Genomic DNA, 88502 nt, shown 5'->3' on the forward strand with positions numbered 1-88502 from the left:
GAGCGGAAAGGTAAAACCGCGATAGTTCATCGCCGCATCTTCGGCATCAACCTGTAACCACTGGCGCGCATCGCCAAAGTGCTCACCAACAATATAGGCCTCTGGCTGCGTCTCTTTTGCCGCCTGCGTAATACCAGTGACGTGCTGAAGATTATTACGCGCGCCGCCGCCTTCACCCAGCATATGCACCACATCCAGACGCCAGCCGTCCATATTCCACGGCGCTTTAAGCCAGTGTCGAACAATGCTGTCCTCGCCCCGGTAAATTTCATTCACCAGCGTTTCGGACTGGAAATCCAGTTTTGGCAAACTCGGATACCCCAGCCAGCCCTGCGCCACGCCATCTTCAGAGAAGTGATACCAGTCGCGCCACGGCGACTCCGGATTATGGCAGGCACCGCCGGTACCCCGATTATGCCTGTCAAACCAGGCATGCGAGTCACCGCTGTGGTTAAACACGCCATCCAGTACCAGCCGCATGCCGTGGCGCTGCGTATTATGCCGCAGGCGCAGCAACGCCTGATCGCCGCCAAACTGCGGATCAACATGACGATAATCTTCGGTATCGTATTTATGTACGCTCGGTGCGGTAAAGACAGGATTCAGGTACAGCGCCGTCACGCCCAGCTTTTTCAGGTACGGCAGCTTTTCACTAATGCCGTCCAGATCGCCGCCATAGAACGTGGATCCCCCCGCCTGCGCGGTGATCGGCGCGTCCCAGTCACGCAGCACGATATCCTGCCCGGCAGCATGATGATAATAGACATTGTCCTGATCCGCGCTGCGCGGCTGACTGCGGGCGAAGCGATCGGGGAATATCTGATAAAAAATCTGATCGGCGACCCACTGAGGGCCGTTATCGGGAGCGTCTATCGCGAACTGTTCCAGCCGTGCGGGCGGGAAGCGGCTAAAGCCTTGCGGGGTAAACCAGCACTGGCGATCGTGCCAGAGCAGTTTGAAACTGTAGCGTCGACGGGGTTGTCCGCCAGAGAGATCAATCGCCGCGCGCCAGGCCGTGACGCCGGGCTGTGGCTGTGTGCGAAGCGGGTGCATGACCAGCGAAATTTCTTCGTTATCATTCTCTGCGCGTAGCGTCACACGTTGAGGAGGATTTTCCCCGCGCAACCATAACGTAATGGCCAGCTTATCTTTGTTTTGCTTAACAAATGGGGCAACCGGAAGGTGCCAGGCGTTCAACATCACGTATCCCCTTTGATGAAAATGAGGTCACCTTGCCATAGCGCAATGCAGGATAACTCATCATCTTACTGTTTATTGGGGGAGGAGCCAGGGGGAGGAGATTTCGCCGGACGGCGCTACGCGTATCCGGCCTACCTGCTCACAAGTAGACCGGATACGGCAAAGCCGCCACCGGGCAAAAATTACTGCGCTTGTGCCAACTGACGGTCGTAACGACGTTTAAACATCCAGCCAACCAGCAGCAGCGCAATCCACGCGAAACCGACGTACAGCGAGATACGCGTCTCCGGATGATAGCCGATAAGCGCGATGATAAAGACCAGGAAGATCAGTCCCACAACGGTCGTTGCCACGCCGCCAGGCACTTTAAACTTCAGCGCTTTGATCTCTTCCGGCGACAGACGACGACGGAAAGCAATCTGCGACAGCAGGATCATAATCCACACCCACACCGTGGCAAAGGTCGCCAGCGACGCAATCACCAGGAAGACGTTCTCCGGCATGATGTAGTTCAGCCAGGCCGCAAACAGCAACGCAATCGTCATCACCAGGACGGTGACCCAGGGAATACCGCGACGCGAGGTTTTCGCGAACACTTTCGGCGCACTCCCCTGCTCCGCCATACCGTGCAGCATACGCCCCACGCCAAACACGTCAGAGTTGATGGCGGAAAGCGACGCCGTCAACACCACGAAATTGAGGATACTGGCCGCAAAAGCGATGCCCAGATGCTGGAACGTCAGCACAAACGGACTACCGTTGGTACCCACCTGATTCCACGGATAAATAGACATAATGACGAACAGCGTACCGACATAGAACACCAGAATACGCATCGGCACAGAGTTGATAGCACGCGGAATCGACTTCTCCGGGTCTTTCGCTTCCCCGGCGGTGATACCAATAATCTCAATCCCGCCGTAGGCAAACATCACCATTTGCAGTGACATCACCATGCCCAGCCAACCGTTGCTAAAGAAGCCGCCATTACTCCACAGGTTATGGATCCCGGTCGGTTGCCCCCCGTTGCCAATACCCCAGATAATGATGCCGAAACCGGCAGCAATCATGACAATGATGGTGGCAACTTTAAAGAACGAGAACCAGAACTCCAGTTCGCCGAACACCTTCACGCTCATCAGGTTGACGGCGCAGATAATCAGCACCACGCTGAGAACCCAAATCCAGTGCGGGACGGCAGGGAACCAGACGCCCATATAGATGCCAAATGCCGTCACATCCGCGATGGCCACAATCAGAATTTCAAAACAGTAGGTCCAGCCGGTAATGTAGCCGGCGAGAGGACCAAGGTTCTCTTGCGCATAGCGTGAAAACGAGCTGGCGGAAGGGTTATGCACGGACATCTCGCCCAGCGCGCGCATAATAATATATGCGGCGACCCCGCCAATAATGTAGGCCAGCAGCACACTGGGACCGGCCATCTTGATGGCATCTGCCGAGCCATAAAATAATCCGGTGCCAATTGCTGAACCCAATGCCATAAAGCGAATATGCCGGGTGCTTAGCCCACGCTTTAGCTTGTTATTACTTTCCATTGATTCCTAACCCATCAACACAATAAAAAAACCACGGGGCCATCAAAAATAGCCCCGTGGTTAAAACATACTGTCAGTGAATTTAGTGAGCGCTTGAAGTCACTTGTCGACCCGAAACGCGATCCCAGATAATCGCCAGGACCACCATCACGACTGTTGGCATCAACCACGCCAGCCCTTGTTCCGCCATTGGTAAACGCTGGGTCCAGGCCGGTAATACGTCGCCAATTGCCGATGCTTTAATGCCGTCAAGGATACCAAAAATCAGGCTGATAAACATCGCAGGTGCAATGACGCGGGAAGAATTATGCCACCATGAGCGGGTAAAACTTAATACAACCAGTGCGATACATGGCGGATAAATCGCCGTCAGCACCGGAATAGAGACCTGAATCAAGTGGCTGAGGCCCAGATTCGATACCACCATCGAGAAGCCGCCGAGGATGAACACCAGCGTACGATAAGACAGTGGAACGTATTGTGCGAAGAACTCAGCGCACGCACAGGTCAGGCCAACCGCCGTCACCAGACAGGCGAGGAAAATCAGCCCCGCCAGCATCAGGCTACCCGCACCACCGAAGGTGTGCTGCACGTAAGCATGCAGGATTGCCGCGCCATTTGCAGACTGGTCAACCAGAATCGCACTGTCTGACCCCAGGCGGAACAACGCGAGATACAGCAGGGTTAACCCTACGCCCGCCATCAGACCCGCCCACACGGTGTAACGCGTCAGTAAACGCGCTTCCGTCACGCCACGAGAACGCGCTGCGTTGACAATGACGATACCAAAGACTATCGCGCCCATCGTATCCATGGTCAGGTAGCCGTTCACAAAACCATTCGAGAACGCGGATTTTTGGTAGGCCTCCATCGCATCGCTGATCGGACCCGCTGGCCAGACAATCGCGGCAACAGAAAGCACCGTCAGTGCAATGATCTTCAACGGCGCCAGGAAGTTACCTACGGTATCCAGCAATTTACCCGGATAGAGCGACACCAGAATCACAATGGCAAAGTAGACCACGCTGTAGATAAACAGCGGCAGAGGGGAGTTACCGGTCAGCGGCGCAATCCCTACTTCAAAGGAGACGGTTGCCGTACGTGGTGTAGCGAACAGCGGACCTACGGCCAGATAACAGACTGTGGCCAGCAGGAGTCCTGCCACTTTACCAATTGGCGCACTCAGGCTGTCTACGCCACCACCGACTTTTGCCAGCGCCACAACCGTAAGAACCGGCAGGCCAACGGCGGTGATAAGAAAGCCGAGTGCTGCAGTCCAGACGTGTTCGCCTGCCTGCAGACCTACCATAGGAGGAAAAATAATGTTGCCTGCGCCAACGAACAGCGCAAATGTCATAAAGCCCAAGGCGATAATATCGCGCGATTTTAACTGATGGGTCATAAAATTTTACTGCCTGTGGATGTGGTGTTGAAAACGTTAAATTTTCTGCCTTTCCCTGGGGGACAATACAGCGGAATTTTTAATCAATTCCAGCGGGATATGCTCCCGACCTGGCGCGGCGAAGAATAGTTTTTCGATTTACCGCATTAATGCAGTCTGTATGACAGCATCTGAGGCGCAATTTAAACGCTTATAACGTTTTAAAGCAAGATGGGATCCCAAAACCAGAACAATATATCAAGATGAATATACGGCTTAGAACAAAACACCATCCATAAGAAAAAGTCATGGCTAATCATGCGAACAAAAAAGCATCAGACGTTGAAAAATTCAGCAGGTGAATCTTTACCGCAAAGAAAAAAAGCCAGCATTCGCTGGCTTATGGAAAGATAATCTTACATTGCAACATTAAGCATTATTTTTGGCAATTAAACGTTCCGGCAGAACAAAACTAAACCGCGTGCCTTTCCCCACAGTGCTGTCGATAATCAATCGACTGTCGTGATGATTTAATGCGTGCTTAACAATCGCCAGCCCCAAACCGCTGCCGCCAGTTTGCCTGGATCGCGCCTTATCCACCCGGTAAAAACGTTCGGTCAGGCGCGGAATATGCTCAGGCGCAATGCCTGGACCATCATCCTCCACGCTGAACTCCACGCCCTGCGCGGCGAGCTGCCAGCGCACGGTGATATGTGTCCCCGCAGGGGTGTGATTCACCGCGTTATAGACCAGATTCGAGATCGCGCTACGCAACTGATCATCATTGCCCAGCACGCAAAGCTGACTGTCAACTTCAAACGTGAAGCTGTGCTGCTGCTGACTTAACGTTTGCGCCTCGCGTTCAACAACACGCAGCATCATCGGTACGTCAACGCGTTCATTAAGCAAGAGCACAGGCGCAGCCTCAATTTTCGACAGCGTCAGTAACTGTTTCACCAGCCCTTCCATGCGGTGCGTTTGCTCGCGCATCGTATGCAGCGCTTTTTCCCGCGTGGCCCCCTCCAGAGATTGCTCCTGCATCATCTCCAGATAGCCCTGCAACACGGTGAGCGGTGTACGCAGCTCATGACTGACGTTGGCGAAAAAGTTTCGCCGCGCCCCTTCGAGCTGGTGCATTTGCGTCACATCACGCGCCACCATCAACAACTGCTTGTCGGTGTAGGGCATCACGCGAATCTCCAGATGCCGTCCGGTGTTTAACACCAAATTGATCGGTCGGGTGAAGTCGCGTGTTTTCAGATACTGCGTAAATTCCGGATAACGCAGCAGGTTGAGAATGTTTTGCCCATTGTCATCAGGCCAGCGTAATCCCAGTACCTGTTGCGCCAGACCGTTACACCAAAAGATGCCCCCGTCTTCTGTGGTCAACACCACCGCATCAGGGAGCGATTCCGCCCCGCTGCGAAAACGTTTAATGAGATTCCCCAGTTCACGGCGGCGTTTCTTGTTACGTAACTGCATTTGATGCAGGCCGTAAAGCAGCGGTTCCCAGCTTCCGCTTCCTGGCGGCGGGGTCATACTTCTGTCGACCCACAACCACCAGGAGAGACGTAATAAATTCCAGAAATGCCAGATGAGCAGTCCCGTTACCGACGCCAGTAAAAACCAGGGCAGATAACCAAAAAATACACTAAGGATGAAGGCCGGGAGGCAGCAAAGTATCAGCTCCAGCACCAGCCTTTTCCATGACAGCCGTTCCAGCACGCGTCACACTCCATTCACGATTTGAAAGCCTTGCCAGCCTGATAGGCGGCAAGGCGTCAGAAGCGGGTCGAAAAGCGATACCCTGTCCCACGTACGGTTTGTACCATGCGGTCATGACCGCTCTGTTCCAGCGCTTTACGCAGGCGGCGAATATGGACGTCGACCGTACGGTCCTCCACATACACGTTGGTGCCCCAGACGTGGTTTAGCAGTTGCTCTCGACTGTAGACGCGCTCAGGATGCGTCATAAAGAAGTGCAGCAATTTGAATTCGGTAGGTCCCATATCAAGCGGGCTTTCCCCGGTCATCACCCGGTGCGATGTCGGGTCGAGGCTCAGTCCTTGCATCTCAATCACCTCTTCGACCGCCATCGGTGAAATGCGGCGCATGACCGCTTTGATCCGCGCGACCAGCTCCTTGGGCGAGAACGGTTTTGTGACATAGTCGTCCGCCCCCGTTTCCAGTCCACGCACGCGGTCTTCCTCTTCCCCTCTGGCCGTTAGCATAACGACGGGGATTTCGCGGGTCATCGCCTCACGTTTGAGATGTTTAATGAACTGAAGGCCGGAGCCGCCCGGCAACATCCAGTCCAGCAGGATCAGATCCGGCCAGGGTTCATTCAGTTGGTTCACTGCACTGTCATAATCTTCGGCCTCGACTGGCTGAAAGCCATTTTGCTCGAGCACGAAGCAGACCATTTCGCGAATTGGAGCTTCATCTTCTACGACCAGAATACGTCTCGCCATGATTTGCCCTGTTATAGAGTTGCTAGTCATCATTATCAATGCGGCGCCATTATGCGTCAGATTTATGACAGTTTTATGAAAAAAAGCGTCAATCCCCACGCCAGATTGTTGATTTATGACACCCCATAAACAAGATATTAACCTCTCTGAAAGGTTATAATCCCGTTCACGCTTTTTCGCCATGGAACTGTTATGCGCATCCTACACACCTCTGACTGGCATCTCGGCCAAAACTTCTACAGTAAAAGCCGCGCCGACGAGCACCAGGCCTTTCTTGACTGGCTGCTGGAAACGGCGCAATCCCGGCAGGTGGATGCGATCATTGTTGCAGGTGATATTTTTGATACGGGCTCGCCGCCAAGCTATGCCCGCGAGCTGTACAACCGTTTTGTCGTCAATTTGCAGCAAACAGGCTGTCATCTGGTGGTATTGGCCGGAAACCATGATTCTGTCGCCACGCTCAACGAGTCACGCGAGATTCTGGCGTTTCTGAACACCACAGTGGTCGCCAGCGCCGGGCACGCGCCGCACTATCTTCCCCGTCGCGACGGTACGCCAGGCGCGGTGCTGTGTCCGATTCCGTTTTTACGTCCGCGTGACATCATCACCAGTCAGGCCGGTCTCAGCGGTCGCGAAAAACAGCAGCATCTGCTCACCGCCATCACCGACTATTATCAGCAGCACTATCAGCAGGCCTGCGAACTGCGCGGCGAACAACCGCTGCCGATTATCGCCACCGGACATTTGACGACCGTCGGCGCCAGTAAAAGTGACGCGGTTCGTGACATCTACATTGGCACCCTGGATGCGTTTCCGGCGCAAAATTTCCCCCCCGCCGATTACATCGCGCTGGGGCACATTCACCGGGCGCAGGTGATTGGCGGGACGGAGCATATTCGCTACTGCGGTTCTCCCATTGCGCTGAGCTTTGATGAGTGCGGAAAAAGCAAATGCGTTCATCTGGTGAGCTTCGAAGACGGAAAACTGCATTCTATAGAGAGCCTCACCGTTCCGGTCACCCAGCCGCTGGCGGTGCTGAAAGGCGATTTAGCGGCCATTACCGAACAACTGGCGTCGTTTAAGAACGCGGCGCAGCACCCGCCCACGTGGCTGGATATCGAAATCACCACCGACGAATACCTGCACGATATGCAGCGAAAAATTCAGGCGTTAACTGACGACCTCCCAGTAGAGGTTTTGCTGGTGCGGCGCAGTCGGGAACAACGTGAGCGAAGCATGGCGAATGAGCGGCGCGAAACCCTGAGCGAACTGAGCGTGGAAGAGGTTTTTGAGCGTCGTCTGGCGCTGGAAGAGCTGGAGGTTCCCCAGCGTGAACGCCTTAACCAACTGTTCAGCACCACCTTACACTCTCTCGCCGGGGAACATGACGCATGAAAATCATCAGCCTGCGCCTGAAAAACCTGAACTCCCTGAAAGGGGAATGGAAAATCGATTTTACGGCGGAGCCGTTCGCCAGCAACGGACTGTTCGCCATTACCGGCCCGACCGGTGCCGGGAAAACCACGCTGCTGGATGCCATTTGCCTCGCGCTGTATCACGAAACGCCGCGCCTGAGCACCCTCTCGCAGTCACAAAACGATCTGATGACCCGCGACACCGCAGAATGTCTGGCGGAAGTCGAATTTGAGGTCAAAGGCGAAGCCTACCGCGCGTTCTGGAGCCAAAACCGCGCCCGCAATCAGCCAGACGGTAATTTGCAGACGCCTCGCGTGGAGCTGGCGCGCTGCGCAGACGGAAAAATTCTCGCCGATAAGGTCAAAGACAAGCTGGAGATGACCGCCGCGCTGACCGGGCTGGATTACGGTCGCTTTACCCGCTCTATGCTGTTGTCGCAGGGGCAGTTTGCCGCGTTTCTCAACGCCAAACCCAAAGAGCGCGCTGAACTGCTGGAAGAGCTGACCGGCACCGAAATTTATGGCCAGATTTCGGCAATGGTCTTTGAGAAACACAAAACGGCCCGCACCGAGCTGGAAAAACTGCAGGCGCAGGCCAGCGGCGTCGCCCTGCTCGCCCCGGAGCAACTGCAGGCGCTCACGGAATGTTTGCAGGTACTTACTGACGAAGAAAAACAGTCCCTCACGCGCCAACAAACGCAGCAACACCACCTGCAATGGCTGACACGCCAGAGTGAGTTGCAGACGGAAGTCACTCGTCGCCAGCAGGCGCTACGCTCGGCGCAAGAGGCGCAGGCAAACGCGCAGCCGCAGTTAGCCGCGCTGAACCTGGCGCAACCGGCGCGACAACTACGCCCCTTGTGGGAGCGTATTGAAGAACAAGCCGCTACCGTTACCCGCACACGTAAGCAGATTCAAGAAGTGAACACTCGCTTACAGAGTTCATTATCCTTGCGCAATCGCCTTCGCTCCCATGCCCAGCGCCAGTCTTCTGAACTGCACGCCACACAGCAGACGCTAACGGCATGGCTCACCGAACACGATCGTTTTCGTTTATGGGGCAGTGAACTGGCCGGGTGGCGCGCGCTGTTTGCACAGCAGTCCGGCGACAGAACGCAGTTGCTCAAATGGCAACAGCAGCAGGAAAGCGACACCCGTAAGCTTGACGCGCTCCCGGCGCAAACGCTGGATTTGTCCGCCGATGACGTGACGCAAGCACTCGCACAGCATGCTGAGCTTCGCCCGTTGCGCCAGCGCCTCGCCTCGCTCCACGGACAGATCGCGCCAAAACAGAAACGGCTGGCACAGCTACAGGCCGCGATTCAACACAGCCAGCAGGAACAGGCTCAGCGTACTACCACGCTTGAGGAAAAGCGGCAGCGTTATAAAGAGAAAAATCAGCAATTCCTTGATGTAAAAACGATTTGCGAGCAGGAAGCGCGAATTAAAGACCTCGAGAGCCAGCGCGCGTTATTGCAATCCGGTCAGCCGTGCCCGCTGTGTGGCTCCACCGAACACCCTGCCGTAGAGGTCTATCAGGCTCTCGAACCCGGGGTGAATCAGGCACGGCGCGACTCGCTGGAAAAAGAGGTCAAAACGCTGGCAGAAGAAGGCGCCACGCTGCGCGGGCAACTCGACACCCTCACGCAGCAATTACAGCGTGACGAAAGCGAAGCGCAGGCACTGTTAAAGGAAGAGCAAGCACTTACTCAGGAATGGCAAACGCTGTGCGCCGGGCTGCAAATTTCGTTGCAGCCGCAGGACGATATTTCGCCCTGGCTGACCGCGCAGGATGACTACGAGCACCAGTTGCATCAACTGAGTCAACGTCACGTTCTGATGGCGCAAATCGCGGCAGACACGCAGCAGGTGATGCAGTTTGAACAGCAGATCTCGCAACGCCACGCGTCGCTGTTAGCCGAAGTGACACGCTACGCGCTGTCACTGCCTGGCGAAGGTGAGGAAGAGTCCTGGCTCAGCGCAAGAACGCAGGAAGCGCAAACGTGGCAACGCCATCAGACGGAACTGACCGAGCTGCAAACGCGAATTGCCCAATTAACTCCGCTGCTGGATACGCTGCCGGCGACCGATATCGCCGTTGACGATAACGCCCCTCTGCCTCTGGAAAACTGGCGACAGGTCCATGACGAGTGCGTTTCGTTACAGAGTCAATGGCAAACGCTGCAGCAGCAGGAAGCGCAGGAAACACAGCGAGCCGCAGACGCTCAGGCCCATTTCAACACCGCGTTGCAGGCCAGTGTCTTCGATGACCAGGCCGCGTTCCTCGCCGCCTTGTTGGATGATGAAACCGTTAACCGTCTTGAGCAACTCCGGCAGTCACTGGAAAACCAGTTACAGCAGGCGCAGACATTAGCTGCACAGGCCGCCCAGACGTTCGCGGATCACCAGCAGCAACCTCCCGACGCGCTGGATCTCACCCTCACAGTGGAACAGATCCAACAGGCACTGGCGCAGGTCAACGCCCAGTTGCGGGAAAACGCCACCCGCCAGGGCGAAATCCGCCAGCAGCTTAAGCAGGATGCCGACAATCGTCAGCAGCAGCAGTCACTGATGCTGGAGATAGAAAAAGCCGCGCAGCAGGTGGAAGACTGGGGCTATCTCAATTCGCTCATCGGCTCTAAAGAGGGCGATAAATTCCGTAAATTTGCCCAGGGACTCACGCTGGATAATCTGGTCTGGCTGGCGAACAATCAGCTGACGCGCCTGCACGGGCGCTATTTACTGCAACGTAAAGCCAGTGAAGCGCTGGAGCTGGAAGTGGTCGATACCTGGCAAGCCGATGCCGTGCGCGACACCCGCACGCTTTCCGGCGGCGAGAGTTTCCTCGTGAGCCTGGCGCTGGCGTTGGCGTTGTCGGATCTGGTCAGCCACAAAACGCGAATCGACTCCCTGTTCCTGGATGAAGGATTTGGCACCCTGGACAGCGAAACGCTGGACACTGCGCTGGATGCGCTGGATGCGCTGAACGCAACAGGTAAAACCATCGGGGTGATAAGCCATGTCGAAGCAATGAAAGAACGGATCCCCGTGCAGATCAAAGTGAAGAAGATCAATGGACTGGGCTATAGCAAGCTGGACAGGATGTTTGCGGTGGAATAACCCGTATGTTGCCGGAGGCGTATCAGCGCCATCCGGCAACGCGTTAAACTATCACGTTTGCGGCCACAGCCAGGCCGCCCCGCGCACGCCGCTGGAATCACCATGTAGCGCTTTACGGATTGGCGTCTCGCACTCGCCGCCAAAAACAAACGGTTTGATTAACGACGGCACCGTTTGGTACAGCCGGTCGACATTACTCATCCCGCCGCCCAGAACAATGACGTCCGGGTCAAGAATGTTCACCACATGCGCCAACGATTTCGCCAGCCGCAGCTCATAGCGACTCAGCGCCAGTTCCGCGGTTGCGTTCTGTTCTTCCGCCAGGCGAATAATTTCGCTGCCTTTCAGCGGGTTGCCGCTCAAACGATGGTAATCCGTGGCAAAACCGGTTCCGGAGATAAACGTTTCAATGCAGCCTTGTTTACCGCAATAACAGGGGACTTCAGCGCGATAGCGAAGCTCGTCTTCATCCATCCACGGTAGCGGATTATGCCCCCACTCGCCCGCCGTGCCATTTCCGCCAATGTGCGCACGGCCGTTCAGCGCCACGCCAGAACCACATCCGGTGCCGATAATCACGGCAAAAACCGCGTGTGCGCCAGCTGCCGCGCCGTCCACGGCTTCAGACACCGCCAGGCAGTTGGCGTCATTCGCCAGCCGGACTTCACGGTTAAGGCGCGTACTCAGATCTTTATCGAACGGTTGACCGTTAAGCCAGGTAGAGTTGGCGTTTTTCACCACCCCAGTGTAGGGAGATATGGACCCCGGAATCCCCATTCCCACCGTTCCCGTTTGGCCGGTCGCCTGTTCAGCCATTTCCACTAAGCTGGCAATGGTCTCAATGGTTTGTCGATAATCGTCGCGCGGCGTGGGCAGACGATGGCGAAACAACTGTTCCCCCGCGTCGCCGAGCGCAATCACCTCTGTTTTGGTCCCACCCAAATCAATACCTATACGCACACGACGTTCCTCATTTTATGAAATATCAACAGAGTAGAAGCGAGCTTCCTGATTGGCAATGCAAGCCCGTCGACAATTCGTTATTATACCCGGCATCCTTCAAGTTGCAGATGCGTCGGCTTTCCTCGCTCCCCCCAGTCACTTACTTCAGTAAGCTCCCGGGGCTCTCTGCGTTGCCGCCTTCCTGCAACTCGAACTATTTGGGTATAAATACCCGCTGCATTTAACGACAAGGCCGTGGAAATTATCATGCTGTGGTTCAAAAATTTAATGGTTTACCGTCTTAGCCGCGACGTTTCTTTGCGTGCTGAGGAGATGGAAAAACAGCTATCCTCGATGACGTTTACCCCTTGCGGTAGCCAGGATATGGCAAAAATGGGCTGGGTACCGCCGATGGGATCGCACAGCGATGCATTAACGCATACCGCCAATGGCCAAATTATTATTTGCGCGCGCAAAGAAGAGAAGATCCTGCCTGCGCCGGTGATCAAACAGGCGCTGGAAGCGAAAATCGCCAAACTGGAAGCCGAACAGGGTCGCAAGCTGAAGAAGACCGAAAAAGATTCGCTGAAAGATGAAGTGCTGCACTCCCTTCTGCCGCGCGCCTTTAGCCGTTTTAACCAGACAATGATGTGGATAGACACGGTGAATGACCTGATCATGGTCGACTGCGCAAGCGCCAAAAAAGCGGAAGATACGCTGGCGTTGCTGCGTAAGTGCCTGGGCTCCTTGCCGGTGGTCCCGCTGACGCTGGAAAACCCTATCGAATTAACACTCACCGAGTGGGTGCGTTCCGGTACGGTTGCTCAGGGATTCCAGTTGCTGGATGAAGCCGAACTGAAAGCCATGCTCGAAGATGGCGGCGTGATCCGCGCGAAGAAGCAGGATCTGGTCAGCACCGAAATCGCCAATCATATTGAAGCGGGTAAAGTGGTCACCAAACTGGCGCTTGACTGGCAGCAACGGATCCAGTTTTTGATGTGCGACGACGGCTCGATCAAACGCCTGAAATTCTGCGATGAGCTGCGCGATCAAAACGAAGATATCGACAGGGAAGATTTTGCCCAACGTTTTGATGCTGACTTTATCCTGATGACCGGCGAACTGGCCGCTCTGATTAAGAGTCTGGTAGAAGGGCTGGGTGGTGAAGCGCAACGCTAGTTGCGCGGTATTCCCTCTCCCGATGGAGAGGGAATCGCATTACAGATAGCGGCAAAGATAAGAGGTCGGCTCTGCCACTTGCAGATGGAATTCGCTATTGCCGGGAACGTTAAACACCTCGCCTGCAGCAAACACATTCCACTGGGTCTCACCCGGTAGCAAAACATTCAACGCCCCGCTGACCACGGTCATTTCTTCCGGTGCTGCGGTACTGAAGGTATATTCACCTTCCGCCATGACGCCAACACTGGCGCGGCCAGTACTGCTGCTGGTAAAACCGATTGATTTCACTTTACCGGAAAAGTACTCATTGCTTTGTAGCATAAACGGGCCCTGTTTCATGATTAAGTTAATTCTCAATATAGGGCAAAATTAAACAAGTAATTCCGACGCCAATCGCGCAATCAAGACATTAGAAAGTAAAACCGGAACATCCAGCGCCTTTTGCAGTAAATCACGATGACGCTGGTTAAACCCCAGGCAATCGAGCATGACAACATCAGCGCCCTGTTCCAGCAACGCCTTCCCCGCATCAATCAATTGCTGTTCAGAACCGTGGATAGGGTTCGCCAGCGAAAAGACCGGTGGCGTCTGTAATACCTGCCATTTTTGGGTCTGGGCGTCCAGTAACGCCTCAACCGGAACAATCACCCCTACCTGATGCCCTTCGACGATCGAGGCCACCAGCGGCGGGATAATACGCGAGGGTTCCAGCAAAATTGTATTACGGGTCGACATGTTGTTGATCGACGAGGTGCTCATTAACAGGATCACGTCGTAGCCCTGGTTATCCAGCACTTCAACCACACTTTGTAGATCCCGTTCCACTTTCTGGCGGGATACATGAGCAAGTTGATTATCACTGAGTAGCGTCAGCAGGGGGTCATCACCGGGTGCTACGGCATAATCCGCCATCACCTCCTCACGCGACATTTTTCCCAGCAGACTATGATGAGCGATATGCTGCTCATCGATATACTCGGTTAGGAGAGGTAAGACTTCACTCATTGGCACGACGCCAATAGTGAGAATAGCCAACGACGCACTCATTTTTATGCTCCGCCTTCTTATACTTCGTCGTTAATTCCCGGTAAATATACGAACACTTACCTGCGCTACAAATGCCCAAAAGCGTAGCAGCAGTTACGCGACGTATTGTGTAAAGATTCCAATTAATTCCAGTACTGTATTGTTATCGTTTAATTTTCAGTTTTAGCTGAACGCTACAGAGTGTGATAAATGTGATCCAGGCACACTCAGAGTCCTTTCTGAGTCGTGATGGCATCAGGTTTTATCAGGGTCTTCATAGCGTTTTTTGGCATCCAGTGCGTCTTCTTCGCTGGCGTGTTCGCTTATCAAAGAGTCTGGTTTGGGATAATCGGCCCGAAGCTGGTAGCGGAGCGCCGTCTGGCCTGGCATCCCTTTTTCAAGGGTGACAATCCAAGCTTTTCGCGGATAGAGGGGACTGTTCGGCATGGTTCCTCCTTTTTAACAACGGGATGAACTTTAAGTATAGACGCCACCCTGTCGACGGAGTTGCGCTTGCGACAGTGCCGCGAGAATTTCGCCCACCACCTGGTCCGGATTTTTCGTCGCATCAACAATGTAATGCGCCGCTTCACGGTATAGCGCGTCGCGTTGTTCAAGCACTTCCCGCACCTCTTCGCCCAACGGTTTACCCGTTAAGGTGGGGCGCAGCCCCTCTTCCGGCGCCGCTTCCAGGCGATCAACCAATACCGACACCGGAGCGCATAAATAGAAAACAATGCCGTTATTACGCATGTAATGACGGTTGTATTCGGTAAGAATAATCCCGCCACCGGTCGCCACAACCGTTGACGGTGCGGTAACCGCCTCAAGCGCCGTCGTTTCCCTGGCACGAAAACCGTCCCACCCTTCTCTCTCGACCATCTCCGCTACGGTCATTTGCACATGCGACTGCAACCACTGGTCGGTATCAACAAACTGGTAATCGGTCGCCTGAGCAAGCGTCATACCGGTAGTTGTCTTACCACAGCCTCGTGGGCCAACAAGAAAAAGAGGTTGCGTCATAGCGGGCGTTCCCAGGAGAGCCGCAAACATGCGGGATCGGATATCGTTAAAGTAATAATCATACCACCAAACTAGTACATCGTTAAGTGTAAATAAATCATTCCAAAAAGAATGTGGTATACCGTACGTCCTTACTATAACAAGAAATCGCAGGTAGTTAAGTGTAAAGATAAAATTGCAGTTAACGCGCCCTGCGCTGAACTTCCAGCCACCACTTATCCAGTTCAGCAGCGAAATGTTGGCGATCGCGTGGAGAAAGACTATCCGGACCGCCGGTCTGGATCCCACTGGCACGTAACGTGTCCATAAAATCACGCATCGTCAGACGTTCACGGATGGTTGATTCACTATACCGCTCTCCGCGCGGGTTTAACGCCGCAGCCCCTTTTTCCAGGACTTCGGAAGCCAACGGAATGTCTGCTGTGATAACCAGATCGCCGGGTTCACACTGGCGTACGATCTCATTATCCGCCACATCAAAACCGGCAGGTACGCGCATCGTGCGGACAAATCGTGATGGCGGAACACGCAAATTCTGGTTGGCGACCAGGATCAACGGCATCTGCATCCGCTCAGAGGCTCGGTATAAAATTTCTTTGATTACATTCGGACACGCATCGGCATCCACCCATATTGTCATAACCGCTCCTTACTGATGTGCATTTCCACATTGTCTCGTGCTTTTGCCTTCCGTCAAAGTGCTGTTTCTCCTTCTGCACATTCTCATTCCGCGTTAAGCTACGCTTTACTCATCAAAACAATGAATATCACCCAGGGGGAGTGACACGATGGAGAAGAAAATCGGTTTTATCGGTTGTGGCAACATGGGAAAAGCGATTCTTGGCGGCCTGATTGCGAGCGGTCAGGTTCTCCCGGGGCAAATCTGGGTCTATACCCCCTCCCCCGACAAGGTTGCCGCCCTGCATGAGCAGTACGGCATTAACGCGGCGCAGACCGCACAAGAAGTGGCGCAGGTTGCTGATATCGTCTTTGGCGCCGTAAAGCCCGCCATTATGATTAAAGTGCTGAGTGAAATCACCTCCAGCCTGAGCAAAGACTCGCTGGTCGTCTCGATTGCCGCGGGGGTCACCCTTGACCAGCTCGCACGGGCGCTGGGACACGATCGTAAAATTATTCGCGCGATGCCAAACACGCCATCGCTGGTCAATGCCGGTATGACCTCCGTGACGCCGAATGCCCTGGTCACCCCGGAAGACACCGCCGATGTGCTGAATATTTTCCGTTGCTTCGGCGAAGCAGAGATCATCGCAGAACCGATGATCCATCCGGTTGTTGGCGTCAGCGGCTCTTCGCCAGCCTATGTTTTTATGTTTATTGAAGCGATGGCGGATGCCGCTGTACTGGGAGGGATGCCGCGCACTCAGGCATATAAATTCGCGGCGCAGGCCGTTATGGGATCGGCGAAAATGGTTCTGGAAACCGGTAAACATCCTGGAGAGTTAAAAGACATGGTGTGTTCACCGGGAGGCACCACCATCGAAGCGGTTCGGATCCTTGAAGAACGAGGCTTTCGCGCGGCCGTAATCGAAGCTATGGCGAAGTGTATGGAAAAGTCGGAGAGTCTCAGTAAATCCTGAGGATATCGCTGGACGTCAGGCCGCCACTTCGGTGCGGTTACGTCCGGCGTTCTTTGCTTTGTAAAGCGCGATATCTGCGGATTTCAACCATTCACGATAGTGTCCGAGTTGTGAGGTCAATGGCGCAATCCCCACGCTAATACGTAACGTTACCTGCGGTGCGCAAGGTAAACGCAATGCGCTTAGCCTTTCGTGTACCCGCGTCATCGCGGCAATGGCGTTTTCCGCAGGGGTTCCGCACATGATGACCGCAAACTCATCGCCACCAAAGCGACCAATAACATCGCTGCCGCGCAGGGTCATCTGCAGTTGTCGCGTCAGAGCAACAATCGCTTCATCGCCGACATCGTGACCCCAGGTGTCATTGATGCTCTTAAAGTGGTCGATATCGATGATCAGCAGCGTGGCATCACGGTTATAGCGGCGACAATTATCGAATTCGTTGCGTAATAAAATTTCCCAATGACGCCGATTATAGACGCCCGTCATGCCATCCCGTGTACTCATCACCTGCAACCGGCGCTTATGCTCCGCCAGTTTCGTCGCCGTCTGGTAACTGACCCAGGCAAACAATAACGGGTACATCACAATCACAGGCAGGCAGAGCCACCATTCCAGCTGCGCGCTGGCAAAAGCCACAGTGATACCGGTTAGCTGCAATGTCACCAGGCTAGAAACAATCATTAGTACGATCCCGGCGACAAACAGCCGCACACCGCCAGCCCCCATCAGATTCATACACATCATCATCAGTAATGCCGTCGAGGGGAGGATATTGACGCCCATCACGCCGACCCAAACCCCCGCAAGAATCGCGTCAGCTTTTAAGTTGTATATTTCACGGCTTAAAGGATCGATGGCTTTGCTTGCCAGTTGCCATGCCAGATGCGGCCAGACAAAAGCCCAACCCACCAAAAATAGCCACCACCCGCCCGCGACAGACTGATCAACCAGTGCGGCAGATATGGGGAAGAACATCCATCCCAGTCCTACTGCTCGCGGCAGCCGGACTCGCCGGGCGAAGCGTAACCCGGAACGCTGGTGGTCATTGGGAGGCGGTATGGCGGGCTCTCCACCCGGTGCTACCGTTTTTTTGTAAAAGCTTTCATCATTCATAATTTTTGGGAACATTCTGAAACAATTTTCCCAAATTATAGAGACGAAGCTAGCGGAGAAAGTATGATATTTCGGGTGAGCGATTTTCTCCTCTCACCCGTTAGCACTACAGCTTAGCGTAGGGCACTAGGCCGCTTTTTTCAGGCAGGCACTCATAAACTTGTTGCGATCGTCCCCTTTCAGAGATTGTTCTGTCGCCTGGACATTACACTCACGCATTTTCTGCTGCTGGGGAGTCAGACTTTTCTCACCTGGCGCAGACGTGCTGTTCTTCAGGCAATCACTCATATAGGTTTTACGGGCATCCCCTTTCAGTGCTTCTGCTGTCGCCTGCTGGTTGCAGGTCGTCATACGCTGTTGTTGCGGCGTTAAGGTTTTCTCGGCAGCGCCGACGGTCGTTAAAAACACCAAACCAAAAAGCAGGGCAACCAGTAATGTTATTTTCATAGCACCATCCTTTTGTGGGTATTCACACACCTAATCCTTCAGGAAACTCGAATTATTTAACCTCTATAATCTGAAGGATTTCGTGCCATTAAGTCTGGCTGCTTACGACGAAATTACCACCCGACGGTAAAAGAATTACCGTCGGGTGCCGTTTACTTCAGGCCCAGGGCTGCTTTCATGGTGTAAAACAGATCGGTTTGGTCCGTCAGCCCCACCACATTGGCGGCATGTGGTCCGTAGGCGGCAATACGCAACTGGCTGCCGGTATGTTCCTGAGATTCTTCTTCTGAGTTTCCGTAACTTATCACCATCACCGCGCCGTCTTTGGTGTTCAGCGCCTGCGTCAGGCCTGGCGCTTTCGTATCCGGTGCAACAATCTGGCTGGCGTGAGCATGGTCGGCGGTCACCACCACCAGCGTGTTGCCATCCTTCTTCGCAAATTCCAGCGCACGCTGCACGGCTTCATCGAGATCGACCGTCTCGCCAATCTGTCCACACGGGTTAGCCGCATGATCCTGTTTGTCGATAGAGGCCCCTTCAACTTGCAGGAAGAACCCCTTCTCATTTTTGCTCAGCAGTTCGATCGCTTTGTCGGTCATCTGCGCCAGCGTTGGCACGCTGCCGTTACGCTTCACATTTGGCGTACAGGTCACTGCCGGTTTATCAATATTGCCATGGTATGACGCTTTCGGACCTTCCCAGCGCACGGGCATGTTGCCATCGGAGAATAAGCCCAGTAGCGGTTTATCCTGATTGGCTTCGCGAACATCGGCCAGCGTCGCGGCATCACTGACGAGCTGGTAACCGCGTGCCTGCGCCTGTTCACGCAGCGTTTTTCCCTGCCATTCGCCTGCCTTCGCCGTTTCAGTAAAGGTTTTTGCGCCGCCGCCAAGCGTGACATCCGCGCGTGCATTCAGTAATTGTTCAGTGATGGAGCCTTTGCCGCCCTTTTCCAGGGCATTTGTCGGGCATTTTTCGCTGGTGATGTCAGGGCCGTAGCATTTTCGGGAGGTCACATGTGCCACCAGCGCCGCCGGTGTCGCATCCTGTAATTCCGCCGTTGAGACATTCCCGGTTGCCAGTCCCGCCGCTTTTGCCATTTCCAGAAGGGTCGTGTGATCTTTTTCGTGGATATCGACGCCCAGCGCGCCGTTATAGGTTTTTACGCCCGTCGTCCAGGCCGTAGCGGAGGCCGCAGAGTCCGTCACATAATCGGGTTTGCCGGTTTTTTTATCCAGCGCATAGTGGGTGTACTGCCCTGTCAGAGGTAACGCATCAATGCCTTTAAAAAAACCACCCGCCCCTTCGGCATAATTTCGCGCGGCGGTTATTTCCGAGTCCCCCATACCATCGCCAATCAGCAATATGATATTTTTAGCGGGTTTATTACTGAGTGAATCCCGCAGAGCAGCGGTTTGATCGGCCGCTAAACGGCGCGCACCGCCTGGGGTCGTAATATCCCCCTGGGCCGCACGATTCTCCAGCACGGCCACGGATGAAGACCCGGCATACGTGACGGGGATAAAAAACAGAGAGACCAGGGCAATAGCAATAGCGCTTTGTTTCACTTTATTTTCTCCATGTATAAATACATAAAATATGCTCTTAATAATTCAAATTGCAGTAGATGAAATTTGATGTATGACAAGCATAAAAACAAAGCGACTATAGGTATCTGATATGACAGCAATATGACAGTTATTGACCCTGAATACAATCAGCTACGAGGATGCCTCAATAACTTCTTTACGTACTGGCGCAGCAATTCCGTATCGTTATCCGGAACGCTGGCATCCGGCTTTACGCCGTCAAGTGCGCCCTCTATCTGGTGAATCAGCCTTTGCTGCTCAACCTGCGCCATATTACGTAGCATTGCGGTGACAATAATCTCTAACGCCTCTACCTGAGCCACCAGTTCTTTCGACTCTTCTTCTTTTTGGGCGAGTTTAAGCAACAACTCTGAAATGAGGTTTTTCATAAACGTATTTCCTTATCCGAAGTAGGCAGACGGTATCATTATGATTCATCACTGCCTAGAGGATGAAAGTAGTATTTTTATGATTAAGGAAAGACTTTGTGTTAATAATCACATTGAATTAATCATCGAAACGTTTCTCAGGCCAGAATAATTTCATAATAAGAAAGCCTGAAACTCAATAGTCACGCAGCACCATAATATAAAGTTATGATAAACCCGCCTGATTTCACTTAAGTTGAAGAACAATAATAAGTGTTGATGTTGACAGGCATTATTGTCGAGGCTGTTAAGGCACGAACAGCGCGGAACAATCTGTGCGTCTAAAGATGAACTGTGACGTCCTCTTTGGGTCGACCTGAAGAGAGCAAAAGTGGAATCCAGCGCGCTGATGCCTACCACTGACATTTTATCTCCCCGTTCATCAGATTTGTGAAGCACATCACGCAAAGCCATGTAATTAGCAGGGAATTGTGCTTTGACCCGTGTTTGGCAGCGTTTGTGTCTCTGGCCTGTTCGAAACAATATGGCAGAAGCACGCGAAACCCTCGTTTTGTCGTGGTAATGTATACGCTTTGCGTTTCATGGAATGGGTTTTTAAGATGGCGAAATTGCGGGTAGGGATCGTATTTGGTGGTAAATCAGCGGAACATGAAGTGTCTTTGCAATCGGCAAAAAATATTGTCGATGCCATCGACAAGACCCGCTTTGATGTTGTGCTGTTAGGTATTGATAAACAAGGACAATGGCACGTTAGCGATGCCAGTGACTATCTGCTGAACGTAGACGACCCCGCTCATATTGCGCTGCGTCCTTCAGCCACAAGCGTGGCGCAGGTGCCCGGCAAACAGGAGCACCAGCTCATCGACGCGCAGAACGGCCAACCGCTGCAAACGGTTGATGTGATTTTCCCTATCGTTCATGGAACGCTGGGAGAAGACGGCTCGCTACAGGGCATGCTTCGTGTGGCAAATTTACCGTTCGTCGGTTCTGATGTGCTCGGCTCTGCGGCCTGTATGGACAAAGATGTCACTAAGCGCCTGCTGCGCGATGCCGGGTTGAATATTGCCCCCTTTATGACGCTCACTCGCACCAACCGCAATACGGTTAGTTTTGCAGAGGTAGAAGCGCGTCTCGGCCTGCCGCTATTTGTTAAACCGGCGAACCAGGGCTCCTCGGTTGGCGTCAGCAAAGTCACCAACGAAGCGCAGTATCACCAGGCCGTGGCACTGGCGTTTGAATTTGATCATAAAGTGGTGGTTGAGCAAGGCATCAATGGTCGCGAGATCGAATGTGCCGTTCTCGGTAACGATCATCCGCAAGCCAGTACCTGCGGCGAGATTGTCCTGAACAGCGATTTTTACGCCTACGACACCAAGTACATTGACGATAACGGCGCTAAAGTGGTGATCCCTGCGGCGATCACCTCAGAAGTGAACGAAAAGATCCGTGAGATCGCCGTTCAGGCGTATCAAACACTGGGCTGTGCAGGTATGGCGCGCGTCGATGTTTTCTTAACACCAGACAATGAAGTGGTGATCAACGAGATCAACACGCTGCCTGGGTTTACCAATATCAGCATGTATCCGAAACTGTGGCAGGCAAGCGGTTTGGGTTATACCGATTTGATCAGCCGTTTGATCGAGCTGGCGCTGGAACGCCACGCGGCTAACAATGCGCTGAAAACCAGTATGTAAACGAAGAGTCGTCATGCGTCGAACAGCATCTCTGCCACCCGACGTTTTGACGCAAATAAAGCCCGATAACTGCACGTTATCGGGTATCTTCCGCTTCATCTTCCACGCGGCGGCGAATAATCAGCCCAGCGAGCCAAAAACTAATCACCCATGTGACCAGCCCTACCGCATAGGTTTGCCACCCTTTGGCTTCAAAACCCAATAACCCCACCACCCCATTCAGAATGAAGATAAGCCCAATGGCAAAAGCATAGTAGTGCCAGTCACGGCGAATTTTTACAGGCAAGTTCATGACAGCTCCGGGGACAGGGCGTAAAAGAACATCCTCGCACATTTACGCCTGACGGTCTGTGGCAGACGCGGAATTTCTGAAATGTTACACAACTTAACGCAAAGATCGTATTTTGTGACAACGAACAGAAATCTGCAATCCAGGAGTAATCCCTGGGCGAAATTACCATCATTCTGATATTGACAAATCTGATGACCTGCCAGAATTACTGCGAGCCACTGGTATGACGCCAGAGTAGCAGAATTCCCCCGGAGGTCTTTATGGCTGATTTCACTCTCTCAAAATCCTTGTTTGGCGGGAAGAAGCGGGATACTACCTCCACTTCCGGTAACATCGCTTACGCCGTATTTGTGCTGTTTTGCTTTTGGGCAGGGGCGCAAATTTTAAATCTGCTGGTTCACGCGCCGGGCGTCTATGAACATTTGATGCAGGTACAGGAAACCGGACGACCTCGTGTCGAGATCGGCTTAGGCGTCGGCACCCTTTTTGGTCTGGTGCCGTTCCTCGCGGGATGCTTGATTTTCGGTGTGATTGCCGCGTTCCTACGCTGGCGCCAGCGTCATCAATAACCCCGGAACCAACAGACTCCGGGACTTATCCTGCCGGAGAATTCATACAGCGAGCCCGACGTTCATCTACCCGTTTTGCAAACCATGCGGTGGTCAGATTACGCGTGATCTTCGGGCTTTCCAGTTGAATCCCTGGCAACATTTCTCTCGGTAGCGCTTTGCCTGTTTTGGTTTCTGCCAGTTTATACACCTTCTCGTACAGCACCGTCTTTTCGAATGCCAGACTGTCACCTTTCTCCAGTTGGCGACGAATCTCGCTCTCACTCATTCCCAGTGTGTTTGCCAGTTTACGTATCGCCAGTTCTGTTTTGCCCGGCTCTTTGCTGTCATAACGGATCAGATCGCCATCAAGGGCCAGTTTCACACCACTGGCTTTGGCCACCGCATTCTGGAAAGCCGCATTACGACTGGCGTACCAACCGGCATTAAAATCGGCGAAACGGAAAATGGGCGCAGTGTAATTCGCGGGATAATTCAGCAGATGGTACGTACCGAACCACAATCCGCCCCGGCGGGAGAAGACCTCCTGGCGCACCGTGCCTTCCATTTTCCACGGATAGCCTTTGGTATGCTGCTCGGCAAACGCGATGCTGACCTGCATTGGGCCGCCCGTGTGAACCGGATTAAGCGAACCAAACAGCGTCTGCCCCATAGGCACCATATTAATAAAATCATCAAAAATGGCGCTGAGCTGTTTCTCCGTTTTCACCGAGTCCAGACGTTCGCTGTAGCTCTTCCCTGTCGGGGAGTTGATTTTCAACGCCGTATGGACCAGGAAAACGGGGATGTGCATACGCTCGGCACGTTTGTCGATCTCCTGCCAGGCAATCTTACTCAGGCCTGGCACGGCGGGGTCAGCCTGATAATTTGACTCTTGCTGCGCCACCGCCAGCACCGAACAGACATTTTCGACCGTCGGCGCCAGCCCCTGACTCTCAAAAGTCTTTGCCAGATCCTTCGCCCAGGCATCCCGGTCTTTCACACTTGCCGGCATTTTCTGGCGCACCACGCTTGCCACATCCACGGGCTTTTCACCCTTTTTTAAGGGCTGCGGGGGTTGGGTACTACAACCTGCCAACACCAGCACAGCCAGTAATGATAAGGGGTAAAGACGGGATACCGCCGGCATAACGTTTCCTTTTGTTAGCTAAATGTGTTGGTCACTTCCTGAATTTCTTGTCCATCCAGTTCACGTTCAAAGCTGCGTAAACGTTTATAGATAGACATCAGCTCAACCAGCGTGGTCCAGGAATTGATCAGATACTGGAAGGAGCCGCGCACCTGACCAAAAACGTTGGTGATTTGCGTCATCAGACCCAACGTAATGGTACCCGCAACAATCGACGGAAACAGCAGGAACAGACCGAAAACATTATCCACTTGCAAATAGAGAATGCGGGCAATGTTGAAGTACATATAGTGGAAATAGAGACGGAAATAGTTCTGGCGCACCGCACTGAACAATTCCCGTATGGTAGGCGGCGTAGCGCGACTGCCGTCATCTTCGCCGTAAACCAGTTCTTTACGGTAAGCTGCTTCAACGCGCTGGTTTTTAAATTCCAGCCCCGGCAGTTTGATCCCCACCACGGCCAGTAATCCTGTACCCATCAGCGACCAGACGATCGCGGCAATCACCAGACCGTAAGGAATGTGCCCGACCACCGGCAGTTCCGGCACATGCGCGGAAAGCGTGACCAGCACCGGCAAAAAGGCGATCAACGTCATGATCGCATTAATGAAACTCACGCCCATATCTTCGAGGGTTGACGCAAAACGCATGGTGTCTTCCTGCACACGCTGTGCGGCGCCTTCAATGTGACGCAGGTGCTGCCAGTGCGCCATGTAATGTTCGTTCATGGCAGTACGCCAGCGGAACACATAGTGGCTCACAAAGAAATTATTCATCACGCCAATGACCACAGCGATCAGCGCAATACCAAGAAATACGCCCACTTCATGATAGAACTGCCCGATGGTCACTTTATGCGGCGAACTTAATGCCGTCTGGATCAAGTCATAGAATGGGGCATACCAGGCGTTGACGGCGACCCCCACTTCAACCAGAAACCAGGTGACGAAGATAATCAACGACGTGCCAAGAATTGACCAGTACTGCCAGCGGTGCGGGCTATAGATAAACCAGAACAGTGCAAACAGCCCCACGCAAATAATGTAGTAAGCGTAAAAAACCAGGTAGTCCAGCGACCAGAATCGTGCGGCGCTGATGGGAATATTACCGGACGCGCCTGTGATATGCGCAACCCAGGCTCCCCCACCCGCTTGCCAGAAGATGACAGCAACCAACGCCCAAATAAATGCCGAGATAAAAAACGGCCCTGGCTTGGGGAAAAAAGACTTAAACATGATGCTCTCCTGCTAACTTCTTATCGTTATGACGACTGCTGTTTATTTTTGCGCCACACACGGCGGTAATGCAGATCTTCGCCCACGAAAAACGAGACGGAACCGACCATTGTGACCAGGATCATGGCGCTTAGTTCGCTTTCCAGACTTCAGGAATTGTTTCGACGGGTTTCACAAAAACGAAATTCTTCGGCGTCCCGAGGTTACCACAAGCGTGGGATCACAAAAGCGAACTTTCACTCTCAAGAAAAAAAGCCCCATTTACTCGCCGTTACGTTTTTCCCACTATCATTGCTCTATTTAGCGCTTTGCAGGCGCCGCTGAGTAGTATATACAACAAATCGTTCAGGTCGCGTCGAGGCGGTCTGAAAGAAGAAGTGTGTAAACTCGCATTGTTCTCTTCAATTAACTTATGGACACCACCGTTGAAACGTAGTCTGCTTTTTTCTGCCGCGCTGTGTGCGGCGTCATTGACACCTGTCCACGCGGCCCAACCTGGCCTCGATCCGGTTTTTGCTTCCGATATCGTCGATCGTTACGCCGAACATATTTATTACGGCAGCGGCGCCACGGGAATGGCGCTGGTTGTGATAGATGGAAATCAACGTGTGTTCCGTAGTTTTGGTGAAACACGACCAGGAAATAACGTCCATCCGCAGTTAGATTCGGTCATTCGTATTGCGTCACTCACCAAATTGATGACCAGTGAAATGCTGGTGAAATTGCTCGATCAGGGTACGGTGAATCTGCACGATCCGTTGAGTAAGTATGCGCCCCCTGGCGCACGCGTTCCGACATATCAGGGAGCGCCGATTACGCTGGTGAATCTGGCGACCCATACCAGTGCATTGCCGCGTGAACAACCCGGCGGTGCGGCGCATCGTCCGGTGTTTGTCTGGCCAACCCGTGAACAGCGCTGGAGCTATCTCTCTACCGCAACATTAAAAGCAGCGCCGGGTTCACAGGCCTCATATTCTAATCTGGCGTTCGACCTGCTGGCCGACGCGCTGGCAACGGCCTCAGGCAAGCCTTATACCCAGATTTTTGAAGAGCAGATCACCCGTCCGCTCGGGATGAAAGATACGACGTTTACCCCCTCGCCCGATCAGTGCAAACGCCTGATGGTCGCAGAGAAAGGCGCCAGCCCCTGTAATAACACGTTAGCGGCCGTTGGCAGCGGCGGCGTGTACTCAACGCCAGGGGATATGATGCGCTGGATGCAGCAGTATCTCTCCTCTGATTTTTATCACCGCAGCAACCAGGCTGACCGCATGCAGACACTCATCTATCAGCGTGCGCAGTTGAGGAAAGTGATTGGCATGGACGTCCCTGGCAGAGCTGATGCTCTGGGGCTGGGTTGGGTTTACATGGCACCGAAGAATGGGCGTCCGGGGATCATTCAGAAAACAGGCGGCGGTGGCGGTTTTATTACCTATATGGCCATGATCCCACAACAGAACGTTGGTGCGTTTGTCGTGGTGACACGTTCTCCGCTGACCCGGTTTACCAGTATGAGCGACGGTCTCAACGATCTGGTCACGGAATTGAGCGGCAATAAACCCCGGGTGGTTCCTGCATCCTGAGTTAGTACTCTGAAGGCAAACGGGTGATACCAACCAGTTTGCCTTTATTCATTACGATGTAACCGCCCTTACGCAAAGCAGCAAGCACTTCGGCAACAACAGAGCGTGAAATTCGCGTTCTCTGGTGAATATAATTCATAACACCAATACGAAAACGCAGCTCATCATCCCACTCATTCATTGAGATCAATGTGGCCCGGATTTGTTCGTAGGAGTTATGACCAATCAACTGTAAATCACGCAATTCCATAATGCGGTTTTTCCATGCCAGCCAGCAAAATGCCTCACGCCACAGATTATTTTTTTCAATTATTTTTATCGTTTGAGACGAAGGAAGATGATACCCAGCGCAGCTACCTTCCGTTATTAATTTATACTGCATATCATTTTTCATAACACCATCAGATAACCCAATGATAAAGGGGGCCTGAGCAATACCTACAAGTATATGTTCTCCTCTCCATAAAGAAATGGCGCCACTTAAGATAACAAACGTATTGTCCTTATGATTATCATTAGAAAAAACAGTCTGTTTTTCGTTACACAACTCGAAGCGAGTGCCATATTTAGACAAACATTGATCGAGTTTACCAAATTCATTAACTGGTTTACTCAACGATAGCATTTTTCGTCCTATGCAATAATGCCCGTCAAATCCTTGACGGGCATTTCTTAGATTAAATAATTTTTAGTAACTTTCTCAGAGAGAAATAATTACCAGGTATATTTAACACCCACGTTTGCCGCCCAATCTTGATCTACGTCGCCGCCACCGAGATAGTTAGCATCGGTATAGGCGCTGAAGTTCTTGGTAAAGCTAAATTGTGTACCCAGGCCAACACGTACCGCTGAACCTTCGGTGCCGTTGTCGATAGAGTCACCGTTTACGTCAGCATCGTTGTTGGCGTCGTCGTAAACGTAAGCCAGTTTGAAGTACGGAGTCAGAGCCTGATCCTGGCTGTAAGTGAAGGTATAACCGGTATCAATACCCAGTTCATAGCGCATGCTGTCGTATGACTGACCGTCAACTTTCATGTCGTTGCTCAGCTGGTAGTCATCACCAGACTGGAACAAGCCGGATACGCTGCCGTACGGAGTGACATAACCTGCATCACCCACTTTCCAGTCGTAACCCAGTTTCAGACCGAAGCCCCAGGCATCAGAGTTGGTGCTGCCGTCAACGTAAGTACCGTCGCTCATGGATGCAGAAAGATCGTTGTTGAAGTGAGAATAACTCAGGTTGCCATCAACAAAAATGTCGTTCGCGAAGTGGGCAGAAGAGTAGATGTAGGCAGTCTGGCTGTCTTGATCCACCTGACCTGTACGGTCACTCATGTCACCTTTCGCAAAGCCTGCTGCAGCACCCACAATCCACTTAGCGTTGTTACCGTCAACTTTGGTATCAACACCCACCATGATGCCGTTGACATCCTGATCGTAGCTAATGGTGTCGTTGTCGCCGTTGAAGTTACCACCGAAGTAACTTACCCAAGCACCACCATTATCTGTCAGTCCATGACGAGAGTTGCTCAGACGCGTACCTACGGTATCCTGCTCCAGATTCCAGATATTGCTGTTAGCAGACGGAATGCTCAGCGCCATGTTCGCGTAGTCGGTCAACTCCATCTGCTGCATCACAACAGTATTGCCTTTCTGCTCAGCCTGGTAAGTGTAAGCACCCAGATCGGCTTTGTTTGCCGCAGAGAAGGTCGCAGTGCTGTTCTTGTCATTCACATAGATCAGCTCTTTGCCGTTGTAGTCAGCAATGGAGCCAGCACCTGTTGCGTTGTCGATACGGACTTTGTAGTTACCGGTTGCAGCTGCAACGTGGTCGCCTGCGTTATCCACTTCGGACTGATCAGCAGAACTGTCGGCATCGCCGTTGCCATTAATGGTCAGATGACCATCAGAGTTCATCGCAACAACACCGTAACCGTAGTTAGACTTCGTGGTGTCATTGGTGCGGTCGTTGGTCAGGTCGGCATCCAGCACATAATCGCTGCTGTGAATGTCGAACACCCCTGCATGGATATTACCGCCAGTATCAGTCGTGCTGGTCAGATTCAATACATCTGTACGGAACGGACTGGCATCATACTGATCAACATTGACATCCAGCAGACCGCCGTTGGTTACGGTGATGGTGTTGGCATACAGCGCCGCATCAGCTTCATTCCAGCCAGCAGAGACATCGTCAGCCAAAGATACGGTACTGTTGTCGATAGTCAGAGAGTCAGTAGCGACATGACCATCTTCACCGATATTCAGAGCAGAACCACCGGTCAGGGAGATGGAGTCAGAAACCAGTCGGGAATCCGCTACATTGACCTGAGAGCCGCTGTTGATGCTCAGCGTATCAATCAGAGAGGCTTTGGTAGTATCCCACTCAGAACCGCCGTTCAGCGTTACGTTGAACAGACCGCTTTGATAAACTTCGTTGCCAACAACGTGACCGTCTTCATCATAAGCGGTACCGTCAGTGTTAATGCCATAGGTGGAAGATGGCCACAGGCTATTGGCTGCAATGTCGATCAGTGTTGCCGTCGCATCAGTACCCGCAGCTACGCTGTCATATACACCATCACCATCGGTATCAACCTGATGTACAGACATTGCTGCACCGACCCATTTGCTACCATTATTCAGGGTAACATCCATGCGGTCAGTACCATCCCAGCCATTGGTGTCGAGATCGGCATCGGTATCACGATAGGAATCAGCACCGTTCGGGAAGAAGTTTTCGTCGAAGTTGCTGGAGAACACAACATCGCCCATCAGAGTAGAATTGCTGAGATTGACCGTCGTCTGCATCGCGTTGTCTGCATACGGATTCGCAATTGCGGCAATCGCAACGTCATCAGCAGTCAGAGTATTGCTATAGTCGCTTGCGTTATTGGTATTGCCGAACCAGCCTGAAGTTCCTTCATCTGACCAGGAACCTGACGTCACGGTAGAATCAGTCACAGTGATAGTATTGTTGAACACTTCGCCGCTGTTTACGCCAGTACTAACGGTGTTGTCGTCAATATCTTCCCACTCATAGCCCTGAGCCAGCGTGATGCCCGCGACATGTGAGTTATTGGTAATCGCCAGATCGACTTCCTGATCCAGGGTGATGGCGGTCCCCATGTTATAAACGTCTACAACGTGAGTATCGGCAGTGCCATCAGTGTTTGTGCCATTATAAGTATAATGTTCGTAATTATCGTCGATCGTTGAATTATCAACGGTCAACGCCAGACGATCATAAACATAACCCGTATCACGACCACCTGCACAATCGCTCGTCATGCACTCTGAAGTAATCATTCCGTGCACGGTGCTGTTTTTGATTGTCAGACTATTACTATTGGTATTCGTCGAAAGACCATCATCCAGATAGTAGGTGGAGATTACGCCGTTAACGGTCGCGTTATTGACTACCGGGTAGATATCTCCGTTGTAAAGGCTATCGGTCGCGTAGTTGTTCCAGCCGACGTAACCATCATAATAAACGCCGTCAGCATAAGTTGCGTCGTTATAGTGCGTAAACGTTGTGTAAGTAGTACCAGAAATATCAGTGGAAGCATTTGCCTGAGAGGCGATTGCCAAAGTGCAAGCCAATGCTAATTGTGAGACTACAAGTTTCTTTTTCCAGGAGTGCATTTGTCATCCCTCCTCAGGGACGTAATATCGTTGGTCCGTCAATTATCAATGCGTAAAAAAACAGTGTATTTCGCAAGGACGATTATGCGGTACCCGCACTAAAAGGTTCAATTATTCTTTCCCGGCAGTCCGAAATCGGACAATAAACAGAACACTGCAACCATCTAATAAGAACCTCAAAAACATCATTAAAAATTAGTGCGTTATATAGAATTTAAAAGAAAGATCCATACAAATCATCAATAATAAAAACAAGTAAAAACAAAACAGCGAATAAATAATTAGCCATCATTCAAATAATAACAAAATAAAATAAATTGATATTTTAAATATGCAAAAAACAACGATTTCACCCGCCAATATAAATATTTAGCCAGCCATAACAAAATATTGTTCAACTATTTATTTAATAAATCGTGAAAGCAAAAGCATAAGGCCAACTTTCGTAAAACACTCGCACGCAGCTTCAGGTATACTACGGCCTTCGATTCCACAAACATCAGGCATACCATGACAGACTTAATCCAACGCCCTCGCCGCCTGCGCAAATCCGCTGCGCTTCGCGCTATGTTTGAAGAGACAACACTCAGCTTAAATGACCTGGTGTTGCCGATCTTTGTTGAAGAAGAACTCGACGACTATGAAGCAATTGAAGCGATGCCCGGCGTCATGCGCATTCCAGAGAAGCATCTCGCGCGCGAAATTGAGCGCATTGCCAACGCGGGCATTCGTTCCGTCATGACCTTTGGCATTTCGCACCATACCGATGACACCGGCAGCGATGCCTGGAAGGAAGATGGTCTGGTGGCACGTATGTCACGTATCTGCAAACAAACGGTGCCGGAAATGATTGTCATGTCTGACACCTGTTTCTGCGAATACACATCACACGGTCATTGTGGCGTACTGTGCGAACACGGTGTGGATAATGACACAACGCTGACCAATCTGGGTAAGCAAGCGGTCGTGGCAGCAGCAGCAGGCGCTGACTTTATCGCCCCTTCCGCAGCAATGGACGGTCAGGTGCAGGCAATCCGCCAGGCGCTCGATGCCGCAGGCTTTACCGACACCGCCATCATGTCCTATTCCACCAAATTCGCCTCCTCTTTCTATGGCCCATTCCGCGAAGCGGCAGGCACGGCGCTGAAAGGCGATCGTAAAACCTACCAGATGAACCCGATGAACCGTCGTGAGGCGATCCGCGAATCACTGCTCGACGAAGCGCAGGGTGCTGACTGCCTGATGGTGAAACCGGCTGGCGCATATCTGGATATTTTGCGTGATATCCGTGAACGCACCGAACTGCCGATCGGCGCTTATCAAGTGAGTGGCGAATACGCGATGATCAAATTCGCCGCCATGGCTGGCGCGATTGATGAAGAGAAAGTGGTGCTGGAAAGCTTAGGGTCGATCAAACGCGCGGGCGCGGATCTGATCTTCAGCTACTTTGCGCTGGATCTGGCTGAGAAAAAAATCCTGCGTTAAGTTAACACCGTGAGTTTAATACCGGGATATCCGGGGCGACCACCGGGTTTGGCGTCCCTCCGGGAACCCAATCCCGGTGTTTCCCCTCATTCATTGGCTTAAGTGAACGGTGTTATGCGTTAAGTTGTTTTACCTGATGGCGGCTTCGCTATCTCCGGCCTACAAAAATGGAGATCCGGTAAGCGAAGCGCCATTAGCCAATATTCAACCTGCACGGAAGTAAGGTTTATCGCCCAGAATGGTCGCCCGGTGCATAATGCGCCGCTGCGGCAGGTAATCGGCGTTGGCGTAATGTTGCGTCACCCGATTATCCCAAATCGCCACGTCATCAGGTTGCCAGCGCCAGCGCACCTGGAACTCAGGTTTTGTGATGTGCGCAAACAGGAATCCGAGTAGCGCTTCACTCTCTTTTTCCGTCACATCGACAATCCGCGTGGTAAAACCTTCATTCACAAACAGCACCTGCTTACCGCTCACCGGATGGGTGCGTACGACCGGATGCAGCAATGGCGGGTGCTTTGCCACCGCCTCCAGCCAACGCTGATGATCGTCTTCGCTTTTGCGATATTTATATTCCTGAAACGATTTACGAAAATCATGCTCCGCGTGAAGGCCACTCAACAGCTGACGGAAAGGCGCTGAAAGCGCCTCAAACGCCGCAATCCCGCTAGTCCATAACGTATCGCCACCGGTTGAGGGCAGTTCTTTGGCTGCCAGAATCGCCCCGGCGGGCGGTGTTTCAATAAACGTCACATCGGTGTGCCAGTTGTCGTTGTCCGGCGGATTATCGTTATGGGTATCCAGCACGATAATCTCATCGACCCCTTCGGCATGCGGGTAGACCGGATGAATATGCAGTTCGCCGAAACGCTGCGCCAGCGCGCGCTGTTGCAGCGGCGTGATGGCCTGCTCGCGCAGGAACACCACCTGATGGCGCAGCACCGCGTGGTAGAGCTGTTCAAACTGGTTATCGCTCAGCGGGCGGGTTAAATCCGCACCGGAAACCTGCGCGCCAATATACGGTCCCAGCGGGGTAATGCTCAGACGTTCACTCATTGTACTTCTCCATGCCAGGGTGTCAGGCGTCGCTGGAGCGCACGCAGACCCAGTTCTAAAAGAAAGGCAATCACCGCAATGACTGCGATACCCGCCAGCACCACGTCGGTCGCCAGAAACTCCCCCGCCGACTGCACCATAAAACCTAAACCTCGCGTTGCCGCAATCAGCTCCGCCGCCACCAGCGTCGACCAGCCAACGCCCAGTCCGATACGTAATCCGGTGAGGATTTCCGGTAACGCACCGGGCAGAATCACAAACCACAGCACCTGCATACGGCTGGCGCCCAGCGATCTTGCCGCGCGAAGGCGAACCTGCTGCGCGCTTTTTACTCCCGCCATCGCCGACATCGCGACAGGCGCGAAAATAGCCAGATAAATCAGCAGGATCTTGGAGGTCTCGCCAATGCCAAACCAGATAACCATCAGCGGCAGATAGGCGAGCGGCGGCACCGGGCGATAAAGTTCGATAATGGGATCAAGAATGCCGCGCACCGTCGGGCTTAACCCCATCGCGATCCCGATTGGAATACCGATAATCACCGCCGCCAGCAGCGCCAGCACAATGCGGGTCAGACTGGCCGCCAAATGTTGCCACAGAGTGGCATCCATAAAGCCCTGCGGCCCGGCAATCGCGATCAGTTTCTGCAATACCTGCTCCGGCGGTGGCAGAAACAATGGGCTTACCAACTGCAACGCCGCCACCATCCACCACACGGCGAGGATAACCGCCAGCGTGGCGAGACTTAACGTTATCTGTCGCGAGAATGGCCAGCGCCATTTCAACGTCCGCTGACGCGGCTTATCACCGATCACCACACTCATCAAAAGGCCTCCCGTTGCTCAAAGACGCGGCTTAACACATATTCACGGGTCTCGATAAACTGCGGATCGGACTTAATACTGCGACTCGGTTCACCCGCGACAAACCGGCGGGCAAAGTTCAGCGGCAGACGTTCCAGCACCCGGCCAGGCCCTGGAGACAACAGCACCAGTTCGGTGGCCATAAATACCGCCTCTTCAATATCATGCGTAATCAGCAGTACCTTTTTGCCCGTCTCATGCCAGAGCGTCAGCAACAGGGTTTGCATCTGCTCGCGGGTAAAAGCATCCAGCGCGCCAAAAGGCTCGTCCAGCAGCAAAAGCTGCGGATTCGCCGCCAGCGCGCGAGCAATCCCCACCCGCTGGCGCTGCCCGCCGGAAAGCTGCCAGGTAAAACGTTTTCCCGCCCCTTCCAGCCCGACCTTTTTCAGCATCTCCTGCGCTATCTGCTGACGTTGCGCTTTCTCTACGCCCGCCAGTTGCAGGCCAAATCCAACGTTATCCTGCACGTTACGCCAGGGGAGCAGACCTTCGTGCTGAAAGACCACGCCGCGCTCTGCGCCTGGGCCGTCCACCGGCTTACCCTCCAGCAGGATGCTGCCGCGCTGATACGGCACGAATCCGGCAATCAGGTTCAGCAGTGTGGTTTTTCCACAGCCCGACGGCCCCAGCACCACCAGCAGTTCACCGCTGTCGAGCGTCAGGCTGATATCATCCAGCGCCGGTTTACCGCCGTAATCCGCAAAGAGATGAGAAATTTGCAGCATCAGCGCCTCCTTTATTGCACGAAGCGGTCGGTGACGTACTGGCTGTAATCTGTCGCCACGGCGGGTACTTTGCCCTGCTCTTTGAGGAACTGTGCGGTGTCGATAATCGCTTTGTTTACCGGTCCGGTGAGTTCAGCCGTCTGCTGTTGCGGCGTCAGATAGGTGTTGCCTTTCACCAGTCCCGGCACGTCGGCTTCGGGTACACCGCTTAGGCGCGACAGTTTGCTGATGTTTTCCGGCTGTTTCAGCCATTCATCAGGATTCTCGAGATAGGGTTGCTGGGCATCGATGGCGCTTTTGGCGAACGCTTTCACCACCTCCGGATGCTTCTCGGCAAAGTCTTTACGCACTACCCAAACATCCAGCGTCGGCGCGCCCCATTCACCCACTTTTTCGGAGTCGGTCAGCACCTTGCCGTCTTTTTCCAGCGCGTTCACCGCAGGCGCCCAGACGTAGGCGCCGTCGATATCCCCGCGCTGCCAGGCGGCAATAATTGCAGGCGGTTGCAGGTTCACAATCTCCACCTGGCCGGGCTTAATCCCCCAGTGCTTTAAGGCCGCCAGCAAACTGTAATGGGTGGTCGAAATAAAGGGAACGGCGATCCGTTTGCCAATCAGATCTTCGGGCTTGCTGATGTTTTTCTTCACCACCAGTGCTTCAGAATTACCGAGTTTTGACGCGAGCAAAAAGACTTCAATTGGCACCTGCTGACTGGCGGCGACCGCCAATGGGCTGGAACCCAGATTGCCGATCTGCACATCGCCGGAGGCCAGCGCCCGCACAATGCTCGCGCCGCTGTCGAACTTGCGCCAGTCAACGGTGGCCCCGCTCTCTTTGGCGAACGTGTTGTCTGCCTGCGCCACTTTCGCCGGTTCCGCAGACGTCTGATACGCGACGGTGACGTTAACCGCCTGCGCCTGAAAAGCGATGAATACCAGTACGGCAATGACGGTGCTACGCGATGTTAAAGCCATATTGTCTGCTCCCCTATTTTGTTATGGAGGCAGTATTTCGTGGCGGCTGAGTTTGATAAAGGAATTAAAAATTCTGGCTAAGAACAAAGCGTTTTTAGAAATAAAACGGCAAAGGTTAGCAATTTTGCGCAGTAACAAGAGGCATGTCTGGCACCAATGCCGGATGGCGGCGCAAGTGCCTTACCCGGCCTACAGGCTACAGGCGCGCCAGACAAAACATTGCGATTTTGTTACATTCATTACATAACTACGTCCCGATGATTGCCAGCACAGTGCTGACAGGCATCATAGGGTCATAATTTGGCAAGAGAAGATTATTATGATTCGTGTTGTGCTGGTGGATGACCACGTGGTGGTTCGTTCCGGCTTTGCGCAATTATTAGGCCTCGAAGACGATCTCGAGGTCACCGGTCAATACAGCAGCGCTGCCGAGGCATGGCCTTCTCTGATAAGGCATGACGTAAACGTCGCCGTACTGGATATCGCCATGCCGGATGAAAACGGCCTGAGTCTGTTGAAGCGACTGCGTGCGCAAAAACCCGACTTCCGCGCCATTGTCCTCAGCATCTATGATACGCCAGCCTTTGTGCAGAGCGCGCTGGATGCCGGAGCCAGCGGCTATCTGACCAAACGCTGTGGACCCGAAGAGCTGGTGCAGGCAGTACGTTCCGTCGGCATGGGCGGTCATTATCTGTGCGCCGACGCGTTGCGGGCGTTACGCGGTGGTAACCAACAGCCGCAGGTGCTGGATGTCCTCACCCCACGAGAACGCGAAGTGTTTGATCTCCTTGTGAAAGGTGACAGCGTAAAGGAGATCGCCTTCCGACTCGATCTGAGCCATAAAACGGTTCACGTGCATCGCGCGAATGTGCTGGGCAAACTACAGTGCCACAGCACTATCGAGCTGGTGCATTTCGCGCTCGACCATCAGTTGCTGACGGGGCATTAAATGTCACGCAGCGTTCGTCACTGGGTGATCTCACTGTTCATTGTGTTGGCCTGGGGAACGGGCTGGTTGATGCTCTGGACGCTTGGATTTTATCTGACCCATAACGGTCAGCAGGCGGCGCTGTTTTTGCCGCACGGCGTCTATCTTGCGCTGCTGATCCTGCTGTCGCGCCGCTACTGGCCCGCTTTGGTACTGCCGCCCATTCTGATACTGCTCTGGCTACACAACGAGCAGTTACTGAATGGGTATATTCTGCTGGCCGCACCGCTCATTAGTCTGATCCCCGCCAGCATTACTCAGACTTTCTGGCACCGGTTTCCCCTTTACTGGCAACGGCTAACGCTGCTGCTGGCGGCGGTTACCGCGACCTCATTACTTAACACCGCCCTGCTTTCACCGTTTATGAAAATCCCGGCGATGCTGCCCGGCCTCGCCTCGTTTACCGGGGGCGTGCTGCTGACGCCGTTCGTTTATCTGATCTTCGAATTTTTGCGCCAGCAGCACCGCTATCATCTGCTGGGGCTGGATACGAGTAACCCTCCGCTGCGCACGTCGCTCATCATCTGGTGCAGCCTGTTCTTTATTATCGGTATCGGCACTCAAATGGTGCTATCGCCAGAAATTGAACGCCTGCTGCTGATTGTTGTGTTTTTGCCCAATGTGGTCATGGCGTGGAAGTTTGGCTGGCAGGGCGGCGTGCTCTCCGGCCTGTTAGGAAGCATGATGATCACCATTGCCCGTCAGGTCGGCGTGGGGTTCAGTAATCTCATTGAGCTGGAGATCTTCCTGGCGACTCAGGCGCTGCTCGGCATTGGTCTGGGAATTGCCATCAGCCGCCAACAGCATCTGGCGCAAAACCTGCACCACTATCGTCAACGGCTTGAGGCCGAATTAGCAGCCCGACGGGCATTGACTGAAAAACTGATCCATACCGAGGAAGACACGCGAAAAAACCTGGCGCGCGAACTGCACGACGAAATCGGCCAAAACATCACCGCCATTCAGATCCAGTCACAGCTGGTAAAACGGGCGCGCGATCCGGAGCAAACGCTGGCTGCCGCCGCTCAAATAAACGATCTTGCCCGACGTATTCATCACTCGACACGCCAGTTGTTACGCCAGTTACGTCCGCCCGCCCTCGATGAGCTGTCGTTTAAAGAGGCGTTGCATCATCTGGTCAACGAATTTGCCTTTGCTGAGCGCGGCATTACCTGCCGCTTTGATTACCAGATAGCGCAACCGCCAGAGAGTGAAACGGTGCAATTCACCCTCTACCGCCTGTTACAAGAGCTACTGAATAACGTCTGTAAACATGCCGGTGCCAGCGAGATATCCATCGTGTTGCGCGAGCACAACGCACTCTTGCATCTGGAAGTGAAAGATAACGGCGTGGGTATCATCTCAACAAAAATCCCCGGATTCGGTATTCAGGGAATGCGCGAGCGCGTGAATGCGCTTGGTGGAGAATTGACGCTGGAATCGCAGCACGGCACGCGAGTAATTGTTAACTTGCCCACAGTTTTGCAACAAACCCCGTATTAACCAGGAAAAAGTCTTAGTCACTGCGGACTTTCTCTCATCCCCTTTGGTTTTCACTTTCCTATAGTCAGCGCAAACGGAGACACCATGCACGCACGCCCAGCAACTGAAACAGACCAACAATACCGGACTCTACGTCCCCGGTTGCTGATGTGCATGGTCATCGGGTATGCCGCGTTTTATCTGACGCGTAAAAGCGTGAACTACATACTCCCGGCGCTGCAAACGGATCTTGGACTGGATAAAGGCGATATCGGCCTGTTGGGGTCGCTGTTTTACCTGACCTACGGCCTGTCGAAATTCACCGCCGGGCTATGGCACGACAGCCACGGGCAGCGCTGGTTTATGGGGGTAGGACTGTTCGCCACCGGACTGTTGAACGTGGTATTCGCCTTTGGCGAGTCACTGACGTTGCTGCTGGCGGTCTGGACGCTAAACGGATTTTTTCAGGGCTGGGGATGGCCGCCCTGCGCCCGCTTGCTCACCCACTGGTATTCGCGCAACGAACGCGGTTTCTGGTGGGGCTGCTGGAATATGTCGATCAACATTGGCGGGGCCATTATCCCGCTCATTAGCGCCTTCGCCGCCCATTCATGGGGCTGGCAGGCGGCGATGCTGACACCGGGGATCATCAGCATGGCATTAGGCATTTGGTTGACGCTGCAACTGAAAGGTACGCCCCTGGAAGAGGGATTACCAACGGTAGGTGAATGGCGACATGACCCGCTGGAACTCCGCCAGCAGCAGCAAAGCCCACCGATGGGGTTAGGGCAAATGTTACGCACCACAATGCTGAAGAACCCGATGATCTGGCTGCTCGGCGTCTCTTACGTGCTGGTCTATCTGATTCGTATTGCGCTCAATGACTGGGGCAACATCTGGCTGACGGAAAGCCACGGCGTCAATCTGCTCAGCGCCAACGCGACGGTGATGCTGTTTGAAGTCGGCGGGTTGCTTGGCGCACTGTTCGCCGGATGGGGCTCAGATTTGCTGTTCAGCGGCCAGCGGGCACCGATGATTTTGCTGTTCACGCTGGGGCTGATGGTCTCCGTCGCCGCGCTCTGGCTGGCTCCAGTGCATCACTACGCACTGCTGGCGGTCTGCTTCTTTACGGTGGGCTTCTTTGTCTTTGGCCCGCAAATGTTGATTGGCCTCGCGGCTGTCGAATGCGGACACAAAGCCGCAGCAGGCTCCATCACCGGTTTTCTCGGCCTGTTCGCCTATCTGGGTGCCGCGTTGGCTGGCTGGCCTCTGTCGCAGGTGATTGAACACTATGGCTGGTCCGGGATGTTCAGTTTGCTCTCGGTCGCCGCCGTATTTATGGGTTTATTGCTGATGCCGCTATTGATGGCGGGTATTACAACCTCTCCCGGTCAAAGGATAAAACAATGAAAAAAACGCTGGTCACTACCCTGATTGCTTCCGGCATTGCGCTGGCAACCTTAAGCGGTGCAGCACAGGCCAAGGGTCGCCTGGTGGTTTACTGCAGCGCCACCAACGAAATGTGTGAAGCGGAAACCAAAGCCTTCGGCGATAAATATGACGTGAAAACGTCGTTCATCCGCAACGGTTCTGGCAGCACGCTGGCGAAGGTCGATGCCGAGAAGAAAAACCCGCAGGCCGATGTCTGGTACGGCGGCACGCTTGATCCGCAGTCTCAGGCCGGTGAAATGGATCTTCTACAGCCTTACAAATCGCCAAATCTGGAGCAGGTAATGGAGAAATTCCGCGACCCGGCGAAAGTGAAAGGCAACTACTCTTCTGCGGTCTACGTCGGTATTCTCGGCTTTGGTGTGAACACCCAGCGTCTGAAAGAGAAAAATCTGCCGGTGCCGAAGTGCTGGAAAGATCTGACCAAACCTGAATACAAAGGTGAAATTCAGATTGCCGACCCGCAAAGCTCCGGCACCGCTTACACCGCGCTGGCGACCTTCGCCCAACTGTGGGGCGAAGACCAGGCCTTTGATTACCTGAAACAACTGAACGCCAACGTCTCTCAGTACACCAAATCCGGGATTGCCCCGGCGCGTAACGCTGCTCGCGGCGAAACCGCCATCGGCATCGGCTTCCTGCACGACTATTCGCTGGAAAAAGAACAGGGCGCGCCGCTGGAACTGATCTCACCGTGCGAAGGTACTGGCTATGAAATTGGCGGCGTCAGCATCCTGAAGGGCGCACGTAACCTCGACAACGCCAAACTGTTCGTCGACTGGGTGCTGTCGAAAGACGCACAGGAACTGGCGTGGAAGAAAGGCAAGTCCTATCAGATCCTGACCAACACCACCGCTGAAACCTCACCGAACTCGCTGAAGCTCGATGACCTGAAACTGATCAACTACGACATGGATAAATACGGCTCTACAGATGTACGTAAGGCATTGATCAATAAATGGGTCAGCGAAGTGAAGATGGGTAAATAAGCATCACGATGACTTTCTCCAGGTAAGGTTACGTAGGCCGGATTAGGCAACGCCGCCATCCGGCAATTATCGTCACCCTGAATGCCGGATGGCGCTTACGCTTATCCGGCCTACGTCAGGATTGAGCACCGGAAAACGTATGTCACACACACTTGCACTCCATCCCGTGAAAAAACGGGATGCGATATTCCTTTGGGTTTTGCTGGGCTGGCTGGCGTTTGCCCTGCTGCCAAGCTGGAGCCTCGATTACGGCCTGCTGGAATCCACGGGCGATGAAATTCTTGAGTCCTACGGCTGGTCGCAGTTCAATATCAGCTGGTTATGGTATCTGCTGCCGAGTCTGCTGCTGGTACGCCCGTTCCAGGAGGCGAAACGCGAACAGCGTAGCCGCCATTACCTTGACGCGGGCTGGGCGCTACTGTGCATGGCGTTTATCGTCATCAGCGCCACCATTGAAGGGCGCGGTTTAGGATATGCGACTATCGTGCTGTTTGTCGCGCTGGGCGCGATCATGACGCTGGCGCTGACCCGCCTCGAATGGCTGGGCGGCGACCGTTTTGTGATCGGTTCACTGGTCGCCATCGTGGCATTAATCGGCGTCTTTATCGTCTGGCCGAGCATCGCCATTTTTATCCCGATGTTCACCAACGACGCAGGCGAATTCGCCCCGCTGGCGTTTATGACCGTGCTGTCGCAGGCGCATATTATTCAGGTGATCCTCAACTCCATCGCCCTGTCGATTGCGGTGGGCGTAGGGTGTACCTTCTTCGGGCTGGTGCTGGCGATCTACACCACCCGCATCGCCAAACGCAGCGCCATTATCGGGCGCATCTTCTCCATTTTGCCGATCGTCACCCCACCGTTTGTGGTCGGGTTGGGCGTCACGCTGATGATGGGCCGCTCCGGCTACATCACCGAATTGATGGTGGCGTGGTTCGGCTTAACCAATACCAACTGGCTGTACGGTTTTACCGGTATCTGGCTGGCACAGGTGCTGGCATTCACCCCGATGGCGTTTATGATCCTCGACGGAGCAATCAAAACCATTCACCCATCACTGGAAGAGGCCTCCTATACCCTGCGCGCCAGCCGCTGGCAGACCTTTAACGGCGTGTTTGTTCCACTGCTTAAACCGGCGCTGGCGAACGCCTTCTTAATTGTTATCGTGCAGTCGCTGGCTGACTTCAGTAACCCGCTGGTGCTCGGCGGTAACTTCGATGTACTGGCGACGCAAATCTATTTCTATATCACCGGTTCACAGCTGGATTATCAGGCTGCCAGCACCCTCGGCGCGTTCCTGCTGCTGTTCTCACTGCTGGTGTTCTGCATCCAGTACATGTGGATCGGCAAACGTTCTTACGTCACCGTTTCCGGTAAGTCCTACCGTGGCGACGTGCAGCCGCTGCCGGTCACCCTGGTCTGGAGCGTAATCGCCATTCTGGCGGTGTGGATAGCCTTTAACGCCCTGCTCTATGGCAGCATTTTCTACGGCAGTTTCACCGTCAACTGGGGCGTGGACTACACCCTGACGCTGGATAACTTCATCAAGCTGTTCGGCCAGGGGATGAGCGACGGGGCATGGCCTTCACTGCTTGATACCCTGCTCTACGCCGGCATCGCCGCGCCGATCACCGCCGCCTTCGGTTTGCTGATCGCCTGGGTGGTGGTACGCCAGCAGTTCAAAGGTAAAAAGACCATCGAATTCACCACCATGCTGTGCTTTGCCGTACCGGGTACCGTGGCGGGCGTCTCGTATATTCTCGCCTTTAACAGCGCCCCGGTTTACCTCACCGGAACGGCAGCGATAGTGATTATCTCAATGGTGATGCGTAACGTGCCGGTCGGCATCCGTGCCGGGATCGCTGGCCTCGGTCAAATCGATAAATCGCTCGATGAAGCCTCCCTCAGCCTGCGCGCCGGGAGCTTACGCACCATTACGCACATCCTGCTGCCGCTGCTACGCCCGGCGATCCTTTCGGCGCTGATCTACAGCTTCGTACGCGCCATTACCACCGTCAGCGCCATTGTCTTTCTCGTCACGCCAGATACCCGCGTGGCAACGGCCTACATTCTGAACCGCGTGGAAGATGGCGAATACGGGGTGGCGATCGCCTACGGCTCGATTCTGATCGTGGTGATGCTGGCGATTATTTTCCTCTTTGACTGGCTGATCGGGGAAGCACGAATCTCCCGTTCAAAAGCCAAAAACCAGGCGTAATGGAGCGCACTATGAGTCAGAAAAATTTTGTTGAACTGCGCAACGTCACCAAACGTTTCGGTAACAACACGGTTATCGACAATATCAATCTCACTATTCCGCAGGGGCAAATGGTGACGCTGCTCGGTCCCTCCGGCTGCGGCAAAACCACCATTCTGCGTCTGGTCGCCGGGCTGGAGAAACCGAGCGAAGGGCAGATTTTTATTGATGGCGAAGACGTCACGCATCGCTCTATTCAGCAGCGCGATATCTGCATGGTGTTTCAGTCTTATGCCCTGTTTCCGCATATGTCGCTGGGCGAAAACGTCGGCTATGGTCTGAAGATGCTCGGCGTATCACGCAGCGAAGTAAAAGCGCGCGTCAAAGAGGCGCTGGCGATGGTGGATCTGGAAGGATTCGAAGACCGCTATGTTGATCAGATCTCCGGCGGTCAGCAGCAGCGCGTAGCGCTGGCGCGCGCGTTGATCCTCAAACCCAAAGTGCTGCTGTTTGATGAACCCCTGAGTAACCTCGACGCCAACCTGCGCCGCAGCATGCGCGATAAAATCCGCGAGCTGCAAAAGCAGTTTGATATCACCTCGCTGTATGTGACCCACGATCAGAGCGAGGCCTTCGCGGTGTCCGATACCGTGCTGGTCATGAACAAAGGGCATATCATGCAGATCGGCTCGCCACAGGATCTCTATCGCCAACCTGCGTCGCGCTTTATGGCGAGCTTTATGGGCGACGCCAACCTGTTCCCGGCCACCTTCAGTCAGGAGTTTGTTGATATCTACGGTTATCGCCTGCCGAGGGCGCTGCATTTTGCCAGCCAGGGAGAAGGCACAGTCGGCGTACGTCCGGAAGCGATTACCTTAAGCGATCGCGGCGAAGAGTGTCAGCGCTGTGTGATTCAGCATGTAGCCTATATGGGACCGCAGTATGAGGTGACAGTAGAGTGGCACGGGCAGGAGATCTTATTGCAGGTTAACGCGACTCGCCTGCAACCGGACGTCGGCGAGCACTACTACCTCGAAATCCACCCGTACGGGATGTTTGTACTGGCAGATGCGGCGTGATGTTTTCGCAGGCCTGATAAATTTGTAGGCCTGATAAGCGAAGCGCCATCAGGCAATCAATGCCAGATGGCGGCTAACGCCTTACCGGGCCTAACGTCAGCTTCGCGCTTTTATAGCGGCAATATCCTCTGGCGTGGTGCGACAACACCCGCCAATCAACCGCGCCCCCGCCGCCAACCACTGCGGCAGATAATCCGCCAGCCGCGCGTTGCATTCGCCGTGCTGATGCCAGCTTTTACTCACCGGATCGTAATGCTCGCCCGAGTTCGGATAGACCACCAGCGGCAGCGACGTCAGTCCCTGCAAATGCTGCAAGGCGGCGGTGGTATTTTCCAGCGCAATGCAGTTGACGCCAATCGCCACCACCTGTGGGAAATGGCTGAGGAACGCGACCACCTCGCGCAGCGGTGTGCCGTCGCTTAAATGCTCGCTGTCGCGCAGGGTGAAAGAGAACCACGCACGGGCGCGCGGCCAGGCGTTCAACAGTTCTGCCAGTGCTTTGATCTCGACAAAATTCGGCATCGTTTCGCAGGCCAGCAGATCGGCGCCCGCATCCAGCAACGCTTCCACACGTGGACGGTGGAACGCCTGAAATTCTTCGCGGCTACGCAGGTAGTCGCCACGGTATTCAGAACCGTCAGCAAGAAACGCACCGTAGGGTCCCACGGAGCCCGCCACCAGCAGCGTGCCCGCCTGCGGGTTTTCAGCCAGATACGCTTCCCGCGCTTTACGCGCCAGTTCAACGCTCTTTCCGATAAGTGCTTTTGATTGCGTCTCATCGAAACCGCGCGCCGCTAAACCTGCGGATGTGGCCTGATAGCTGGCGGTAATGGCGCACTGCGCGCCCGCGCGGTAATAGTCCAGGTGAACCTCGCGGATCACTTCCGGGTTTTCCACTAACACTTTGGCGGACCAGAGCCTGTCCGCTAACGTACAGCCACGCGCTTCCAGTTCCGTTGCCAGCGCCCCATCCAGCAACAAGAAATCTTGCTTTTCGAGGATGGCGTTCAACGGATTATGCTGCGACATGTTGTGGCTCCTGTAGGAATTTTCGACGTTAATAAACAGAAAATCACCCTATCACAACGACGCAAACGGTAACCTGTACCATCGCCCATTTTTAACGCTCGCTCAAACCGGTCGTTGATGCCACACCTTAAGGGCTGGCGCTTGTCAGAGGGTAAGACGTAATGATTAGAAACAAAAAGGTGCGCAGCAGACTGCTCTGTCATCGTTATCGTCGGGTGCCCCTCGCAGTGGTAGAGGAAAGTGAAGCTACGGCAACGGCAGTTGGCAAGCGGCACGGAAAACCGGTGGTATTGAAGATTGATGCACGCTTAATGCACGAGAAAGGGATCAAATTTTATCAGGCCGATAATGGCGTCTGGTTGACCAAAACGGTGCCGGTAAGTTTTATTTTCCGGGAGGGATAAGCGGTGCCGAAATTCTGCTTATCTGAGCCACAGAATTTCGGCACGGGTCAGTCCGAATGATTTCAGATCTTGAGCATTTTTACCGTGGCCTCGATGTCTATCTCATCTTCCGAGAAGATTAACGTCGTGCCCTGGAAGGTGGTGATTGCCAGTTTTTTCACCGAGCGCATCTCGCCAGGCTTCGCGTCTGTTTTAGGTCTGATATTGCTCATCAGGATCCCCACCGACAGCACCGCGTTTTCTTTATCAATGCCGGTATCGACAGGGACTTCTTCGCTGTACACCAGGAAAGACTTGATCGAGGTGAGCTTAAGGCGCTCGCCCGCAATGTAGATGTATTTGCTTTCCGGGACGACTTTCACCGCATAGGCTGACAAGCCCTTGTTGTTGGTGGTCGGTTCGAAGGTCACCGCCGCATCTTTCTTAATAAGCTCCGGATTGGCGACCTTAATCACATGAAAATAACGGTTATCACCGTTTTCATCTTTGATAAATCCAAAGCCTTTATCTTTAAACCACGTTGTGATCGTTCCGTTCATCGCCATTACCGCCTGATTAATCGTTTATCTACTCAGTTTTGCTGCGCGCAGTGTAAAGCACAACGCCTGCACAGACTATGCCTTTGGCTTAAGTCTGGACTACCTTTATTTACCACATCAAATCATCGGGTACTTTAAAGTCAGCATACGGATCTTCTTCATCCTGCTCTTCTGCACTCAGCGCACTGTGTAACACAATACTGCTCGCATCCCGCTGGGCGATCTTATCGGCTACGCTCGCGGGGATAATCGCGTATTCGCTCTCGCTACTGTTATCAACAGCCAAACGCGCAATCGCGAGACGACCGTTGATCAGCTGAGCCTGAGTCAGCTTATCCACCATGATTTTTTTGATTAAATTGTTGTCGGTGAAGTTAAAACCAATATCGCCTCTTGAAATGGTGATTCGGTTCATTTCAATAAGTTGCTTCACCTGCGCTTTATACTCTTTCGATAAAACAGCCTGTTTTTGTTGTTCGCTCAGCTGTTTATCACGCTCAAGTTGCGCTTTTTTATTCTCTTCCACGGCCTCTCTTGCCTCACGCGCCTGAACGCGTGATTTTTTAGCCGTTCTCTGGACTTTGGCCATTTTTTTGCTGGTCACTAATCCAGCTTTAAGCATCTGCTCTTGTAAGGTGAGTTTCGTCATCTTCGTATCTAAACCGGTTGAATATTTATGGGGATTATACCTGTATTTTTTGAGGCTGTACCTGTTTGCCGCATCCAGGCACAGCGTGGAGTGAGCAGCCGTGTTTGTGGATTTCAGGAATGCGCCGGGCGATTGCGCTGAAACCGACGGGTCGATTGGCCCAATCTCATCGTGACTTGCCCATTTGCCCACATTCATCTTCTGGACAACACTCTACGATGGCATCACTGACTCACCACGTGGAGTAAACATCATGAATATCACCCAAATCCGTAATGCCACGCAGCTCATCACCTTTGGCCACAAAACGTTTCTGGTAGACCCGATGCTGGCCCCGCAACGCGCATACCCAGGATTTGCCGGAACGGCGCGCGCGGAGATCCGTAATCCCACGGTGGAACTCCCGTGCAGTATTGACACACTGTTGAAAGCCGATGCCCTGATCGTCACCCACCTGCATGAAGATCACTGGGATGAGGCTGCGGCCCGCACGATACCAAAGGACAAACCTGTCTACGTGCAAAATGCCCAGGATGCGCAAACGCTGCGGGATCAGGGTTTCACCCGGCTTACCGTTTTGTCGGATAACACCGTGTTGGGCGATATCACCCTGCGTAAAACCGGCGGTCAGCACGGTTCGGATCGCGCTTACGCCATTCCACAAATGGCGGAACGTTTAGGGGAGGCTTGCGGGGTGATTTTCCAGCATCCGGAGGAGAAAACGCTGTATCTGGTCGGCGATACAATCTGGCGCGACGAGGTGGAAACCGCGATGTCGACCTTCCAGCCTGATGTGGTGGTCGTGAATGCAGGGTTTGCGCACGTTCTCGGTTTCGGCCCGATCATTATGGGCGCGGAAGACGTACTAAAAACCCACTTCGCACTGCCGCAGGCACAGATTATGGCCACCCATATGGAAGCCATAAACCACTGCCTACTCACCCGTGACGCGCTCAGGCAGTATGCCCGGGATAACAAAATTGCAGAATTCGTGAACGTGCCGGAAGATGGTGAAACGCTCACATTTTAATGGCGCAAAACCTTCCAGGGTGTGGCGTGAGCGAACGCTTAACCTCGTTTTTTCGCCAGCCAGATGGTGTGCCCCGTGCAGTGGGGATCTTCCATCATCATATCCACAACCTCAAAACCGTTTGCTGACAGGAGTGCGCGGTACTCTTGTGGGGCAAGACTGGCATGGAACAACGGTTCGCCCTCAAACTGCCCCATGGCTACCCCGTTTTCGGGGCCGCTGGTAAACATTAACGCACTGCCAGGATGACTGAGCTGCGCAAAAATCGGGAACATCTTTTGCTGGTCCTGCTGGGTTAAATGGAAAAAGCTGTCCCACGCAATCAGACCGTCAAAAGTGTCATTGAGCGTTAATTCGCGCATATCCTGCTCCAGCCAGCGCTGGTCGGGAAAAGACGCCCTGGCGCGCGCCAGCATCGCCGCAGAGCCATCAACACCGGTAAGCTGAAAACCTTGCTGGATAAGATAGTCAGCAATCGGCTGACCATTTCCACAACCGATATCGAGAATGCTTCCCTTCCCGCCAATGACGGCGATGAATTTATCCAGCCAGCGTTTTTCGAAAAGTGTCCGCGATCGCTGGCTGGCATAGGCATCGGCGTGACGCCGGTAGATAGACAGAATGTTCTTTGCCGCAGAGTCACTCACATTTCCCTCACTATTTTATCTTTCACTTTTCTATCAACATATTAAAGATAACAACTATCGCTCAACCCCGGTCAGGTTTCTCCGCTCAAATCCGGCTCACCGTCATTACTGTGAGTCAGTTCACCCACTCTACGTCCCCGGCTTTACAGGTTCTCGCAGCGCACTTTATGTTGATTAAAATTGTGAACGAATAACACATAAAGACAGGATCCTGCCATGCCCCTGAACACAGATTCACTCGCCGCCGTACTGGCCAGACGCGACTGGGAAAACCCCGGTGTCACGCAGCATCATCGCCTTGAAGCGCATCCGCCGTTTTATAGCTGGCGCACTGCTGATGATGCGAAAAACAATCTACAGTCAGAGCAACGACGAAGCCTTAACGGTGCATGGAAATTTGCCTGGTTTGCCTCACCTGAAGCGATCCCGGAAAGCTGGCTTTCGGGGGATTTGCCGCATACTGATACCATTACCGTACCCTCAAACTGGCAAATGGAAGGCTACGACGTCCCCATCTACTCGAACATCACCTATCCGTTCCCGGTGAATCCCCCGTATGTTCCGGCTGAGAACCCCACGGGATGTTACTCGCTCACATTTGATATTAATGAAAGCTGGCGGCAGTCAGGGCAGACCCGCATTATTTTTGATGGCGTGAATTCGGCTTTTCATCTGTGGTGCAATGGTCGCTGGGTGGGCTACGGTCAGGACAGTCGTCTGCCGTCCGAATTTGATCTCAGCGACTTCCTGCTCAAGGGTGAAAACCGACTGGCGGTGATGGTGCTGCGCTGGAGCGACGGCAGCTATCTGGAAGATCAGGACATGTGGCGCATGAGCGGTATCTTCCGCGATGTCTCTTTGCTGCATAAACCAGACACGCAAATCCGCGACCTGCGCGTCAACACCCGTTTTAACGATGATTTCAGCCGCGCCGTGCTGGAGACGGACGTCAGACTGGCGGGCGTCCCGCGTAACGATCTCCGCGTCACCGTAGACCTGTGGCAGGGGGAGACGCTCGCTGGGACAAGTACCTCACCGTTTGGCAGCGATATCATTGATGAGCGCGGTGCCTATGCAGACCGCACGACGCTGCGCATTAACGTCGAGCGCCCGGCACTGTGGAGCGCAGAAACGCCAAATCTGTACCGTGCCGTCGTTCAGTTGCACACAGCAGACGGCTCGCTGATTGAAGCTGAAGCCTGCGATGTCGGCTTCCGCCAGGTCTGTATTGAAAATGGACTGTTGCTGCTGAACGGCAAACCCCTGCTGATCCGTGGCGCCAACCGCCATGAACATCACCCAAAAAACGGTCAGGTGATGGACGAAGAGACTATGGTGCAGGACATCCTGCTGATGAAGCAGAACAACTTTAACGCCGTGCGCTGCGCCCATTACCCGAATCATCCGCTATGGTATACCCTGTGCGACCGCTACGGCCTGTATGTGGTGGATGAAGCCAATATCGAAACCCACGGTATGGTGCCGATGAATCGCCTGAGTGACGATCCGACCTGGCTGCCTGCCATGAGCCAGCGCATCACGCGTATGGTACAGCGCGATCGTAACCACCCCAGCATTATCATCTGGTCGCTGGGCAACGAATCCGGTCACGGCGCTAACCATGACGCGCTGTACCGTTGGCTGAAATCAGAGGATCCCTCTCGCCCGGTGCAGTACGAAGGTGGTGGCGCGGATACCGCCGCCACCGACATCATCTGCCCGATGTATGCCCGCGTCGATCAGGATCAACCCTTCCCCGCCGTCCCGAAATGGTCGATCAAAAAATGGCTGTCGATGCCCGGCGAACAGCGTCCGCTGATCCTCTGCGAATACGCCCACGCGATGGGCAACAGCCTCGGCGGCTTCGCCAAATACTGGCAGGCGTTTCGTCAGTATCCGCGCCTGCAGGGTGGTTTTGTCTGGGACTGGGTCGATCAGTCATTGATCAAATACGACGCCGACGGTCAGCCCTGGTCCGCCTACGGTGGCGACTTCGGCGACACGCCCAACGATCGCCAGTTCTGTATGAATGGGCTGGTATTTGCCGATCGCACGCCGCACCCCGCGCTGTATGAAGCGAAACACGCACAGCAGTTTTTTCAGTTTTCGCGACTGCCGGGCGCAGAATGCACGATTGAAGTGACCAGCGAATACCTGTTCCGCCATAGCGATAACGAGATTCTGCACTGGACCTTGACGCAGGACGGCAACCCACTTGCGACCGGAGAAGTGGTTCTGGATATCGCCCCCCAGGGCCGCCAGGTCATCGTGCTGCCAGAGATTCCTGCGGCCAAAACGGCAGGTCAACAGTGGTTAACGGTGCGTGTCGAGCAGCCGCAGGCAACCGCCTGGTCGCAGGCCGGACATATCAGCGCCTGGCAGCAGTGGAAGCTGAATCAGACCCTTGATACGCAACTGCCTCCACGCGCCGACACAGCCCCGCAGCTTACCGCCAGCGAAACCGCCTTCAACATTACGGCGAACGACAAACGCTGGGAATTCTGTCGCCAGCAGGGTGTGCTGACACAGTACTGGATCAACGATGAAGCACAGTTGCTGACCCCGCTTATTGACCAGTTCACGCGGGCGCCGCTGGACAACGACATCGGGGTGAGTGAAGTCGCCCGTATCGACCCGAACGCCTGGGTTGAACGCTGGAAGGCCGCCGGTCACTACCAGTTGCACGCAGTGCTGCTGCAATGCGACGCCGACGCACTTTCCCGCGCCGTGCTGCTGACCACCACCCACGCCTGGCAATATCAGGGCGAAACGCTGTTTATCAGTCGTAAAACGTACCGTATCGACGGTCATGGTGAGATGCAGATTAGCGTGGATGTTGAGGTCGCCAGCGGTACGCCGCATCCGGCGCGTATCGGTCTGAGTTGCCAACTCGCCCAGGTCGCAGAACGGGTGAACTGGTTGGGGCTGGGGCCACACGAAAACTATCCGGATCGCCTTGCCTCCGCCTGTTTCGACCGTTGGGATCTCCCTCTAGATGAGATGTATACCCCCTACGTCTTCCCGAGTGAAAATGGTCTGCGCTGCGGGACGCGCGAGCTGAAATATGGCGCACACCGCTGGCGCGGCGACTTCCACTTCAACATCAGTCGCTACAGCCAGCAGCAATTGATGGTAACCAGCCACCGCCATTTGCTACAGCCTGAAGCCGGGACCTGGATTAATATTGATGGTTTTCATATGGGTGTCGGCGGCGATGATTCCTGGAGTCCTTCCGTCTCGCCGGAATTCCAGCTTAGCGCCGGGCACTATCATTATCGGGTGAGCTGGGGTTAACAGATTGTCGGATGGTCTGTAGGCCCGGTAAGCGAAGCGCCACCGGGCACCAGAACTACTCCTCAATCGCCTGACGGATCTGATCGAGCGACGCAGGATCGTCAATGGTCGTTAGATCGCCCGGATCGCGCCCTTCGCAAATGGCCTGGATCGTACGCCTGAGCATCTTCCCGGATCGCGTCTTCGGCAACTGAGAAACAAACCAGACGTGTGCCGGACGACCAAAATTGCCGATCTGACTGTCCACCAGCGCCATGATCGCTTTCTCTTCGCTGTGCGCCACATCGCGGTCTTCCAGACTGTCGCTCAGTTTGGGAATAACAAACGCGACCGCCACTTGCCCCTTCAGCGCATCTTTCACCCCTACCACCGCCACTTCCGCCACGTTCGGGTAGCTGGAGATACTCTCCTCGATTTCACGGGTGCCCAGACGGTGTCCGGCGACATTAATCACATCGTCCGTTCGTCCGAGGATAAAGTAATAGCCGTCAGCATCGCGGATCCCCCAGTCAAAGGTGGCGTAGACTGGGCGGGAGAACAGCGACCAGTAGGTGTCCACAAAACGCCTGTCATCGCCCCAGATGGTCTGAATACACCCCGGCGGCAGCGGTCCCTCAATCACCAGCATTCCCTTTTCGTTGACGCCGCACGGTTCGCCGGTCACTTCATTGAGCAACTGTACGTTGTAGCCATACATCGGCACGCCGGGACTGCCGAGCCGCGAGGGACGGTCGTCCAGTCCGCGGGCAAGCGCCATAATCGGCCAGCCGGACTCCGTCTGCCAGTAATTGTCGACAACCGGTACGCCTAACGTTTCCGTCACCCAACTGGCAGTAGGCTCGTCCAACGGTTCACCTGCCAGGTAGAGCACTTCCAGCGAGGAGAGGTCGTGGTTGCGAATCTGCGCGGTCGGGAATTTCTTCAGCACACGGATGGCGGTCGGTGCGGAGAACATCCGGCTAACCTGATATTTTTCGACGATTTTCCACCATACGCCGCAGTCCGGATACGTCGGCAACCCTTCATAAACAATGGTCGCCATCCCCGCCAGCAGCGGTGCATAAACAATGTAGGAGTGCCCAACCACCCAGCCGATATCCGACGCGCAAAAGAAGACGCCGCCCGCTTTACCGCCAAAAATGGTGTCCATGCTGGTCGCCAGCGCCACCGCATAGCCCCCGACGTCACGTTGCACCCCTTTCGGTTTTCCGGTGGTTCCCGAGGTATACAGAATGCAGGAGGTTTCGTTCGATTCCAGCCAGGCGACAGGCACCTTCGCGCCGAGATGCTGCTGGCGTAGCGTCGCAAAATCACGATCGCGCCCCGGCACGCGTGCCATTTTCGCCAGCCCGCGATCCACCAGCAGGACATGGCGTGGCTGATGCTCTGCCTGAGCGATGGCCTCATCCAGCAGCTTTTTATACGGCAGGATTTTACCGCCCCGCGCCCCGGCATCGGCCGAGACAATCAGCACCGGTTTGGCATCGTCAATGCGCGCCGCCACGCTGTGCGAAGCGAAGCCGCCGAACACCACCGAGTGAATCGCGCCAATACGCGCGCAGGCCAGCAACATAATGTGCGCCTCGGCAATCATCGGCATATACACCAACACCCGATCGCCACGCTGTACGCCAAGCGACTGTAGCATCGACGCCACCACATTCACTTCGTCATACAACTGGCTGAAGGTGTACGTACGCTCTTCTTCGGTTTCTGATGAGACGGCAATCAGCGCCAGCGCGTTGGGTTGCTTAGCCACCCAACGGTCAATGGCGTTATGGCACAGATTGGTCGTGCCGCCGCAAAACCAGCGGGCAAACGGCGGATTGCTGTGGTCCAGCACCTGAGTAAAAGGCTGCTGCCAGTCAATACGCTGGGCCTGTTCGGCCCAGAATGATTCAGGTTGTTCGATAGAACGATGATAAAACTCGCTAAAAGACATAATGCTCTCCTGTTGAACTTACGCCTTACTGCTCGTTGTTAGATCACGTACAGATCCAAATACTCATTAACGGGCATCTGCTCCAGGCGAGTTCTGTCCAGGGAAACCTCCAGGATGCGCTGCTGCTGACGGGTCGGGAACTGACGCGCCAGGTTGATTTTGAATTTATCGACCAGTTTTGGCATGCCGTCTTTACGACGACGCGCGTGACCGATCGGGTACTCCACCACCACCTCTTCAAAGCGTGAGCCGTCGGTAAATTCAAGGGTGATCGCGTTGGCGATAGCGCGTTTTTGCGGATCGTGATAGTCGGTGGTAAAAGCCGGATCTTCAAAGCAGTTGATCTTCTCGCGCAGTGCGTCGATGCGTTTATCCTGGGCCACGCCGTCTTCATAGTCTGCCGCCGTTAAGCGTCCGAACAGCAGCGGGATAGCCACCATGTACTGGATACAGTGGTCACGGTCAGCCGGGTTATTCAACGGCCCTTTTTTGTCGATAATGCGAATACAGGCTTCATGAGTACGGATGGTCACCTTCTCGATGTCCGCCGCGGTTTTACCGGCGGCCTGCATTTGCGCATGGAGGGTCATTGCCGCTTCTACTGCTGTCTGCGAGTGGAATTCCGCCGGGAAGGAGATCTTAAACAGCACGTTCTCCATCACGTAAGAGCCGTACGGACGCTGGAAGCGGAACGACTCGCCATTGAAGGAGACATCGTAAAAGCCCCAGGTTTTTGCCGTCAGCGCCGATGGATAACCCATCTCACCGGTTTTCGCCATCAGCGCCAGACGTACCGCGCGAGACGTGGCATCCCCTGCCGCCCACGATTTACGCGTGCCGGTGTTCGGCGCATGGCGATAGGTGCGCAGCGATTGGCCGTCAACCCACGCCAGTGACACCGCATTGAGGATCTCATCGCGGGTCAGCCCCAGCATTTCGGCAACCACCGCGGTAGAGGCCACTTTCACCAGCAGTACGTGATCCAGCCCGACGCGGTTGAAGGAGTTTTCCAGCGCAATACAGCCCTGAATTTCATGAGCTTTGATCATGCCGGTCAGCACTTGCTTCATGGTCAACGGCGCTTTTCCGGCGGCGACCGCGTTACGCGAGAGCCAGTCTGCCGTCGCCAGAATGCCGCCGAGGTTGTCGGAAGGATGGCCCCACTCCGCCGCCAGCCAGGTATCGTTAAAGTCGAGCCAGCGGATCATCGCGCCGATGTTAAAGGCGGCCTGTACCGGATCGAGCTGAAATTGGGTGCCCGGCACGCGTACGCCGTTGGGCACCACCGTGCCCGGGACCACTGGCCCCAGCAGTTTCTTACAGGCCGGATATTCCAGCGCTTCCAGACCACAGCCTAATGTGTCGAGCAGACAGTAATGCGCGGTGTCATACGCCACCTTTGAGGTGATCTCGTAATTCATTACGTAATCAACGATATCAACAATTTCACGGTCAAATTCGGGACGGACGTTCGAAATATGTGCGGACATAGGGTACATTTCCTTTTTACCCTTCGTCTTTCAAGCTGCATCTGCCTTGGCTTCCTCGCTCACCCCAGTCACTTACTTGTGTAAGCTCCTGGGGATTCGCTGCGTCGCCGCCTTGATGCAACTCGAAATCCATTGGGTAACTATTTAGAGGTTATTAATTAATTGCGTTCATTCAGTGGAACAAATTCGCGATCTTCCGGGCCGGTATAATTGGCGGAAGGACGGATAATTTTATTATCCTGGCGCTGTTCGATGATGTGCGCCGCCCAGCCGGTGACGCGGGCAATCACAAACAGCGGCGTAAACATTTCGGTCGGGACGCCCATCATGTTGTAGGAGACCGCCGAGAACCAGTCGAGATTCGGGAACATCTTTTTCGTTTCCCACATCACCTCTTCCAGACGGTCGGCGATGTTGTACATCTTCAGCGACCCGCCTTCCTGAGAAAGCTGCTTTGCCACCTTCTTGATCACCTGATGACGCGGATCGGCGATGGTGTAGACCGGATGACCGAAACCAATCACCACCTCTTTATTTTCCACGCGCTTGCGGATATCGGCCTCGGCTTCGTCCGGAGTTTCATAGCGCTGTTGAATTTCCAGCGACACTTCGTTCGCGCCGCCGTGTTTCGGGCCACGCAGTGCGCCAATCGCGCCGATAATCGCCGAATAGACGTCGGAGCCCGTTCCTGAAATCACCCGGCTGGTAAAGGTGGAGGCGTTAAATTCATGCTCGGCATACAGCACCAGCGAGATGTGCATCGCCTTTTCCCAGCTTTTCGACGGTTTTTCACCGTGCAGCAGATGTAGAAAGTGCCCGCCGACAGAGTCGTCGTCGGTTTCCGGCTGGATGCGTTCGCCGTTGTGGCTGTAGTGATACCAGTAGAGAAGGATGGAACTGAGCGAGGCCAGCAGCTTGTCAGCGATGTCGCGAGCGCCGGAGACGGTGTGCCCCTCCTTTTCCGGCAACGTACAGCCCAATGCGGAAACGCCCGTGCGCATAACGTCCATCGGGTGTGATGCCGCAGGCAGCGCTTCCAGCACGGTGCGCACATTGGCAGGTAATCCGCGCAGCGCTTTTAATTTGATTTTATACGCCTGGAGTTCATCGCGGGTCGGCAGCTTGCCGTGAATCAGCAAATGCGCCACTTCTTCAAATTCGCAATGCTGGGCCAGATCGAGAATATCGTAGCCGCGATAGTGCAAATCATTACCGCTCTTGCCGACGGTGCACAGCGCGGTATTGCCCGCCGCGACGCCAGAAAGGGCCACTGATTTTTTCGGTTTAATGACATGGGTATTATTTTGCAGGATCGTCGTGTCGCTCATAGTGTCCTCGTCATTGTTTAAATGTGTAAGGTACAAATTCATCTTGTCGACCGGATAAACGCAGTGCCATCCGGCATTGCCAGATGGCGGCTGCGCTTTATCAGGCCTACGAATTACGTTTGGCAAACAGCGCGTCGAGCTTCTCTTCGTACTGGTAGTAATTGATGCTCTCGTACAGTTCATTGCGCGTTTGCATGGTGTCGATAACGTTCTTTTGCGTCCCTTCCTGGCGCAGCACGTTATAGACGCGCTCGGCGGCGCGGTTCATTGCGCGAAACGCAGACAACGGATAGAGCGCCATGGCGACGTTGGCGCTGCGCAGTTCATCAGTGGTAAACAGCGGCGTCGCGCCGAACTCGGTGATGTTAGCGAGGATAGGAACCTGTACCGCGTCGGCAAACTGGCGATACATTGAAAGCTCGGTGATCGCCTCCGGGAACACCATGTCGGCCCCGGCTTCAACGTACGCCCGGGCACGGTCGATAGCCGCATCCAGCCCTTCGACCGCCAGCGCATCGGTACGCGCCATGATGACAAAATCGGGATCGGTGCGGGCATCGACCGCCGCCCGGATCCTGTCCACCATCTCCTCTTTCGAGACAATGGCTTTATTGGGGCGATGACCACAACGCTTGGCACCGACCTGATCTTCAATATGCAGAGCAGCGGCACCGGCTTTGATCATCGATTTCACCGTACGCGCAACGCTGAACGCTGAAGAGCCAAAACCGATATCGGCATCCACCAGCAGCGGCAGCGGGCAGACGTCGGTGATACGGCGAATGTCGGTCAGCACATCATCCAGCGTGGAGATCCCCAGATCCGGCAGTCCCAACGAACCGGCCGCGACACCGCCGCCAGAGAGATAAATCGCCTGATATCCGGCGCGCTGGGCCAGAAGAGCGTGATTTGCGTTGATGGTGCCGACAATCTGCAATGGGTTTTCTTTGGTGAGCGCGGCGCGAAACGCCTGCCCCGGTGAATGTAGAGACATATCCCGTCCTTTTTGTTATCAGCTTGTTACTTTAGTTGATTCACATAAAGCAAGGGCTATGCCAACGCAGGTGGGATGACAGTCACTCTGTTTTTATTTGTTTTAAAACAATGAATTATCTGTTTGAGTGATATTCGAAGTGAAAAAATGCGTGCCAGTTAACGTTTCATGAAACGTGCGCTGCTGTTTCATTGCAACATTTATGAAACAAGACTAAACCCAATACTCTGTTCCTTCATTTTTTTGGGCGACTATGGCGGATACGCACCTTCCACCGCGGGTAAATGATGATAAGCCGGTGATCTGGACGGTCTCGGTGACACGGCTGTTCGAGCTGTTTCGCGACATCAGTCTCGAGTTCGATCACCAGGCGACCATCACCCCCATCCAGCTCGGCTTTGAAAAAGCCGTGACCTATATCCGCAAGAAGCTGGCCAGCGAACGCTGCGATGCAATTATCGCCGCGGGATCGAATGGCGCGTATTTGAAAAGTCGACTGTCCATTCCCGTGATCCTGATTAAACCCAGCGGCTTCGATGTCTTACAGGCGCTGGCGAAAGCAGGCAAGCTCACCTCTTCGATCGGCGTGGTGACCTATCAGGAGACGCTGCCAGCCCTGATGGCGTTCCAAAAAACCTTTAAGCTGCGCCTCGATCAACGCAGCTATATCACCGAAGAAGACGCGCGCGGGCAAATTAATGAACTGAAGGCGAACGGCACTGAAGCCGTGGTCGGCGCGGGACTGATCACCGATCTGGCAGAAGAAGCGGGCATGACGGGGATCTTTATTTATTCGGCCGCCACCGTGCGTCAGGCCTTTAGCGACGCGCTGGATATGACCCGTCTGACGCGGCGACAACACCGCCCGTACGCCTCTGAAAACGGGTTGCGCACCCGTTATGATTTGGGCGATATGCGCGGCCATTCGCTGCAAATGGAGCAGGTTCGACACACGATCATGCTCTACGCCCGTTCCCGCGCGCCCGTCCTGATTCAGGGAGAAACGGGCACCGGAAAAGAGCTGGCAGCCCAGGCCATTCATCGCGAATATTTTACCCGTCAGGGCGGTCGCAGCGGCAGGCGCTCCCCGCCTTTTGTCGCCGTCAATTGCGGGGCGATTGCCGAATCCTTACTCGAAGCGGAGTTGTTTGGTTACGAAGAGGGAGCTTTTACCGGTTCACGACGCGGTGGACGTGCCGGACTGTTTGAAATCGCCCACGGCGGGACGCTGTTTCTGGATGAGATAGGCGAGATGCCCCTGCCGCTACAGACCCGGCTATTGCGCGTACTGGAAGAAAAAGAGGTGACGCGCGTCGGCGGGCACCAGCCTATCCCGGTGGATGTGCGGGTGATTAGCGCCACCCACTGCAACCTGGAACAGCAGATGAAACAGGGACAATTTCGTACCGATCTGTTTTATCGTCTCAGCATTTTGCGCCTGACGCTGCCCGCGCTACGTGAGCGCCACCCCGACATTGTGCCGCTGGCGGAAGGATTTTTAAAACAGTCTCTGGCCGCATTAGAGGCGCCGTTTAGCGAATCGGTACGCGAAGGCTTACAGCAAAGCCAGGCGGTCCTGCTGCGATATGGCTGGCCAGGAAATATTCGTGAGTTGCGCAATATGATGGAACGTCTGGCGCTTTTCTTAAGCGTTGAGCCGCAACCTGCGCTCGACGTCCATTTTCTACAGCGACTGTTACCGGAACTGACTGCCACAGACGAAGCGACCCCAGCCCCCACATCACTCACGGCTCAGGAGGTTCTCGCACAGTTTAACGGGGATAAAACCGCAGCAGCGCGGTATCTGGGTGTGAGCAGAACAACATTCTGGCGGCGATTAAAAGAATAACCCGCCAGTGGAACCGGCGGGTTTTGTATATCAGTGAAGCGCGTTATTTCTTTTTATAAATATTGGCGGTGCCATGGATTTTATTATCCGTCTGACCTGATGTGAGTACGACAACATCGGCACCTTGTTCATCAGCTTTCTTCAGGAGGTCTTCTTTCGCATCAGAAGTAGAGACTTCGTTGCTCGTAGAAATGGTACCCACTTTGGTATACTGTGATTCTACTTTTTCAAACTCGACTTTGGTCATCAACTCTGCTGCATACGCATTTGAAACCACTAACGCCAACGCCCCAATCAATACCTTATATCCTGTCTTCATATAAAAACTCCCATTTTTTGTTATTACGCTATCATCACACATGAATGTTACAGCACCCTACAAGGATGATTAATAAGTAGTTCATGTCCTACAAAAAATCCAGCGCGAAAAGCAGTATAAATTGATTTTGCGTGGCGGCAGCGACAACACCGCCTGCGCCAACGCCTGCCGGGCTAACGCCACCGCCAGAATCCGGATGACTTACAGCATGTTGAGACCAATATCACCCTGCGCTTCAGTGACGGGCGGCAGCCATGCAACATCGGCATTCAGAATAATACAAACTCCGCCATAATATATTTGCAATTCTCTTAAAGAAGAGACCTATTATCTTAACTCTACGCTATTATGTAATTTTATTATTATCAGCAAAACACAGAAACGGTGCTGGCGATATTATTTTATATTTTAAACACTCAAAAAAAACACCTGATATAAAAATCAATAGACCACCATTATCTGTTTATCTACACACAGAATAAACGCCAGCCTTTTCTGATACAGAAAATACAGAAAGCGGTAAGGATCTTTTCAGCAGCTTCAACGTCGGGTGACGATCTGCAACCGTCATTCTTCCTGTCAGAATAACCTCACTTGTTTGTGATCCCTCTCTCACTCGCGCCGTTTTGCTACCAATAAGATGATGTTAATTCACCCATTATTCGGAAGTGTTGCCTATGGATCCCATCCACGCCGTTGTGCTCACCGTGAGCTTGTTCGTGTTAACGTTTTTTAACCCTGGTGCGAATCTCTTTGTGGTGGTGCAAACCAGTCTGGCATCCGGTCGGCGGGCTGGCGTATTGACCGGTCTGGGTGTGGCGTTGGGAGATGCGTTTTATTCCGGTCTTGGGTTATTCGGCATGGCAACATTGATTACCCAATGCGAGGGGATCTTTTCGATTATCAAAATCGTGGGCGGAGCCTACCTGCTGTGGTTTGCCTGGAACAGTATTCGCCACCAGGCGACGCCGCAAATGTCCGCCCTTTCGCAACCGATTTCCGCCCCGTGGTATGTGTTTTTTCGCCGTGGGCTAATCACCGATCTCTCCAATCCACAAACCGTATTATTTTTTATCAGTATTTTTTCGGTGACGCTGAGCGCAGAAACACCGACATGGGCCAGGCTGATGGCCTGGGCTGGCATTGTGCTCTCTTCCGTTATCTGGCGAATTTTCCTCAGTCAGGCTTTTTCTCTGCCAGCGGTTCGTCGCGGTTATGCGCGGGTCAATCGCGTCGCCAGCCGCGTTATCGGCACCATTATTGGCGCTTTCGCCCTGAAACTCATTTACGAAGGCGTCACCCACCGGTGATGCCTAAGCTTCTCTCTGCTCAGAACTGATAGCTATAGTTGACGCTCGCAAACCAGAGGTAGGGATGGTCATAACTCCCGGATAATGCCTCTGGTGATTTCACTTTTGACGATTGCATATGCAGATACGATACGGCAAAACCCACATTGCTCGCCGGGGTTATCTGATACTGAGCACCGGTCGCAAATCGCCATTCATCACCGGTCGGCAATGACAGCGCCACATCGCTTTGCGAATTATACACCGTACTGTCGAATGCAACGCCCGCATTCAGCCGCCACTGCTCGGTTGGGCGGTACTGCACGCCTAACGCTGTATGCCAGGAGTCTTTCAGGCGATTCTGCTGTTGACTCTCCTGCCCGGCAATCGTGACCTGCGGACTACCAAACTGGCTCCAGTCTTGCCAGCCAAGATCGCCCATCACGGACCAGTGTTGGTTAATGTCATGCACCAGACTGAACATAATCTGCTGCGGCGCCCGAACCTGCGCCGAAATAGGCAGATCGTATTCAACATTGGGTAAATTCGGGAAGCGTGCTTTGCCGTTGATGTTAAAGTCGTAATCGGTTTTGCTCGTCCAGGTGATGCCCGCCCGCGTGCTGTCTGTCAGATCCATCAGTAACCCCAGGCGATAGCTCATCGCCCAGTCGTGATCATTCTCTTTTTCATCATCACCATTAACATTACGGGTTAATGATAAATAGCCATAGTTTGCATTGGCAGAAGCGCCAATCGACAGCCTGTCATTTAATTTATAGGCCACGGAAGGACTCAGCGTCATTGCCACCATGGTGCTTTTTTTGATCAAACGATCGCCCGCCCAATCACCAAAATCAATTCCCAGCCCATAGTTTCCGTATAATCCAATTCCGGCGTATAGCCTGTCATTTATTTTTTGAGAATAGAAAGAACTGGCGCCCGGAAAAATATTCATCACATTACCCGGACTTTCTTTACTGGAATCATCGAGGTGATACGGAATATCACCATCCATCACCTGCAATCCCCCGGTAAACATATGATCGGGTAAACGGGTCATACCCGCCGGATTGGTGACAATGGTCGAGGCATCCTGTGCCCTGGCGGCCTGTCCTGCCCCTGCCAGCGCGGTATCTTCGGTCCCAATTTCATAGAAATACAACGCGCTCGCATGGGAAAGCGAAGAAAAGAGCAAACCGGTACACACCAGAGTTATTTTTTTCATTAATTACCTGCTGAAATTATTTTCATTGTCTGTTTTATTCACCAGAAAAATCACGATGGGGAAAATAGTTCCAAGAAAAGCGTATTTATCCCATTCATAGAATAGACCTGATTTCAAAAAACGATGATGCCCAAAACAGCCAAAAGCCGTTTTGGGCGCATCAGTCAGGGAGTCACGATATTAAACCAGAAGTCGAACGAATCCATAAAACTCAGCATTTCGTCAAACTTCGCTGCATTACCGGTAATCGTCACGCTACCGTTATCCTGCGCCTGTTTTAGCGTCTCTTCTTTCAGGATAATTTTATTCAGCGTTGCACGATTGAGGGTAATCGTCGCATCGGCATGGCTGGACTGCTCATTGGCGGTATGGTTCAGCACACCGTTCTCAAGCTCCAGTTTGTAGATACCGCCATCCTTACCCAGATCAACATTGAAAATGGCTTTTGCATTAGCCGCTTTTTCACCGTTGAGATGCACGCCAAGATAATCAAAGAACATTTCCGGGCTCATGGCGCGTACGGTGTCCGGGCTGGCAGTGTTCGGGGTCGGGCCTTTCACCACGCCATTACGCAGCTCCTGTGCGCCGGTCAGGTAGAAGTTACGCCACGGGCCGGACTCGGCCTGATAGCCCAGTTGCTCCAGCGCATCCGCCTCCAGATTACGCGCCGTGGCATTCTGCGGGTCGGCAAACACCACGTTACTCACCACCTGCGCCACCCAGCGATAATTCCCCTGTGTGTAATCCTCTTTGGCCTTCTTCAGGATCTGATCCGGTCCCCCCATGTAATCAACATATTTCTTCGCTGCCTCAACGGGAGGAAGTTCATCCAACGATGCCGGGTTACCATTAAACCAGCCGAGATAGAGCACGTAGGTGGCTTTCACATCATGGCTAACCGAACCGTAGTAGCCGCGGCTTGCCCAGGAGTTCGCCAGCCCCTCCGGCAGTTTGAAGTTGGCGGCAATCTCATCGCGGGTCAGCCCTTTGTTCGCCATACGCAGCGTCTGGTCGTTGATATAACGATACATATCTCGCTGGCTTTTCATTAACTTAACAACATTCTCGTTACCCCATGTCGGCCAGTGGTGCTGCGCCATAATGATCTGCGCTTTGTCACCCCAGCGTTCAATGGCGGCATTAATGTATTTCGACCAGGCCAGCGGATCGCGGATTTTTGCCCCACGCAGTGAATACGTATTGTGCAGGGTATGGGTCACATCCTCTGCGGCTTCAATCATTTGCTTCTCTTCGACATACCACAGCATTTCTGAAGGCGCTTCGGAACCGGGTGCCATCATAAAGTCATAGGTCAGGCCATCAATGACCTCCTTCTGGCCGTCTTTCTCAATGATGTTGGTGGGTTCAATGAGAGTCACCGTACCGGCAGAGGTGGTGGTCCCCAGCCCGGCACCAACCTGGCCTTTTTCATTTGATTTCAATAAATTGCCGTACATATAGCTGGCGCGACGGCTCATCACATTACCGGCCATAATGTTCTCCGAAACCGCCTCTTTCATAAATCCAGCTGGCGCATACACTTTCACTTTACCGGACTTCACATCGGCTTCATCCACCACGCCGCGCACGCCGCCATAGTGGTCAACGTGGCTGTGGGTATAAATCACCGCAACCACCGGTCTCTTGCCACGGTTTTTGTAATAGAGATCGATACCGACCTTTGCGGTTTCCGCAGAAACCAGCGGATCGACGACGGTAATCCCCTCTTTCCCTTCGATAATGGTCATATTGGACAGATCCAAATTACGAATCTGATATACCCCATCGGTCACTTCAAACAGGCCGCTGATATTAATCAGTTGAGCCTGACGCCAGAGGCTTGGATTAACGGTATCAGGCGATTTTTGCCCTTCTTTAATAAAGGCATATTGCTGCGGATTCCAGATAACATTGCCTTTCTCACCTTTAATCACATCCTGAGGCAACGGTGCAATAAACCCTTTATGCGCATTCGAGAAGTCGGTGTTATCTGAAAATGGCAGTTGGCGATAAAGTGCTTCATTTGCGGCTTTCGTGGACGGCGTGGCCTCCTTCGGCGCGTCATTTGCCATCACCGGTGATGAGATAACCGCCGTCGATAACACACCGGCCATCGCCATATATCCAACAATTTTATTCAGCTTCATAATTGCCTCTTTGCTAGCGTAGTGTTGCCAGGCAAATATTTAAGTGGAGATTCCAAACGAGCCGTAACGCGCTAAAGAGTAAACAGCCCAACAACATTAAATATTTTCGACAACGTTCAACGCTTATGTCGTAGTGTAGATAACTGAAATCAGGTTATCACTTAGCCCGTTATTTGACACAACCCAACTTGTTTAATTTTAAACATTCAGCGGACATAATTTAAAATTAAACAAATATCTTCTCGCCAGACAAAAAACGAACGAGATAATTGCTTTCAAGTTATTTACCAGGAGCATTATATTTTTATGAAGATCCGTATTTCTCCTCTTTTACTCAGTCTTTGCATGCTCACTGCATGTAGCACTCACTCGCCTGACACCGTGCAACAATTAAATAGCCTGACCGTTCCCGTGGTTGCGCCAGACACCGTGCAAGCGCAGGTAACCACAGCCACGTTGCGACCGCTACACCAGCAAAATCAACAAAAAATAAGCACGTTAACAGCAAACCTTAAACAGACGTATCTGCAACGGAGTACCAGGAAAGATATTTTTGACACCCACAGCGAGACAGCGCGGGTTTATGCCGCACTGACAAAACTGGAGCAATTAGGCGATATGAACGACAACTATCTGACGCAGCATAATGTGCAAGGGTTGCAGGAAATTTCGATGACACTCCAGTCAGTGTCATAACCCAATTGACGGTTAAAACCCGACACATTCGGTATCGGGTTTTACGATTACGGCCTCTCGCATTATTGACCGAAACGGTACGTCAGACCAACATTCAGGGAACTGACATCGCTGCTGACGCCAATCTGATTCGCATTCCCGACATTGCTCACCCACTGATATTCTAAGCGACCGGCCAGGTTTTGATTGAAAGCATATTCCGTCCCTACCGCAACTAACGGACGCACGCCAGTATCAAAGCGATTTTTACCACTGATATCGGATTCCGCACGGTAACCCATCGCCCCCGCCCGACCATAAATATCCCAGTTATCATTCAGACCATAACTGGCTTTTAATGACAACTGCAGCCCCTGACTCTTCATTTTAGCGCCCGAAGCCCCATGATGGCCTTCGACGCCCATATTCCCCAAATAGTCATATCCCCCTTCTACCGCCAGCCACGGGGTAATCTGATAACCGGTATACACTCCGCCACCCACATTATCATGATTAAAATCGAAATCCGTTGATGAGTTATTTCCCCCGTTTTTACTGCTGCTGGTATCAAAATAGTGCGACCAGCCAAATTTACCCCCGGCATACCAGGTTCCGGTGTCCGCAGCGGCAAATGCGGTTGATGCTGTAACCGCGTTAACAATAATTAAAGCGACAAGCGTCTTTTTCATAATTATCCCATTATTCACGTGTTGCAATCTATACGATCGCGTGCATTTGTATAAAAACGCAGAAAATATAAATAAAAACACGCAGAGGGGTAATCTTAAATTTATTTATTTTTGGACAAAATAATTAACGGGCGAGATAACGCGTTGAGAATAATGACATTCCTGTAACCACTAAGAAATTAAAACCGTTCGGGCAACTCTGTCAGCTCCGTCAAATAACCACCCCGTTTAAACGCTATGTAGCCCCCCTGCTTTAATGCAGAAAGCACATTCAATACACTACTGCGAGAAAGGTGGGTTCTCTCCTGAATATACTCGAGGATCGAGGTTCTCATTCGGGTCTCCTCCGGCAGTAAAATCATCTCCTGCAAGTGGCTACGAATAACGGAATAGGTGCCTTGCTGCACAATCAACGCATCCCGATAAAACAGATACGCAGAGTGATACGAGAGCAGCGCTGCGACGTCCTCCCATAATCCTTCCCGACGAAACACCTCAGCAGCCTTTTGCGAATCAACCCGCAGGATTGTTGAATCCTTCTCGGCGCGTAAAATATGCCCCCGAACAGGCTGAATCATCTCAGCAAGCCCAAAAAGATGAGGGTCATACAGCGTGGCGATCAGAAGCCCATCCGAGGCCCGCAATATTGAAAGTTCGCCTTCGATGAACAGATAGAGCTGTGACTGGCCCTGATAATCCCACGTAATCCTCTTGCGCGGTATCACCTTCATTTTTTCTGCCAACGGTTTCAGTACCGCGGTTAAACGCTCAATACTCTGATCGGGTTGTACAGGAGGATGAATATGCATACGAATACCAGACCGTCTACGCCAGGATGAGTTGTAAACTATATATCTTAACGTTAAAAAAACACAAACGGATATTAAACAGACTATTTTCGTTAAGGGAATAATACCTGGCAATGCAATTTGCGTTTATTTTTAAATAATCACTGATACGGCGTGCCATGAACGGCTTCTGCTCAGCGACTGTACGCTTGCTGTGCCATAATTTCAGTGAAGTGCATAAGCGATAGACAATGAGTGCTTCAGCGCGCCCTGGCCTCACTCTTTAGCTTGACCATCGCACTGAAATTCCTCGTAATATCCACCCAACTCTTTAATGGTATTTACATTCGGCGGAAAGATGGAACAGGTAGAACCCGGTAACGACAAATTACTCCTTACAGAATGGCAAACGTTGCTACACCAAACCTCCCCTGAGGTTCACGAGATTTTGACCTCGTTAACCGACGAGGAGATTCGTCATCTGGTTACCGTCTTTTATGACTATATGCTTTCACACGCCGAGAGCGCGCTGTTCCTCAATACCGAGCAGGTGGCAACCCGACTCAGCCACAGTATGTTTCACTGGTTACGCAGCGTGTTAGGAAGCGCGCAGGAAGATCTCCACCAACTGCTGGCTAAACAGCGCGATATTGGCGTCGTTCATGCCCGCATCGGCCTGCCGATAGACCTGGTCGCCCGTGGCGCGCGTAGATTGAAAGATGAGCTGTATCGCCTGCTGAAGGCGAAATCCGTTTACCTGACGACCGTGCTCAGCGATGCGATCTGCTTTAGCAGTCTGGCAATGGACACGGCGATAGAGGCAATGACCGTCTCGTATTCCCCCAATTACCAGAACTCAATGAACACGCAGGAACAGTATCGCCTGTTGACGATTTACGATGATGTCAACGTAGAGCGGGAACGCCAGATCCGCTCTCTGACGGACTGGGAAAATCAGTTTATCTACAATATTGCCACCGGCTTGCCTGTCGAAGAGCTGATCTTTCTGTCGAAATCTGACTTTGGTATGTGGCTATCGCATAAGGGAAAACACATTCTCGGTAACGGAAAACTGCTTTCCGGGATGGAGCAGTTGATACAGCAGATCGACGGCAACCTGACTGAGGTGTTACTGAATGGCCAACAGCCTTCAGCAGACGAACGGATGAGTTTGCTCCAGGAGATTCGCCAGTTATCCGCGCAAATCCACTTTCTGCTGTCCTCCATGTTTGAAGAGCTGGTGAAACAAGAGAACGGCAAAGATTCGCTGACGCAGTTGCTTAACCGCCGCTTTATTCCCACCATTATGCGCCGTGAAATTTCCCTTGCGCTGCATTCGCGTAAACCGTTCGTGCTGGCCATGCTCGACATTGATTATTTCAAGCAGATCAACGATCGCTACGGGCATAATGCCGGAGACACCACACTGAAAAATGTCGCCGCGGTGATTTACGAACATATCCGCAGCAGCGATTACGTTTTCCGCTACGGCGGCGAAGAGTTTATGGTACTGCTTGTCGAATCCGAGGTGTCGCAGGCGAGCATCATTCTGGAAACGCTGCGGACAAAAATTGCCGCTTTACGGATTTCGGCATCACCGGTGGAAACCTTCTCGGTCACCACCAGCATCGGCATCGCCGAGTACGATTATCACCCGGACTACAAACAGCTGATCGAGAAGGCAGACCAGGCGCTCTATCTCGCGAAAAGCAACGGACGAAATCGCGTGGAAATTTATCGCCGCTAACCCCTTTATGCCTCTGACTTTTCGGGCGGCATTGCGGGTGAAGCATACCAATTGTCCTTCGCCACCATCACCGCCCCTTTCGGTTGCATAACAAAGTTCGGCGACATGATTTGCACATTGAATTCGTTGAAAACGTCCTGAATATTGCTATGCAAGGCATCGCGGGCAGCCGCCAGCGACGTATCGGGCTGCAGACGAACCTGTAGCTCATAAGAGATGTACCAGTCCATCAGACTGAGCTGGCGCACCAACGGCGGCTGCGTATGATCGATGCCCTGGGCGCGGTTGGCCGCCAGCTCAAGCATGGCATGCACCTGACGCCAGGGGGTGTCATAACCGATAGTGACGCCCACAGTTAAATTGACGCCGCCGTCCGGATTTTGCGCGCTGAGATTGGTAATTTTGCCACTGACCACCACCGCATTGGGAACCGTGACGACGTAGTTTTCCCGGGTAATAATCTTGGTAGCCAGCATACCGATTTCACTGACCAGCCCTTCATTGTCGGCAATACGGATCACATCACCTTTGCGCAGCGCACGTGAATAGATGAGTACCAGCCCGCTCATGGCGTGATTCATCACCCCCGCAGAACCGAGTGTGAGCATCAAACCGAAAAAGACGCTAATGCCTTTAAACGCCAGTGAATTCGCGCCGGGAAGAAAAGGATACGCCGCCGAAAGCGCAAACAGCCACACCACCACGGAGATAAGCTTACGGGTCGCGCCAACCGTTTCAGGGTGAATGCCCGGCAACGTCAACCGCCCGGCTTCCACTTGATTAAGGATCACTTTGAGCAGTTTTAAAATCAGCGCGGTGATGGCAAAAATGAGCAGGACAATCATTAGTCCTGGTAATGCGGAGACAATCGACAGCGCGATTTCCCTGACCACCCGCACTGACCAGTCTCCCAGCGATTCCCCCCACACCCGGGTCCATGGGAACAGGCTGAATACCCAGCTTAGCCAGACATAGAACGCAATTATACCGAGCAAAATCATCAGCAATGCATACAATCGGGTTTCAATCGCACCGACGAAACGCCGCCAGTTTTGCGGGACCCAACTGCGATTTTCGAAAATTTTACGTCGATAATGTCGACGTACCCACCGCCAGGAGCGGTAAGCGCCATACCAGAACAGCGTGAGTCCCAGCAAACCTGCAGCGGTTTTCACGGCGGCGAGGGCAAGCCAGCCGCGGTCATACTGGTCGCGCAGCGAGGTGCGCTGGATCTCCATCCGGGCCAGCACGCGCTGTGCCGCCTGGTCGAGCGTCAGGTCGTCCCCTTCATCCAGATCCCCTTCCGCCAATAGCATGACCGGTTTACCGTTCATCACGATCAGCCGTCCCTGCTGGCGATAACGGGTGACAGGCACAATTTTCAACGGCTCGCGCACGTCGGCCTGGGTGAAATTACGCAATGTATTGTGGATACGCAGAACGCGTTCTTCTGGCGTGGTCAGGCCAAACTTCGCCTGCAACATGACAATGGGCTGATGAAAAATATACACCGTGCGCGCACGCTCTTGTTCTGTGGGCTGCTGTCGGGGTTCCGCCGCCTGGGAAGGGAGCGCCAGAATGACCATAAAACACGCCAAAATAGTGAGCAGCATCCTGTTCATCACCACCACCCAAAATGTGTAATTATCGTTATTATTCATAGAGTCAAAACCAGAGGTCGTCATTACTCTTTTTGAGCATAGACCAGCCTGGTGCTTTTTCATCTACCAACATGCGATCACCTTTCAGCGTTACCCGATTTTATGCGGCCCTTTTTCAAGGCGTACAAACCCGCAGTGATGTTTACACCTCCCTCTCCCGGCAGCATCCCCTTTATCGATTTCCCGTCGCTGATGCTTTAATCCTGATAGATTAATCAAAATGTTAAGCGAAATTTATTAAATTAAGTTTTTGTATGGATTAACTGGCTGAATGTTAACAACGGGTTATATTTAATTGCGAGGGTTACAGAATGTAACTTTAGGGATCGAACTGATATTCATCACTAAACCTAAAAAATGTGAGAATCATAATGAGACTAAAACCCATCGCCAGAGGGATTGCACTGGCAGGCTTGTTAACAACATTCATTGTTCCAGCCTATGCCGATACCGCCTCTAAGGATGCCACATCCGCCACTAAGCAAGCCAACGAACAACTCTACAACCAGCTTCCGTTCTCCGACAACACTGACTTTACCGACGCCCACAAAGGTTTTATTGCCGCCCTTCCTTCCGACATTATTCATGGCGAACAGGGGAACGTAGTCTGGAACCCACAGCAGTATGCCTTTATTAAAGAAGGGGAAAAAGCGCCTGATACGGTAAACCCAAGCCTCTGGCGTCAGTCTCAGTTGATTAACATCAGCGGCCTGTTTGAAGTCACTGACGGTGTATACCAAATCCGCAACCTTGACCTGTCGAATATGACCATTATCGAAGGGAAAGAGGGGATTACCGTCGTCGACCCGCTGGTTTCTGCGGAAACCGCAAAAGTCGGTATGGATCTCTACTTTAAAAACCGCGGAAACAAACCGGTAGTCGCTGTTATCTACACTCACAGCCACGTTGACCACTATGGCGGCGTGCGCGGTGTGGTGGATGAAGCCGATGTGAAATCCGGTAAAGTGAAAGTGTATGCGCCTGCTGGCTTTATGGAAGCCGCCGTCGCGGAAAACATTATGGCCGGTAATGTAATGAGTCGCCGTGCCAGCTATATGTACGGCAACCTGCTGAAGCCGGATGCCAAAGGCCAGGTGGGTGCGGGTCTGGGGACGACGACGTCTGCCGGTACCGTCACCCTGATTGCGCCGACCAATTTCATTGAGAAAGACGGTCAGAAGGAAGTCATTGATGGCCTGACCTATGACTTTATGCTGGCTCCGGGCTCCGAAGCGCCTTCAGAAATGCTGTGGTTTATCGAAGAGAAAAAACTCATTGAATCCGCAGAAGATGTGACCCACACCCTGCACAACACTTACTCGCTGCGCGGCGCGAAAATTCGTGAACCACTGCCGTGGTCGAAATACATCAACGCGGCAATCGTGCGCTGGGGTGATAAGGCCGAAATCATCATGGCGCAACACCACTGGCCAACGTGGGGTAACGAGAATGTCGTCAAACTGCTGAAGAGCCAGCGTGATCTCTATCGTTATATCAACGACCAGACCTTGCGTATGGCCAACGAAGGCCTGACCCGCGATGAGATTGCCGCCAACTTTAAACTGCCTGATTCACTGGCGCATACGTGGGCGAACCGTGGTTACTACGGTTCGGTCAGCCACGATGTGAAAGCCACCTACGTGCTCTATCTCGGCTGGTTTGACGGCAATCCGGCGACCCTGGACGAACTGCCGCCAGAAGAAGCAGCGAAGAAATTCGTCGAATATATGGGCGGTGCGGACGCCATCCTGCAAAAAGCGAAAACCGACTTTGACCAGGGTAACTACCGTTGGGTTGCCCAGGTGGTCAGTAAAGTGGTATTCGCTGATCCGGGTAACCAGGATGCGCGTAACCTGGAAGCGGATGCGCTGGAGCAACTGGGCTATCAGGCCGAGTCCGGCCCGTGGCGTAACTTCTACCTGACCGGCGCGCAGGAACTGCGTAATGGCGTGGTGAAAGGTCCGACCCCGAACACCGCCAGCCCGGATACCGTACGTGCGATGACCCCGGAAATGTTCTTTGATTATCTGGCGGTGCATATCAACGGTCAAAAAGCCGGTGATGCGAAATCAGTGTTCAACATCGATCTCGGTAGCGACGGCGGCAAGTACAAGCTGGAACTGGAGAACGGCGTGCTGAACCACACCGCCAATGCCGAAGCGAAAGAGGCTGACGCGACCATTTCACTGAATCGCGACACGTTGAACAAAATTATCCTGAAAGAAGTCACGCTGAAACAGGCGCAGGATAGTGGCGACGTGAAGGTGACCGGTGATGGCGCCAAACTCGACCAGATGCTCGGCTACATGGATAAATTTGAATTCTGGTTCAACATCGTTACGCCTTAACCTCATCAACACCCCCGCGAACAGATCACGGGGGTGTTATTTAACGATGGCTCTGTCGTATTGACCCCATGAGTTAAGGGAATGACTCCCCCCTCCTCCCGGATGCCTGAGGATAAGCGGTTGGCAGCGCGGTATTGTTCCGATTAGACTGAACGCTCCCAACGACTTAGTGAGATACTCCATTGAATAAAAACATTCTTTCATATTCACTGCCATTGCTGCTGGCTGCCGTGGCGACATCTGCTTGTGCGAAGCAACCCGCTGCGCTCCATTCTCCAGAAGCGGGCGTGCTCTGCGACCAGTATATTTGCGCTGACAGCGCGAAGGGCGTTTCCCGCGATAAGACCGAAAAGTACCTCGGTGAAAAAGCCGCAAAGAGACTGTTTTCACAGGGGGAATTTGATACGACCGAGTTTACCTTTGCCAACGGTACTTTCTGCGATGTCAAAGAACGGTTATGCCGCGAAGACCGGTACTACGGCACAGACGGAAAACGTAGCGGCGCCATTTCAACGAAATATACCGCGCAACTTTTCGGGAAGTGAGGGTAAGCCGGCAGTTCATCTCTGCCGGAAGCCATTCTGATTAAAGGCTCCCTACAGACGGCAAAACCGGCACATTGCGTGCCGGTTTTTTTTACGGTTCAACACCACGGTTTATCAGGCATTGGTCACCGGTTTTGGCTCAGTTTTCACCTGAGCATTTGCCAGCATACGACGCACCGGAACAATCAGTACGATCAGCACGGCGGCACAGATCAACAGCGCAATGGAGCAACGCGCGAAGAGATCCGGCAACATATCCAGTTGGTCAGCTTTCACATGACCGCCAATCAAACCTGCCGCCAGATTACCCAGCGCACTGGCACAGAACCACAGCCCCATCATCTGACCGCGCATTCTGTCTGGCGCCAGCAGCGTCATGGTGGCAAGCCCAATCGGGCTCAGACACAGTTCACCAAGCGTCAGCATCAGGATACTCCCGACCAGCCACAGCGGCGATACGCCCGCCCCGCCGTTACTCAGGACGTTTTGCGCAGCCAGCATCATCAAACCGAAACCTGCGGCGGCACACAAAATACCGATCACGAACTTGGTAATACTGCTCGGACGCACATTGTTCTGCGCCAGCTTCGGCCATGCCCAGCTAAATACCGGTGCCAGCAGAATAATGAACAATGCGTTGATCGACTGGAACCATACGGCCGGAATTTCGAAATCGCCGATCATGCGGTTGGTATAGTCGTTAGCAAACAGGTTGAACGATGTCGGTTTCTGCTCAAAGGCAGACCAGAAGAAGGCGGCAGAAACCAGCAGAATAAAGCAGACCAGCAGCCTGGCGCGCTCTTTGCGGCTAAGACCGGCAAACACAAACAGATAAATGAAGTAGAGCGCGACAGAAGCCGCAATCACGTAAACCAGCATGCTGGCCACCGCGACCGGGTTAATCACAATCATACCCTGAGCAATCAGCGTTACGACGATAGCCATACCGACAGCCAGCGCCAAAAGCCAGCCACCCACGCCCTTCTTCTTCGCGACAGGACTGTTCCAGGTTGAATCCAGACCTACTTCACTGTCATAGCGTTTCATCGCTGGAACGGCAAACACGCGGAAGATAATCAACGCCACCAGCATTCCGATACCGCCGATACCAAAGCCCCAGTGCCAGCCGTGGGATTTAATCAGCCAGCCGGAAATCAGCGGCGCGATAAAGGACCCGATATTGATCCCCATATAAAACAACGAGAAACCGCCGTCACGACGCGCATCACCTTTCTTATACAGCGTCCCCACCATCACCGAGATACAGGTTTTGAACAAGCCGGAACCGAGGACGATAAACATCAGGCCGATAAAGAACAGGTTATCTCCCATCCAGGCGGACAGTGCGATAGAGAGGTGACCGAGCGCAATCAGAATAGAGCCGTACCAGACGGCCTTCTGCTGACCGAGCCAGTTATCCGCCAGCCAACCGCCGGGAAGCGCGGCAAGATACATGGTACCGGCAAAAATACCCACAATGGCAGACGCATTTTCACGGGCCAGTCCCATGCCGCCGTCGTAGACGGTCGCAGCCATAAACAGGATCAGTAAGGGGCGGATGCCGTAAAACGAGAATCGCTCCCACATTTCTGTGAAGAATAGCGATCCCAACGGATAGGGATGGCCGAAGAACGTTCGGCTTTCGTTTTGATTAACAGTGGAAGACATAAATTCTCCTGGAGAGGTGTTGTCGTGTTTATAAACACCAGAATGCACGCCGTCCTTTATGACGCTGGTCGTTGCTTTACATTCGGCGAAATATTATTTAACCATTTGATAACCAGTGGCTAGTTTTGTCTAGTACCAAATAGCATAATTTAAGATGAAAAGTCGACAAACATCTACTTACACAGATTTTATATCGGCAAACCGTGAATAATGATTGACATAGAAAATCACTCAAAAACTTTGTATATTTTCTTTAATAAACATAGAGTTGATAAAGATGTTTTTGCATTTAAGGTGTGTCGACATGGAATAACCACATTGGCTGTATTGATGTAAACAAGATGACGTTGGTTCTCTGTACTCTCCAGGAGAGTGGGCGATTCCCCCTGATACAGATCAACGAGTTATTGTCTGGAAGGTCAAAAAAAGGGCAGGCATCAATGCGGGAATAACAGCAGGGATAATTTATATTATATTGATTTTATAGAGTTTTTAGATTTCTCGTAGTAACAGGTGTCAAACAAACCAGCGCGTCTGGGTTTATCGGTAAAAAAAGACGTCACTCGCCAGTAAAACGTGAGCAATGCCTCATAAATACAATAATTTCTAAGCAAATCCCCGGAGACTGATATCAATCAGTCATCCGGGGAGCGGATTATACTGTCGCAGGAACACTCTGCGAATCGTAGAATTTCAACGATTAGAAGTTGTATTTAACCCCTAAACGATAACGGAATTCCATTTCATCTTCTTCGTCCACGGTGTTATAACGCGGTACATAACCGACTTCAGTATAAGGCGTCCATTGCTTATTAATCGGCATTGCCGCCGTCAAGTTGAACAACCAGTAACCGTTGTCACCTTCATAATCATCGTAGTTAGTAAAGCGACGCTCTACATCACCCATAACTGAGAAATGAGAGTTTGCATATCCTAACTCCCAGTTAAACTGGTTATAGTTTTTGTTAGCAACGTTTGGATCTTCATCATTCTGGATACCACCACGCCAGCGAAGGGTTGTCACCCAGTTCTCGTTGAGTTTATAAATGGCTTTAACCTGTGCACGATAGCCAACAAATTTATCACCGTTATCGAGGTTTAACGCTGGCGCTAACGTCAGTTTATCGTTGATGACGTAGTTCTTGCCTAATTCCCATTCACTGCCGCTACCAGAGAAAGAACCGTTACCTTCTTTGAAACCATCACTCTGAACCTTTGTGCTTTCTTCCATTTTACCTTCAACGCTGGCGAAAACACCATTTGGCGCCGTGTGTGAAAGTTTTAAACGGTTAGCTTGTGTCTTACTGTCTTGTTTATACTCGTGGCGATAATCAAGTGTTAATGCCTGAGCACTTGCGGAAGATAAAACTAATGCAATGCAACTCAGTTTAAAAGCACGCGTCATTATTTATTCCTATTTTATTAAACTAAAAACGCACTCCGAAACAATTTCAGAGTAAAAAATAGACTACAAATCAAACAGTACTGGCCGTTACCTAAGAGCAGACAGCACCTGAGTAGAACGCCCCCATGACCTGTTCATGAAAACGTCAAACAAACGGGGAGATGTCATTAAATTGCAATAAAAATTAACAATCGCAGTAATCTTTTGGTTACATTGAAATATCATTAAAACAATTATCTAAAATTAAAAGAACAGCAACCCAAGAAAACAAGAACATCGAACCCTGCAATATAAAACATCATTTCACAAACAAGATCTGTGACTTGTGAAATGATTTTCACATCTCTAAAATTAAACAAATAGGATTATTTAAATAATGCGTACAAAAATACCCCAGGACGTAAAATTACTTATTCAGATAATTAATTTAGAATAATAAATAATTTATTCAGTCATAACGATGAACGCCGCCATTCTCAGAACATTGACGGTTATTCTTTCTGGTATACTGTTTGCACAGTTCCATTAGAAAAATGAAAAGATTTAAAAATGGATGCGTTAATTAAAAGAACGGTGGTTGAGGTGTAGCATAAAAAAGCAACCCGCAGGGGAAGTGGTCATCAGGATGACGTTTAATAATGGGATCAGCAGTGCATTAACTGATCGGATTTGCGCCGGAGAGGGTCTGTGAAAACGACGGCCAGATTTCGTTGACCGCCGTAACGTCATTACAGGAGACTGCCTAGTCAGAGAATATCAAAATAAAATGAGCCCCGCCCAGAGGGGACTTCTCAACCCTGATTTGCCCGCCATAACTGTGTACGATTTCAGTCGCCACGGCGAGGCCTATCCCCTGACCGGATGAGCTGTCGGCCCGCACCCCGCGCAAGAAGATCTGTTGTAACTTGTCCGGCGCGACACCGGGACCGTCGTCCTCGACCTCAATCTTCAGCCGATTGTAGTGATGGCTAACGGTCACCTTGATTTCACTGATCGCAAACTTGAACGCATTGTCGAGGAGATTGCCCATCAGCTCCATCAAATCGCCCTGTTCGCCGGCAAAAAAAACATCATCATCAAATAAAAAGCGAGTCTGCAACTTCTTATGCCGGTAGACCCTGGAGAGGTTCGCCAGCAGTTTCTCGATGAGGGGCACCGGTTCCGTGCCTCTGCTGGCGAGGCGCTTACGCCCGGAGACCGCACGACGAAGCTGATACTGGATAATCTGATCCATAATAACTATCTGATCTTCGAGATTGTCATGGCTCTCCCGACCGGACCTGAACTCCTGCGTCGTAATCTGGATCAAAGACAGACGGGTCTTCAGGCTGTGCGCCAGATCGTTCAAAGCATGCTGGTAGCGCTGAGTCTGTTGCCGCTCATTTTCCAGTAGCTGGTTAACCGATTCGGTTAACGGCAGTAATTCCCGCTCGTAATTATGGGAGAGCGCTTCCCGTTTACCTTCCCGGATTTCATCTATTTGATGTGCCATGGTGCGCAGTGAAGAAAGGCTCCAGAAACAGGCGAGCATCAACAGAACACCGAGTAACGAATAAGCCAACAGCGCCTGGCGAATGCACCAGTAAAGATAGGCACGCGTGTGGGCACGAAAGTCGGCGTCGGAGTTGAACATCACCACATAGTAGGTAGTGGGGCCATCACCATGGTTGCGCTGGAAGCGCAGGCTGTAGATAAAGTAACTCTCACCGCTTTTGATGGTGTAATGCTTGAAAAAATAATCCTGAGATAATCCCCCAAGGTAGTTCATCAGATCCTGGCAAAGGGTTTCTTTGGACTTGATCACCTCCGGGATAAACAGGCTCGACCAGCTCAGTTGGCCATCGGCGCGACAGATCAATGTGTCCAGCTCGGGATCGCTGATATCCTGCCGGGTGTTGTCAAAATTCTTGAACCCATGCGAGGCCGGATGCCCGGCAGAGAGGAGTCTGGACAGATTCTCCTGCATGCGGGTACTGACCTTCTGGGACTGCTCTTCGGCGTGCCCCATGTAGAGCACATAGACCGAGAAGGACATCATGAACGCAATGATCAACATGGCGCTCATGATCAGCTTGAAATGGAGGGAGCGAAGGATCAGTTGCATGGGTTCTCGACAGCAGATAAAAAGCTGAATAGTCGTATTCAGTTGCAGGGGATAGTAAAGATGTAACCCTGACGACGAATAGTGGAAATGGGCAGAATAGTTCCTTCTGGATCCAGCTTTTTGCGCAGACGGCTGACCATTACCTCCACGACATTCGGATCCCCCTCGCCATCGCCATAAAGCTGGTCGAGTAGCTGTTGCTTAGAGACGACCTGGAGAGCATTGCGCATCAAATACTCCAGGATCTGATATTCAAAGCTGGTCAGTACGACCGCTTCGCTACCAATGGTCAACACTTTACGGGAGAGGTCCAGTTCATAATTTCCCACCTTCACCCTGGGAGAGATGAAACCAGCGCTTCGGCGCACTAAGGCGTTGAGCCGCGCCAGCAACTCATCTTTCTGAAACGGTTTGACCATATAGTCATCAGCCCCGGCCTCCAGCCCTTCCACCTTATCCTGCCAACTGCCACGGGCGGTCAACACAATGATGGGAAAGGGTATTCGCCGCGCTCTCAACTCACTGATGAGTTGCACACCACTCAGATCAGGTAAACCGAGATCGATAATGGCCACATCAATAGGGTAATCAGCCGCATAGTGCAGTGCTACCCGGGCACGATCTGTGCTGTATACCTGATTGTCGGACTCAGTCAATAAACTGGTTAAATGATGATTAAGCAACTTGTCGTCTTCGACCAGGAGTATTTTCATAAGGCACACACACTTGCAACACTAAAGTTGCCAATTAAAGAATTTAACTTAGGGGGAGTCAATGGAATTTTAATCAAATAATCGAAACGTTGTATCAAAAATATGGGATGCAACTCACATAAAAAAACGAACACTCCTTAAAAAAAGTTATGCCCCTCCCTATTATGTTTTATTGCCAACCCTCTATTTTTACTTTTCGGCCAATAAGTACACCTATTTATTATAAGGATTTACCCTTGAAATGGGACATATGTCTTTTTTCAACGGTATGCGTTATTTTCAATCATGTCGGTAGTTTTACATCTCTATTTAATGGCAAACGTGAGGTCATCGTCGGGTCATAATGATTTCTGCAATGTCGAAATCCAGCATGCTATCAATATCGATAGAGTCATCTTGCTTCATAATGTAGGCGTATGATTTATCGCCATAGATACCGGTTAAAGAACCCACAAATGTTCTGTCAAAAATATAGATAGCCCCATTAATCCGGTAATAGGACTCTAACTCCTGACTTCTCACATTATATTTTTCCTGAACAAAACCAGACATAGAATGATCTGCTGGTAGTTTATTACATAACTGGACAGGATGCTCCATTTCGCAGACAGAAATAACGCTCAACGCCTCCATTTTCTCATACAACGCGTGAGCCTCAACAATATTTGACGCTGTTCGTAGCGGTGATGTCGGTTGCAGTAAGGTGATCGTATTCACGTTTCCCCACTGCGCCTCAACAATCGCAACCATATGAGAAATAACATCATTCGTCGTTGCCGTATCGCTTGCCAGTATAGCAGGTCTTAAACAAGGCACAATGGCACCATAGTGCTCTGCGATATCCGAGATTTCCTGGCAATCGGTACTCACCAGCACCCGATCAAATAATGTACTGTTTAGCGCCGCCTCAATAGACCAGGCGATCATGGGCTTACCGGATAAAACCTTTATATTCTTTCCAGGTAGACGTTTGCTCCCCCCACGTGCTGGGATGATGGCTATTTTCATTTACCACACCAACTGATGAATATCGGCCTGAGCACGATGGAAATCATCCAGACGGCCAATATCTAACCAATATTCGTGAATGGGGAACATCAATACACTGGAGCCATTATTGATATTCGAATCCAGCAGCGCGGGCATATCAATGGATATCCCTTTGGGCACGCTTTTAAGAACCGTCTGGCTCAGCATATAAATACCTGCATTAACGAAATAACGGTGGATCGGTTTTTCTGTCATTTCGATAACTTTTTCGCCATCACAACTGATAACGCCATAAGGTACCTGGTATTCATACTGGCGAATACACATGGTGGCTGCCGGTGAGTGCGTATCATGAAATAGCATGAAACGTTCAAAATCGAGCGAGGTCAGCACATCGCCATTGATCATAATCAGGGGTAAGTCAGGGATGTTGTCGGGTAGCAACCCCAAAGCTCCGCCGGTACCAAGAGGCGTTTCTTCGTGCACATATTCAATATTAACCCCCCAGTGACGCCCGTCACCAAAATAATCCCTGATAATGTCTGGCAAATAGTGGGTTGAAATATATATATTTTTGAATCCGGTTTTTGCAAAACGCTCAACCAGGATTTCCAGCATCGGCTTTCCGCCAATTTTCAGCATCGGCTTTGGACAATGATCTGTCAGCGGTTTCAGGCGCGTACCGAACCCACCCGCCATGATAAAGACAGGATTTTCATATCGCCGATGAGCCGAAGCCGTCTCCCAGGTTTCCAGCCCGACCAGGCGACCATCCTCAGCCACCACCGGAATAGAAAGAATACTGCGCGTCTTCATTTCTGTTAGAACTTCATTTCGGCTGCAATTCATGGGAGAAGTCACCGGGGTGCAGTTCATGACCTCTGCAACGGCAGTGCTCAGGCTCACGTCAGCCAGAATTGCGCGTCTGATATCGCCATCCGTGACGACCCCCAACAGTCTCTCCTGATCATCAACAACCATGGCCACGCGCAGGGCTTCTTCATTGACGATAGACAAGGCATCACGCAGAGAATCCTGGGGTGATAACAAGATCTTTTTCCAATCTTTGCTCATTGCAATATTATCCCTGTTTATTATTCCGCTCGGTCAGGTAAGGACGGGCAGGATAGACAATGTGATTTTCAGGCAAATTACGGGTCAAAGTCGCCCCGGCGCCGACAACAGCCTCGTTCCCCAGTTGCAGCCCCTGGACAACGATGGCTCCGCTACCGACATGCACGCGCTCCCCCAGAGTCACGCCACCACATAAAACGGCGCGTGGGGCAAGGTGAGCGTGGCGGCCCACCACGCTGTCATGCTCGACAATGGCACCGGTATTGATGATGCTGTTGTCACCGATCTGCGCACCGCTTTGTACAATGGCACCCGGCATCACCTGTACCCCCTGTCCGAGGCTTGCATGGGGGGAGATAACCGCTTCCTGTGCAAGTACGCAGGCAAAGCGATATCCCTTTTCGCTATAGCGCGAGAAGATTCGGGCGCGCAGTCCGCATCCCGGTAATGAGCCTATCCCGTTGACCAACAGGCATTCTTCGGGGGGGACCGTCATACAGAGCGTCTCGTCCTGCCACAGCGGTAATCCAGCCAACGCCCCTTTTCCTGATGAGTCTGGCGCAACCAACGCAAGGATCGTCTGCCCCTGTCGGGTGAGGATATCGGCCAGTACTGAAGCATGGCCCCCTGCGCCGATCATAATCAGCGGCTTATTCACGGATCAGATCTCCCGCCAGGTAGGCATGGCTTGCTCGCTTGCCGATAACATCCCACCAGGAATAGGGGCTCATGCCCTCGCCGGGTCGCATGATCGCCACGTTCTGCTCATTGAGCACGGTACCCGGTGCGATGTCGCAGGCCGCCACCAGGCTCTTTCTGGCAATGGCTTTGTTTTTCAGCTCACACGGGCGCGGTCCCTTGATGCCATTGCCGAGCGCCACCTCCACATTGCGGATCGCATTGACCATGTCGGCCAGCTCAGACGGTTCCAGTGACGCCTTGTGATCGGGCCCGGCCATCGTTTTATCGAGGGTAAAGTGTTTTTCGATAAGACAGGCACCACGGGCGGCGGCAGCAACAGGCACCGTAATGCCCTCGCTATGGTCGGAGTAACCCACCGGCAGGCCGAAGGCCTGGGCCAGAGTGTCCATCGCGTTAAGATTGATATCAGACATCGGCGCCGGGTATTCGGTGGTGCAGTGCAGCAGCGTCACTTTTTCGCGCAGCGCCGCCTGCCCCTGCGGTGAGGCATAGGCCGCCATAAAGGATTCCATACCCGGCGTTGCATCGTGTTCCCGGATCATGCCAAAGGCGATTACCGCCAGGGCTGATTCCACCTCGGCAAGGGTCGCCATCCCGGTGGACACAATCAGGTTGCAGCCGCTGCGGGCATGCCTGAGGACAAAGGGCGCATTGGTCAGCTCACCAGAGGGAATTTTCAGGGTTTGCAGCTTGATATCGCGGACCAGGAAATCAAGGCTGTCGTCATCAAAGGCCGTGGAAAGAAATCCGATCCCCAGCGCTTCGCAATGGCGGATGAGGCTAAGATGCGCATCAAAAGAGAGCTCTAATCGGGAGAGCATGGCGAGCTGGCTTTCCGATTTCCCCGTATTGGTCGTCTGATAATCGGCTTGCCGGGCATTGCCGGTAACCAGTTTATCTGCCCTGAACGTTTGAAATTTCACGATGTCTGCACCGGCCTGATGGGCAGCATCGACAAGCGCATGGGCCAGGGACTCGTCCCCATTATGATTGACGCCGGCCTCGGCGATAATGCGGATCATTGGGGTAAACTCCTGGCGATATCATGAAAAGCTTTGGCTGATGTCAGCGGATAACGACGCAGTACCGCCACAATGCGGGCGCTCACATCCCCCATGCCATAAGGATTAGCAAAGGCACTGGCGGGAAGAGGACACAACGCATCGTTGATAGCAGACGAAATAGAGACGCTATCGGGCTGACAATTCACCACGCTGGCGGCCGCCATTCTCCCCTTCTGCCGTTGCCCGATATTCACCGTTGGCACCCCGAGCGAAGGAACTTCGATGATGCCGCTGGAAGAGTTGCCAATAACGACAGCGCAATGTTTGACCGCACTGAGGTATCGCTGGTGGCCCAGAGAAGGGATAGCCAGCACCCGTTCGGGCTGTAACGCCGCATAGTGCTTAAGCAACGGAATGAGTTGTCGCCCGCCATCATCCGCGTTGGGATACGTCACTATGACCTGGTAATCGGGGTAATCATCCAGCGCGTTCAGCAATGCCTGAAAGCTCTCTACCGCAGGCTCTGAAAAAAGTGTGACGGGATGGTAAGTCACCACGAAATAGGATTTGTCGAGCGTGAATCCGAGGGATGCGCTCAACGCATCTCTGGTCATCAACGGTGTTCTGTTGATGTGTTCAAGCCCCACGGCCCCCAGATTGAACACGCGCTCAGGCGCTTCTCCAAGCTGGATCACACGCTGACGATAGGCGTCATTGGCGGTGAAATGGAGATAACTTAGCTTGGTGATCGCATGACGAATGGCATCATCGTAAGCGCCTTCGGTAATTTCACCGCCATGCAGGTGCGCCACGGGAATTCGCATGATCATCGCCGCCTGTGCCATCGCCAGCGCCTCGTAACGATCCCCGAGGATCACCAGCACATCCGGCGTAAGTCGTGCTAGGACATCGGCCATGCCGATTAGCGCAAGCCCCATGCTTTTGATGACGCCCACCGCAGTGTCAGAAGAGAGCAGCATCTCAACGCGCTCATCTATCTGAAAACCATCTTGTTCGATCTGCCGGTAGGTCAGTCCAAATTCGGGTGACAAATGCGCGCCGGAAACCACCGTTTTCAGTTCCAGATCGGGAGCCGCAGCGATCTCTTTCATCAACCAATAGAGCAACCCATACTCCGCCCGGGTGCCGGTAAAGACAGCAATTCGTCTCATTGCGTCAGACCTCAACAGGCGAACTGGGCAGGTTAATCACCCGGCTTTCAAGCCACTCAGAGACCTTCAGTTCGCCGCGAAACGCACCGGCAAACATCGGCAGTCGATGCATGAGTTTCCAGACGGGGCGAGTCATCACGCCACTGGCGTTGGTTTCTGTCAGCAACGCGTCACGCTGGGTCTCGCTCTCGCAGATGATGGCATTGAGCCAGTAGTTGGAACTCGCGTATCCCGGTTCCCGTACAAACTGACAATCCTGCCCCTGGAAGAATGCCGCATAGTGCTGTGCTAATGCCCGTTTCTGTTTCAGGAACGTCGGGAGTGCTTCCATCTGAGCGCACCCCAGCGCAGCATTGAGGTTCGGCAGGCGGTAGTTAAACCCCGGTTCATCGTGGAAAAATTCATAAGGATGGGGCACCTTCGCCGTCGTTGTGACATGCCGGGTATGAACGCCCTGCTCTACACGCCGACATAACACCATACCGCCGCCGCCCGTGGTGATTATCTTGTTGCCGTTGAAACTGAGGGTGCCAAACTCGCCCACCGTACCCGTATGTTGGCCCTTGTAGAAGGATCCCAGGCTTTCAGCCGCATCCTCGATCAGGATCAGGTGCCATTGCTGGCATAGCAGCAGTAATTCATCCAGTTCAGCAGGGTGGCCGAAGGTGTGCATCGGCACAACCGCCTTGATACGCTGCCCCGTTCGCTTGTGGTAGCACCCCAACTCGGTCAGAACAGCATGCTCTTGTAGATACGCCTCAACAGCTCGCGGGCAGAGGCTCAGACTGGTTTTCGAGACATCGACAAATACGGGTTGCGCGCCCATGTGGTAAAGCGCATTGCAGGTTGCCACAAACGTCAGGGCCTGGGTGATCACCAGGTCGTTTCGCTTAATACCGGCCATGTATAAGGCGGCGTGAAGCGCAGCCGTTCCGTTGACGGTCGCAACCGCACGCGTACTGCCGGTAAACGCCTCTATCCGGCGTTCAAATTCACCGACATAGTTACCCACGCTGGACACAAACGAACTCTCAATCGTATCCGTGACGTTAATGCGTTCCTTTTCAGAAAAAACCGGCGCATGCAACGGGATAACCCCATTGGTTTTATATATATCGCGAATAAACGCGACCAGACGGGATGATTGCATTTGATCCACCTTACATCTTTGCATCTAGGTACTTACCGGTTTCCTGATGACCGAAATCGGGTATCACCTCGAAGAAAAGAGAAACGATCTCCTCCTTGCTCCATTGACGATTTGCTCTCATCGCAGCAATTTTTTGCTCAAAGACGTCCAGCAATTCTGACGGGTAAATGGGGGCATTTTTAATCACGCCGATACGATTGAATCGCGCCATATCCAGTATTTCTTTTTCCGTAAAGAACTCTTCAACCTCTTTTTCGCCCGTCGTATCGCTGGTGGTGAACAGGCAAGGCCAACGCCCCTGCTCCGGCAATGTCCTTGCAAGCTCGCGCGCCTCATTTTCATCCCGACAGAGATACGGCTCATATCCCCGCTGTTGAAGATATTTGGCGGCGATCTCCGCAAAGGTGATGAGATGCTGCTCTTCGCGCAATTTAGGGAAGAAAATGTCTCTGTTTTCACCAAAAATACAGGACATCAAACACAGTTCACCGGCCTCCTGCGGGGTCACGAAATAGCGTTTTATATCGTTCGGGGCCACGATCGGTTGACGCTTCTGCAGCCTCTGATTAAAACCGTGAAGCAGAGAACCATCTGAGAACGCCACATTGGCAAAACGCGCGGTAGAGATGGTGATTTGCTCGCTTCTGCGCATCAGGAACATCTCCATAAGCCGCTTGGAAGCGCCCATCATATTGACCGGGTTGGCCGCCTTATCGGTGGACACGCAGAAGTATTTTTTAACGCCTGCCGCAATCGACTGTCGAAGCGTCTTGTCAGTGTTGAAGATGTTGACGTCGATCATTCTCATCAGGGTGTACGGATCTTTTTCACTGCGTACATGCTTGAGGGCAGACAAGTTGAGAACATAGTCATACTGGCCATCGGCCTCGATAAACGCGTCATACTCGAGAGAACCGATATCCAGGGCAAAGGTCTGAAAATCCCCGTCGATATAACCCAGTGAACTGCGGATATCACGAACCAGTTCGACGATGTTGTTTTCACTAATATCAACAACATGCAGTTTTTTGGGCTGGCGTTTGAAAATCTCCCGGGTCACTGCCTGACCGATAGAGCCTGCGCCCCCTAAAACAAGAAAGCGGGAGCTGGAAACGTGCCTTTCCAGCGCGGATCCAACATCGCCGATGTCCTGAACAAACAAAGCGTCAGTTCGCCCAATAAGGGGAAGTATCGAAAGCATGGTGATTCCTGGCAAAAATTGTCATGTGTTTAACTCAACAGCCCACATCCCGTTCCGGGCAGCTTATTTACGGATCTCAATGACCCGGCCCGCGTCATCCTGACGTTGCCTGATGCTGGTTTTCTCTGTATCGCCTTCCCGCAACCACCCCAATGCGCCGTTTTCAGTCACATCGTCCAGCACACCGCAGCGAATAGTCTCTGTGCCGTTCTGCAACTCAGCGCCTTCGGAATAGCGTTTACCGTCGAAGTAACAGGCACGTTCGCTGAGAGTGTCGGTATTAATGTTGAATTCAGTCCGGTTCGCCACCGCCTGTGCGGACAGCAGCGATAACAGCGTGAACATCAGGCGCGTTCTCATCGATTTCCTCACTTCACATTAGAATCACATATTTCTTCTGGGCATTAAGGATCCCCAGAATCATCTGCTGCTGAGTGCCCTGACTGCCCACGGGGCTATACTCCGTCCAGTGATAACCCCAGGTATGCAGGTCTTCCCGCCCCGCAGGTACGGCGAAACAGTCGAAACGGAAGTCCGCCTCTTTGATTGCTGCGAGGGTAAATGCCTGCAGATCTTTGCGTGTTACCGTGTTCATGTGCTCGCACACCGCGGTAAAGTCCGGGCTCGTCTCATCAATCGCCAGGATGCACGGGAACCCCATCCGAATCAGATTGTCCAGGCTCTTCTCCAGAGCGACGAACTCATCCGGGTGGCTGATATAAAAACCCAGCACCAACTTCTTCTGCGGCAATGTCAGACCCGATCCGCGCTTGATATCATTCATTGCCCTCATCCCCGCTAAAGACTGGCTGGTGTATTTATCCCAATACGGATAAGGGATTTCACCGCGTCGATAGAGTTCGCTGTAGAGCACAATCTGCCGTTCATCCACGATACCCAGCAGCAGCGCCAGTCGTTGCAGGGGCCACTGGCGCAACGCCACGTCGCGCGGCACGTTTTTCTCAGGCGGCGCGAGAATGAAGGGGATCTGCTCCTTGCTCAGGCTAAGATGGGTGCTGGACATAAAGCCGCAGATGCCCCGAAAAGGGGTCTTGAGCATTAGCAGCAATTCCATCGGCATCGACGCAGGGAGAGGAATAAGCCGGGGATGTTGGCGAACAATATGCTCATTTACGATGTAACCTGCCGGATGCCCCTTAAAGAGCAAAGCCGGCTTGCCGCGAATATAAAGAGGAGAACCCTCCTTGCGGATATGCTTGAGTAAATCGTGATGGAGTCGGATGATCCCGCGCGCGGCCAGGCCTTGTGCGTCCTGAACGTTTTGCGACGTTCCCAGCACGATGATCGCATCCTCGCACCCGGCCAGCTGCTCCTCCAGGGATGCCCTGTCAACCCCAACGGCACGGAACAACCACGCCTGCTGATGGGGGGCCAACAAATCAAAATCCCCCCAGTCGGTCCGCTCCATATGGGGGAGCAGTTCGTCGGCCAGCGATTTTAAGGCGGGCAAGCGGGTCATAATGTCAGGTCGTACCATGTGGTAGCGGGTAGGATAGAACCGGTGCCACCCCTGCCCCACGATTATCTTGTCTTGTCCCGGACCACTAAAGCCGACGCTACGAGGAGATTCATAGAGATAGCTCTCAAGGCGAGACAGTATCGCTTCCCGTTGGGTCAGCCGCTCCGGTTCATCGCTTAACTTGAGCAACTCACAGTAGTCGAACGTTCCATCTTCATAGAGATGCAGCATCCGCACCGGATATTTGAGAAAGTGCAGTGCGTTAAGCAGCGGTGCCAGCGCATCCGAGCTATAGATAAGATTGGAGTGAATCTCAACCTCGATGCACCCATGCTGCTCGCACAGCGCAATCAATCGCTCGTAAACCCCAATGACAGGGGCGATGCCCTGCTTAAAATGCTGATGGCGCGGGTGCAGCTGTTCGCCATCCTGCAAGGTCGAACGTCCCCAGGTAGTGAGGGACGTTGTGTGCTCTTCTTCGCTATGACGGCAAAAATGAAGCAACTGTTGCAACATGGGCATCGTAAAGGGATCGAGATAGATCCGCACCAGATGGGGGAGAGGTTGAGTCATCACACTTTTCTCTGTCTTCGCTGACGTTCACGGCATTATTGTCTGGTAAAAAGCAAATACCGTGCCAACAATGAATCATCCTCCGACGTCCCTAATGCTGGTCAGTTAATCGCTGGCAAACCGAAAGCCTGAGGTATTTATCCAGAAGAAGTAGCATGCTGGTTTCGCGAAGGGTTCCGTTCACTTCATGTTCTTCGCTTCTCTGGCATTTCATGCCCCGTGAACGGGTTAAGGGTGCTATCGCCGCACCCTTAACAATCCCGGCTCCCGGCAGGAAAATTGCCGCTTTGCGGTCTCCCTCCGTTTATTCCTCCAGGCGACCGGGGCGGGCGTGAAGTGGTCTACTTAATTTGGACACAGCCAGAGGTTCTTTGTCTTTCCATCTCGGTGGGTGTCAACCCACCGTTGTGTTTATGTGGCCTTACCCGGTTGTAATATCCACTCAGGTACTGAACCACATCCTTCACTGCTTCACTTCTGTTCCGGTAGCCTTCACGCAACAACCACTCGGTTTTAAGACTGCGGAACAGCCTTTCCGCAACGGCATTATCCCAGCAGTTTCCTTTGCGACTCATGCTGAGTTTGATCCCATACAGTTTCGCCATTTCCCGGTAAGACACGCTGGCATACTGTGATCCCTGATCAGAGTGGAACGTTACCCCTTTTGGGCGACCCCGGTTCTTCCAGGCCATTGTGAGCGCCTCCCGCGTTAGCTGGCTGTCGGGTACTGATGAGAACGCCCAGCCCAC

Annotated in this window: 75 protein-coding genes (1 of these 75 running past the window's edge); 23 read left to right on the forward strand and 52 right to left on the reverse strand. The window is 52.9% G+C overall.

The window, feature by feature from the left end; translation table 11 throughout:
• The 5 genes from malZ to phoB form a co-directional block, all read right to left on the reverse strand.
• Nucleotides 1–1200: the 5' portion of a maltodextrin glucosidase gene (gene malZ, locus AC07UY_RS04000; RefSeq protein WP_494700706.1), read on the reverse strand. The gene continues 618 nt to the left of window position 1, outside the view; only the first 1200 of its 1818 coding nucleotides appear in the window; its start codon is at nt 1198–1200; its stop codon lies beyond the left edge, outside the window.
• A gap of 182 nt (nt 1201–1382) precedes the next feature.
• Nucleotides 1383–2756: a proline-specific permease ProY gene (gene proY, locus AC07UY_RS04005; RefSeq protein WP_203358700.1), complete on the reverse strand. Its 1374-nt coding sequence runs from the start codon at nt 2754–2756 to the stop codon at nt 1383–1385.
• Nucleotides 2757–2838: 82 nt separating this feature from the next.
• Nucleotides 2839–4158 (reverse strand): branched-chain amino acid transporter carrier protein BrnQ, encoded by a 1320-nt coding sequence (gene brnQ, locus AC07UY_RS04010; RefSeq protein ID WP_494659207.1) that lies wholly within the window; start codon nt 4156–4158, stop codon nt 2839–2841.
• A gap of 408 nt (nt 4159–4566) precedes the next feature.
• Nucleotides 4567–5862, reverse strand: coding sequence for a phosphate regulon sensor histidine kinase PhoR (phoR, locus tag AC07UY_RS04015; RefSeq protein WP_203358702.1), 1296 nt, complete (start codon nt 5860–5862; stop codon nt 4567–4569).
• A 56-nt stretch (nt 5863–5918) separates the two neighbouring features.
• A complete protein-coding gene (gene phoB, locus AC07UY_RS04020; RefSeq protein WP_494659205.1) occupies nt 5919–6608 on the reverse strand; it encodes a phosphate response regulator transcription factor PhoB in 690 nt (229 codons plus the stop codon).
• A 192-nt stretch (nt 6609–6800) separates the two neighbouring features.
• Between phoB and sbcD the strand changes: the two genes are divergently transcribed.
• Entirely contained in the window at nt 6801–8003 is a 1203-nt protein-coding gene (sbcD, locus tag AC07UY_RS04025; RefSeq protein ID WP_494659204.1) for an exonuclease subunit SbcD, read from the forward strand.
• The gene (gene sbcC, locus AC07UY_RS04030; protein WP_494659203.1) at nt 8000–11143 is read left to right on the forward strand and encodes an exonuclease subunit SbcC; all 3144 of its coding nucleotides are present in this window, start codon (nt 8000–8002) and stop codon (nt 11141–11143) included. The genes sbcD and sbcC overlap by 4 nt, the downstream gene beginning before the upstream one ends.
• A 51-nt stretch (nt 11144–11194) precedes the next feature.
• On the opposite strand, the gene mak is transcribed toward sbcC, so the two are convergent.
• Nucleotides 11195–12103 (reverse strand): fructokinase, encoded by a 909-nt coding sequence (gene mak, locus AC07UY_RS04035; protein WP_203358706.1) that lies wholly within the window; start codon nt 12101–12103, stop codon nt 11195–11197.
• 249 nt (nt 12104–12352) lie between these two features.
• Here mak and rdgC point away from each other — a divergent pair, with 249 nt between their 5' ends.
• Nucleotides 12353–13264, forward strand: coding sequence for a recombination-associated protein RdgC (rdgC, locus tag AC07UY_RS04040; RefSeq protein WP_192611332.1), 912 nt, complete (start codon nt 12353–12355; stop codon nt 13262–13264).
• 39 nt (nt 13265–13303) lie between these two features.
• On the opposite strand, the gene ppnP is transcribed toward rdgC, so the two are convergent.
• The 5 genes from ppnP to AC07UY_RS04065 form a co-directional block, all read right to left on the reverse strand.
• Nucleotides 13304–13588: a pyrimidine/purine nucleoside phosphorylase gene (ppnP, locus tag AC07UY_RS04045; protein WP_494659202.1), complete on the reverse strand. Its 285-nt coding sequence runs from the start codon at nt 13586–13588 to the stop codon at nt 13304–13306.
• A 48-nt stretch (nt 13589–13636) separates the two neighbouring features.
• Nucleotides 13637–14314 (reverse strand): AroM family protein, encoded by a 678-nt coding sequence (locus AC07UY_RS04050; RefSeq protein WP_494659201.1) that lies wholly within the window; start codon nt 14312–14314, stop codon nt 13637–13639.
• 234 nt (nt 14315–14548) lie between these two features.
• Nucleotides 14549–14740: a YaiA family protein gene (locus AC07UY_RS04055; protein ID WP_192611329.1), complete on the reverse strand. Its 192-nt coding sequence runs from the start codon at nt 14738–14740 to the stop codon at nt 14549–14551.
• A gap of 30 nt (nt 14741–14770) precedes the next feature.
• Nucleotides 14771–15316: a shikimate kinase AroL gene (gene aroL, locus AC07UY_RS04060; protein WP_203358709.1), complete on the reverse strand. Its 546-nt coding sequence runs from the start codon at nt 15314–15316 to the stop codon at nt 14771–14773.
• Nucleotides 15317–15497: 181 nt separating this feature from the next.
• A complete protein-coding gene (locus tag AC07UY_RS04065; protein WP_494659200.1) occupies nt 15498–15956 on the reverse strand; it encodes a YaiI/YqxD family protein in 459 nt (152 codons plus the stop codon).
• A 148-nt stretch (nt 15957–16104) separates the two neighbouring features.
• Here AC07UY_RS04065 and proC point away from each other — a divergent pair, with 148 nt between their 5' ends.
• The gene (gene proC / locus AC07UY_RS04070) at nt 16105–16914 is read left to right on the forward strand and encodes a pyrroline-5-carboxylate reductase (protein ID WP_203358711.1); all 810 of its coding nucleotides are present in this window, start codon (nt 16105–16107) and stop codon (nt 16912–16914) included.
• A gap of 15 nt (nt 16915–16929) precedes the next feature.
• Here the strand turns inward: proC and adrA are convergent, their stop codons facing one another.
• From adrA to iraP, 4 genes are all read right to left on the reverse strand, one after another.
• Complete coding sequence (gene adrA, locus AC07UY_RS04075; protein ID WP_203358712.1) at nt 16930–18045, reverse strand: diguanylate cyclase AdrA; 1116 nt, start codon at nt 18043–18045, stop codon at nt 16930–16932.
• A 111-nt stretch (nt 18046–18156) separates the two neighbouring features.
• Nucleotides 18157–18477, reverse strand: coding sequence for a phosphate starvation-inducible protein PsiF (psiF, locus tag AC07UY_RS04080; protein ID WP_192611324.1), 321 nt, complete (start codon nt 18475–18477; stop codon nt 18157–18159).
• A 152-nt stretch (nt 18478–18629) separates the two neighbouring features.
• A complete protein-coding gene (gene phoA, locus AC07UY_RS04085; protein WP_494659199.1) occupies nt 18630–20045 on the reverse strand; it encodes an alkaline phosphatase in 1416 nt (471 codons plus the stop codon).
• A gap of 149 nt (nt 20046–20194) precedes the next feature.
• A complete protein-coding gene (gene iraP / locus AC07UY_RS04090) occupies nt 20195–20455 on the reverse strand; it encodes an anti-adapter protein IraP (RefSeq protein WP_494659198.1) in 261 nt (86 codons plus the stop codon).
• A gap of 599 nt (nt 20456–21054) precedes the next feature.
• On the opposite strand from iraP, the gene ddlA reads away from it, so the two are divergent.
• Nucleotides 21055–22149 carry a D-alanine--D-alanine ligase gene (gene ddlA, locus AC07UY_RS04095; protein ID WP_494700705.1) on the forward strand — a complete coding sequence of 365 codons (1095 nt, stop codon included), beginning with the start codon at nt 21055–21057 and terminating at the stop codon, nt 22147–22149.
• A gap of 76 nt (nt 22150–22225) precedes the next feature.
• Here the strand turns inward: ddlA and AC07UY_RS04100 are convergent, their stop codons facing one another.
• Nucleotides 22226–22441, reverse strand: a complete 216-nt coding sequence (locus tag AC07UY_RS04100) for a DUF2754 family protein (protein WP_494659196.1) — start codon at nt 22439–22441, stop codon at nt 22226–22228.
• Nucleotides 22442–22701: 260 nt separating this feature from the next.
• Between AC07UY_RS04100 and AC07UY_RS04105 the strand changes: the two genes are divergently transcribed.
• On the forward strand, nt 22702–23010 hold the full coding sequence (locus AC07UY_RS04105; RefSeq protein ID WP_276292630.1) for a YaiY family protein: 309 nt from the start codon (nt 22702–22704) through the stop codon (nt 23008–23010).
• A 25-nt stretch (nt 23011–23035) separates the two neighbouring features.
• Here AC07UY_RS04105 and AC07UY_RS04110 read toward each other — a convergent pair whose 3' ends face one another.
• Both AC07UY_RS04110 and sbmA read right to left on the reverse strand, forming a co-directional pair.
• On the reverse strand, nt 23036–24139 hold the full coding sequence (locus tag AC07UY_RS04110; RefSeq protein WP_494700704.1) for a DUF1615 domain-containing protein: 1104 nt from the start codon (nt 24137–24139) through the stop codon (nt 23036–23038).
• A 14-nt stretch (nt 24140–24153) separates the two neighbouring features.
• Nucleotides 24154–25374: a peptide antibiotic transporter SbmA gene (gene sbmA, locus AC07UY_RS04115; protein ID WP_162380116.1), complete on the reverse strand. Its 1221-nt coding sequence runs from the start codon at nt 25372–25374 to the stop codon at nt 24154–24156.
• 425 nt (nt 25375–25799) lie between these two features.
• On the opposite strand from sbmA, the gene ampH reads away from it, so the two are divergent.
• Entirely contained in the window at nt 25800–26957 is a 1158-nt protein-coding gene (gene ampH, locus AC07UY_RS04120) for a D-alanyl-D-alanine-carboxypeptidase/endopeptidase AmpH (protein ID WP_203358719.1), read from the forward strand.
• A gap of 1 nt (nt 26958) precedes the next feature.
• Here the strand turns inward: ampH and iprA are convergent, their stop codons facing one another.
• Both iprA and ehaB read right to left on the reverse strand, forming a co-directional pair.
• Nucleotides 26959–27582, reverse strand: coding sequence for a hydrogen peroxide resistance inhibitor IprA (iprA, locus tag AC07UY_RS04125; RefSeq protein ID WP_494659194.1), 624 nt, complete (start codon nt 27580–27582; stop codon nt 26959–26961).
• Nucleotides 27583–27671: 89 nt separating this feature from the next.
• Nucleotides 27672–30602, reverse strand: a complete 2931-nt coding sequence (gene ehaB, locus AC07UY_RS04130; RefSeq protein ID WP_494700703.1) for an autotransporter adhesin EhaB — start codon at nt 30600–30602, stop codon at nt 27672–27674.
• A gap of 510 nt (nt 30603–31112) precedes the next feature.
• Here ehaB and hemB point away from each other — a divergent pair.
• Entirely contained in the window at nt 31113–32087 is a 975-nt protein-coding gene (hemB, locus tag AC07UY_RS04135) for a porphobilinogen synthase (protein ID WP_494700702.1), read from the forward strand.
• Nucleotides 32088–32291: 204 nt separating this feature from the next.
• Here hemB and tauD read toward each other — a convergent pair whose 3' ends face one another.
• Genes tauD through tauA form a run of 4 tightly spaced genes read right to left on the reverse strand, consistent with a single transcriptional unit; the run spans nt 32292 to nt 35705 of the window.
• Nucleotides 32292–33143, reverse strand: a complete 852-nt coding sequence (tauD, locus tag AC07UY_RS04140; protein WP_494700701.1) for a taurine dioxygenase — start codon at nt 33141–33143, stop codon at nt 32292–32294.
• Nucleotides 33140–33967, reverse strand: a complete 828-nt coding sequence (gene tauC / locus AC07UY_RS04145) for a taurine ABC transporter permease TauC (RefSeq protein WP_494700700.1) — start codon at nt 33965–33967, stop codon at nt 33140–33142. The genes tauD and tauC overlap by 4 nt, the downstream gene beginning before the upstream one ends.
• The gene (gene tauB / locus AC07UY_RS04150) at nt 33967–34731 is read right to left on the reverse strand and encodes a taurine ABC transporter ATP-binding subunit (RefSeq protein ID WP_494700699.1); all 765 of its coding nucleotides are present in this window, start codon (nt 34729–34731) and stop codon (nt 33967–33969) included. Before tauB ends, tauC begins: the two co-directional genes overlap by 1 nt.
• A gap of 11 nt (nt 34732–34742) precedes the next feature.
• Nucleotides 34743–35705: a taurine ABC transporter substrate-binding protein gene (gene tauA / locus AC07UY_RS04155; protein ID WP_494700698.1), complete on the reverse strand. Its 963-nt coding sequence runs from the start codon at nt 35703–35705 to the stop codon at nt 34743–34745.
• Between the two features lie 319 nt (nt 35706–36024).
• Here tauA and AC07UY_RS04160 point away from each other — a divergent pair, with 319 nt between their 5' ends.
• From AC07UY_RS04160 to fbpC, 6 genes are all read left to right on the forward strand, one after another.
• Entirely contained in the window at nt 36025–36654 is a 630-nt protein-coding gene (locus AC07UY_RS04160) for a response regulator transcription factor (RefSeq protein WP_192611309.1), read from the forward strand.
• Nucleotides 36655–38196: an MASE1 domain-containing sensor histidine kinase gene (locus AC07UY_RS04165; protein WP_494661622.1), complete on the forward strand. Its 1542-nt coding sequence runs from the start codon at nt 36655–36657 to the stop codon at nt 38194–38196.
• Nucleotides 38197–38256: 60 nt separating this feature from the next.
• Nucleotides 38257–39585 (forward strand): MFS transporter family glucose-6-phosphate receptor UhpC, encoded by a 1329-nt coding sequence (uhpC, locus tag AC07UY_RS04170; RefSeq protein WP_494661654.1) that lies wholly within the window; start codon nt 38257–38259, stop codon nt 39583–39585.
• The gene (locus AC07UY_RS04175; RefSeq protein WP_276292644.1) at nt 39582–40613 is read left to right on the forward strand and encodes an ABC transporter substrate-binding protein; all 1032 of its coding nucleotides are present in this window, start codon (nt 39582–39584) and stop codon (nt 40611–40613) included. Before uhpC ends, AC07UY_RS04175 begins: the two co-directional genes overlap by 4 nt.
• Before the next feature lie 139 nt (nt 40614–40752).
• Complete coding sequence (locus AC07UY_RS04180) at nt 40753–42831, forward strand: ABC transporter permease (RefSeq protein WP_494661623.1); 2079 nt, start codon at nt 40753–40755, stop codon at nt 42829–42831.
• 11 nt (nt 42832–42842) lie between these two features.
• Entirely contained in the window at nt 42843–43889 is a 1047-nt protein-coding gene (fbpC, locus tag AC07UY_RS04185) for a ferric ABC transporter ATP-binding protein (protein WP_192611304.1), read from the forward strand.
• A 96-nt stretch (nt 43890–43985) separates the two neighbouring features.
• Here the strand turns inward: fbpC and mmuM are convergent, their stop codons facing one another.
• Nucleotides 43986–44918: a homocysteine S-methyltransferase gene (gene mmuM, locus AC07UY_RS04190; protein ID WP_494661624.1), complete on the reverse strand. Its 933-nt coding sequence runs from the start codon at nt 44916–44918 to the stop codon at nt 43986–43988.
• A 161-nt stretch (nt 44919–45079) separates the two neighbouring features.
• Here mmuM and AC07UY_RS04195 point away from each other — a divergent pair, with 161 nt between their 5' ends.
• Nucleotides 45080–45322, forward strand: coding sequence for an RNA 2'-phosphotransferase (locus tag AC07UY_RS04195; protein ID WP_494661625.1), 243 nt, complete (start codon nt 45080–45082; stop codon nt 45320–45322).
• A 62-nt stretch (nt 45323–45384) separates the two neighbouring features.
• Here the strand turns inward: AC07UY_RS04195 and AC07UY_RS04200 are convergent, their stop codons facing one another.
• Together AC07UY_RS04200 and AC07UY_RS04205 are read right to left on the reverse strand one after the other, a co-directional pair.
• A complete protein-coding gene (locus AC07UY_RS04200; RefSeq protein WP_203358728.1) occupies nt 45385–45867 on the reverse strand; it encodes a cold-shock protein in 483 nt (160 codons plus the stop codon).
• 103 nt (nt 45868–45970) lie between these two features.
• The gene (locus AC07UY_RS04205; RefSeq protein WP_494700799.1) at nt 45971–46510 is read right to left on the reverse strand and encodes a DUF2058 domain-containing protein; all 540 of its coding nucleotides are present in this window, start codon (nt 46508–46510) and stop codon (nt 45971–45973) included.
• Between the two features lie 253 nt (nt 46511–46763).
• On the opposite strand from AC07UY_RS04205, the gene AC07UY_RS04210 reads away from it, so the two are divergent.
• A complete protein-coding gene (locus AC07UY_RS04210) occupies nt 46764–47540 on the forward strand; it encodes an MBL fold metallo-hydrolase (protein WP_494700697.1) in 777 nt (258 codons plus the stop codon).
• A 38-nt stretch (nt 47541–47578) separates the two neighbouring features.
• On the opposite strand, the gene AC07UY_RS04215 is transcribed toward AC07UY_RS04210, so the two are convergent.
• Nucleotides 47579–48187: a class I SAM-dependent DNA methyltransferase gene (locus AC07UY_RS04215; RefSeq protein ID WP_494661627.1), complete on the reverse strand. Its 609-nt coding sequence runs from the start codon at nt 48185–48187 to the stop codon at nt 47579–47581.
• A gap of 216 nt (nt 48188–48403) precedes the next feature.
• Here AC07UY_RS04215 and AC07UY_RS04220 point away from each other — a divergent pair, with 216 nt between their 5' ends.
• Nucleotides 48404–51481: a beta-galactosidase gene (locus AC07UY_RS04220; protein ID WP_494700696.1), complete on the forward strand. Its 3078-nt coding sequence runs from the start codon at nt 48404–48406 to the stop codon at nt 51479–51481.
• 55 nt (nt 51482–51536) lie between these two features.
• On the opposite strand, the gene prpE is transcribed toward AC07UY_RS04220, so the two are convergent.
• The 4 genes from prpE to prpB form a co-directional block, all read right to left on the reverse strand.
• Nucleotides 51537–53423, reverse strand: coding sequence for a propionate--CoA ligase (gene prpE / locus AC07UY_RS04225; protein ID WP_494661629.1), 1887 nt, complete (start codon nt 53421–53423; stop codon nt 51537–51539).
• 38 nt (nt 53424–53461) lie between these two features.
• Nucleotides 53462–54913 carry a bifunctional 2-methylcitrate dehydratase/aconitate hydratase gene (locus AC07UY_RS04230; RefSeq protein WP_494661630.1) on the reverse strand — a complete coding sequence of 484 codons (1452 nt, stop codon included), beginning with the start codon at nt 54911–54913 and terminating at the stop codon, nt 53462–53464.
• Nucleotides 54914–55071: 158 nt separating this feature from the next.
• Nucleotides 55072–56241: a bifunctional 2-methylcitrate synthase/citrate synthase gene (gene prpC / locus AC07UY_RS04235; protein WP_494661631.1), complete on the reverse strand. Its 1170-nt coding sequence runs from the start codon at nt 56239–56241 to the stop codon at nt 55072–55074.
• 106 nt (nt 56242–56347) lie between these two features.
• Nucleotides 56348–57235 carry a methylisocitrate lyase gene (prpB, locus tag AC07UY_RS04240; RefSeq protein WP_494661632.1) on the reverse strand — a complete coding sequence of 296 codons (888 nt, stop codon included), beginning with the start codon at nt 57233–57235 and terminating at the stop codon, nt 56348–56350.
• A gap of 253 nt (nt 57236–57488) precedes the next feature.
• Here prpB and prpR point away from each other — a divergent pair, with 253 nt between their 5' ends.
• Nucleotides 57489–59084: a propionate catabolism operon regulatory protein PrpR gene (gene prpR / locus AC07UY_RS04245; protein ID WP_494661633.1), complete on the forward strand. Its 1596-nt coding sequence runs from the start codon at nt 57489–57491 to the stop codon at nt 59082–59084.
• 43 nt (nt 59085–59127) lie between these two features.
• Here prpR and yahO read toward each other — a convergent pair whose 3' ends face one another.
• Nucleotides 59128–59403: a DUF1471 family periplasmic protein YahO gene (yahO, locus tag AC07UY_RS04250; protein WP_203358738.1), complete on the reverse strand. Its 276-nt coding sequence runs from the start codon at nt 59401–59403 to the stop codon at nt 59128–59130.
• Between the two features lie 677 nt (nt 59404–60080).
• Here yahO and AC07UY_RS04255 point away from each other — a divergent pair.
• Nucleotides 60081–60713, forward strand: coding sequence for a LysE family transporter (locus tag AC07UY_RS04255; RefSeq protein ID WP_494661634.1), 633 nt, complete (start codon nt 60081–60083; stop codon nt 60711–60713).
• A gap of 19 nt (nt 60714–60732) precedes the next feature.
• Here the strand turns inward: AC07UY_RS04255 and AC07UY_RS04260 are convergent, their stop codons facing one another.
• Together AC07UY_RS04260 and AC07UY_RS04265 are read right to left on the reverse strand one after the other, a co-directional pair.
• Nucleotides 60733–61917: an OmpP1/FadL family transporter gene (locus AC07UY_RS04260; protein ID WP_494661635.1), complete on the reverse strand. Its 1185-nt coding sequence runs from the start codon at nt 61915–61917 to the stop codon at nt 60733–60735.
• Between the two features lie 164 nt (nt 61918–62081).
• Nucleotides 62082–64037 carry an alkyl/aryl-sulfatase gene (locus AC07UY_RS04265; RefSeq protein WP_494700798.1) on the reverse strand — a complete coding sequence of 652 codons (1956 nt, stop codon included), beginning with the start codon at nt 64035–64037 and terminating at the stop codon, nt 62082–62084.
• A gap of 333 nt (nt 64038–64370) precedes the next feature.
• Here AC07UY_RS04265 and AC07UY_RS04270 point away from each other — a divergent pair, with 333 nt between their 5' ends.
• Nucleotides 64371–64760 carry a hypothetical protein gene (locus AC07UY_RS04270; protein WP_494700695.1) on the forward strand — a complete coding sequence of 130 codons (390 nt, stop codon included), beginning with the start codon at nt 64371–64373 and terminating at the stop codon, nt 64758–64760.
• A 62-nt stretch (nt 64761–64822) separates the two neighbouring features.
• Here AC07UY_RS04270 and AC07UY_RS04275 read toward each other — a convergent pair whose 3' ends face one another.
• Together AC07UY_RS04275 and AC07UY_RS04280 are read right to left on the reverse strand one after the other, a co-directional pair.
• The gene (locus AC07UY_RS04275; RefSeq protein ID WP_494661637.1) at nt 64823–65428 is read right to left on the reverse strand and encodes an outer membrane beta-barrel protein; all 606 of its coding nucleotides are present in this window, start codon (nt 65426–65428) and stop codon (nt 64823–64825) included.
• Between the two features lie 179 nt (nt 65429–65607).
• Nucleotides 65608–66237, reverse strand: a complete 630-nt coding sequence (locus AC07UY_RS04280) for a winged helix-turn-helix transcriptional regulator (RefSeq protein ID WP_494661638.1) — start codon at nt 66235–66237, stop codon at nt 65608–65610.
• Nucleotides 66238–66574: 337 nt separating this feature from the next.
• Here AC07UY_RS04280 and AC07UY_RS04285 point away from each other — a divergent pair, with 337 nt between their 5' ends.
• A complete protein-coding gene (locus AC07UY_RS04285) occupies nt 66575–67963 on the forward strand; it encodes a diguanylate cyclase (RefSeq protein ID WP_494700694.1) in 1389 nt (462 codons plus the stop codon).
• A gap of 5 nt (nt 67964–67968) precedes the next feature.
• Here the strand turns inward: AC07UY_RS04285 and AC07UY_RS04290 are convergent, their stop codons facing one another.
• Nucleotides 67969–69585, reverse strand: a complete 1617-nt coding sequence (locus AC07UY_RS04290) for a mechanosensitive ion channel family protein (RefSeq protein WP_494700797.1) — start codon at nt 69583–69585, stop codon at nt 67969–67971.
• A gap of 410 nt (nt 69586–69995) precedes the next feature.
• Between AC07UY_RS04290 and AC07UY_RS04295 the strand changes: the two genes are divergently transcribed.
• Together AC07UY_RS04295 and AC07UY_RS04300 are read left to right on the forward strand one after the other, a co-directional pair.
• A complete protein-coding gene (locus tag AC07UY_RS04295; RefSeq protein ID WP_494661640.1) occupies nt 69996–71972 on the forward strand; it encodes an alkyl/aryl-sulfatase in 1977 nt (658 codons plus the stop codon).
• A 182-nt stretch (nt 71973–72154) separates the two neighbouring features.
• Nucleotides 72155–72517, forward strand: a complete 363-nt coding sequence (locus tag AC07UY_RS04300; protein ID WP_494700693.1) for a YcgJ family protein — start codon at nt 72155–72157, stop codon at nt 72515–72517.
• 114 nt (nt 72518–72631) lie between these two features.
• Here AC07UY_RS04300 and AC07UY_RS04305 read toward each other — a convergent pair whose 3' ends face one another.
• From AC07UY_RS04305 to AC07UY_RS04370, 14 genes are all read right to left on the reverse strand, one after another.
• Nucleotides 72632–74185, reverse strand: a complete 1554-nt coding sequence (locus tag AC07UY_RS04305; RefSeq protein ID WP_494700692.1) for a peptide MFS transporter — start codon at nt 74183–74185, stop codon at nt 72632–72634.
• Nucleotides 74186–74885: 700 nt separating this feature from the next.
• Nucleotides 74886–75590 carry an oligogalacturonate-specific porin KdgM family protein gene (locus AC07UY_RS04310; RefSeq protein ID WP_494661643.1) on the reverse strand — a complete coding sequence of 235 codons (705 nt, stop codon included), beginning with the start codon at nt 75588–75590 and terminating at the stop codon, nt 74886–74888.
• A 742-nt stretch (nt 75591–76332) separates the two neighbouring features.
• Nucleotides 76333–77694, reverse strand: a complete 1362-nt coding sequence (locus AC07UY_RS04315; protein ID WP_494661644.1) for an ATP-binding protein — start codon at nt 77692–77694, stop codon at nt 76333–76335.
• Nucleotides 77695–77732: 38 nt separating this feature from the next.
• Entirely contained in the window at nt 77733–78407 is a 675-nt protein-coding gene (locus AC07UY_RS04320; protein ID WP_203358750.1) for a response regulator, read from the reverse strand.
• Nucleotides 78408–78734: 327 nt separating this feature from the next.
• A complete protein-coding gene (locus AC07UY_RS04325; protein WP_494661645.1) occupies nt 78735–79415 on the reverse strand; it encodes an acylneuraminate cytidylyltransferase family protein in 681 nt (226 codons plus the stop codon).
• Nucleotides 79416–80471 (reverse strand): nucleotidyltransferase family protein, encoded by a 1056-nt coding sequence (locus AC07UY_RS04330; RefSeq protein WP_494661646.1) that lies wholly within the window; start codon nt 80469–80471, stop codon nt 79416–79418.
• A 7-nt stretch (nt 80472–80478) separates the two neighbouring features.
• Nucleotides 80479–81129 carry an acetyltransferase gene (locus AC07UY_RS04335; protein WP_494661647.1) on the reverse strand — a complete coding sequence of 217 codons (651 nt, stop codon included), beginning with the start codon at nt 81127–81129 and terminating at the stop codon, nt 80479–80481.
• On the reverse strand, nt 81122–82195 hold the full coding sequence (gene neuB / locus AC07UY_RS04340) for an N-acetylneuraminate synthase (protein WP_494661648.1): 1074 nt from the start codon (nt 82193–82195) through the stop codon (nt 81122–81124). Before neuB ends, AC07UY_RS04335 begins: the two co-directional genes overlap by 8 nt.
• Nucleotides 82192–83349, reverse strand: a complete 1158-nt coding sequence (gene neuC, locus AC07UY_RS04345; RefSeq protein ID WP_494700691.1) for a UDP-N-acetylglucosamine 2-epimerase — start codon at nt 83347–83349, stop codon at nt 82192–82194. Before neuC ends, neuB begins: the two co-directional genes overlap by 4 nt.
• A 4-nt stretch (nt 83350–83353) precedes the next feature.
• Nucleotides 83354–84499: a LegC family aminotransferase gene (locus AC07UY_RS04350; protein WP_494661650.1), complete on the reverse strand. Its 1146-nt coding sequence runs from the start codon at nt 84497–84499 to the stop codon at nt 83354–83356.
• Between the two features lie 10 nt (nt 84500–84509).
• Entirely contained in the window at nt 84510–85700 is a 1191-nt protein-coding gene (locus tag AC07UY_RS04355) for a UDP-N-acetylglucosamine 4,6-dehydratase (RefSeq protein ID WP_494700690.1), read from the reverse strand.
• A gap of 63 nt (nt 85701–85763) precedes the next feature.
• The gene (locus AC07UY_RS04360) at nt 85764–86060 is read right to left on the reverse strand and encodes a DUF1496 domain-containing protein (protein WP_494700689.1); all 297 of its coding nucleotides are present in this window, start codon (nt 86058–86060) and stop codon (nt 85764–85766) included.
• A 13-nt stretch (nt 86061–86073) separates the two neighbouring features.
• On the reverse strand, nt 86074–87753 hold the full coding sequence (locus tag AC07UY_RS04365) for a hypothetical protein (protein ID WP_494661653.1): 1680 nt from the start codon (nt 87751–87753) through the stop codon (nt 86074–86076).
• A 341-nt stretch (nt 87754–88094) separates the two neighbouring features.
• Nucleotides 88095–88502, reverse strand: a 408-nt coding sequence (locus AC07UY_RS04370; RefSeq protein WP_494724429.1) for a DDE-type integrase/transposase/recombinase, incomplete at its 5' end; no start/stop codon positions are given.

This window comes from Citrobacter sp. GW821-FHT02E08, assembly GCF_059421685.1.

What these genes read in the sequence shown, in the direction of transcription:
- proY (WP_203358700.1), bottom strand. Translation starts at nt 2,756, where the DNA reads ATGGAAAGTAATAACAAGCTAAAGCGTGGGCTAAGCACCCGGCATATT.
- brnQ (WP_494659207.1), bottom strand. Translation starts at nt 4,158, where the DNA reads ATGACCCATCAGTTAAAATCGCGCGATATTATCGCCTTGGGCTTTATG.
- phoB (WP_494659205.1), bottom strand. Translation starts at nt 6,608, where the DNA reads ATGGCGAGACGTATTCTGGTCGTAGAAGATGAAGCTCCAATTCGCGAA.
- sbcD (WP_494659204.1), top strand. Translation starts at nt 6,801, where the DNA reads ATGCGCATCCTACACACCTCTGACTGGCATCTCGGCCAAAACTTCTAC.
- sbcC (WP_494659203.1), top strand. Translation starts at nt 8,000, where the DNA reads ATGAAAATCATCAGCCTGCGCCTGAAAAACCTGAACTCCCTGAAAGGG.
- rdgC (WP_192611332.1), top strand. Translation starts at nt 12,353, where the DNA reads ATGCTGTGGTTCAAAAATTTAATGGTTTACCGTCTTAGCCGCGACGTT.
- ppnP (WP_494659202.1), bottom strand. Translation starts at nt 13,588, where the DNA reads ATGCTACAAAGCAATGAGTACTTTTCCGGTAAAGTGAAATCAATCGGT.
- AC07UY_RS04050 (WP_494659201.1), bottom strand. Translation starts at nt 14,314, where the DNA reads ATGAGTGCGTCGTTGGCTATTCTCACTATTGGCGTCGTGCCAATGAGT.
- AC07UY_RS04055 (WP_192611329.1), bottom strand. Translation starts at nt 14,740, where the DNA reads ATGCCGAACAGTCCCCTCTATCCGCGAAAAGCTTGGATTGTCACCCTT.
- aroL (WP_203358709.1), bottom strand. Translation starts at nt 15,316, where the DNA reads ATGACGCAACCTCTTTTTCTTGTTGGCCCACGAGGCTGTGGTAAGACA.
- AC07UY_RS04065 (WP_494659200.1), bottom strand. Translation starts at nt 15,956, where the DNA reads ATGACAATATGGGTGGATGCCGATGCGTGTCCGAATGTAATCAAAGAA.
- proC (WP_203358711.1), top strand. Translation starts at nt 16,105, where the DNA reads ATGGAGAAGAAAATCGGTTTTATCGGTTGTGGCAACATGGGAAAAGCG.
- adrA (WP_203358712.1), bottom strand. Translation starts at nt 18,045, where the DNA reads ATGTTCCCAAAAATTATGAATGATGAAAGCTTTTACAAAAAAACGGTA.
- psiF (WP_192611324.1), bottom strand. Translation starts at nt 18,477, where the DNA reads ATGAAAATAACATTACTGGTTGCCCTGCTTTTTGGTTTGGTGTTTTTA.
- iraP (WP_494659198.1), bottom strand. Translation starts at nt 20,455, where the DNA reads ATGAAAAACCTCATTTCAGAGTTGTTGCTTAAACTCGCCCAAAAAGAA.
- ddlA (WP_494700705.1), top strand. Translation starts at nt 21,055, where the DNA reads ATGGCGAAATTGCGGGTAGGGATCGTATTTGGTGGTAAATCAGCGGAA.
- AC07UY_RS04100 (WP_494659196.1), bottom strand. Translation starts at nt 22,441, where the DNA reads ATGAACTTGCCTGTAAAAATTCGCCGTGACTGGCACTACTATGCTTTT.
- AC07UY_RS04105 (WP_276292630.1), top strand. Translation starts at nt 22,702, where the DNA reads ATGGCTGATTTCACTCTCTCAAAATCCTTGTTTGGCGGGAAGAAGCGG.
- AC07UY_RS04110 (WP_494700704.1), bottom strand. Translation starts at nt 24,139, where the DNA reads ATGCCGGCGGTATCCCGTCTTTACCCCTTATCATTACTGGCTGTGCTG.
- sbmA (WP_162380116.1), bottom strand. Translation starts at nt 25,374, where the DNA reads ATGTTTAAGTCTTTTTTCCCCAAGCCAGGGCCGTTTTTTATCTCGGCA.
- iprA (WP_494659194.1), bottom strand. Translation starts at nt 27,582, where the DNA reads ATGCTATCGTTGAGTAAACCAGTTAATGAATTTGGTAAACTCGATCAA.
- ehaB (WP_494700703.1), bottom strand. Translation starts at nt 30,602, where the DNA reads ATGCACTCCTGGAAAAAGAAACTTGTAGTCTCACAATTAGCATTGGCT.
- hemB (WP_494700702.1), top strand. Translation starts at nt 31,113, where the DNA reads ATGACAGACTTAATCCAACGCCCTCGCCGCCTGCGCAAATCCGCTGCG.
- tauD (WP_494700701.1), bottom strand. Translation starts at nt 33,143, where the DNA reads ATGAGTGAACGTCTGAGCATTACCCCGCTGGGACCGTATATTGGCGCG.
- tauC (WP_494700700.1), bottom strand. Translation starts at nt 33,967, where the DNA reads ATGAGTGTGGTGATCGGTGATAAGCCGCGTCAGCGGACGTTGAAATGG.
- tauB (WP_494700699.1), bottom strand. Translation starts at nt 34,731, where the DNA reads ATGCTGCAAATTTCTCATCTCTTTGCGGATTACGGCGGTAAACCGGCG.
- tauA (WP_494700698.1), bottom strand. Translation starts at nt 35,705, where the DNA reads ATGGCTTTAACATCGCGTAGCACCGTCATTGCCGTACTGGTATTCATC.
- AC07UY_RS04160 (WP_192611309.1), top strand. Translation starts at nt 36,025, where the DNA reads ATGATTCGTGTTGTGCTGGTGGATGACCACGTGGTGGTTCGTTCCGGC.
- AC07UY_RS04165 (WP_494661622.1), top strand. Translation starts at nt 36,655, where the DNA reads ATGTCACGCAGCGTTCGTCACTGGGTGATCTCACTGTTCATTGTGTTG.
- AC07UY_RS04175 (WP_276292644.1), top strand. Translation starts at nt 39,582, where the DNA reads ATGAAAAAAACGCTGGTCACTACCCTGATTGCTTCCGGCATTGCGCTG.
- AC07UY_RS04180 (WP_494661623.1), top strand. Translation starts at nt 40,753, where the DNA reads ATGTCACACACACTTGCACTCCATCCCGTGAAAAAACGGGATGCGATA.
- fbpC (WP_192611304.1), top strand. Translation starts at nt 42,843, where the DNA reads ATGAGTCAGAAAAATTTTGTTGAACTGCGCAACGTCACCAAACGTTTC.
- mmuM (WP_494661624.1), bottom strand. Translation starts at nt 44,918, where the DNA reads ATGTCGCAGCATAATCCGTTGAACGCCATCCTCGAAAAGCAAGATTTC.
- AC07UY_RS04195 (WP_494661625.1), top strand. Translation starts at nt 45,080, where the DNA reads ATGATTAGAAACAAAAAGGTGCGCAGCAGACTGCTCTGTCATCGTTAT.
- AC07UY_RS04200 (WP_203358728.1), bottom strand. Translation starts at nt 45,867, where the DNA reads ATGGCGATGAACGGAACGATCACAACGTGGTTTAAAGATAAAGGCTTT.
- AC07UY_RS04205 (WP_494700799.1), bottom strand. Translation starts at nt 46,510, where the DNA reads ATGACGAAACTCACCTTACAAGAGCAGATGCTTAAAGCTGGATTAGTG.
- AC07UY_RS04210 (WP_494700697.1), top strand. Translation starts at nt 46,764, where the DNA reads ATGAATATCACCCAAATCCGTAATGCCACGCAGCTCATCACCTTTGGC.
- AC07UY_RS04220 (WP_494700696.1), top strand. Translation starts at nt 48,404, where the DNA reads ATGCCCCTGAACACAGATTCACTCGCCGCCGTACTGGCCAGACGCGAC.
- prpE (WP_494661629.1), bottom strand. Translation starts at nt 53,423, where the DNA reads ATGTCTTTTAGCGAGTTTTATCATCGTTCTATCGAACAACCTGAATCA.
- AC07UY_RS04230 (WP_494661630.1), bottom strand. Translation starts at nt 54,913, where the DNA reads ATGTCCGCACATATTTCGAACGTCCGTCCCGAATTTGACCGTGAAATT.
- prpC (WP_494661631.1), bottom strand. Translation starts at nt 56,241, where the DNA reads ATGAGCGACACGACGATCCTGCAAAATAATACCCATGTCATTAAACCG.
- prpB (WP_494661632.1), bottom strand. Translation starts at nt 57,235, where the DNA reads ATGTCTCTACATTCACCGGGGCAGGCGTTTCGCGCCGCGCTCACCAAA.
- prpR (WP_494661633.1), top strand. Translation starts at nt 57,489, where the DNA reads ATGGCGGATACGCACCTTCCACCGCGGGTAAATGATGATAAGCCGGTG.
- yahO (WP_203358738.1), bottom strand. Translation starts at nt 59,403, where the DNA reads ATGAAGACAGGATATAAGGTATTGATTGGGGCGTTGGCGTTAGTGGTT.
- AC07UY_RS04255 (WP_494661634.1), top strand. Translation starts at nt 60,081, where the DNA reads ATGGATCCCATCCACGCCGTTGTGCTCACCGTGAGCTTGTTCGTGTTA.
- AC07UY_RS04260 (WP_494661635.1), bottom strand. Translation starts at nt 61,917, where the DNA reads ATGAAAAAAATAACTCTGGTGTGTACCGGTTTGCTCTTTTCTTCGCTT.
- AC07UY_RS04265 (WP_494700798.1), bottom strand. Translation starts at nt 64,037, where the DNA reads ATGGCGATGGCCGGTGTGTTATCGACGGCGGTTATCTCATCACCGGTG.
- AC07UY_RS04270 (WP_494700695.1), top strand. Translation starts at nt 64,371, where the DNA reads ATGAAGATCCGTATTTCTCCTCTTTTACTCAGTCTTTGCATGCTCACT.
- AC07UY_RS04275 (WP_494661637.1), bottom strand. Translation starts at nt 65,428, where the DNA reads ATGAAAAAGACGCTTGTCGCTTTAATTATTGTTAACGCGGTTACAGCA.
- AC07UY_RS04280 (WP_494661638.1), bottom strand. Translation starts at nt 66,237, where the DNA reads ATGCATATTCATCCTCCTGTACAACCCGATCAGAGTATTGAGCGTTTA.
- AC07UY_RS04285 (WP_494700694.1), top strand. Translation starts at nt 66,575, where the DNA reads ATGGAACAGGTAGAACCCGGTAACGACAAATTACTCCTTACAGAATGG.
- AC07UY_RS04290 (WP_494700797.1), bottom strand. Translation starts at nt 69,585, where the DNA reads ATGAACAGGATGCTGCTCACTATTTTGGCGTGTTTTATGGTCATTCTG.
- AC07UY_RS04295 (WP_494661640.1), top strand. Translation starts at nt 69,996, where the DNA reads ATGAGACTAAAACCCATCGCCAGAGGGATTGCACTGGCAGGCTTGTTA.
- AC07UY_RS04305 (WP_494700692.1), bottom strand. Translation starts at nt 74,185, where the DNA reads ATGTCTTCCACTGTTAATCAAAACGAAAGCCGAACGTTCTTCGGCCAT.
- AC07UY_RS04310 (WP_494661643.1), bottom strand. Translation starts at nt 75,590, where the DNA reads ATGACGCGTGCTTTTAAACTGAGTTGCATTGCATTAGTTTTATCTTCC.
- AC07UY_RS04315 (WP_494661644.1), bottom strand. Translation starts at nt 77,694, where the DNA reads ATGCAACTGATCCTTCGCTCCCTCCATTTCAAGCTGATCATGAGCGCC.
- AC07UY_RS04320 (WP_203358750.1), bottom strand. Translation starts at nt 78,407, where the DNA reads ATGAAAATACTCCTGGTCGAAGACGACAAGTTGCTTAATCATCATTTA.
- AC07UY_RS04325 (WP_494661645.1), bottom strand. Translation starts at nt 79,415, where the DNA reads ATGAAAATAGCCATCATCCCAGCACGTGGGGGGAGCAAACGTCTACCT.
- AC07UY_RS04330 (WP_494661646.1), bottom strand. Translation starts at nt 80,471, where the DNA reads ATGAGCAAAGATTGGAAAAAGATCTTGTTATCACCCCAGGATTCTCTG.
- neuB (WP_494661648.1), bottom strand. Translation starts at nt 82,195, where the DNA reads ATGATCCGCATTATCGCCGAGGCCGGCGTCAATCATAATGGGGACGAG.
- neuC (WP_494700691.1), bottom strand. Translation starts at nt 83,349, where the DNA reads ATGAGACGAATTGCTGTCTTTACCGGCACCCGGGCGGAGTATGGGTTG.
- AC07UY_RS04350 (WP_494661650.1), bottom strand. Translation starts at nt 84,499, where the DNA reads ATGCAATCATCCCGTCTGGTCGCGTTTATTCGCGATATATATAAAACC.
- AC07UY_RS04355 (WP_494700690.1), bottom strand. Translation starts at nt 85,700, where the DNA reads ATGCTTTCGATACTTCCCCTTATTGGGCGAACTGACGCTTTGTTTGTT.
- AC07UY_RS04360 (WP_494700689.1), bottom strand. Translation starts at nt 86,060, where the DNA reads ATGAGAACGCGCCTGATGTTCACGCTGTTATCGCTGCTGTCCGCACAG.
- AC07UY_RS04365 (WP_494661653.1), bottom strand. Translation starts at nt 87,753, where the DNA reads ATGACTCAACCTCTCCCCCATCTGGTGCGGATCTATCTCGATCCCTTT.